Source organism: Microbispora sp. H13382 (assembly GCF_014161445.1).
Classification (GTDB): Bacteria; Actinomycetota; Actinomycetes; order Streptosporangiales; family Streptosporangiaceae; genus Microbispora.
Map to the genome: position 1 here is coordinate 1 of NZ_JABBXA010000008.1, position 115,343 is coordinate 115,343.

Here is a 115,343-nt window from a genome sequence, read left to right on the forward strand (position 1 = left end):
GATGCGGGCCGGGCCCCAGCGGCGGAGCACGCGGACCTTGATGATGCGCCGCTCGGTGCGGGTGGGGGTGCGGCGGGGGCTGTGGTGCGGGCGCGAGGAGCGGTCGGCCATGCCGGATGCTCCGTATTGCCGGTAGCGGCCGGCCCAGCGCCGGGCGGTGGTGACGGCGACCTGGAAGCGTTCGGCGGCCCGGCGCAGCGGCCAGCCGTCGTCGACGACGCACCGGGCCAGGCGCAGGCGTCCGAGTTCGGTCAGCGGGGCGTTACGGTGGGGCATGAGGGCCTTTCTGGTTGGCGTGTAGATGTCGCAATCCACACCAAACCGAAGGCCCTCACCCAATTACAAGGTCATCAACGCGTGTCGCCCCGTACCTAACCTCTGTGGTCAGTACAGCTAGGCGGTCCCGGGCAGGTGCGCGGCGGCGTGCGGGCCCGTCCGGTGGACGGGCCCGCACCTGCCACGACCGGTGCCCTCTGACGCCGGCGCCGTGGACCCCTACGCCCTTCGGGATCAGGCCGGAGCGGTTTCGAGGCCGAGCCGCTCTCGTGCCGGACCGGGCGGGGTGTCTGTCAGTCCTTGCTCGACTGCCGCCAGTCCCGTACGACGTCGCGGATCTTGTCGAACACGGCCACCGGGGGGCCGGCCAGCATGTTCGCGGTGGCGGACTCACCGGCGCCCGGGTGGGGCCTGGTCGGCGAGATCGCCTCGGCGGCCCGGACCGCACCGGCCATGCGGCGCAGCCGTTCGGGGGAGGTCTCCTGACGCAGCCGGGGGAACTCCTCCCGCTCCTCGTGCGTGGCGTGGTCGACGACCGCCTTCTCCAGGGCGGCCAGCCGGGTGCCGAACTCGGGGTGGTCGACGCCGAGGTCGTACAGGTCGGACAGGGCGTGCTTGGCCTCGTCCTCCTCGTGCAGCCGGGCCTCGACGACCTCGTCGCCCGCCTTCGACCGCGCCGCCGGGTGCACGACCTGCTCCTCCGCGGCCTCGTGCACCGCCAGCAGCCGTACGAGGTCGTTGAACAGCTCACGTCTGCGCTCGCCCCGCGCGGCCGCGACCTCCGCGAACATCGTCTTGATCTGGTTGTGCTGCGCCAGCAGCAGGTCGATGACGTCCTGTTCCGTAGCTGTGGTCACTGTCGTCACCTTTCGACTCCGGAGACTGGACCCGCCTGCCCGGGCTCGGCCGCCCTACACCCGCACGCTCACCGTTGAGCCGGATGGCGTCGTGATGCGTCATAGAGAGCATGAGGATTTCGCGTGTCGCACTGCTGCCGCTGGCGGCTCTGCCCGTCCTGGCCGTCACGGCTCCCGCCGAGGCGGTCACGGCACCCAGGAAGCTGGTCGTGGAGTTGCGGGAGGAGGGCGGGTTCGCCGGACTGCGCAATCGGATGGCCGTCTACACGGACGGCTGTGCCGTGCTGAGCCGCCGCACCGGACCCACCGTACGCAAATGCCTGACCGCGGCCGAGTGGCGGGGCCTGCGCGGCTCACTCAAACATCTGCGGCTCGGCCGTTCCGAGTCCCGGCCGCAGGGGGCCGACTTCCTCGCCTACAGCCTGACCTACAAGGGCCACCGGGCCACCCGCTACACGCTGCCCCCGACCTGGCGACCGGTCGTGAGCAGGCTGGAGAAGGTCCTGGTCAAATACTGGGCGCCCGACTGACCGTCTCGGCTCAGCTGCGCAGGTAGGAGGCTCCGTTGAGGTCGACGATCGTGCCGCTGGCCCACTCGGCGGCCGGTGACGCCAGGTACAGGACGGCGGCCGCGATCTCCTCGGGCCTCGCCACTCTCCCGAACGGGCTCTGGGCGCGGATCTCGTCGCCCCGCGGCGGCTTGAGGTGCTCCTCGGTCATGTCGGTCTCGACGAAGCCGGGCGCCACGGTCGCCACGGCGATGCCGAGGGGCGCCAGGGCGACGGCGAGCGACTGGCCCAGCGCGTTGAGGCCCGCCTTGCTGGCCCCGTACGCGGGACTGTCGGGTTCGCCGCGGAAGGCGCCGCGCGAGGAGACGTTGACGATCCTGCCGCCCGGAGCCATGTGCCGCACGGCGTTCCAGATGACGTTGGCCGGTCCCACGAGATTGACGGCCAGCGTCTCGCGCCACACCGCCTGCCACTCCTCGTAGGAGGTCCGCGTGATCGGGTGGTGCAGGAAGACCCCCGCGTTGTTGACCAGCACGTCGATGCCGCCGAGGGCGGCCGCCGCCTCCTCGACCATCCGCCGTGCCTCGCCGGGATCGGCGAGGTCGGCCCGGACGACGGCGTGCCCCTCTCCCGGCAGCTCGGCACGGAGCCGTTCGGCCAGTTCGGGGGAGCCGCGGTGGTGGATCGCGACGCGGTCGCCGGCCGCGGCGAAGGCCACCGCGATCGCCCGTCCGATGCCGCGCGACGCGCCGGTGACGAGGACTGCCCGCTCACTCACAGGAGGAGATTAACGTCCGGTCGGTCCTGGTCGTCATGATGCCCGCCGGTTTGTCCCTTCTGTCGCATCGAGGGTGCGTAGGGGGACCTCCAGCCGGGAGGCGAGCTCGGCCACGCTCGTGCCGTACGTCTCGGCCACCGTGACGCCCTCGGGGCCGATGTGGAAGACGGCGCGGTCGGTGTAGAGGCGGCTCACGCAGGCGAGCCCGGTGAGGGGATAGGTGCACTCGGGGACGAGCTTGGGCGTGCCGTCCTTGGCGAACAGGGTCATCATGACGAACACCTGCTTGGCGCCGGTGGCCAGATCCATGGCGCCGCCGACGGCGGGGATGGCGTCGGGGGCGCCGGTGTGCCAGTTGGCGAGGTCGCCGCGTCCGGAGACCTGGAAGGCGCCCAGCACGCACACGTCGAGGTGACCGCCGCGCATCATCGCGAAGGAGTCGGCGTGGTGGAAGTACGACGCCCCCGGCAGCTCGGTGACCGGGAACTTGCCGGCGTTGATGAGATCGGGGTCGATCTCGTCCCCGTGGGCGGCGGGCCCCATACCGAGCATGCCGTTCTCGGTGTGCAGGACGACCCCGGAGGCGGCGGGGAGGTGGTCGGCGACCATCGTCGGCTGACCGATGCCGAGGTTCACGAAGGAACCGGGCGGGATGTCCCGGGCGACGCGCGCCGCGAGCTCGTCGCGCGCGAGGGGGCCGCGGTCCAGGTGCTCCACGGTGCTCACTGGTTTCCCTCCGTCGCGCTCAGGTCCAGGATCCGGTCGACGTAGATGCAGGGGGTGACCACGCTCTCGGGGTCCAGCCCGCCGGTCTCGACGACGTGGTGCACCTGCGCGATCGTCAGCGTCGCGGCGGTCGCCATGACGGGCCCGAAGTTGCGGGCGGTCTTGCGGTAGACGAGGTTGCCCATCCGGTCGCCGACGTGGGCGCCGATGAGGGCGACGTCCCCCCTGATCGGATATTCCAGCACGTGGTCGCGGCCGTCGATCGTGCGCGTCTCCTTGCCCTCGGCCAGCGGGGTGCCGACCCCGGTGGGGCAGTAGAAGGCGCCGATGCCGGCCCCGGCCGCGCGCATGCGCTCGGCCAGGGTGCCCTGCGGGACGACCTCCAGCTCGATCTTCCCGGACCGGTAGAGGCCGTCGAACACCCATGAGTCGCTCTGCCGGGGGAACGAGCAGATCATCTTGCGCACCCGCCCGGCGGCGAGCAGCGCCGCCAGCCCGGTGTCGCCGTTGCCCGCGTTGTTGCTGACGACGGTCAGGTCGGTCGCGCCCTGCCGGATCAGCGCGTCGATGAGTCCGATGGGCATGCCGGCCAGGCCGAAACCGCCGACAAGGACGGTGGAGCCGTCCGCGATGCCCGCCACGGCCTCGTCCGGGTCGGTGAACACGGCGGTCATGAGGCGCTCACGTTCTCGAGGACGACGGCCAGGCCCTGGCCGACGCCGATGCAGATGGCGGCCACACCCCACCGCCGGCGGCGTTCGCGCAGCACGTGGGCGAGCGTGCCGAGGACGCGCCCGCCGGAGGCGCCCAGCGGGTGGCCGATGGCGATGGCGCCGCCCCTGGTGTTGACGATCCCGGGATCGACCTTCCAGGCGTCCAGGCACGCCAGCGACTGGACGGCGAACGCCTCGTTCAGCTCGACGGCGCCGACGTCGTCCCAGCCGATGCCGGCCCGGCGCAGCGCCTGGTCGGCGGCCTCGACCGGCGCGTACCCGAACATCTGGGGTTCCAGCGCGCACGCGGCGCGACCCGCGACACGGGCGATCGGGTCCGCGCCGATCCGGCCGGCGGCCGCCTCCGATCCGAGCACGACCGCCGAGGCGCCGTCGTTCAGCGGGGAGGCGTTGCCGGCCGTGATGGTGCCGCCGGGGCGGAAGGCCGGCTTGAGCCCGGCGAGGATCTCCGGCGTCGTGCCGGGCCTGATCCCCTCGTCCCGGGTCAGGGCGGCGCCCTCGACCGGGACGACCAGGTCGTCGTAGAAGCCGTCGTTCCAGGCCGCGTCGGCCAGTACGTGCGACCGTGCGGCGAAGGCGTCCTGCCGCTCGCGCGAGATCCCGAACCTCTCCTGAAGCTGCTCGTTGGCCTCGCCGAGGGAGACCGTCCACTCCTTGGGCATCCGCGGGTTCACCAGTCGCCAGCCGAGCGTCGTGGACACGGCCGTCACGTCACCGGCGGGGAAGGCCCGCGACGGCTTGGGCAGCACCCAGGGGGCCCGCGTCATCGACTCCACGCCACCGGTCACGACGACGTCGGCGTCGCCGCTCTCGACGGTCCGGGAACCGATCATGGCGGCGTCCAGGCTCGACCCGCACAGCCGGTTCACGGTGGTGGCGGGCACGGTCACCGGCAGCCCGGCCAGCAGGACGGCCATCCGGCCCACGTTGCGGTTGTCCTCGCCCGCGCCGTTGGCGTTGCCCCACACCACGTCGCCGATCTCCGCCGGATCCAGCCCGGGCAGCTTGGCCAGCACACCGCGCAACGCGGTGGCCGCCAGGTCGTCCGGCCGGACGTCGGCGAGTGCCCCGTTGAACCTGCCGAACGGCGTGCGCGCCGCGGCGTAGACGAAGGCCGAGCCCATGACCATCCCTTCTTGTTCGCTATGCGAACGCCGGTTCATTTTGCGAACAACGCGAGCATAGTCCATGCCGCCGATGCGCCACCGGCGCGGGCCGAAACGGGCGTCCGTTGTCCTAGCCTGAAGCGATGTCGATCGACGGCACGGCGGCATACGACCGCCTCACGGGACTGCCTCCACTGGTCGGGCGCGCGGTCGAGGCGGCGCGGCAGGCGGGCTTCGGTCCTTCCTGCCGGCCTGAGCAGGGGCGCCTGCTGTACGCCTTGGCGGCCGGCGCCGAGATGATCGGGGAGACCGGCACCGGATGCGGAGTCGGCCTGGCCTGGCTGGCCTCGGGCGCCCGGCCCGGGGCCCGGCTGGTCAGCGTCGAACGAGACCCGCGACGAGCCTCCCTGGCGGCCCAGGTCTTCCTCGACCACCCGCAGGTGTCGGTGATCCGCGGCGACTGGCGGGAGATCCACCGGGACGGGCCGTACGACCTGCTCGTGCTCGACGGCGGCGGCCAGGGCAAGAGCGGTGAGGAGCCGGCCGATCCGCACCGGCTGCTCAGGCCGGGAGGCACGCTGGTCGTCGACGACCTGACCCCGGCCCGGCACTGGCCGCCGCGCTTCGACGGCGTAGTCGACCGGGCACGGATGCACTGGCTCGGCCATCCGGGGCTGGACGCGTCGGAGCTGCGGCTCGCGCCCGATCTGGCCGCGGTCGTCGCCACCCGTCGCTTCCCCGAGACGTCCGGTACGGTGGATCGCTGAGCGGGCTCGTGCGTTCAGGGCTTGGCGGCGGGGCTCGGCGCAGGAGACCGCACCCATGAGCGCGGCTTCCGGCGAATGCCGCTTTCAGGGCGTGAGGTTGGCATCGGGCTGTTTCAGCGTGCGACGTGGCCGCTGAGCCGGGCGTAGGCGGCAGGGGGCATCCCGACCGCGGCGGTGAAGTCACGGGTCAGGTGGGCCTGGTCGGTGTAGCCGAGTTCGGCGGCCAGCGTGGCGAGGTCGAGGCCCTGGTGGATCCGCTCCGCGGCCTCGTGCAGCCGGAAGCGGCGGATCACCCACTTGGGGCCGACACCGACATAGTCCCGGAACAACCGCTGCAGCGAGCGCACCGACCGCCCCGATCGCGCGGCCAGCTCGTCGACCCTGGTCACGGACATGTCGTCCTCGACCATCGCCACCAGGGCCGCGGCCTCTTCCGCCTGCGGATCCTCGGACGGCCCCAGCCCCTGCAGGAACGTCTCGACGAGCGCGACGGCGGCCTGGGAGTCGGGCTCGGCCAGGACCCGTCCGACCAGGGCCGCGCCGGCCGCTCCGAACATCTCCCCGACCTCCACGAAGCGGCCGGACAGCCGGGACACGGAACCGTCGAGGAACGGCCGGAAGCCGCCCGGGCGGAAGCGGGTGCCGAGCACGCGGCCGCTGCCCCGCATGGTGTAGGAGAAGCCACCCTTGATCACGCCCGCGATCCGGTGGAAATCCCGGGTGATCGTCATGTTCACCGTGGGGTGCGAGATGATGCGCTGTTCGTACGGCTCGCGGAGATCCGTCCACGTGACGACCCAGAAGTGCTCCACGTACGCCGAGATCCCGGGCGACGGCGCCTGCCGGACGAAGTCGAAGGCGTCGAGCCCCGCGTACGGGTTCACCCAGCCGCGCTGTCGCGTTTCTACAAGCCGCGCCTCGGGCGGGCGCGGCACGATGGCTGCCATGCAAGAGATGATGCCGTTGATGACGGGCGCCACCGAACGTACCGCGGGCTTGGTGCGCTCGGTGCGTCAGGAGCAGCTCGGGCTCCTGACGCCCTGCGAGAAGTTCGACGTCAAGGACCTGATCAACCACCTCGAGTGGGTGGCGGAGCTGTTCGAGTCGCTGGCTCGCAAGGGACCGCGCGTCGAGCAGGGACCTTACACGGGCGACTTCCCCGAGCGGGCGGAGCGTGCGCTGGCCGCCTGGTCACGGCCGGAGGCGTGGGAGGGCACCAGCCCCGCCATGGGCATGCCGATGACCACGCTGGCCCACATGTACCTCGTCGACATGGTCGTGCACGGCTGGGACCTGGCCAGGGCGACCGGCCAGGAGTACGAGCCGGACCCGGAGGCCGTCTCACGGGCGTTGGGCTTCACCGAGAACATGGTGGAGATGGGCAGGCGACGCGGCGCCTTCGGAGCGCCGGTGGCAGTCCCGGACGACGCCGCACCGTTCGACCGTCTGCTCGGCGTCATCGGCCGGGATCCGGCCTGGACACCGTGATCAGCTCCGGCGCTGTCGCCGGCCGATGAGCAAGGGCGTCTGCCGGGCGCGCTCCTTGATCCGGAACATCACCGGAACCAGGTTGCTGTCCAGGATGCCGAGCAGCGGATCCCTCCTCGAACAGCTGCGGGCCCTGTCACCAGGCAGGCGGGCCGGCACCGTGGCCAGGGGGTCCGGGGCGGGGGCCGAGGTCGATCGTCTCCACGGGATCCTGGCACGCCGGCTGAGCAGTACCAGGCGGCCGTCCCGGACCTGCAGGACGCGCGAGATCCTCCCGCCGAGCATGCGCCACGCCCGGATCTCCTGCGGTGGCGGCCTCGAGCCGCCCCCGTAACTCAACCGGCCCAGGCGGCGAGGGTCCTGCCCTCGTCGTGGTGTCGCATGCGGGCCAGCGCCTCGCGCTCCAGCCGGCTCATCCACTGGTGCGGCACCCCCACCGTCTCGGCGGTCTGCCGCCGGGTCTGCTCCGCCGTGCCGTCGAGGCCGAACCGCAGCCGTACGATCAGCGCCTGACGGGGCGCGAGTGCGGCCCTGGCCGAGCGGAGCGCGTCCGTCAGGGCGGCCTGTTCCAGCGCCGCCTCCGGACGGGCCCATGTTGCGTGCTCCACCGGTTCGCTCTGCGGGGACGGATCGGGGGACGGAGGGCCGCCGGCCCGCCGGGCGTCGAGGGCGACGCAGTCGCGCGCGAGCAGCCGCCAGGCGAGCACGCGCTCCACCGGCCTCCCGAGTTCCTCGGCCAGGCGCTCCGCGGAGGGCTCGTGACCCGTCTCGCCCACGAGTTTCTCCTCGGCCCGGGCCAGCCGGTGCAACTCATCCCGGACGTGCCCGGGAATGCGGACGAGCCCGCTCGTTTCCTGCCCCTTCTGAATCGCCTTCCGGATCCACCAGGCGGCGCAGGTGGAGAAGCGGAACCCCCGGCTGTGGTCGAAGCGGTCCACCGCCTCGATGAGGCCGAGGTTGCCGTCCTGGATGATGTCGGGGAGCGACGCGCCCCGGTGGAGGTACCGCTTGGCCATCGACACCACCAGGCGGAGGTTGGCGCGGATGAGGTGGTCGCGTGCCCGCAGGCCGTCGGCGGCCAGGATCTCCAGCTCGGCCGCCTCCGGCCGGCCGGGGTCCTCGCCGAGCAGGTGGCGGGCGTACACGCCGGCCTCGATGCGCCGGGCCAGCTCGACCTCCTCCCGCGCGGTCAGCAGCGGGGTCCTGCCGATGCGAGACAGGTACGCATCCAGCAGGCCTGGCTCGAACGCTCCCGGGATGTATCCGTGCTCGTCCACCGTCGCTCCTCCAACCGCCGTGTGCGCGGGCCGCGTGCGGCACCTTCACGGTGACGCGGCGGCGAGCGTGGCGAACGCGGCGATGGGCCTGGAACGGCGTGACGAACGTCCTCAGTCACCGCACGGCCGCCGGGACGCGGTGTCCGGGGCCGCGGGTGCGTCGCCGAAGGTCCCCACCGGAGGGGACCCACGGCCCGGTGGCGGCGGGTGGTTCGAGGTCCTTCGGCCGGGACGTCCGGCCCTGCCGGAGGGGAGGCGCCGGGTGTGTGCTTGAGGCGTCGTCATCGAGACAAGGAGGTCACGATGAACCTCACGGAGCGGAGCCAGGGCCGGTTCCCCTTCCCGGAACTGCTGGAACTGCTGGAGAGCCCGGTCTACGGGTTCCGGCCGTTCGGCCAGATCATCAGAGTCGAGGACCGCGTCGCGGACGGCCGCTACACGCTGCGGGCGGAGCTGCCCGGCATCGACCCCGACAAGGACCTCGAGGTCACCGTGGGCCACGGGATGCTCCACATCCGGGCCGAGAAGACCAAGGAGATCACGGACGCCAGAGAGCCGCGCCGCTCCGAGATCGCCTACGGCGCGTTCTCCCGCTCGGTCACGCTTCCCCCGACGGCCAAGGCCGAGGACGTGACGGCCGTCTACAAGGACGGAGTCCTGGAAATCACGGTCGGTCTGGAGGAGGAGAAGAAGACCGACGACCGCAGGATCCTCGTCCAGCACTGAGCACGGGACACGGCATCGCGACCAGCGCGCGGCCGTAGGAGATGGGCGGGGGAGCGCTCGGCCCCCGCCCAAGCGCCGGACGCGCGACGGGTGCCGGCGGCCGGTCGCCGTCGGCCCGCAGCGTCATGTGAACCACTCAGTCACCGCGCGTCGCCTGGCTGCCAGAGGGCGGTGCGGATCTTTCCGTCGTCCCTGCCGATGACGAGGGCGGGTTTCCCGCCGAGGCGGCTGAGGGCGATCCGCATGACCCCGTGACCGGGTTCGGAGCCAGGGTCTGCCGGCTGCCGTGAGGCTCCACGTCGGCGCCGTCTCCTCGGCCCGCACGTCATCCGTCTGCTCGTCATCGATCTGTTCGTCCTCCTCCGGCACGTCCTCCTCCGGCGTGGAAGGGGAGGGTGGAGGGCTTGCGGGTTCCGAGGGAGACGGCAGAGGGGAGGACACCGGCAGGGAAAGCACGGTCGGTGTCGTGGCGGCGGGTGGCTGGACCTGAACGGCGGCCGGCATGTCGTCCGGCTCGGAGACGGAGTCCCGAGGGACGAGGGCGGCGGCCGCGAACACCGTGATGGCGCCGCCCGTCGCCACGATGCCTGCCGTCAACCCCCAGCGGGCGCGCGGCGGCCAGTGCACCCGATGGAGGAATGGCGACCTCCGGGTGACGCGTAGCGTACGGCCGGGGTGGACGGCCGGAGCGGCGGCAGGACGTGCGGCGGACGCGGTCGCGTTCCGGGTGAGGGCGGAGAGGAGATCGGTGATGGCGGGCCGTTCCCCCGGGTCCTTGGCCAGACACCGGGCGAGCAGCGGACGGAGGAAGTCCGGCACACCGGTCAGGTCGGGACCCTCAGGGCCGAGCAGGATGTTGCGGGGTTTCAGATCTCGGTGCACGATGCCGGCCGCGTGGACGGCGGACAGCGCGGTGAGGGTGGCGAGCGCCAACCGCGTGAGCCCGCCCTCGTCCCTGGGTCCCTCCTGACGGACGAGCTCCTCGAGGGAGCCGCCGTCCACGAACTCGCTGACCACGTACGCCTGGCCCTCGGTGATGCCGGCGTCGAGCACCCGGGCGGTGCAGAAGGCCGCGACCCGCCGGGCGATGGCCGCCTCGCGCAGCAGCCGTTCCCGGTCGCCGGCGCTGAAACGGGCGTGCAGCACCTTGACGGCGACCTTCCCGCCGCCAGGAGCGGTGCCCAGATACACCACTCTCTGCCCGCCCTGGCCGAGGACATCGGTGATCGTGTAGCCGCCGATCGTCCGCGGGTCGTTCGGCCTGAGCGGCTGCGTGTTCCCGGCGGGGCTCACGGCTCGCTGTCCGACGGGCCGGCCGAACCCCGGCTCTGGGCCGGCAACTCAGTCCTCGACAGACAGCGCCGCGCGGAGGGCGGCGGCACGGTGGAAGAGTTCGGGGTGCGCCGCAGCCAGGTCCTGGTACTGAGGGATGACTATTGACATGTCCGCAGGACATCTCCAACCAGCGTGGAACGTGACAACGTCCAGATCATGGCGCAATCCGGACAGAGTTGTATAGATCAATCCCGGCGGGGACTTCAGCAGCACGATCAGTGCGCTTTCACGCGCTGGACCCCCGCGTCACGGCTCGTGTGCTGGCGAGGTCACATAGGCGATCGGGCCGCCCGAGGTGGATCTGAGCCGCTTGCCGAGAACGAGATCGGCGATCCGCAGGTCCTCGGGTGAGCCGCTCCGGACCGTGTTGACAGGAGTGTCGAGGTCGGTGATGTAGCCGGCCAGCCGTGCGTAGAAACGGTGACGCGTCAGCCCGTCGCCGGTCAACTTGCTGTCCCAGTCGCCCAGACCCGTCAGTACCGCCACGACGAAGCCGCCGAGCGTCACGGGTAGAACGCCGGCCCGCGCGATCTTCTCCGGGTTGCCCACCCACCAGCCACGGAGCGCCTCCAGCAGGTGCTCGGGTGCCAGATCGGCATGGAAGCCGATGTAGGGCCGATCCTCGTCAGGGACCGGCTTCGCCACGTCGACGCGCAGCACCGCCATGGTGTTCGTATGCGCGGCCGTGGGCAGAAGGAGGCGCGGTGTCACATGAGAGCGATCAGCGATGCGCCGCGCCACATGCTCAGGGACGACAGGCGTGGCGCCGGGAGGACCGGACACAGGGAGCAGGCCCGCTGCCGCGACTTTGCGCAAAGCGGCGAGCGAGATGCCGAAGCGATCCGCGGCCTGCCGCAGAGTGATGAGGGTCATGGCCTGGCGGGTCAGCAGCCGGGGTACTTGCCGCGGGGGAGGCGGCCGCCGGTGAACTCGGCGGTGAAGTCGTCGGCGAGCTCGACGACGGTGTCCCTGCCCTCCAGCCGGGACAGCCAGCGCTGGGGGAGGGCCGACTCTCCGTGCACCGTACCGAGCAGGTTGCCGCAGAGGGAGCCGGTCGAGTCGCTGTCGCCGGAGTGGTTGACCGCGAGCAGCAGCGCCCGCTCGATGTCGTCGCCGCTCACCAGCGCGCAGTAGACCGCGATCGCGAGCGCCTCCTCCGCCACCCATCCGCCGCCGAGCGTCTCCACCGTCTCGGGCGAGGGCTCCGCCGTACCGGTCAGGGCGACCGCCGCCTCGATCGCGGCGGTGGTCTCCTCGTGCGCGGGCCGCTCGCCGAGCAGTGCGAGGGCGTCGTGGACGGCCTCCTCGAGCGGCGCGCCCGCGGCCAGGAGGCAGATCAGCGCGGCGAAGGCCCCGGCCGCCAGATACCCGGTGGGGTGCCCGTGCGTGATCTGCGCGGAGTCGGCCGCGAGCGTGAAGGCCTCCCGCGGGTCGCGGGTGGCCAGTCCGAAGGGGGCGGAACGCATGACGGTGCCGCAGCCCTTGGAGCCGGGATTGACCGGGCCGGGCATGCCGGGGGCGGCGAGCGGGCCGGGGCCCGCGCGTAGCCCGGACATGCAGGCGTTGCCGGGCGCACGGCGGGAGTACAGCCAGGCCTGCTCGCGCAGCCGCCCGGTGCGCACGAGGTCGTCCGCGGGCGGCGGCACGCGATGCTCCTGGGTGTCCAGCCAGCGCAGGTAGGCGTGGCGCATCACCTGCACCTCGCCGCCGCCGACGCCCCTCTCCCCGACGCGTACGTGGGCGCGGATCAGCCCCTCGACGGTGAACAACGTCATCTGGGTGTCGTCGGTGACCCGGCCGGTCGTGCCATCCCAGTCGGGCGCGAGGTCGGTCAGCCCCGCTTGACCGTGATCGCGGCGGATTGAAGTGATCGAGTCGAACTCGACGGGGGCGCCGAGGGCGTCGCCGATCGCCCCACCCAGCAGACATCCGCGCACCCGTGCACCGAACGGAACATCTCTCACGATGTGCACCGTAGCGGGCCAGGGCACTCGAAAACCCCTCTTGTCGAAAGATCGCCGATCGGATAGGAACGGTGCTCACCTCGTACTCGGGCCGGAACGCGAGGTGAGCGTGAGCGGGAACCGGCACCGGCCTCACGGCGTCCGGAGAAGGGAAATGGGACATCACGTGAACCTCGCGCAACGGCTCGGCGCCGGGCCGGAAGACCGGCTGCTGATCGTGAACGCCGACGACTACGGCATGTGCCGGGCGGCGAACACCGGCATCGCCTCCCTGCTCGCCGCCCGCGCCATCAGCTCGGCGACCCTCATGACGCCGTGCCCGTGGGCTCCCGACGCGGTCCGTACGGCTGTCGCGGGCGGCTACGACGTGGGCGTCCACCTGACGTTCACCAGCGAGTGGGAGGGATACCGGTGGGGGCCGGTGACCCGCGACCGCGCGGTGTCCTCACTCGTGGACGACGCCGGCTACTTCCCAGCCGACTGCCGCACGGTGGAGGAGCGGGCCGACCCCGAGGAGGTACGCGCGGAGATCGACGCGCAGATCCGCAGGGCCGTCGCCCTCGGCCTCGACCCGTCGCACGCCGACAACCACATGGGCAGCCTGTACGGCCTCGCCACGGGCAGGGACTTCCTCGACGTGGTCTTCGCGGCGTGCGCCGAGCACGGCCTGCCGTTCCGGCTGCCCCGGACTCTCGACGGCATGGGCCTGCCGGAGGAGCTGGAGCCGTTCGCGCGGGCCAGGGCCGAGGCCGCCGACGCGGCGGGCGTGGTGATCCTCGACCGGCTGTGGACGCTGCCCTTCGAACTGGCCGAGGGGGAGACGTACGAAACGGTCCGGGACGACATGGCCGGTCTGATCCGGGCGTTGCGTCCCGGGGTCACCGAGATCTACATCCACCCGTTCGAGGACACCGGAGAGCTCCGGCAGATCATGCCGCACCACGCGAAACGCGGCATGGAGCTGCGCCTGTTCACCGATCCGGAGGTCCGCCGCGCCATCGCGGAGGAGGGCGTCCGGCTCATCGGATGGTCCGACTTGCGCACGCTGCAGAGAACCCGATGAAGGCCTCGATGAGGCGCGGTCAGGTGCTGGCCTACGGTGCGGGCAACCTGTCGGTCAACCTGCTCAGCCAGGCGTTCGCGACCTTCGCCACCTTCTACTACGTGGACCACCTGGGGGTCGACCCGTCGCTCATCGGCGTCGCCATGGTGATCCACGGCATCGTCAACGCGCTGCTCAACCCGCTCGTGGGGCACGTCTCCGACCGGACGCGCACGCGCTGGGGCAGGCGGGTGCCGTACATCGCGATCGGCATGGCGCCGCTGGCCGCGTCGTTCACCATGATCTGGATCCCGCTGGTGGACGGCGCGACCCCGAGATTCTGGTATTTCCTGATCGCGGTCCTCGTCTACGACGTGCTGTTCGTCGTCGTGGTCCTGAACTACGTGGCGCTGTTCCCCGAGATGTTCACCACCATCGCCGAACGGGCCGCCGCCGCGTCGTGGCGGCAGATGTTCGCCATCGTCGGCATGATCGTCGGCGTCGCCGCCGCGCCCCTGCTGTACGGCGCGATCGGATGGGCCGCGATGGGCGTGTCCTTCGGCGTCGTCGCGCTGGCCTTCTTCGCGCTGTCGCTGCGCGGCTCGGCCGAGCGAACCCACGTGGAGGGCGAGAGGTTCGGGTTCCTCACCGCGCTCCGCCACACCCTGGCCAACCGCGCCTTCGTCACCTACGTCACGGGCAGCTTCCTGCTGCAGCTCACGTTCGCCCTGCTGCAGGCGGGCATCCCGTTCTTCACCAAGTACGCCCTGGGCGAGGCCGACTCCGCCAACACCGTCATCCTGGGCGCGGTGTTCGTCACCGCGTTCCCGATGGTCTACGTGTGGAGCCGGGTCACCACCCGCCTCGGCCCGCGGCGGGCGATCCTCGCCGCGATCGTCGTGTACGGCGTGGCGCTCGTGCCGTTCCTGCTCGTCGGGACCCTCGCCCTCGCGGCGGTCACCGGGGCCGCGGTCGGGGTCGGTATCGCGGGCATGCTGGTCCTCCTGGAGATCCTGCTCGCCGAGGTGATCGACGACGACGAGCACAGGACGGGCGCCCGGCGCGAGGGGATGTACTTCGGCATGAACGGGTTCATCGTCCGCTGGGCGGTGTCCCTGCAGGCGGTGATCATCACCGTCGTGCTGTCCCGCTCGGGCTATCAGAATGGGGCCGCGGTCCAGCCCGGCTCCGTCGTGACAGGCGTCCGGCTGATGATGGGCCTGGTGCCCCTGGCGGTTCTGGCGGTGGCCTTCGGCTGCTTCCTGCTCTACCCGCTGCGCGACGGCGTGTCGCACCGTTCTCCGGCTTCAGCTCGGGATTCCGCCGCGAGGCGCCCGTCGTCGTGACCGGCCGCTGCCTGCGACCGCCGGGTGGTCAGCGGTCGCCGTCAGGCCGCTGCCGAGCCGAAAGCCGCCGCACGGTGGGCGACCCATTGGGCGTAGGTGAACGCCGGCCTTCCGGTGACCTGCTCGACCGCGGGCGAGATCTCCGCGGTCCTGCCGTCTCTCGCGGCCAGGATGTCGAGGAGCTCGTCGACCACCGGCGCGGGCATGCCATGACGCAGCAGCTGCTCCTTGACCTGTTCTCGCGGCACCTCCTCGAACCGCAACGGCCGCCCGATCGTCGCGGCGATGATGCGCACGCGCTCGATCTGCGTCAGCGACTGCGGTCCGGTGAGCACGTACGCCTCACCGGCACGCCGGTCGAGAAGGGCGCGGACGGCGACCGCGGCGATGTCGCGTGGATCGACCGGAGCCGTCGCGGCACCGCCGTACACCCCGCGCACGACCCCGCCGCCCGCGATCTGCGGCGCCCAGGCCAGGTCGTTGGTCATGAACGCGTCGGGCCGTACGAAGGTCCACGGCAGCCCCGACGCGGCGACGGCATGTTCGACCCGCAGGTGCTGTTCGCCGATCAACCCGGGTGTGGGGAACGTGACGGCCGACGACGACAGCAGCACGACATGCCGCAGGCCGGTCCGCCGCGCCGTGTCGAGGAATCCGCCGACACCGGTGAAGACGGGGAACAGGAACGCCCGCTCGACGCCGGACAGCGCCGCCGGCAGGGTTTCCGGCCGGGTCAGGTCGCCGGCCATGACTTCGACGCCGTCCGGAAAGGAACGACCACCGCGGTCACGGGTCATGACGCGTACCTTCTGGCCCGCGTCGAGCAGTTGACGGACGACGTTGGCGCCGATGTTTCCGGCGCCACCGGTGACCAGGATCATGGTGGACTTCCTTCTCTTCTCTCAGCCCGCCCAGGACCGGAGTTTGTCAGGATTGCGCACGGCCCAGAGGTGCTTGATGCGGTCGCCTGCGACGTCGAACGCCATCACCACCACGATGGCGCCGTCCTGCTCGACCATCAGGCCGGGCTGCCCGTTGACCGTGCGCTCCAGGAAGACGAGGCCGGGCGCCAGCTCGGCAATCGTGATTAGGTAGCGCGCGATGTGCTCGCCGCCTTCCATCGGGCGGAGCACGGCGCTGACCAGGCCGCCGCCGTCGGCGATCCCTCTGGCGTCGGGCGCGAGCAGGCCGACGAGGGCGTCGATGTCCCTGGCTTCCCATGCCTCCTTGAACTTCCTGACGGTGTCCGCCTGACGAGCGGCCGGAGTCGCGGCGGCCCGCGACGCGCGCATCCGCCGGCGGGCCGAGGAGGCCAGCTGGCGGCAGGCCGCGGGCGTGCGGCCGACGATCTCGGCCACTTCGGCGAAGGAGTAGCGGAAGACGTCGTGCAGGATGAACGCGACCCGCTCGGCCGGGGTCATCGACTCCAGCACCACCATGAAGGCCATAGAGATCGACTCGTCCAACGTGACACGGTCGGCCGGGTCGGTCGTGAACCCGTCCGGCCATCCACTGATCCACTCCCCGCGATCGGGCACCGGCTCGGGAATCCATTCCCCCACATAGTGCTCCCGCCGAACCCGCGCCGAGCCGAGCAGGTCCAGGCAGATGCGACCGGCGACTCTTGTCAGCCAGGCGGCGGGAGACTCGATGGCCTCCTGCTGCTGCCGCGACAACGTGTACCAGCGGGTGTATGTCTCCTGGACGACGTCCTCGGCCTCGGTCAGCGAGCCGAGGAGCCGGTAGGCGAGATTGATCAGCTGACGCCGCTCGCTCACGATCACGCGCAGGTCCGGGTCGAGCCGGCAGTCTCCCTGCGTGGCTGGGGTGGTCATGGTGCCCCCGATTCCTTTCTTGGCGCCTGCTCTCACCAGACCGACGAGACAGCCCGGCGAAATGTGAGGTCGGCTCTCGCCTCACATTTCCCGGTGCCGCGTCGTCGTACTGCTGACGACAAGAGCATCCAACTGGCCGGAGCCGGCGTCCCCGCCTGCGGCACATCGCCGGCGTCCCGCGCGCGGGACAGCGAAGGACCCACCGCAATCTTTCCCCTCAGGAGTGACCGAGCATGTCGACAACGACCGAATTCAGCGAGCTGACCGGTGATTACGTCCTCGATACCGCCCGTACGCGGATCGGGTTCGTCGCCCGGCACACGATGGCCAGCCGTGTGAGGGGGCGGTTCGGTGAGTTCGAGGGCGGCGCGCACCTGGACGGCGAGGATCCGTCGAAGTCCGCCGTCCGGCTCGTCATCCACGCCGACAGCGTTCAGACCGGCAGCGCGCGGCGTGACGCGCACCTGCGCGGGAGGTTCCTGCACGTGGACGACCACCCGGACATCACCTTCACCTCAACCGTGGTGGAGCAGACCGGTGGCGCCGGATTCGAGGTCACCGGCGACCTCACCATCCGCGGGGTGATCAGGCCGGTGACCGTGCACTTCGAGCTGACCGGCGTCGAGAACGACCCGCGGGGAGCCTTCCGAATCGGCTTCACGGGCCACCTCACGCTCGACCGCACCCACTGGGGCGTCGACTGGAACGCCGCGACCACGATCCTGGTCAGCCCGAAGGTGCTGCTGGAGCTCGACGCCACCGTGATCCGGCGTATCGCCTCACCATTGTCTGGCAGTTGACCCGTCCGCCTCCAGCCCGAACCGTAGCAGGTCTGTCCACCGGCCCCCCTTTCCCTCCTGCATCCGCCGCGTGGCCAGCTCGTACAATGCGGTCGTGCCGCCGGCGTCGGCGGCGGCGCGGGCCAGGCGTTCTGCGCCTTCGTGGTCGCCGGCCTGGTACCGCCTCCGCACCAGCGCTTGCAGCGAAAAGGTGTGGCCGGCGTTGGCGGCGGTCCGGGCGACGCGTTGGGCACCCTCGTGGTCGCCGGCCTCGTGCCGCATCCGGGCCAGGTCCTGCAGCGCGGAGATGTGGCCGGCGTCGGCGGCGGCCCAGGTGAGGCGTTCTGCGCCTTCCCGGTCGCCGGCCTTCTCTCGTATCCGTGGCAGGCCGTAAAACGCGTCGATTTGGCCGGCGTCGGCGGCGGCCTGGTACAGGCGTCCAGCGCGTTCGAGATCGCCGGCCTGATCGCGCGTCTGTGCCAGGTTGTAGAGCGCGAAGGTGTCGCCGGCGTCGGCGGCGACCCGGGCGAGGCGTTCTGCGCCGTCGTGGTCACCGGCCTGCTCCCGGATCCGCGTCAGCTCCCGCATCGCGAAGGTGTCGCCCGCGTCGGCGACTGCTCGGTACAACGCGAAGGCGTGACGATTGCGCCCGCGATCGCGGGCGGCCTTGGCGAAAGCGCGGTGGTCGCTCACCGAGGCGGCGTGGCGGGTGGCGGCGTTCCAGAAGGTGGCGGGGGGACAGCGGAAGCGGCGGGTGCGGCTGCCGTGCTGTTCGAGGTAGTCGGCGAGGCGATAGACCGGCTCGCCCTGATCTTGTGCGGCGGGGGCGTGACCGGTGCCGGGACGAGGTCTGATCAGGGCCAACGGCGGGCGGGCTCCCCGGCAGGAGCGGTGATCGGTCAGGTAAGCGAAAGCGCGTTCGAGCCAGTCGTCGTCGAGCAGGTGCCATTGCTCGTCGCTGAGATAGCCGGGGGCGGCTTCCGCGAGCAGGAGGCGGGGCAGGGCCGGACCGTGACCGAGCCGGCGGGCGTCGATCGCGGCGTCCAGGACGGCGCGGGCGGCGGGTTCGGCGTTGTCGTAGAGCTCCAGCAGAGCCGGTCCACCGGCCAGGTACTGGGTCAACCGCCCCTCCGGGGCCCGGCGCAGGGCCTCGGCCAGACGGGGATCGCCGGTGTTCGCCGCCTGCCGGCCCGCGGTGTCGAGGTCGGTGTCGGCGAAGGACTCGGGAAGGCGGATGCTGGCGTTTTTGACCAGCTCGCGGGCCTGGGCGTACGGATCGGGCTGACCGGTGTGCGGGACCGCGGTGAGAGCCTTCCAGTAGGCGGGCCACAGGGTGCCCAGCACCAGCACCGGCCCTCGCTCCTGAGCACGCAGCAACTCCCGGAGCCCGCCGGCGACCCGCTCCCCGACGGCTGGATCGGCGGTGAGCAGGTAGTGCTGGGTCTCGTTCAGCCACACCACGGTGTACGGGCCGATCGACCTCAGCTCGGTCAGGACCGCCGCCGGACGGCTCGGCTCGATCGGGTGCCAAAGCCGCCACGGTTCGGGCAGGGTCCGGACCGCTTCCCACAGGGCGCGGGTCTTGCCCGTCGCCGAGTCGCCGACCAGCACGACCAGCCGGGACGCTCCCGCTCGCACGTCGCGGATCACCTGGGCGAGGGTTTCGTCATGCGATCGAGGGATGTAGGCGGGTAACTCCTCCAGCTCCCGACCGATGGCGTCGACGCGAATCGCCGGATGGACCTCCAGGTCCAGCGGCCGGAACTGTCCGATCGGCCTACCCGGTGCCGCTGCGGCCGGGGGTGGCGCGGGAGCGGCGGCCATCGGGAGAGGGCAGGCCGGCGGCCGGCCGTTCTGCACCTCGTCATAGGCCCGCCTCCACGCCGTCATGTCGCCCAGCACCGCGTCGGGATCCCCGCGCTTGTCCTCCGTCACCTTCTTGCGGTAGGCCTCCAGCAGGCGCTCGACCTGTTCGCTCCAGCTCGGTAGCCGCTTACGCGTGCCGTGGACGAGCGACTCGACCGTGGTCTTCGGGATGCCGGAGTGGCGGGACAGCCACTGCACCGAGGGGTTCCAGGCCGCCGCCCGCGCCCGCACCAGGTAGCCGAGGAAGAGCCGCACACCGTCGCCGTGGTCGTCGGGCGGTTTCGCCATGTCGTGGCTCCTTCGCTGTCCTCCACCGACAGGTCCCCGGTACCGCCGGCTACGGCGGCGATTTCAGGCTAAAACCGCATCCGCCGCACTGCACGGCAGCAGCGGTCACGGGGTGACCCCGGATAATCCGGGGTCGATTGACTCATCTCTGTACGTCCGGTTAGCTCTGGTGGCAGCCCGCGACAGCGCACGGAACGGACGGGGACGCGACGACCTCTCGGCCGGGGAGTGACGGATGACAGACGCTCGCATGCGCGCCCTCATCGACCGCCTCGGCGGCCTGGCGTACGGCGGGGACTACAACCCCGAGCAGTGGGATCCGGCCGTGTGGCGGGAGGACGTCCGGCTCATGCGCGAGGCGGGGGTGAACCTCGTGTCGCTCGGCGTCTTCGCGTGGGCGTCGCTCGAACCGGAACCGGGAAAGTACGAGTTCGGCTGGCTCGACGAGATCATGGACCTGCTCCACGGGAACGGGATCGCCGTCAACCTCGCCACCCCCACCGCCGCGCCGCCGGCCTGGCTGTCCCAGCGGTATCCCGAGGTCCTGCCGGTCATGGCCGACGGCGAGCGGTTCGGTTTCGGCAACCGCCTGCACGTCGAGGCGCCGGGCGTGCCGCGCACCTGGATGAACCCCAGCCGAATCCTGGACTTCAAGCGCTTCACCTCCGACACCCTGCTGAAGTGCTTCGTCGCCGAGCGGGACATCGTCAGGTCCTTCCGCGACGACATCCCGGTCGTCACCAACTTCATGCGCTTCTACCGGCACGCCGACTACTGGCGCTGGGCGCCGGAGGAGGACGCGGCGGCCCTCGACATCTACCCCGACCCCGCCGACCCGGACGCGCACGTCTCGGCGGCCTTCCAGTTCGACCTGTTCCGGTCGCTCAAGGGCGGGCAGCCGTGGCTGCTGATGGAGCAGGCCGCGAGCGCGGTCAGCCAGTGGCGGCTCAACGTGGTCAAGGAGCCCGGCCGGATGCGGCTCGGCTCGCTCCAGGCGGTCTCCCGTGGGGCGGACTCCGTCATGTTCTTCCAGTGGCGGGCCGGCCGGGGCGGGCACGAACGCTTCCACTCGGCGATGCTGCCGCACTCCGGCCCGGACTCGCGCACCTTCCGGGAGGTCGCCGAGCTCGGCCGCGAGGTCGGACGGCTGTCACCCGTGGCGGGAACCACCACGCGCGCCGGGGTCGCCGTCCTGTTCGACTGGGACGGCTGGTGGGGGCTGGAGGAGCTGTGGGGCCTGCCCCGCAACGACTTCAGCTACGTGGACACCGTCATGCGGCACTACCGGCCGCTGTGGGAGCACCACTACGCGGTCGACGTCGTGTCGCCGCACAGCGATCTGTCGCGCTACAAGGTGCTGGTCGTGCCCAACGCGTACCTGATGGACGACGAGGGCGTCGGCGCCGTCACCGAGTTCGACCGGCGCGGCGGGACGGTCGTCATGTCCTTCTTCTCGGGCGTCGTGGACGCGTGCAACCGCGTGCGGCCGGACGGCTACCCGGGCGCGTTCCGCCGCCTCATCGGCGCGAAGATCGACGAGTACTGGCCGGCGCGTGCCGGCGAGCGGTTCGCCGTCGAGTTCTCCGACGGGAGCACGGCGACGGCGGACTGGTGGCGCGAGGACATCCACCTCGAGACCGGGACCGCGCTGGCGACCTACGCCGACGGGCTGCTCAGGGGACGCGCCGCCGTCGTCGCGAACGCCTACGGGGCGGGCCGGGTCGTCTACTTCGCCACCCTCCTGGAGGCCGGCGCCTTCGAGCGGGTGCTGATCGGCGAGCTGAGGGTGGCGGGCGTGGCCGACCGCTTCCACGGGCTGCCCGCCCATCTGGAGTGCACGGTCCGCGAGGACGAGCGGCACGAGTACCTCTTCCTCCTCAACCACGACCCCGGGACCCCGTCACCGTCCCCCTGGAAAGCGTGGGTACGGACCTCCTCACCGGCCGGCCGGCGTCAGGGGAGATCACCGTTCCGCCCCTCGGGGCGGCGGTCGTGCGGCGGGTGCGGCAGGCGTGACCGCGGTCCGGCCCCCGGCGGGGCCGTGCTCTCGCGTACGACGAGCTCGTTGGCGAGGTCGATCCTGCTCGTGGCCGGCTCCACGCCGCGGGCGAGGTCGAGCAGCATGTGGGCCGCGACCGTCGCCATGTCGCACAGCGGCTGGCCCACCGTGGTGAGGGCCGGCTCGACCCAGCCGGCGACGGGCACGTTGTCGTAGCCGACCACCGACAGCTCCCCGGGGATGTCGAGACCGAGCCGGCGCGCCGCGCGCAGGACGCCGAGCGCCTGCAGGTCCGACCCTGCGAAGATCGCGGTCGGCCGGTCGGGGCGCGACAGCAGATCCATGGCGTGCTCGTATCCGGCGTCGACGTAGAAGTTGCCGTACCTGACGAGGCCGGGGTCGACGGCGAGCCCCGCCTCGTCGTGGGCGACCCGGAAACCGGCGACCCGTGCCCTGCTGCACATGACGTCCTTGGGGCCGGAGACGACCGCGATGCGGCGGTGGCCCAGCTCCAGGAGATGGCGGGTGGCGAGCAGGCCGCCGTCCCAGTTGTTCGAGCCGACCACGGGCACGGACTCGGCGATCTCGCCGTCGGTGTCGACGACGACGAACGGGACCTGCGCCCGCCGCAGCTTCTGCTGCTGCGACTGCGACGGGCCGGACATGACGAACAGCACGCCGAGGGGCCGATGGTCGAGTACGCCGTCCAGCCACTCCTCCGGTGGCCGGTGCGCTCCTTTCAGCTGGGACAGGACGACCTCGATCCGCGCGGCGGAGGCGACGGTGTCGACCCCTCGGATGATCTCCATCGACCACATGGAGTTCAGCTCGTGGAAGACGAGATCGATCTGCCCCTTGAGCGGCCTGCGGCGGAGGCGGCGGCGGTACTGGTGGCGGGCGAGGCCGGCCTCGACGCGTTCGCGCGTCTCCGGCGACACGTCGGGGCGGCCGTTGAGGACCTTGGAGACCGTGGTCACCGAGACGCCGAGCTCCGCGGCGATGGACGCGATGGTCGTGGGGCGAGGGCCGCGGGCTGGAGAAGGGCTGGTCATCGCTCCGCTCACTGTTTCCGAAATTTTCGCGAAACTCTAGCACCGAACCTGTCCAATATAAGCCGAGACCAGGCCAGAAGTAATGCAGTGAAATGGGCCGTGACGACGGCTGACTCCCCTCTTGACGGGGCTCTGGCCTCAGCCTATATTTCCGCAATATTACTGAGGATCACCGAAAATTTCTGTCGCGTCACCTGCGCGTACGGCGTCGCTCGGCGTGGGTGAGACGGCGGTGCCGCAGCCCTCGCGGCCCCGGGCGCGGGGCCGGCCACGAGCGATGGTCGCGGCCGTCGGCGTGATCTGTCGGCGTGATCTGTCGGAGGGCACCGGAGGCACAGGCATGAGCACCACCAGAACGATCGACGTGTCACCGGGCGCCGGGGGTCCCGGCCGCGCGAGACCCGGTCCCTCCCGTGCGCGACGGCCGCCGGGACGCAGCTGGCGTCAGGCGCTGCGCCGCGACTGGCAGCTCTACTCGCTCGCGGTCCTTCCGCTGCTGTTCTTCCTGATCTTCCGGTACCTGCCGATGATCGGCAACGTCATCGCCTTCCGTAAGTTCCAGCCCGGCGGCAGCGTGCTGGGCGAGGAATGGGTCGGCCTGCGTTACGTGAAGATGTTCCTGAACGACCCGTCGTTCTGGCAGGTGTTCACCAACACCGTGGTCATCGGCGTGCTGACCCTGCTGTTCTGCTTCCCGACGCCGATCGTGCTTGCCCTGCTGATCAACGAGCTGCGCGGCCGGCGGGTCAAGCGGTTCGTCCAGTCGGTGTCCTACCTGCCGCACTTCCTGTCGATGGTGGTCGTGGCCGGGCTCGTCATGGAGATGCTGTCGGTGGACGGGCCGGTCAACCAGCTCCTGCGCGCGATGGGCAACGACCCCGTGGCGTTCCTGCAGGAGGCGGGGTGGTTCCGCACCATCTACGTCTCCTCGGAGATGTGGCAGACCGTCGGCTGGGGGACGATCATCTACCTCGCCGCGCTCACCACCATCGACGAGCAGCTGTACGAGGCGGCCCGGATCGACGGCGCGAGCCGGTGGCGGCAGGTCTGGCACGTGACGCTCCCCGGCATCCGGCCGACCGCGGTCACCCTGCTGATCCTCAACATCGGCACGTTCATGGCCGTCGGCTTCGAGAAGATCCTGCTGCTCTACAACCCGCTGACGTATCCCACCGCCGACGTGATCTCCACGTACCTCTACCGGATGGGCATCGTCTCCAACAGCTTCAGCTACGCCGCGGCGATCGGCCTGTTCGAGGCCGTGATCGGGTTGACCCTGGTCATGTCGGCGAACCTGATCTCCCGGCGCACGGTGGGGACGAGCCTGTGGTGACCGTCGACAGGACCCGGGGTCACCGGGTGTTCCGGGCGGTCAACGCGGTCATCCTGACCGGCGTCGTGGTCGTGACCCTCTACCCCTTCGTCAACATCGTCGCCCGGTCGCTCAGCGACGAGTTCGCCATCCGCGCCGGCAAGGTCAACCTCGTCCCGGTCGGGTTCACCTTCCGTACGTATGAGTTCGTGGCCTCCGACCCGACGTTCTGGATCAACTACCGCAACACCCTGGTCTACACGGTCGTCGCCACGGCCATCGCGATGGTCATGACCACGTGCTACGCGTATGTCCTGTCGAAGAAGCACCTGAAGGGCCGGACGTTCCTGATCGGGATCGCGGTCTTCACGATGTTCTTCTCCGGCGGGCTCATCCCCAACTACATCCTCATCTCCAGCCTCGGGCTGAAGGACAGCATCTGGGCCATCGTGCTGCCGAACGCGGTCAGCGTCTTCAACCTCCTGGTGATGAAGGCGTTCTTCGAGGGCCTACCGGCCGAGCTGGAGGAGGCCGCCGCGATCGACGGCATGAGCACCTACGGCATCCTGCTCCGGATCGTGCTGCCGCTGTCGAAGGCGGTCCTCGCGACGATCGTGCTGTTCTACGCCGTGTCGTTCTGGAACTCGTGGTTCGCGGCCTTCCTCTACATGAGCCAGAACGACCTGTTCCCCGTGACCGTCTACCTGCGCAACCTCATCGCCGGCGCCACCACGGGCACGTCCGTCGGCGCCGACGCCACCGACATGACGGTGGCCACCAACATCAAGTCCGTGACGATGGTGCTCACGGTCATCCCGATCCTGGTGGTCTACCCCTTCGTCCAGCGGTACTTCGTCAAGGGCGTCATGCTCGGCGCGGTGAAGGGATAACACGCCGGACCTCTCATTCCGCATCCACTCAGCCCGTTTTCCCAAGGGAGAGGACCCCCCTTTCATGTATGAGATCAACCGGCGTCAGGCGATGGTCGCCGTGGGAGCCTTCCTCGCGCTCGCCGCCTGCAGCACTGACGGCACCGACGGCGATTCCGGCCCCAAGAAGAGCGGTGACGACTTCGCGGCGAACCGCGAAGGCGCGATGGCCGACTACGCGGCCGGCAAGCCGTTCAAGGCAGCTGCTCCGCTCTCGTTCAGCATCCTCTACAACAACCACCCGTTCTATCCGATCAAGAACGACTGGCCGTTCTGGTCCGAGCTGACAAAGCGGACCAACGTGACGCTGCAGCCGAACGTGGTGCCGCTGAGCGACTACGAGAACAAGCGCAGCCTGCTGATCGGTGCCGGCGACGCCCCGATGATCATCCCGAAGACCTACCCCGGCCAGGAGACCCCCTTCGTCGCCTCGGGCAGCGTCCTGCCGGTCAGCGACTACCTCGACCTGATGCCGAACTTCAAGGAGAAGGTCGCCAAGTGGAACCTGCAGGCCGACCTTGACACGCTCCGGCAGGCCGACGGCCGCTTCTACCTGCTCCCCGGCCTCCACGAGGACTACTGGACGGACTACACGCTGGTGGTGCGCAGCGACATCCTCGACAAGCTCGGGCTGGAGATCCCGCAGACCTGGGACGACGTGCACACCATGCTGAAGGCGATGAAGGAGGAGTATCCCGACTCCTATCCCTACTCGGACCGATGGGGCATCCCCACGCCGGGCGGCGCCATGCTGAACCAGGTCTTCGGCCTGGGCAGCGGCGCCCGCGGCGGCTGGGGCTTCACGACCGGCATCACGTGGGATCCCAACGCGCAGAAGTTCGCCTACACGGGGGCGATGGAGCAGTACAAGCAGATGCTGCAATTCCTCCACACGCTGGTGGAGGAGAAGCTGCTCGACCCGGAGAGCTTCACTCAGCAGGACGATCAGGCGATCCAGAAGCTGGCGTCCGGCAAGTCCTTCGTGATCAGCGGCAACGCCCAGACGCTCGTGAACGAGTATCGCCCGCCGCTGAAGAAGGCCAACCCGAAGGCGAAGCTCATCAAGATCCCGGTGCCCATCGGGCCGCAGGGGCCGGTCAAGGCCGACGCCAACGACAGCCGGTTGGAGAACGGCATCATGATCTCGAAGAAGGCCCGGGACAGCAAGAACTTCGTCGCGATGATGCAGTTCATCGACTGGCTCTGGTACTCCGACGAGGGCCAGGTGTTCGCCAAGTGGGGCGTCGAGGGGACCACCTACACCAGGGACGGCTCCGGCAAGTTCCAGCTCGCGAAGGACGTCGACTTCGTCGGCCTCAACCCCGGCGCACCCAAGCACCTGCAGAAGGACTTCGGCTTCTCCAACGGCGTGTTCGCCTACGGCGGCAGCACCGAGCTGCTCCAGTCGACCTTCTCCGAGGAGGAGATCGAATGGCAGAAGACGATGAACGCCAGGAAGGCGCTGCCGCCGAAGCCGCCGAGCCCGCTCAACGACGAGGAGCGCGAGCAGGCCGCGCTGTGGCAGACCCCGCTGAAGGACCACGCCACCCAGAACACGCTCGAGTTCATCCTCGGCAAGCGGAGCTTCGACGAGTGGGACGCCTACGTCAAGGAGCTCGAGGCGAAGAACATGACGTCCTACGTCAACCTCGTCAACGGCGCGTACGAGCGCTACAAGAAGGAGCACGGCTGACCGGCCCGTGCCGGTCGTGCCTGTCCCACGGCCGGCACGCGCTGTCCGGAACGGCGAGCGAAGGACGATGATGCCCCACCCTGTCCCCGATGTGCCGGACGAGATCTCGAGCCGGCTGACCGACGCCTGGCGGTTCTGCGTCGGCACCGGCCGGTTCGACCTGGCCCTGCGCCGGGACTACCAGGAGTCGCTGGCGCTGGTCCAGCGGGAGATCGGCTTTCGGCACATCCGGGGGCACGGGCTGCTGAGCGACGGGGTGGGCGTCCACCGGCCGTACGAGCACCGGGGGACCCGGCACGTGCGGCACGTGTTCACTTATGTGGACCAGGTGATCGACGCCTACCTCGACCTCGGGATCGCGCCGTTCCTGGAGCTGGGCTTCATGCCCTCCGGGCTCGCGTCCGGCGACCAGACCGTTTTCTGGTGGAAGGGCAACGTCACCCCGCCCCGGTCGTGGCAGGAGTGGGCCGCGCTGGTGCGGGCCACCGTGACGCACCTGGTCGACCGGTACGGGCTCGACCGGGTGTGCACCTGGCCGATCGAGGTGTGGAACGAGCCCAACCTCAAGGAGTTCTGGCTCGACGCGGACCAGGACGCCTACCACCGCCTGTACGAGGTGACCGCGAACACCGTCAAGGACGTGGACGCCTCGCTCCAGGTGGGCGGGCCGGCCATCTCTCCCGGCTCCGACGAGTGGCTGGTGCGCTTCGCCGACTTCGTCGCCGAACGGTCCCTGCCGATCGACTTCGTCAGCCGGCACGCCTACACCTCCGGCCCGGCCCGGCACGTGCCGTTCGGCGTGCACCAGACGCTGGCCCCGCCGTCGCGGCTGCTGGAGCAGTTCGCCACGCCCCGGCGGCAGCTCCGGGGCGGTCCGCTGGCGGATCTGCCCGTGCACATCACCGAGTTCAACTCCTCCTACCGGCCGGACAACCCGATCCACGACACGGCCTTCCACGCCGCGTACCTCGCGCCGGTGCTCGCCGCCGGGGGAGACCTGGCCGACTCCTTCTCCTACTGGACCTTCAGCGACGTGTTCGAGGAGGCAGGGGTGCCGGCCTCGCTGTTCCACGGCGGCTTCGGCCTGCTGACCCACCGCCAGATCAAGAAACCGGCCTATCACCTGTACGCGTTCATGGCGCGGATGGGCGAGGAGGTCCTGGCCCGCGGCGAGGACTACCTGGTCACGAGGGACGGCGACGGCCGGGTCACCGTGCTGGCCTGGGCGCCGGTGGACGTCACCGGCGGCCCGCCGGTCGACGGGCACACCGTGCGGCTGTCGGTGCCGGTCGCCTCCCCGTCCGGCGCCGCCTTCCTGCTGCGCTCGTCGGTGAGCGAGGAGAAGGGCAACGCCTGGCGGGCGTGGTGCGAGATGGGCCGCCCGGCGTCTCCCACCCCCAGACAGCTCGACCTGCTGCGGGAGACCGCGGAGCCGGTCCGCGGTCACCGCGGCTTGCCGATCGAGGACGGGCACGTCCGCCTGGACATCGTCCTCGGCCGCCACGAGGTCACCCTCCTGGAGATCACGCCCGTGGTGGACGAGACCCCGCCCTGGGAGGACGGGCGGGACGAGCGCCGCCTGCTCGGCCTGGACGACCAGGGAGGCCCCCGATGACCGAGACGACGATCCGGCGGTTCGGCCAGGGACCGCTCTCGCGCGTCTCCGCGCTGGTCTACACCCTGCTGGTGGTCGAGCTCCTGCTGCTGGCCACCACCCTGCCCGGCCTGATCGGGCTCGTCCTGCTCGGCCGTGACGCCGCCAACATCCCGCTGGCCGCCGCCTGCGCGCTCCCGGCCGGCCCGGCGCTGTCCGCCGCGCTGTACGCGGTGCACCGCACAAAGCCGGACCTGACCGACCTCCACCCGGCGTCCGCGTTCTGGCGGGGCTACCGGATGAACGTCCGCGGGGTGCTGAAGCTCTATCTCCCGTGGCTGGCGTGGCTGACCGTCCTCGGGTCGACGCTCGCCAACTTCGGCGCGGCCGGCGTTCCGGGCTGGTGGGCGACCCTGCTGGTCGTCGTCGCGCTCGCGACGGCCCTCTGGGGTGCGAACGCCCTCGTGATCACGTCGCTGTTCGCGTTCCGGGCGAGGGACGTCGCCCGCCTGGCCGCCTTCTTCCTGTTCTCCGCGCCCCGCGTCGCGCTCGGCAACGCCTGCCTCCTCGTCGTCGCGGGCGGCGTCACGCTGGTCGCCACCGAGGCCGCGCTGACGCTGCTGGGCTCGGTGTTCGCGTCGGCGCTGCTGCTGAACAGCCGGCCGCTGATCGCCGGGGTCACGGAGAAGTTCACCGTACAGGGCGACTCCCCGGAGAGTTCTCGTGACGATTCCTGAGCCGGCCGGTCCTGATCTGGCCGGTGTCCACGCCGCGTGGCTGCCGCCCGAGGCGTTCCGGGCGATCGGCTCGCGCCACACGCTCGTGTTCGGCGAGGGAGGCCTCGTCGGCACGGTCCACGACGAGGTCGCGCGGGCATGCGCGCGGTACGGCGGACGCGTGCGCCGCGCCGAAGCCGGGCCGTACGACCTCGTGCTCGCGCTCACGGCGGGGGAGCCGCTGCCGGAGGCGGCGGCCGAGGTCCGGCCCGCTGAGGCGGTCGGCGACGAGGGGTACGTGATCGCACGCCGGGACGGTGTCACCGTGGTGCTCGCCGACGGGCCCGCCGGGCTGCTCTACGGCCTGTTCCACGTCGTGCGGCTCGGCGAGCGGGCGTTCGCCGGCGAGCGGCGCGCCGAGCACCACCGGCCGGCGACGCGGCGGCGCATGCTCGACCACTGGGACAACGTCGACGTGCACCCCGTGATGGGCCAGGTCGAGCGCGGCTACGCGGGCGGGTCGATCTTCTGGCGCGACGGCGCCCCGCGCGGCGACCTGGCCCGGGTGCGCGCCTACGCGCGGTTGCTGGCCGCGTGCGGGGTTAACGCGATCTCCGTGAACAACGTCAACGTGCACGCCACCGAGGCCCGCCTGCTGACGGACCGGCTCGGCGACGTCGCGGCGATCGCGGACGTGCTCCGGCCGTACGGGATCAGGGTCCACCTGTCGGTGAGCTTCGCCTCGCCCGTCGCGGTCGGCGGGCTGCCGACCGCCGACCCGCTGGACGAGGACGTGCGCAAGTGGTGGACGGGGGTCACCGGGCGGGTCTATGAGACGATTCCCGACTTCGGCGGATACGTGGTGAAGGCCGACTCGGAGGGGCAGCCCGGCCCGTTCGCGTACGGGCGCGACCACGCCGACGGCGCGAACCTGCTGGCCGAGGCGCTGGCGCCGTACGACGGCGTCGTGCACTGGCGGGCCTTCGTCTACAACCACCGGCAGGACTGGCGCGACCGGTCCACCGACCGGGCCCGCGCGGCGTACGACCACTTCGCCCCGCTCGACGGGCGGTTCCGCGACAACGTGATCCTGCAGGTGAAGCACGGCCCGATCGACTTCCAGCCGCGTGAGCCGGTGTCGCCGGTGATCGCGGCCATGCCCGCCACCCGCCTGGCCGTGGAACTCCAGGTGACGCAGGAGTACACCGGTCAGCAGCGGCACGTCTGCTACCTCGCCCCGATGTGGCGCGAGGTGCTCGGCTTCCGCCCCTGGGGCCCCGGCGGGGCCGCCGTGGCGGACGTCATCGGCGGCGGCGACCTGGTGGGGGTCTCCAACGTGGGCGACGACCCCTACTGGACCGGCCACCCGCTCGCCCAGGCCAACCTGTACGCCTTCGGACGGCTCGCCTGGGAGCCGCGGCTGGACCCTGCGGCGGTCCTCGACGAGTGGATCGACCTCACCTTCGCGCCCGTGGCGAACGGGGACGTCGAGCGGTCGCGGCACACGCTGCACGCGGTCATGGACGACTCCTGGCGCACCTACGAGCGGTACACCGCGCCGCTCGGCGTCGGGTTCATGGTCCGCCCGGGCCACCACTACGGGCCCGACGTGGACGGATACGAGTACACCCCGTGGGGCACCTACCACTTCGCCGACCGGGACGGCGTCGGCGTGGACCGCACCCGCGCCACCGGGACCGGCTTCACCGGCCAGTACCCGCCGCCGTGGTCGGAGGTGTACGAGTCGCTCGCCGGCTGCCCCGACGAACTGCTGCTGTTCTTCCACCACGTCCCGTACGGGCACGTGCTGCGGAGCGGTTCGACCGTGATCCAGCACATCTACGACACGCACTTCGCGGGAGCCGAGCAGGTGATCGAGGCCAGGCGGCGATGGGAGGAGGCCGCGGGGCTGTTCGACCCGTCCCTGCACGCCCGGGTGAAAGATCTCCTCGACGAGCAGGTCCGCTGCGCGCAGGAGTGGCGCGACCAGGTCAACGCCTACTTCTTCCGCAAGTCGGGCGTCCCCGACGCGCACGGGCGGCGCATCCCATGACGCGGCCGCCATGGATGCCCGAGGCGCCGGTGGTTCCGAGAGCCGACGGGCACTGGGTCCCCACGTGGACGGCGATGCCGCAGGCCGCCGAGCCGGACAACATGCCGCCCGCGCCGTTCACGCGGGACGACGCGGTCCTGGCCGACGCCACTGTGCGGCAGACCATCCGGGTGTCGGCAGGCGGGGAGCAGATCCGGCTGCGCGTGTCGAACGCCTTCGGCGGGGCGGCGCTGTCCGTCACGAAGGTCGGCGTCGCGCTGCCGGCCGGCGGGCGGGCCGGGGTGAGCGCGATCAGGCCGGGCACCGCGCGGCCGGTGACCTTCCACGGCCGGTCGTCGGTGACGATTCCGGCCGGCGCGCAGGCGGTCTCCGATCCGCTGTACGCCGGGGTCGCGCCCCGGTCCAACCTCACCGTGAGCGTCTACCTGGCCGACGGGCAGCGTCCGGCGGGCACCACCGCGCATCCGGGCTCGCGGACCACCTCGTACCTCCTGGCGGGCGACCACGCCGCCGCCGTGGACCTGCCCGGCGCGACCCCCGTCGACCACTGGTATCTCCTGAGCGCCCTGGAGGTGTGGGCCGGGCCGTCGGCCGCGGCGGTGGCGGTGGTGGGCGACTCGCTCAGCGACGGCCGGGGCTCGACCACCAACGGCAACGACCGCTGGCCCGACCGGCTGGCCGACCGCCTGCAGTCGCTGCCCGGCACGTGTGGTGTGGCCGTGGTCAACCAGGCCGCCGGCGGCAACCGGGTGCTGGACGACGGCCTGGGTCCCAACGCGCTGGCCCGGCTGGACCGCGACGTGCTCGCGCACAGCGGGGTGGCGTGGCTGATCCTGTTCGAGGGAGTGAACGACATCGGCACGGCCGAGGCGACCGAGGCCGCGCAGAAGCGGGTGGCCGACGAGCTGGTTTTCGCCTACGACCAGATCGTCACACGGGCGCACGCCCGGGGCATCCGGGTGTACGGCGCGACGCTGACGCCGTTCGGCGGCAACACGCCCTACGACGACGCGCGGGGCTGCCGTGAGGCGGCCCGGCAGGCGGTCAACCAGTGGATCCGCACCAGCGGCCGGTTCGACGCCGTCGTCGACTTCGACCGCGCCGCCCGCGATCCGGCCGACCCCCGCCGGCTGCGCGCGGCCTACGACGTGGGCGACCATCTGCACCTGAACCCGGCGGGATACCAGGCGCTCGCCGACGCCGTGCCCGTCGGGCTGTTCCTGCACGAGCCGCTGCCCCCGGGCTTCGGGTTCGGCTGAGCCCGGCGAAGAGGGGATCGAGGCCCTTCCCCGCGGGTGTTCAGTCGCCGGGCCGCAGGGCCCGGGCGCAGACGGTGAGGCCCTCTCTGAGGGTCTCGCGCGTCGCGTCGTCGACCTTCTCGAGCATGACCGCCTCGATGTCGTCGAGGGATGTGTCGCAGCGCCGGAGCACGGACGTCCCCTCGGCGGTGAGGCGGGCGCACAGCATCCGGCCGCCGTCCGGGTGCGGGTCGCGGCGGATCAGGCCGCGCCGTTCCAGGTCGCGGATGACGAGGTTCATCGCCTGCGGCGTGACGAACGCGATGCGGGCCAGCTCCGCCGACGACAGGCCGTCGCGCGTGCGGAGTTCGCTGAGCGCCATGTACTCCGTCGTGGTGACTCCGTGCCGGGCGAGCGCGTCGTCCAGACGGGCGCGGACGCGGCGCTCCAGGCGGAACACCAGATAGCTCAGGCGGGGCGCGGGTGCGGCGCGACGGGTGCGGCGGGCGGTCACCGGACGACCATACCGTGCGATCGCCCGGATGTAAGTTTCGCGCTTTGCTATCAAGTCACTTGATAGCAAGTACCTTGATAAGCAGTGAAAATAAAAATTTGATCTCCGGGCCCTTCGCGCGGCTTCTTGACCGCCGGTCGCGCCTGCTCATATACCGGCTGGCGTCGGTATTTAGAAACAACGAGGAGGAGCGGATGAGGCGATTGCTCGCGGCGCTCGCCGGCGCCTGCGCGGCGGTTGTGTGCGCCGCCGCGGCCCTGGTGTCCGTGCTGGTACCCGCGCACCCCGCCGCCGCGGCCACGCTGACCGAGGTGACGAACTTCGGCGCCAACCCCGGCAACCTGCGCATGCACCTGTACGTCCCGAACGGTGTCCAGCAGAACCCGGCGATCGTGCTGGCCATGCACACGTGCGGCGGCTCGGGGCCGGGTTTCTACTCGTCCACCGAGTTCGCGTCGCTCGCCGACCGGTACGGCTTCATCGTCATCTACCCGTCGGCGTCGAAGAAGATGAACTGCTTCGACAACTGGTCCGAGGCGTCCAAGGTGCGCGGCGGCCAGACCGACCCGGTGTCGCTCATGTCGATGGTGACCTACGTCGAGCAGCAGTACCACGGCGACCCGAACCGGGTGTTCGCGACCGGCGCCTCCTCGGGCGCCATGATGACCAACGCCATGCTCGCCCTGTATCCCGAGGTGTTCAAGGCGGGTGCGGCCTTCATGGGCGTGCCGTTCACGTGCTTCCCCAACGAGGCGGCCTACAACCCGGCGGGCAACTCCTCCCCGTGCGTGGGCAAGACCGCGCAGCAGTGGGGCGACGCGGTCCGCAACGCGAACCCCGCCTACCGGGGGCCGTGGCCCCGGATGCAGCTGTGGCACGGCACCAACGACACCGTCGTCGCCTACGCCGAGCTGGAGGAGGAGGTCAAGCAGTGGACGAACGTGCACAGCCTGAGCCAGACGCCGACCTCCACGGACACGCCGCAGTCCGGGTGGAACCGCCGCCGCTACGCGGACGGCTCCGGGACGGTGAAGGTCGAGGCCTACACCATCCAGGGCGCGGGGCACAGCCTCCCGGCGGGCGGCATGGCCGCCGTCGCCGTCCAGTTCTTCGGCATCACCGGTAGCAACCCCAGCCCGAGCCCGAGCCCCAGCCCGAGCCCGAGCGCCAGCCCGTCCGTGAGCCCTTCGGCATCGCCGAGCGCCTCGCCGTCCGCGAGCCCGTCGGCTCCGCAGCAGGGCGCGTGCCGGATCACCTACAGGGCCAATTCCTGGAACGAGGGCTTCACCGCGGACGTCACGATCACCAACACCGGCGCCGCTCCCGTCAACGGCTGGACCGTCACCTGGACGTGGCCGGGCAACCAGCGGATCGTCAACGCGTGGAACGCCACCGCGACCCAGTCCGGCGCCCAGGTCACCGCGCGCAACGTCTCCTACAACCCCGCCATCCCCGCCGGAGGCAGCACGAACTTCGGCTTCCAGGGGACCTACAGCGGCGCCAACACCACACCGTCCGGATTCGCCCTCAACGGCACGCCCTGCTCCGTCTCCTGACCGGGCCGGCACCGCGCCCGGCCGCGCCGGCATGAGACCCGCCGAGCCGCGCCGTTCGGGGGCCGGCGCGGCCGGGGCGCCGCCGGAGGATCAGACGGCCAGCGTGTCCAGGACGGCGGCGGCCAGCTCGCCGGCGGGCGGCTCGTACCGCTGCGCGAGGGCCTGGAAGGTCTGCTCGGCCTGGATCGCCGGCCAGTCCCGGGGCAGCAGCTCGGCCGGCAGGTGCGGATCCTGCCGGACGAGCTGCAGCCAGTCGGTGTGCAGCAGCAACTGCCGCGCGAGGTCGTCCGGTGCGCCGGGAAGCGGCCGGGGGACGTCCCACTGGGCGAGGAACGCGCGGTAGCGCGCGGCGATCTGCTCGACGTCGAACCCCTTGCCGACCAGGTCGGCCGCCTCGGTCGGCGCGAACGCCTTCGCCGTCAGCACGGTCACGTGATCGCCCAGATCCAGAGAGGCGAGGACACCGGTGACGTCCCTGGCGCCCGGCGCGATCCACAGCCCGCTCTGCAGCAGGCCGAATCCGTTCCAGATGAGCTGGGAGCGCAGGTCGTGCCGGGTGCTGCGGCGGCTGTCGGGAATGGAGAACCCGACGACCGTCCAGGTGCCGTCCCAGTCGCGGTTCACCGCGCCGGTCTCCCACACCCTCCTGCGCCCGTCCTCCAGGACCTCCACGGCATGCGGTGTCAGCCCGAAGTACACCTTCCGTCCTTGCCGGTGCCGTGTCAGCAGGTTCCGCTTCGCCATCCGCGCGAGCGTCGACCGTACGGCCTCCTCGGAGACGCCGAGACGGGCGAAGACGTCGATGACGCTCCCGGAGTAGACGGCGACGCCGCGATGTAGCACGTAGATCCCGAGGAAGCTGAACATCAGGGACTGCGGGCGCGGGGATGGCGCCGTCTGGTCGTCTTCGCCGCCGAGGGTCACAGCAGAAAAGGGTAGACCGTTCCCGACGTCATGCAAATCATTGACGGCCGTCAGAAAGCTGCCATACGTTCGAGGTGTCACGCTCGCCTGCTCGGGCTCGGCGCGCAGGAGAACACGGGAAGGGGCGACCGACGCATGACCACGACGGTGAACGGGCTCGACGAGATCAGGGCGCTGGCCGGTAAGGACCTCGGGCGCAGCGGCTGGCTGGAGATCGCCCAGGAGCGGGTGAACACTTTCGCCGACGCCACCGGCGACCATCAGTGGATCCACGTCGAGCCGGTCAGGGCCGAGGGTGGCCCGTTCGGTGGCACGATCGCCCATGGGTACCTGACCCTGGCCCTGGTCATCCCGATGTTCAATGAGCTGCTGGAGATCGGGGGGGTGACGATGAGCATCAACTATGGGCTGGAGAAGGTCCGCTTCCCCAGCCCGGTCAGGGTCGGTGCCAGGATCCGGCTCGGCGCCGTCGTCGTCTCCGTCGAGGACGTCCCCGGCGGCGTCCAGATGCTGCTCGACTTCACCGTCGAGATCGACGGCGCGGCCAAGCCGGCCTGCGTCGCCCGCGCCGTCTACCGGCACTACGCCTGACCCCTGACTTCCCGACCCGGCGGCCACCCCTGGCCGCCGGGTCGTCCGCGTGCCCGGACCCCGCCTCGTCACCGGGCTCGATCCGCCCTCCGCGCCCCGCCGCCCTCCTGGCCGGGTTTGTGTTCAGCCACAAACCACCGCCTCACTCTCCGTGCGTGCCCCAATTGCCGGTTTAGTCCGTGTGCTGCAGACTTGCCGATCCATAAGCCCCTGACCTGGGGCTTCGCGCCGGAGAGAAAGGCTCAGGTATGACCGTGCCACGGGGGCCCGTCGATTCCTCCCGGGTTCCGCGGTTCGCCGGCCCGGCCACCTTCGCGCGGCTGCCGCGCCTGGACGAGGTCGGGCACGCCGACGTCGCGGTGGTGGGCGTGCCGTTCGACAGCGGGGTCTCCTACCGTCCCGGCGCCAGGTTCGGCCCTTCGGCCGTCCGCGAGGCCAGCCGCCTGCTCCGGCCGTACCACCCGGGCCTGGACGTCTCGCCGTTCGCGGCGGTGCAGGTGGCGGACGCGGGCGACATCGCGTGCAACCCGTTCGACATCCGCGAGGCCGTCGAGACCATCGAGGCGGCCGCGTCCGGGCTGACGGAGAACGGCACGCGCCTGGTCACGGTCGGCGGGGACCACACGATCGCGCTGCCGCTGCTGCGGGCGGCCGCCCGGCGGCACGGCCCGGTCGCGCTCCTGCACTTCGACGCGCACCTCGACACCTGGGACACCTACTTCGGGGCCGAGTACACCCATGGCACGCCGTTCCGCCGCGCGGTCGAGGAGGGCATCCTCGACACCGAGGCGGTCTGCCACGTCGGCACCCGCGGCCCGTTGTACGGCAAGAAGGACCTGGAGGACGACCGGCGCCTGGGCTTCGGTATCGTGACCAGCGCGGATGTGATGCGCCGGGGTGTGGACGAGATCATCGACGCGCTGCGCCAGCGGATCGGCGGCCGTCCGCTCTACCTCTCGATCGACATCGACGTTCTCGACCCGGCGCACGCGCCCGGCACCGGCACCCCCGAGGCCGGGGGCCTGACCAGCCGGGAACTGCTGGAGATTCTGCGCGGCCTGGCCGGATGCGACCTCGTCGGCGCCGACGTCGTGGAGGTCTCCCCGGCGTACGACCACGCCGAGATCACCTCCGTCGCCGCCTCCCACGTGGCCTACGACCTGATCAGCCTGCTCGCACTCAAGGAGGAGCAGTGAGCGACACGAACACAGAGCCGGGCCTGCCCGCCGCCTTCGCCTGGTCCCCGAAGGGCTGGCCCTCGGAGCGTGCGTTCCGCACGCCCGACGCGGCCGAGGTGTGGTGTTACACCGACCGGTTCTCCTACTTCCCGGGCGAGACCGTTCGCTTCCACCTCAGCGCCGGTGTCCCGTCCTTCGACCTGGAGGTGGTCCGCGACGGGCTGGAGCCGCGGGTGGTGTGGTCGCGCACCGGACTGTCGGCGGGCCGGCACGAGGCGCCGGCCGACGCGCACGCCGTCGGCTGCGGCTGGCCCGTGGGGTTCGAACTGGAGATCCCCGGTGACTGGCGCAGCGGCTTCTACATCGTCACGGTGCGCGCGGTCACGCCGTCCGGCGAACTGTGGGAGCGCGAGCACTTCTTCGTCGTCAAGGCCCCGGCCGAGCGGCGTGCCCCGGCCGCGCTCGTGCTGACCACCGGCACGTTGCTGGCCTACAACGACTGGGGCGGCGCCAACCACTACCGCGGCCTGGGCGACGACCCTCGTTCCGACAACGGGTCGCCGCTGGCCTCGACCCAGCGCCCCATCGCCCGCGGCATGATCCGCAAGCCGCTGAGCGCGCCGCGGGAGGCCAACCCCGGCATCCTGCCCATGCACGGCGCTCCCCGCTATCCCTCCTACGAATGGGCGCGCCTGTTCGGGTACAGCCGCCACCACGCCGACGCGTTCTGGGCGACGTACGAGCGGTACTTCGTGGTGTGGGCCGAGCGCAACGGGTACGAGATCGACTACCTGACCCAGCACGACCTGCACTTCGACCCCCACGCGCTGGACGGGTACTCCTGCGTCGTCGTCGTCGGGCACGACGAGTACTGGTCGTGGCGGATGCGCGACACAGTCGACGCGTTCGTCGACGCCGGCGGCAACCTGGCCAGGTTCGGCGGCAACTACCAGTGGCAGGTGCGGCTCAGCGACGACGGCGCCACGCAGTACTGCTACCGCCTGCCGTCCCTCGACCCGGAGGCGGCCACGACGCCGCACCTGGCCACCACGGTGTGGGAGGCCAAGTCGGTCGGACGTCCCGGCGCCACCACCATCGGCCTCAACGGCCTCGGCGGGATCTACAACCGCTACGGCGTCGCCACCCCCCGCTCGTCGGGCGGCTTCACGGTCTACCGGCCGCACCACTGGGCGTTCGAGGGGACCGACCTCTACTACGGCGACCTGCTCGGCGGGCCCCCGTACTTCCTGGCGGCCTTCGAGCTCGACTCGGTCGAGTACACCTTCCGCCGCGGCCTGCCGTACCCGACGTTCGAGGACGGCGCGCCGGAGACGCTGGAGATCCTGGCCCTCGCGCCGGCCGTACGGGGCGAGGAGGACCGCTTCGGCGGCCGGGTGCCGATCGGCGGGCCGGAGGAGGAGGTCTACAACTACAACGCCGACCTCGGCGACGACCTGCCCGACTATGTGCACGAGGGCGAGATGCGGGGGGCCGGCATGATCGCGGCCTTCACCCGCGGCGACGGCGAGGTCTTCAACGGCGGCACCACCGAGTGGTCCCACGTGCTCGGCCTCGGCGACCCCTTCGTCGAGCGCATCACCCACAACGTCCTGCGCCGCTTCGGCGCCGGCAGCCGTTCCGGAGACCACGGGGGAGCCGCATCGTGAACGACAGGCACACTCCGGTGGGCGTCGACGCCGTCCGCGCCGTCACCGCCGGGAACGGCGAGCGCTTCGTGCCGCCGCTGAGCGACTACCACCTGCTGTCCGGCGAGTGGACGGAGGCGGAGTTCCGCGTCTTCGGCGGCGCCGCGAGCTCCTTCACCGGCGGGTACTGGACGGGGGAGCCCGGCGCCGTGCGGTTCGACTCCTGGCCCTACGACGAGATCTGCTTCATCCTCAAGGGCCGCGTCGCCGTGCAGGACGAGTCCGGGCGGCGCAAGGAGTTCGGCCCGGGAGAGTCGTTCCACATCCCGCAGGGCTTCCGCGGCGACTGGATCACCCTAGAGCCGAGCGAGAAGGTCTTCGTCGCGGTCACCCGCTGATCAGCCCATCCTCCTTCAGCCCCGAGCCCGTGGGCGGGCGGTCGCCTGCCCGCGGGTCGCCGAACCCCCAGTGTCGCCGAACCCCCAGTGTCGCCGAACCCCCAGTAAGGAACTCACCATGCCAGGTCATCCCCCCGGGAACGCCGCGACCGCGCCCGGCACCCTCGCCGGCAACGCCATGGGCACCAAGGACCTCGTCTTCACGGTCCTGGCCGCGCTCGCCCCCCTGACCCTCATCGTCGCCGTCGCCCCCCTGCACTTCCTCAAGGGCGGCGCCGCCGTCCCCGGCGGTTACCTGGTCGCCGGGGTGGTCATGGCGCTGTTCGCCGTCGGCTTCATGACCATGAGCCGGTACGTGCGCAACGCGGGAGCCTTCTACGCCACCATCGCGCGCGGCCTGGGCAAGCCGGCGGGCTCCGGTGCGGCGGTGCTCGCCGTCGTCGCCTACAACGCCCTGCAGATCAGCACGTACGGCGCGCTCGGCGTGTACGCGACCGAGACGTTCAAGAACTACTTCGGCCGCGACGTGCCGTGGTGGGTGTTCGCGGTCGTCGGCCTGGTCTTCGTGGGGTGGCTCGGGTATCGGGGCATCCACACCAGTGCCCGGATCCTCGGGGCGCTGCTGGTGCTCGAGACGGCCGTGCTCGTCGTGCTGGCGGCCTACGTGCTGCTGATGGGCGGATCCGGGGACTGGTCCGCCACGTCGTTCGCCCCCACCCGGGTGTTCGACCCGGGCAACGGAGCCATGTTCGCTCTGGTCGCCGGGGCGTTCATGGGCTTCGAAGCCACCGCGATCTTCAGTGAGGAGGCGCGGGGCGGCATCCGCACGGTCCGCCGGGCGACCTACATCGCGGTCGGGTTCATCGCCGTCTTCTACGCCTTCATCACCTGGGTCGTCGTCATGGCCTACGGCGCCGACAAGATCGGCGCAGCCGCCGAGGCCGACCCGGTCAACCTCGTCGTGGCGGTCTTCGACAGGTACGTGCCCGCCCCGATCACCGAGGTGATGCACATCCTGCTGCTGACCAGCGCGTTCGCCGCGCTGCTCGCGCTGCACAACGCGGCCAACCGCTACTTCTTCGCCATGGGCCGGGAGGGCCTGCTGCCCCGCGTGCTCGGCCGTACCCACCCGCGGACCAAGGCCCCCTGGGCGGCCGGCCTCGTCCAGACCGCGCTGGCGGCCGTGGCCGTCGTCGTGTTCGCGGTCCTCGGGATCGACCCCTACCTCGGGCTGCTGCTGTGGGGCAGCGCGCTCGGGTTCCTCGGGATCATCTGCCTGTGGGCGCTGTGCTCCCTGGCGATCATCCGCTTTCTGCGCCGGGAGGCGCCCCAGGCCGGGATCTTCCGCACCACCGTCGCCCCCGGGCTGAGCTTCGCCGCCCTGGCCGTGGTGCTCTTCCTCGTCCTGAGCAACCTGCCGCTGCTGACCGGCGCCGGGACCACCACCAACATTCTGATCATCGGCCTCGGCGTGGCCGGCATCGTGGCCGGCGTCACCAGGGCCCTGTACCTGCGCGCCCGCGCACCCCGGCTCTACGCCGGGCTGGCCCAGACGTCCGTCGACGAGCCGCCCGCCGGGCGGAGGGAGACATCTGTCAGAAATGCCTGATCACGACGTGTCGCCGGCCGGCGGCTGCCGGGGCTATCACCCGCTCGACCTGGCCGATGTGCTCAACGCCCCCCGCTCGGTTCTCGACGACGGAGACTCCTACCCGCTCGGGCCGCGCACGCTCTACGGCCTGCCGTTCCGGTTCGGCGACGAGGGAGGCGCGGACGCGGCGCTGCTCCGCGTGGGCGGGTCCGGCCCGGCGACCGTCACCGTCGCCGTGGGCCGCAGGGTCACGTGGCTGGTGGTCGCCCACGCCCTGGAGTCCCCCGACCTGTTCGACGGGCAGATGGCCGGTCAGCTCTGCGGCCACTACACCCTCGTCTACGACGACGGGACCACCGAGCGGCTGCCGGTGCGCCAGCGCCTGGAGATCGGGCCCACGCCGCGGCTGTGGAGCGACCGGGCCATCCCGCTCGACTGGGGGCAGACCCCGTTCCTGGCCGTCCCCGACGCCCAGCACCGGCTGATGCCGCGCACCCACGGGCGTTTCGACGCCGCCGGGGCCCGGTTCGTCGACATCGACGACCCGCAGGCCCGGTCGCCGTACGTCCTGCCCTACCGGTTCTACCTGTGGCCCTGCCGCAACCCCCGGCCCGAGCGGACGGTCCGCGCCCTGGAGATCCACTCGGCGGGCCCGGCCATCCTCGTCGGCGCGGTGACCACCAGCGAGCTCGACGAGGACCCCTTCGGGCGTACGGTGTGGCGCGACGTCCTGCTCGACCTCGGCCCGTCGGCGGGGCCGATCTCGGAGGATCTGGCGGTGAGCGTCGACCGGGGGTCGGCGACCTACGTCTACCGTACGGCCGGCTCCGTCGACACGGCCGCCGGGGGCACGCCGGCCTGGGGAACGCCCACTGGGGAGCACCACCAGGGCTACGTGCGCGTCGCCGCCACTCCTTCGGCGCGGCTGACGCTCACCCGCGGGGAGACGGTGATCAGCGCCTGCGGCTGGGGGGAACTGCTCGGCGCCGGGGAGTACGGCGACGGCGGGGTCACCTGGCGCGTCCCCGACGCGGGACGGGCCTGGGTGCGCACCACGGTCAGGGACGCGGCCACCGGCGAGCCGGTCCCGTGCCGGATCCACTTCCGCTCCGCCGACGGGGTGCCCTACCCGCCGCACGGCCATCACGGGCACATCAACTCCGACGGCAACACCTGGAACCTCGACATCGGCGGCGACGTCCGCCTCGGCACCACGACCTACTCCTACGTCGACGGCACCTGCGAGGGCTGGCTGCCGCTGGGCGAGGTCACCGTCGAGGCCGCCCGCGGGTTCGAGTACGAGCCGCTGCACACCACGGTCACGATCGAGCCGGGCCAGACCGAGCTCGAGCTGACCCTGGCCAGGGTGACGGACCTGGCCGCCGACGGCTGGTACAGCGGCGACACCCACGTGCACTTCGTCTCGACCCTCGGCGCCGAGCTGGAGGCCCGCGGCGAGGACGTCCGGGTCACCAACCTGCTGCTCAGCCAGTGGGGGCACCTGTTCACCAACACGGAGGAGTTCACCGGCCACCCGCACACCTCCCACGACGGGCACACGCACGTGTTCGCCGGGCAGGAGAACCGCAGCGGCATGCTCGGCCACATCAACCTGCTCGGCCTGCGCCGTCCGATCATGCCGTGGTGCACCGGCGGCGCGGAGGAGGCCGAGCTCGGCGGCGGCCTTGAGACGACCCTGTCCCACTGGGCCGACGAATGCCGCAAACAGGGCGGCACGGTCGTGCTGGCGCACTTCCCCGTGCCCAACGGCGAGGCCGCGGCCCTGCTCGCCACCGGCAGGCTCGACGCCGTCGAGATGATCGCCTACGACGACTACAACATCCGGGAGTACTACCGCTACCTCGACGCCGGCTACCGGATCACCCTGGTGGGCGGCACCGACAAGATGAGCAGCGAGGTCCCGATCGGCCTCATCCGCACCTACGCGCACGTGCCGCATGACGAGGAGTTCGACTACTGGGCCTGGTGCCGGGCCGTACGGCGGGGAGCGACCTTCGTCACCAGCGGCCCGCTCCTGTGGTTCGCCGTCGACGGCCGTGAGCCGGGCCAGGAGGCGCGGGTGCCCGCGAGCGGCGCCGTACGCGTCGACGCCCGCGTCCAGTCGATCTTCGACGTCGACCGGCTCGAGATCGTGGTCAACGGTCACGTCGTCGCCGAGCGCAGGCTCGACGCCCCCGGCCGGACGCTCGAACTGACCGCGGACGTGCCGGTGACCGAGGACAGCTGGATCGCCGCGCGCTGCTACGGACCGGGCGCGGGCGTCGCCCGGCACCACGACGTGTGGGCCAGGCCGATCATGGCGCACACGTCCCCGGTCTACCTGCGTACGGGCGAGGAGTACGCCCGGTCGGACGCGGCCACGATCGACCACATGCTGAACCTCGTCGACGGCTCCCTCGCCTACATCGACGAGCGCAGCCGGCGCCTGTGGCCCGGCCGGGTGTGCCACCGGCACGGGCAGGAGGACCACCTGGCCTTCCTGCGGGCGCCGTTCCTCCAGGCACGCGAACTGCTGCACGAGCGCAGGGCGGCCCTCTGAGGGCACGACAGCGCGAATGAGAACGCCCCGGTGACGCCTCCGCTCGGGCAGGCGGCCGGGGCATTCTCATGTGGAGCAGCCCTATATTCGGCAAAGTATTGACCTCCGTTAGCAATCTGCCTAACCTCCGGACGAGAAGGCGAGCGTCTCGGCTCGCTCCCGGACGAGGAGCTCGGTCATGCCGAACCTGTCAGTCGCACCCCCCAACCGGACACAGCTCCGGCGCGCGGTGACCTCCAGCTTCCTGGGCAGCGTCATCGAGTATTACGACTTCCTGCTCTACGCCACGGCCTCCGCCGTCGTCTTCAACAAGGTCTTCTTCTCCTCCCTCGACTCGCTCGCGGCGACGGTCGCCAGCTTCGGCACGTTCGCCACGGGCTACCTGGCCAGGCCGCTCGGTGGCGTGATCTTCGGTCACTACGGCGACCGGCTGGGGCGCAAGCGCATGCTCGTGCTGACCATGACCCTGATGGCCGTCGCAAGCTTCCTCATCGGCCTGCTTCCCACCTACGCGCAGATCGGCAGCCTCGCGCCCATCGCGCTGGTCGCGCTGCGGATCCTGCAGGGCGTGGCCGTCGGCGGCGAGTGGGGCGGCGCGGTGCTCATGTCCGCCGAGCACGCGACCAGCAGGCGCGGCCTGTGGGCGAGCTTCACCAACGCCGGGGCCCCCTTCGGCATGGTGCTGTCCACGGCGGCGCTCACCGGCACGGCCGCCGTCATGGACGAGCAGGCGTTCCTGAGCTGGGGCTGGCGCGTGCCGTTCCTGATCAGCGTCGTCCTGCTGGCGGTCGGCCTGTTCGTCCGGCTGCGGGTCGAGGAGACTCCGGTGTTCGAGGCGGCCAGGGAGCGGGCGCCCCGGATGCCGCTGCTGGAGGTGTTCCGCGACCACCCGAAGACCCTCCTGCTCGGGGTCGGCGTCGGACTGTCGGCCTTCGTGGCCCAGGGCACCCTCACCACCTATCTCATCGCGTACGGCGTGCGCGCCGGCTTCGCCCGGCAGGCGGTGCTCAACGCGCTCACGCTCTCGTCCGCACTGGCCGTCCTGGGCATCGTCGGCTGGTCGGCGCTGTCCGACCGGGTCGGGCGCCGCCCGGTCGTGCTGGCGGGCGCGGTGCTCATGGCGGTGTTCGGCTTCGCGCTCTTCCCGATGGTGGACTCCGGCAGCACGGCCGTGCTCGCCCTCGCGCTAGTGTTGGGCCAGGCGGTCGTCCACCCGCTGATGTACGGCCCGCTCGCGGCGTTGTACACCGAGCTGTTCACCACTGGGAGCCGTTACACGGGCGCCTCGCTCGGCTACCAGATCGCCGGGCTCGGCGCCGGCCTGGCGCCGCTGCTGTTCGCCCAGCTCGACGCGTCGACCGGCGGCGGGACCACGACGATCTCGGTGATCATCGCCGCGTGCTGCCTGCTGACCGTGGCCTGTGTCCTGGCGCTGCGCGAGACCAGCCGCCACGACCTGACCTCGGTCGCCCCGGTGGCGCCGTCGGGCCAGGGGGCCGACACGGCGAAACCGTCCTCCGCCTGACGAGGGGTGCCGCCGATGCGCAACGCAGGACTGGGAGGCTGGCCGGCGCGCCGGGCCCAGATGAGCCCGGGCCGCACCGCGTTCGTGTTCGAGGACCGGTCGTTCAGTTACGCGGAGGTCCACGAGCGGACGACGAGACTCGCGTCGCGGCTGCGCGAGGCGGGGGTGCGGGCGGGGGACCGGGTCGCCTATCTCGGGCCCAACCACGTCGCCTTCGCCGAGACCATGTTCGCCGCCCACGCGCTCGGCGCGATCTTCGTACCGCTGAACTTCCGGCTGGCCGCGCCCGAGATCGCGTACATGCTGGCGGACTCGGGCGCGTCGGTCCTCGTCTACGCACCGGAATGCGCGGCCGTGGTCCGCGAGATCCCCGGCCCGCCGCTCCCGCACACGGTCGTGGCACTGGAGTCGCCCGCGGAGGGGGAGCGGCACTATGAGACCTGGCTGTCGCAGGGCGACCCCACGCCGGTCGACACCGCGGTCACGCTCGACGACGTCGCCCTCATCCTCTACACCTCCGGCACCACCGGACGGCCCAAGGGCGCCATGCTGACCCACGCCAACCTCGCGTGGAACTGCTTCCACATGCTGATCGGCGTGGACGTGGCGGGCACCGAGGTCACGCTGATCAGCGCGCCGCTGTTCCACGTGGCGGCCCTGAACCAGACGCTGCTGCCGACCTTCCTCAAGGGCGGCACCTCGGTCGTCATGCCGTTCTGGGACGTCGACCGGTGTTACGACCTCATCGAGAAGCACCGGGTCACCTGGATGTTCGGGGTCACCGCGATGTTCGCCGCGTTCGCGCGGTCGCCGCGCTGGCCGCACGCCGACCTGTCCTCGCTGCGCACCCTCATGTCCGGGGGAGCGGCGATCCCGGTCGCGTTGATCCGCGCCTACCAGGAGCGGGGCCTGGTCTTCTGCCAGGGCTACGGGATGACCGAGACCGCGCCGGGCGCGACCTTCCTGGAGGCGGGCGAGAGCGTGCGCAAGGTGGGCTCGGCCGGGGTGCCGGTCTTCTTCGCCGACGTGCGCGTGGTCCGGCCCGACCTCACCCCCGTCGCGCCCGGCGAGCCGGGCGAGGTGCTCGTCCGGGGGCCGAACGTGACTCCCGGCTACTGGCGGAACCCGGAGGCGACCGCCGCCGCGCTCACCGAGGACGGCTGGTTCCGCTCCGGCGACCTCGCCACCCTGGACGACGAGGGCCACCTCCACATCGTCGACCGGGTGAAGGACATGTACATCTCCGGCGGCGAGAACGTCTATCCGGCGGAGGTCGAGAGCGTGCTCTTCGAGCACCCCGCCGTGGCGGAGGCCGCCGTGGTCGGGGTGCCGGACGAGCGGTGGGGCGAAGTCGGCCGCGCCTTCGTCGTGCCGCGCCCCGGCGCCGCCGTCACCCCCGGCGAGCTGCGGGACTTCCTCCGCCCCCGGCTCGCGAAGTACAAGATCCCGGTCTACGTCGACGTCGTCGGCGCGCTGCCGAAGACCGGCTCCGGCAAGATCCGCAAACCCGACCTGCGCCGGCGGCCCCTGCCCGCCGCCCCCGAGGAGTGAGCTGTGATCGTCACCGAATTCGCGCGCAACCAGTGGTACGTGGCCGCCTACGGCCACGAGGTGGGCCGGCGTCAGCTCGCCCGCACCGTCCTGAACGAGCCGATCCTGCTCTACCGCACCGAGGACGGGCGGGCGGTGGCGCTGGCCGACCGCTGCGTGCACCGCCGGTTCCCCCTGTCGGAATCGCCCAGCCACCTGGTGGGCGACCGCGTCGTGTGCGGCTACCACGGCTTCACCTACGGCCCGGACGGCGTCTGCGTCGCCGTGCCCGCGCAGCAGCGGATCCCGCGCACCGCGCGGCTGCGCACCTACCCCGTGGTGGAGCAGGACTCGTTCGTCTGGGTGTGGATCGGCGACCGCGAGCCGGGCGGCACGCTGCCGCCGCGCGCTCCCTGGCTGGTCTCGCCCGACTACGCCACGGTGTGCGGGATGGAGCCGCTGAACGCGCGGTACGGCCTGCTCGTGGACAACCTCCTCGACCTGTCCCACGAGACGTACCTGCACGGCGGGTACATCGGCACTCCCGAGGTGGCCGAGACCCCGATCACCACCGAGGTCGACGAGGACGCGGGGGTCGTCTACGTCAGCCGCCACATGGACGACGCGGCCTGCCCGCCGTTCTACGCCGAGTCGACCGGCATCAAGGGCCGCATCACCCGCTGGCAGGACATCGAGTATCACCCGCCGTGCCTGTACCTGCTGCACAGCCGGGTCGCCCCGGTCGGGTCGCCCCCGCCCGCCGCCGACGGCACGGACCCGCACGCCTTCCACGTCGAGGTCGTGTACGCGATCACTCCGTCGACGGAGAACACCACCTACGACTTCTGGGCGGTGGCGCGCGACTTCGCGCTCGACGACGAGAAGGTCTCCGACTTCCTGCGGGACAGCAACCGCACCGTCGTGCTGCAGGACGTGGCCGCGCTCAACACGCTGGAGCAGGTCCTCGCCCGGGAGCCGGACCGATACCAGGAGCTGTCGGTGAACATCGACACCGGCGGCCTGGCCGCCCGCCGCCTGCTCGCGAAGATGGCCCAAGCCGGGGCCGTACGACCGGAGGCCGCCGCCCGATGAACGCGGACGACGCCGGGGCGCGGGCCGGCCGCACCGTCTACCGAATCCGCTGGCTGCCGGGGACGGACCGGCTGCACGCCTCCTGCTTCTGCGGGGCGGAGCGGGAGTTCGAGGATCCGGTGGCCCTGTGGGACTGGCTGCTCGGCCATCCCGAGGGCCACCGGCCCGGCCGCGCCGCGGCGCAGGACGCGCCGGCCCCGGCCGCCGCGCTCGTCTGAGACACGAGGGGGCTTCGACGACCATGCCCGTCACGGAACCGGAGCTCGACCTGAAGGTGGCGGCCAGGACGCCCGCCGCCGAGGGCGTCGTCCTCCTGCGTCTCGTCCGTCCCGACGGCGGCCCGCTGCCGCCCTGGACACCGGGCGCCCACGTCGACCTGCTGCTCGCCCCCGGACTGGCCAGGCAGTACTCGCTGTGCGGCGACCCCGGCGACCCCTCGGCCTTCCAGGTGGCGGTGCTCCGGGAGCCCGCCGGGCGGGGCGGCTCCGCGTACGTGCACGACCGGGTCGCGGAGGGCGACACGATCCGGGTGCGCGGTCCCCGCAACCGCTTCGGCCTCGCCGCCTCCTCCCGTTACCTGTTCGTCGCCGGCGGCATCGGCGTCACCCCGATCCTGCCCATGGTCGAGGAGGCGGCGCGGCGCGGGGCCGACTGGCGGCTGGTGTACGGCGGGCGCACCCGGGCCTCGATGGCGTTCGCCGACCGGCTCGCGCGGGACCATCCCGGCCGGGTGGAGCTGTGCCCGCAGGACGAGACCGGCCTGCTCGACCTCGACGCGCTGCTCGGCGTCCCGCGTGCGGACACCCTCGTCTACTGCTGCGGGCCCGAGCCGCTGCTCGCGGCGGTGAAGGAGCGGTGCGCCTCCTGGCCGGAGGGCGCGCTGCGGGTCGAGCGCTTCGCGCCCGCGGCCACGGACGACGCCGGGCCTTCGGCCGCGTTCGAGGTGGAGCTGGCCCTGACCGGCACGACGCTGACCGTGCCGGAGGACCGCTCGATCCTGGAGGTGGTGGAGGAGGCCGGGGTCGCGGTGCTGTCCTCCTGCCGCGAGGGCACCTGCGGCACCTGCGAGACCGCGGTGCTCGACGGCGTCCCCGACCACCGCGACCACCTGCTCACCGAGGAGGAGCGCGCGGCCGGTGACGTCATGTTCGTCTGCGTGTCGCGGGCGCGATCTCCCCGACTCGTCCTCGAACTCTGAGGCGATCGCCTACACCTACGGGGTGCTCGCGGGCGCGGTGGTTCCCCGGTGGACGAGGGTGGCGGTCGGGCAGCGGCGTTCGGCGACCGGCTCGCCCGCCATGAGTTCCAGCAGGGATTCGGCGACCAACCGCCCGAACAGGTGGACGTCGAGACTCATCGTGGTGAGCGGAGGGGACGCGAGCCTGCACAGGCTGGAGTCGTCCCAGGCGATCAGGCTGAGGTCGCGGGGAACGTCGTAGCCGAGCTCCCTGGCGGCGGCGAGGCTCGCGACCGCCATCAGGTCGTTGTCGTAGATGATCGCCGTCGGCGGGTCGGGCCGTTCGAGCAGCATCGCCGTGAGCTTCGCCCCGGACTCCTCCGAGTAGTCTCCCTCCACCACGACGGGCTCCACGCCCGCCGAGCGCATGCTGTCCACGAGGGCCTCGGTGCGGATGCGCGTGTGGATCAGAGCGTCCGGGCCGCTGACGCGTGCGATCCGGCGGTGCCCGAGCCTGCTCAGGTGGGCGACGGCGTCCCGCACGGCGCCGGCATCGTCGGTGCGGACGGCGGGGGCGTCGCCCTCCGGCTCGCCCGCGACCACGGTCGGCAGCCCGAGCGCGCGCAGGACGGCGGGTCTGCCGTCGTCCACCGTCCGGTTCACGAGGACGACCGCGTCGACGCTCCGGTTGGCCGCCCACCGGCGGTACGCGGCGATCTCGGCGTCATGGGTGGTGACGACGTGCAGCAGCACGGACTGACCGTGCTCGGCCAGATGCTCCTCGATGCCCGCGATGAACTCCAGGAAGAACGGTTCCGCGCCGAGCAGCCGGGGCGGCCTCGCCAGCACCAGGCCCACGGCTGTGGCCGCGCTCACCGCGTCACCCGCGCATCGCGGCCCGCGGCGTCGTCCTGTCCGGGGTCACCCGCCGCCTGGGTGCGCCGTACGCCGTGCGACGTTTCGCGGATCATCCGCCCTGTCTTCTCCTCGGGAGGCAACGGCAACCTGGTGGGTCTCAGCCCGGTTGACCAGCCTACCGAAGTAAGGGGCGCGTCCGGCTGCGGCGGATCACGTCGAGAACGGCCGCGGAGGACGGGCCGCGGCAGGGTGGCAGGGTCACGAGACAGCGGCGGGCTCGGCGCCGGGTCTCTCGGAAAGGCGCGTGCCCTGGCTGAGGGGCACCAGTTCCGACTCGAGCACGAGTGCGGCGGCGCCGACGGCGGAGGCGGTGGCGGCCGAGCGCGACAGCCGGACGTCCACGACGTGCGCGTCGCGGGAGAAGGCCGTTCGATGGAGTTCCCGCTGGACGACGGGGAGGTAGACCGAGCCGGCGATGGCGAAGCCCGGCCCGGTCAGCACGAGGACTTCGAGATCCATGATGTTGGCCAGGGTCCGGGCGGCCGCCGCGATGTAGCGGGCCGACCTCTCCAGTAGCGCCAGCGCCCCCGGCTCCCCCCTGCGGGCGGCCCGGCTGACGGCGGCGAAGTCGGCGGCGGTCGAGGCCCGTATCCCGCGGGTCCCCAGGCCGACGGCCCTGGTCAGGGCGGGGTCGGCCCGCACGGCCTGCACGACCGCCGCGGCGCCGGCCATCGCCTCCACACAGCCGCGGGCCCCGCACCAGCACTCGGGGCCGTCGATGTCGACGCAGACGTGCCCGAACTCGCCCGCGTTGCCGCTGGGGCCGCGGTAGGTGATGCCGTTGATGACCAGGCCGGCGCCGATCCCGGTGCCCAGATAGACGACCGCCGACGACGTGGTGGTGCCCAGGCCGCCGGACCAGTGCTCGCCCAGGGCGGCGGCGGTGGCGTCGTTGTCGAGCACCACCGGCAGTCCTGTCGCCTGTTCGAGCGCCTGGCCCAGGGGGAACCCCTGCCAGTGCCGCATGGTCGGAGGGGCGAGGCCGATGCCCCGCGTGGGGCCGAGGGGGCCGGGGGAGACCAGGCCGACGCCCAGGACACGCTCGCGCTCCACGCCGATGCTCTCGATCAGACCGGAGATCTCCGCCGCCGTCCTCGACACGACCGTCCGGGGCTCGTCCGCGCCCGCGCCGCGCCTGGTGATGCGGGCCACCACGGTCCCGGAGAGGTCGGTCAGGACATGTGTCACGCCGGCGTGGTCGAGGTGCACACCAACCGCGTAGCGGGAGGTGTGGTTGAGCTGGAGCAGAACCCGCCGCTTCCCGCCGGTCGACTCGGCGTGGCCGGTCTCGACCACCAGGCCTTCCTCGATCAGCCTGCGGACCAGTGCGGAGATGGTGGGGCCGGTAAAACCGGTGGCGGCGGCCAAACCGACGCGGCTGATCGTGCCCGCGGCCCTGATGGCGTCCAGGACGGCGGCCTTGCTGCTCGCGTGCGGCTTCGCCTTCACTCCTGCGCTCACTGCCGTCCCGTCTCGACCTCGATCATTTCGGCCACTGTGAGCCTACAAGCCCTGGCTGCGCCCCTGTGGCGACGCCGGAACAGGCCACGCACGCGGGACGGGCCGGGACAGGGCCTGACTGAAAGTTTCACCCTTCGTTGACTTACTTAAGTCGCCTACTTAAGAATCTCGCACTGTTTATCAGAATCGCCGGGGCAGGAGAGGAAATCAATGAAACTTCGTGTCGCCTGGGCGACAGCAGCCGCGGTCGGGCTCGTCGCCGCCGCCGGTGCGGCGGTCATGACCGGCCCGGCATCCGCCGCCGGCGCGGGCTGCTCGGTGAAGTACAAGGTCGTGAGCGAGTGGCAGGGCGGATTCCAGGGTGACGTGTCGATCACCAATCTGGGGGATTCCTGGTCCGGCTGGACCCTCGAGTTCGACTTCCCCAACGCCGGCCAGGGCGTGAACAACGGCTGGAGCGCCGACTGGTCGCAGTCCGGCTCGCACGTCACCGCCAAGAACCTCAGCTGGAACGGCACCGTCGCCTCGAACGGCTCGGTGTCGGTCGGCTTCATCGGCAAGTGGAGCGGCGGCAACCCGGTGCCTACCGCCTTCAAGATCAACGGCGTCGCCTGCGGCGGCGCCAGTCCCAGTCCGAGCGCCAGTCCGAGCCCCAGTCCGAGCCCCAGTCCGAGCCCCAGTCCGAGCGCCAGCCCCAGCACGAGTCCCAGCCCTGATCCGGGGGGACCCGCGCCGCAGCTGCACGTCTCCGGCAACAAGATCGTCACTGCGGACGGCAAGCCGTACCGGTTGCTGGGCGTCTCCCGCTCGAGCGGCGAGTACGCCTGCGTCCAGGGCAAGGGGACGTGGGACCACGGCCCGGTCGACCAGGGCTCCGTGGACGCGATGAAGAAGTGGAACATCCACGCCGTCCGGCTTCCGCTGAACGAGGAGTGCTGGCTCGGCACCAACGGCTCGCCGAGCGGCGCCGCCTACCAGCAGGACGTCAAGAACTACGTGCAGTTGCTGGTCGCCAACGGAATCACGCCGATCCTCGATCTGCACTGGAACTGGGGCCAGTTCACCGGCGTCTCCTGGGCGTGCACGGACACCGCGGCGACCTGTCAGAAGCCGATGCCCGACGCCAAATACGCGCCGGAGTTCTGGACCGGTGTCGCGAAGGCGTTCAAGGGCGACAACGCGGTGATCTTCGACCTGTTCAACGAGCCGTGGCCGGAGTACGGCACCGGTGACACCACCTCGGGCTGGAAGTGCCTGCGTGACGGCGGTAACTGCCCCGGCTTCTCCTACGAGGTGGCGGGGATGCAGCGCCTGGTCGACGCCGTCCGGGCGACGGGGGCGACCAACATCGTCATGGTCGGCGGCCTGGCCTGGAGCAACGACCTGAGCCAGTGGCAGCAGTACAAGCCGAACGACCCGACGGGCAACCTGGCCGCCTCGTGGCACTCCTACAGCTTCAACGCCTGCTCCAACGAATCCTGCTGGGACAGCCAGATCGCTCCGCTCGCCGCCAAGGTCCCCGTGGTGACCGGTGAGTTCGGCGCGGACAACTGCGGCTACGACTACATGGACAGGCTCACGAAGTGGGCGGACAAGAACGGCGTGTCGTACCTCGCCTGGACCTGGAGCCCGTGGGGCTGCAGCACGGGCGCCGTGCTCATCAAGGACTACGCCGGCACCCCCGAGCCGGGCATCGGTGAGGGCTACAGGGCGCACCTGCTCACCCAGAACCCCTATGCGTGACACCTGTCCCGACCGCAGGTGACACACCCGGACCCGTCACCGCGGCGGTGGCGGGTCCTCCCCGGTTCGATGTCCCCGGCCTATGCCGCCGTCCAGCCTTGAAGGGCATGACGATGCCTCGAAAATCCGTCCTGTACGCCGTCCTGGGCGCGCTCATCGCGGCGCTCGCGTTCACAGCGGCCAAGCCCGCGCTCTCGGCCGCGGCCCCGGTCAAGATCATGCCGCTGGGCGACTCCATCACCGCCGGTCCCGGCTGCTGGCGGGCCCTGCTCTGGGACCGCCTGCAGCGCACCGGCTACACCGGCATCGACTTCGTGGGCACCCAGCCCGGAGGCGGCTGCTCGGTGCCGCACGACGGCGACCACGAGGGGCACGGCGGCTTCTCGGCCACCGGCATCGCCGACAACGACCAGCTGCCGCCGTGGCTGGCGGCCACCAAGCCGGACATCGTGCTCATGCACCTCGGCACGAACGACATGTGGGGCGGCTACATCCCCACCACCACGGTCCTCGCCGCGTACACCAAACTGATCGGCCAGATGCGGGCCGCCAATCCGAAGATGAAAATCATCGTGGCGCAGATCATTCCCATGAATCCGCCGAGCTGCCCCACGTGCGCCGCCGACGTGGTCGCGCTCGACAACGCGATCCCGGCCTGGGCCGCCGGCCTGACCACCGCCCAGTCGCCGATCGTCGTCGTCGACCAGTGGACGGGCTTCGACGCGGCCAGGGACACCGGCGACGGAGTGCACCCGAACGACGCCGGCTTCCAGAAGATGGCCGACCGCTGGTATCCGGCGCTCACGAAGGTGCTCGACGGGATCACCCCGCCGCTGCCGTCACCGAGCCCGTCGCCGTCGCCCAGCGTGTCCCCGTCCCCCGTGGTGTCCCCGTCCCCCGGGGCCGCCGGATGCAGCGCCACGTATCGGGTGGTCTCCCAGTGGTCCGGCGGGTTCCAGGGCGAGGTGAGCGTGCGCAACGACACCGCGGCGGCGATGTCGGGATGGACGGCCACCTTCAGTTTCGGCGGCGGCCAGCAGATCACGCAGGCATGGAATGCCACCGTGAGCCAGAGCGGGGCGGCGGTGACCGCGCGGAACCTGAGCTGGAACGGCGTTCTGCCGGCCGGTGGTTCGACCGGTTTCGGCTTCCTGGCCTCCTGGAACGGCGGCAACACCGCACCGGTCGTGAGCTGCCGGGCCGGCTGACCGGCGCCGCGCGCTGACCGTGGTGAGTCCGAGGCCCGGACTCACCACGAGGGCGCGAAGCGGTCGGCGGTAACCGCGGTGGGCGGCCCGGAACGAGGGCGGCCGTGAACGGCGGTGGTCGGATCCGACCCTGTGGTCACTGAATGCGATTGTGCCGATGCGTCTCGTCATCGATACTCGTCCGGGTGGACGTCGCACGGGTGGATCGCACGGGTAGATCACACTGGGGGAGGCGCAGGGTGATTCGAGCCGGGCGTGGCAGGACCACCACGGGGATCGTCGCGGCGACCGTGCTCCTGGCCGTCCCGTCCCCGTCCCCGTCCGCCGCTGCCGCCGCCGGTGCGGCAGGTGACCGGCCCATCGACTGCCGCGACTGGACGCGGCCCGACGCCCACACGGTGAAGAACGCCAAGCCGGTGTACTCGCTGACGAGCGGGAAGCGGGGCGACGAGGTGGACGTCACGCTCTGGCGCGGCGACGCGGGCCCGGCCGGCGACTGGCACTACTGGGCGGCCCTCACCGGGCGCACCCATCCCGGAGACGCGGTCTGGCTCGAGGTCTGGCCGCCGGGTGGCGGCCCCTGGCATCGGTGCGGCCCCTTCCCGGTGAGCCGCGACGGTCAGGCGGTCTCGTCTGCGATGGCCGTCTGGCGTCGTTTCACCCTCGTCCACGCCTGCGGCCGCCACGACGACGTCAGGGTGTGCGGACGGGACAAGGGCGCGATGGTGGACTGACTCCCGGCGAGGGCCGGCCCCGGGAGTGCCGGCCCTCGCCGAACAACGGATCAGCTCGTCGCGCAGGGCGAGCCGTTGAGCGTGAACTGCTTGGGCGGGGGGTTGGCGCCGTCGTCCCGGCGGCCGAGGAAGCCGAAGGTCACGCTGCCGCCGTTCGCGGCGATCGTGGCGTTGTAGCCGGCGTTGGTCACCGTGACCTTCGACCCGCTCTGGGTGTACGAGCCGTCCCACAGCTGGGTCACGATCTGCCCGTTGCCGAACGTCCAGCCGAGCCGCCAGCCCTTCACGGCCGAGGCTCCCCGGTTGACGATCCGGACCCCGGCCTGGAAGCCGCCGGGCCACTGGTTGGTGACCGTGTACGTCACCGTGCAGGCGGCCGGCGCCGGCGAGGAACTGGGCGACGCGGACGGGGACGGGCTGGGGCTCGGCGAAGGCGAAGGCGAAGGAGAGGGCGACGGGCTGGGGGAAGGACTCGGCGAGGGCGAGGGCGAGGGCGACGGGCCGGTGCCCTCGGGGATCACGACGGTGCTGATCGAGTTGGCGGGGAACGTGCCGGTGAAACCGCCGGCCCCCACCCGCACGTCGGCGTCGCGCCTGACGGCCGACGTGTCGGCCGCGCCGTACCGGTACACCTGGGCGGTCGCCCCGCCGTCGCGTCCCTTGACCGCGACCTCGCTGGTCAGGTCGTCGCCGGTCTTGTTCACCACCACGAGGGTGAGCGCCTTGTCGGAGGCCCGCTCGGCCGCGTACACCGCGAGCCTGCCCTGGTCGGCGCTGGTAGCGCCGACCGCCGTCTCGCCGAACCGGCCGCCCTTGCCGTCGTAGTTGAGGTACATGCGGAAGGCGTACGCTCCCGGCTGGGAGGCCGTGGGCGGTCCCCACAGGGTGGCGAGGTCGAGGCCCTCGCGGCCGAAGATGCCGAGGATGTCGGCCTGGGTGAGGGCGCCGTTGATGTGGTCGAGGGCGCCCCAGTTGTACTCGGTGACGGCGGTCCTGGTGCCGGGATACTCGGCGGCCACCAGTTCCTTCATCCGGGGGATGAGCCTGACCTGGGTGTTGATCCAGCTCTCGTCCGTGTACGACGGGTCCCACAGCGCGCGGGTGGAGCGCAGGCGCAGGGCGTCGGTGGCCGGGTCGCCGCCGGAGCCGAAGGCGACACCGGACGCCTGCGGGTAGAAGTGCTCGTCGAAGTAGTCGAGGACGCGCAGGCCCTGCTCGTCCTCGTACTTCTTCATCTGCCGCAGATACCAGGTGGTGAACGGAAGGCCGCCGCGGACCTCCTTGTCCGGGGGGTTCGACCAGCAGTTGGTCCGGCCGCAGGTCTCCTGGTCGAGGCCGGAGTAGTCCCAGGAGGACCAGCCCCAGCCGACCGGGCCGAGCGTCTTCGCGCCGGGGTCGGCGGCCTTGACGGCGGCGCCGATGAGGTAGGCCTTGTCGCGCAGCTCGACCGAGCTCGCGCCCTCGGGGTGGACGTCCCGGTGCGTGCTGTGCCAGATGTCGGGCTCGTTGTCGAGGTTGTAGAACCGCACGCCGCCGGTCGCGGCGGTGCCGTACCTGCCGGTGAGGTGGCCGATCCAGTCCTTCACGTACGCCGCGCCGGCCTCGACGCTCGTGTCGCGGGGGTCGTTGCCGGTGATCTTCGTGCCGTCGGGCTTCACGCCGTCGCCGCAGTCCGGCCGCCACTGGTCGGTCCGCTGCTGCGGGCCGTACTTGGCGACGGAGAACCCGCAGGAGGCGTCGCGGCCCTTGGGGACCCAGCCGATCAGGGGGACGGTGAGGATGGTGTCGGTGCCGGTGCGGCGGTCCTGCTCGACGAACCGGTCGGCCGTGGAGCCGTCCGGCAGCTTCGACGGGTCCGGGTTGTCCTCGGCGATGTTCTCGAAGTACCAGTCGGAGGCGCGGTTACTGGTGTCGTACAGGTAGTTGTAACGGGTCGTCGCGTTGCCGCCCCACCGGCGCACCGGGAGACGCAGCTCCTTCGCCAGCGCCTCGTCGGCGAAGTTCATGCCGTAGATGTACGGGCTGATGGGGTGCCGCCCGCTGGTCGTGTCCACCGTCAGCGCCGGGCCTTCGGCGGCCGCGAGTGCGGGCGGCTGTCCGGCCGCGCCGATCGACAGGGCGATCGCCGCGGTGAGGGCGATCGGGAGCGTTCGCGTTCGCACGGGTCTCCTCTCGAGTCCCTGGGGGGTTCTGGGGCCGCCGGATGCGAGGGGAGCAGCCCGTCGCGGCCAGGGCATCACGCTGGCCAAGACCCGGGCGGGGAACAAGAACGCGATTCGCCGGAGCGCCGCGGGGACGCGTTGAGCAGCCACACCCCCGGGCCGGCCTATGGAAGTTTCAGGACCCGGCCGCCATCGGCCGGGGGACCGCGAGGGCCTCGGGCGGTGACGAGGCCGGACGGCTCTCCGAGGGCGGCAGCTGACCGTCCGGGGCCACGCCCGACGCGCCACCCGGCCGGACCGGACGTGTCACAGCGTGCGGCGGAGCCAGTCCTCGACGCCCGCCACGTGGACCGTCGCCCACGCCCTGGCCACCTCCGGCCTCCGGGCCGCGATCGCGTCGCAGATCATCACGTGTTGCTCGCGGGTGTCGTCGAGCACCCCCTCCTGGGTGAGGCCGCGCCACACCCGGGCGCGTGTCGTCGGCCCGGAGAGGCTGTCGAGCAGCGAGCAGAGCACGGGGTTGCCCGATCCCGCCGCGATGCGCTGGTGGAACCGCAGGTCGTTGGCGACCAGCTCCTCCACGTTGGGGTCGTCCGGCAGCGCGTCGAGGATCGCGCGCAGCTCCTTGACCTCCTCGTCCGGCATGTTGATCGCGGCCATCGCGGTGGCGGCGGGCTCCAGGACGCGCCGCACCTCCAGGAACTGCAGCACGGTGTCGTCGCGGTGGAAGTCCACGACGAACGACAACGCCTCGAGGAGCAGGTGGGGCTGGAGACTGGTCACATAGGTGCCGTCGCCCTGCCGTACGTCGAGCACGTTGATCAGGGCGAGGGCGCGGACGGCCTCCCGGAGGGAGTTGCGGGACAGGCCGAGCCGTTCGGCCAGGTCGGCCTCCTTGGGCAGCCGGTCACCTGGAGCGAGCTCGCCCGACGTGATCATCTGCTTGATCTTGTCGATCGCCGCGTCCGTGACCGCCACGGAGCCACCTCCACCGTCTCCTCGCGAGCGAGGCGCACACATCCGATGTCCAGCAGTGTAGAGGTGCGCGATGGGCCCGGCTCCAACAGCGTGCTGCCACTTCGCGGCAGTCGGGAGGCGAACGGCATCACGGGGCACGTCCGACCTCCTGCCCCGCCACGCCGCTGTGGGGGCCCGCAATCAGGGTTTGCGGCCGACGCCGCCCTCCACCACCATCCGGGTGGGCACGGAGTCCATGTCGGGGCGCCACCGCTGCACCGGCACCATGCCGGGCTCCACCAGCTCGAAGCCGTCGAAGAACCGCAGGAGCTCGCCGCGGGTGCGGAACGTCGAATCCGCGGGAGTGCCGGCCGTCGCGGCCCTCAGGCCCTCGACGGCCTCGGCGTCGCTCTCCGCCGCCATGTTCGAGATGGCCACATGACTGCCGGGCGCCATGCGGTCGCGCCACCGGGCGACGATGCCGTGGGCGTCCTCCTCGTCGGAGACGAAGTGGAGAACGGTGACGAACAGCACTCCGACGGGCTCGTCGAAGTCGATCAGCCCACGAAGGCCGGGGTGGTCCATCACCGCGTCGGGGCGGCGGATGTCCTCCTCGATGGTCGCCACATGGGCGTCGGCCGTCAGCAGCGCGTCGTTGTACACCTTCACGAGCGGGTCGTTGTCGACGTAGACGACCCGCGCGGACGGGTGGATCTCCCGGGCTATCTCGTGCACGTTCGGCGACGTCGGGATGCCCGCGCCCAGGTCGACGAACTGCCGGACGCCCTCGACGGCCATGTATCTCACCGCCCTGGCGAGGAAGGCGCGGTTCGCCTTCGCGACCGATCGCGTGTCGGGCGCCAGCGACAGGAGCCTGCCGGCGACCATCCGGTCGATCTCGTAGTTGTCCTTGCCGCCCAGCAGGTAGTCGTACACCCGGGCGGAACTGGGCACCGTGGGGTCGGTGCCGACCGGTACCTCCGCCACAGCCGCCTCCCGTTCCGCCGAGTTCTTCCGGCGATCATAGTCCGGGGCCGTGCCGTACGGCAGGCCCCGGGCGGGCGGGATGGTTCACGGCGGCCGCGCCGGCGGAGACGGGCGACCGCCCCCGGGTGGGAGCGGTCGCGGGGAGGTCGCCGACGCGCCGGTATGCCTGGTCAGGCGCGGGTCCAGCGCTGGTTGGCCTGGCCGTTGCAGGTCCAGATGATGACCTTGGTGCCGTTGGCGGTGCCGTTGTTGTAGGCGTCCAGGCACTTGTTCGCGCCGACGGCGGTGATGGTGCCGTCGGCGTTGAGGCGCCACTTCTGGTTGTTCTGGCCGTTGCAGTCCCAGATGATCACCGCGCTGCCGTCGGCCGTGCCGGCGCCGTTCACGTCGAGGCACTTGTTGCCGTAGACGCGCAGCTCACCCGAGCCGGTCGGCGTCCACTGCTGGTTGGCCTGGCCGTTGCAGTCCCAGAGCTGCGCCTGGGCGCCGTTGGCCTGCGAGACACCCGCGACGTCGAGGCAGCGGCCCGACCCGACACCCTTGATCGCGCCGGTCCCGGTGGGGGTGGGCGTGGGGGACGGCGTGACCAGGCCCCCTCCGCTCACGAGGTACATGGCCGCCCCGTGTCCGGGCACCTGCGCGCTGATCGTCCCGGACGAGGAGCCAGTCGTGTGCGCCCACAGGTCGCGTACGGAGTAGGAGGCCGCACTGCCGAGCCCGAGGGCGGAGGCCGTGGTGGACACCGTCGCCGCCGAGGTGCCCCGGTTGAGCAGCACGACCGCCACCGAGCCGTTGGACATCGGCTTGCGCCACACCTCCAGGTTCCCGTTGTCGCTGATCTTGTGGCCCTGCCTGCCGCCCCAGTCCTGGTTGACGGCGATGACCTCGGTGTTGGTGAGGATCGTGCGGGTCTCGGCGCTCATCGAGCGGATGTCGTTGCCCGCGACGAGCGGTGCGTTCAGCAGCGACCACAGGCTGAAGTGCGCCCGCCCCTCGGTCGCCGTCAGCGAGCCGACCCCCACCTCCAGCATGTCGGGGTCGTTCCAGCCGCCCGGCCCCGAGTACGCCTCCAGCCCCACCTGCTGGTCCAGGATGCCCATGACCGAGTTCCAGTTCGCCTGGATGTCGCCGGTCGTGCGCCAGGAGTTGCCGGTCTGCATCCCCCAGGTCCAGACGCTCTCCTGGCCCCAGTTGCACAGGCTGAACAGGATCGGACGGCCGGTGGCGGCGAGCGCGTCACGCATCGCCGTGTACCGCTGCTGCCCGTTCTTGCCCTGGTGGTCGCCGCAGTTGTCGTACTTCAGGTAGTCGATCCCCCAGGAGGCCCACAGGGCGGCGTCCCGCCGCTCGTACCCCAGGCTGGCCGGGTAGCCCGCACAGGTCGTCGTCCCGGCCGAGGAGTAGATGCCGAGCTTCAGGCCCTTCGAGTGGACGTAGTCGGCCAGCGCCTTCATGCCACTGGGGAACTTCTGCGGATCGGGCACCAGGTCGCCGTTCGCGTTGCGGCTCTTGGTGGACCAGCAGTCGTCGATGTTGACGTAGGTGTAGCCCGCCGCCGCCATGCCGCTGGACACCATGACGTCCGCGGTCTGCCGCACGAGCGTCTCGTTGACGTTGCAGCCGAAGCTGTTCCAGTCGTTCCACCCCATCTGGGGCGTACGGGCGAGCCCGTTGTCGAGCGCGGCGGCCGGTGACGTCGCGCCGCCGGCCGCGACGAGGGACCCGGCGGCCAGCACCGCCGCCAGCGTCCATCGAACGATCCTGTGCATCTGACTCCTTAGCCGCCGAAGACCGGTCCGGGTCTGATAGCGATAACATTTCCGGCCACGCGTCGGGGGTGGTTGGTGGTGTGCGGCGGAGCAAATACGACGCCGCCGATCCCGTCAAGAGGTTTCGGGCGGGTGTGCTCCGCCGGACACGGCGCCGCCTGCCCTCATGGGCGCACGGCCATCGGATCGCCGGGCGGGCCGTCCTGAAAGTTTCACGTCCAGGGGGACATGCCGAGGGTTTCGGAACGTTACCGCGACCGCTGCGTCATCGCCGCAGGAAGGCGAATCCCGCGGGGAACGGTGGTGCGAAACTTTCCGGATACGGTCTTGACATGTTTCGTGGCGGTTTTCCACACTGAGCCCGGGCGGCATCCCGCCGGGGCGGTGGTGGGCGGCGAGACCGCCGCCCGTGACGCGGCCCCGGTGCGGGGCCGTGCCGGTTCCGCGCGGTGTCCCGCGTCCCCGTTCGACGTCATCCGACCCGGATGGTGGCACCACAAAAGTTGTTAACGCTAACAAAGCGAGATGTCCAGGAGGCCACGTGTCCCCCTCGTCCTTCAGCCGGCGCCGGCTGCTCCAGGCCGCCGGCGTCGCCGTCGTGGCCTCCGCCGTCGGAGAGGTCGCCGGTGCCACGGCGGCCGGCGCCGCGGTCGCGCCGGCCCGGGCCGACATCGGCGTGTCCGCGTACGCCTTCGACCTCGGGCAGGTGCGGCTGACCGGGGGCCGCTGGATGGACAACCAGAACCGGACGCTGTCGTACCTGCGGTTCGTCGACGTCGACCGGTTGCTGTACAACTTCCGGGCCAACCACAGGCTGTCCACCGGCGGCGCCGCCGCGAACGGGGGATGGGACGCGCCGAGCTTCCCGTTCCGCACGCACGTGCAGGGGCACTTCCTGTCCGCGTGGGCCCAGGCCTATGCCATGCTCGGGGACACCACGTGCCGGGACAAGGCGAGCTACATGGTCGCCGAGCTGGCCAAGTGCCAGGCGAACAACGGGGCCGCCGGCTTCGGCGCCGGTTACCTGTCGGGCTTCCCCGAGTCCGACTTCACCGCACTCGAGGCGCGCACGCTGAGCAACGGCAACGTCCCGTACTACTGCATTCACAAGACCATGACCGGCCTGCTCGACGTGTGGCGTCTCATCGGCGACAACCGGGCCCGCGACGTGCTCCTGGCGCTGGCCGGCTGGGTGGACCAGCGGACGGGCAGGCTCAGCTCCAGCCAGATGCAGAACATGCTGGGCACCGAGTTCGGCGGCATGAACGCGGTGCTGACCGACCTCTACCAGCAGACCGGGGACGGGCGATGGCTGACCGTCGCCCAGCGGTTCGACCACGCCGCGGTGTTCAACCCGCTGGCATCGAACCAGGACCAGCTCAACGGCCTGCACGCCAACACCCAGGTGCCCAAGTGGATCGGCGCGGCCCGCGAGTACAAGGCGACCGGCACCACCCGCTACCGGGACATCGCCGCCAACGCCTGGAACATCACCGTCGGCGCGCACACCTACGCGATCGGGGGCAACAGCCAGGCCGAGCACTTCCGGGCGCCCAACGCGATCGCGGGCTACCTCAGCAACGACACCTGCGAGCACTGCAACAGCGTCAACATGCTCAACCTGACCCGCGAGCTGTGGCTGCTCAACCCCGATCGGGTGGCGTACGTGGACTTCTACGAGCAGGCGCTGCTCAACCACGTCATCGGCGCGCAGAACCCGGCCGACGGCCACGGCCACATCACCTACTTCACGCCGCTCAAGCCGGGCGGCCGCCGCGGGGTGGGCCCGGCGTGGGGCGGCGGCACCTGGAGCACCGACTACAACTCGTTCTGGTGCTGCCAGGGGACCGGGGTGGAGGTCAACACAAGGCTGGCGGACTCCATCTACTTCTACAACGGCACCACGCTGACGGTGAACCTGTTCGCGCCCTCGGTGCTGAACTGGACCCAGCGCGGCATCACGGTCACCCAGACGACGTCCTATCCGGTGAGCGACACCACGACCCTCACCGTCACGGGCGACGCCGGCGGGTCGTGGTCGATGCGCGTCCGCATCCCCTCCTGGACCACCGGCGCCACCATCAGCGTCAACGGCGCCCAGCAGGACGTGGACACCACCCCCGGCGCGTACGCCGTCCTCACCCGCTCCTGGGCCTCCGGCGACACCGTCACGGTCCGCCTGCCCATGCGCGTCGTCATGAAGGCCGCCAACGACAACCCGAACGTCGCGGCGGTCACGTACGGCCCGGTCGCCCTGTCCGGGAACTACGGGAACACCGCCCTGTCGGCGCCGCCCGCCCTGAACACCGCGTCCATCACCCGGACCGGCACCACCGCGCTCGCCTTCACCGCGACCGCCAACGGCTCCACGGTCAACCTGGGCCCGTTCTACGACGCGCACGGGCACAACTACACCGTCTACTGGAACACCGGCGGCAGCGGCGGCGGGGGCGGGACGGCGAGCTACCGGCTGGTCAACGCGGCCAGCGGCCTCGTGCTGGGCGTCCAGAACATGTCCACCGCCGACGGCGGCCTCGCGCTGCAGTGGACCGACAACGGCACCGCCGACCACGACTGGGAGATCATCGTGGACGGCACCGCCGTACGCTTCCGCAACGTCAACAGCGGCAAGGTGCTCGGCGTGGAGAACATGTCCACCGCCGACAACGCCCGCGTCCTGCAGTGGACCGACAACGGCACCGCCGACCACCGCTGGACGATCGCCGACGCCGGCGACGGCTCTCACAAGATCCGCAACGTCAACAGCGGCAAACTCCTGGCCATCCTCAACGGCTCGACCGCGAACGGGGCGCAGGCCGTGCAGGACTCCGACAACGGCGGTGCGGACAACCAGTGGCGGTTCGTGCCGAACGGCGCCCGGCGCATCCAGAACCTGGCCAGCGGGCTGGTGCTGGGCGTGCAGAACATGTCCACCGCCGACGGCGGCCTGGTCATCCAGTGGGGTGACACCGGCACCGCCGACCACCTCTGGACCGCGGTGGTCGACTCGGGCGGCTACCTGCGCCTGCGCAACTCCAACAGCGGCAAGGTGCTCGGCGTGGAGAACGCCGCCACCGCGGCCGGGTCGCGGGTGGTCCAGTGGGCCGACAACGGCACCTCCGACCACCGGTGGCGGCTGCGGCACGGCGCCGACGGGTACTTCCGCATCCAGTGCGCCAACGGCGGCAGGGTCCTCGGCGTCAGCGGCGGCTCCACCGCCCAGGGCGCCCAGGTCGTCCTCGCCGACGACAACGGGGCGAACGACCGCCTGTGGCGGTTCGTCTAGCCGGGCGGGAGGGCGTCAGCGCCGCCAGCGGTAATGGGCGTCGGGCAGGTTCTCCTCGTTGCCGCTGCCGTCGCCCTCCGCGACGAGGGTGAAACCGTGCCGCTCGTAGAACCGCCGGGCGCCCGTGTTGCGCTGGAAGACGTACAGGTCGAGCCCGTGGGGGCGCGCCTCCTTGGCGTGGCCGAGCAGCGCGCTTCCGACGCCGCCGTTCTGGGCGTCGGGAGCGAGATACAGGTGGTCGAGCCAGCCGCCGCACAGCGCGGCGAACCCGGCGACCCGGCCGCGCAGCTCGGCCACCCACACCTGCGACGACGGCAGCATGACGCCGGCGATCCACGCCCGGGTCTCCTCGTCGGAGTGGAGACGGGGCAGGTAGGTCATCCCGGCCCGGGCGGCGAGGAACACCTCGGCGACGTGTCCGGCGTCGCCGGACCCGGCGCGGCGGATCAGCGGCGGGGCGTCGTGGGCGATCACCCCCGCCCTCCTCTCCGTACGGCCCATGGTCCGGCGGCGCCGCTCACGATCCGGCCCCCAGGGCGTCGCGGGCCGCCATCAGGGCGAAGCCGAGCAGGTTGAGGCCCTGCCAGGTCGAGGGGGAGGCGGCGCGTTCGTCACCGGCGGTCAGGCCGATGCCCCAGATCCGGTCGTACGGGCTGGCCTCGACCAGGACCCGGTCTCCGGTCGCGAGCAGGTAACGCGACAGCTCGGGGCTCTGCCCGAACTTGGCGATGCTGCCGCGGACCACGATGTCGAACCGGCGGGCGTCCCAGACCTGCTCGTCGAAGCCGCGTACGGCCCGGCCGAGCTTCTTGGCCTCGCCGGGATGACCGGCGGCGAGGATCTGCTCGGCGGCCCGGTCGTCGCCGAACAGCCAGGCCTTGTGCGCCATCATGTAGTGCTCGGCGGAGGCGAAGGTGTGGCCGTCCTCCGTGAAGGTGACCGGCCACCACTGCGACAGGCAGCCGGGGCCGACGCCTCCGTCCCTGGCGGGCCGGTGACCCCAGAAGTACAGGTAGCGGAGGGCGCGGCCGTCCCGCTCCGCGGCGACCGCCTCGTCCACACTGCGCGGTAACACGATCTGCTCGGACACGTCCACACCGTGCCACAGACGGCCTCGTCCCGGCCATCGGGTTTCGGCGCGCGCCGCCCCGCACCGCCCCCGCCCCGCACCGCCTGCAGGGGGGCGTGGCCGGCGGCCCTAAGCTACGTGGCTGAACCGGCACAGCGGTGCTCTCCGCGGCGAGCCGGTCGTCGCCGAACCACGCTGCTCGCCGGTCCCCAGAGATGCTCCGGGCGCGGTGGCCGTCCCCGGGAGGAGACTGTGTTACCAGGAGGCATGACCCGGAAACGGGCGGTCTGGCTCGTCCTGGCTCATCGCCCCCAGGCCTTCGTTCCCGGGTGGTTCAGAAGCGGCTGCTGGCCACCCCTGCCGGCCCGGCGAAGCGTATGGCGCTGGGCGCGCGTCCCGGGGTGGCTGGGCAACGGGGCTCTCCCGGTGCTGGCGGGCCTGGTCGCCGGGGTCGCCGCCTGGCTTCACGGTCACCGGGAGCAGGCGCCGATGGTGGTCGCCGGCATCGTGATGATCGCCGTGCGGGTGATTCCCTTCGTCTGGCCGCGGCGCGTGCGTCAGACGCATGTCGCCCGGCGAGCGGACCACCCCGAGCTGCACGCGATGGTCGACGAGGTGGCCGGGACCCTGGGAGTGCGACGTCCGTCGCGCGTGTGCTTCGCCGCCATCGCCGAGTCGGGCGCCCGCCGGCTGGGACCGCGGCGTACGGAGCTGTGGATCGGCCTGCCGTACGCGATGGGCTTCGACCGGGCGGAGCTGCGCGGGGTCGTCGCCTTCGAGCTCGCCCTCCTGGACGCGTGCCGGACGTGGTCGCTCGCCGCGCTCCTGGAGCTCTGGGAATCGAAGCCGATCAGGAAGGACGCCGTCCGGGCGGAGGTCGCCGCCGTCGTGAGTGCCCTTGTGCTGTGGGCCGACGAGGCCGGCTGTCTGGTGTCGGACCGCAGGACCATCGCGACCGCGCTTCTCCGCAGTGCGCTCCTGTCCCAGTCGCTCGACTGGTTCGCCGGCCGCTATGCCACGGACCTGCCCCGCTATGGGCTGTTCGCTGTGGACCTCTATCAGGGCTGGCGCTGGAAGGTGTTCGAGGACGACCTGCCGGCCCGGCTCATGCCGCGCTACCGCGAGCTGAGCCTCGCCACCGGGTTCATACTCGATCGGATCGCGGAGCTGGGGGTCGCCCCGTACGAGCCGCTCCGGCCGGCGGAGGACCCGATGGTGCGGGCGCTTCACCCCGCCGTCGAGGAACGGTTCGCGCGATGGCTGCTCCGCCACCACATCGCGGGCCAGACGGTGCACTGGTCCGTCAACTTCGCGGACATGCCGTTCTCGGTCTGGGACGCGTTCGTCGAACAGCTCTGCGATCGCGTCCTGCGGGCCGCGGCCGACCTGTCCGGCCGGCCGGACCCGGCGCTCGACGACCTGGTCGAGATCGTGGCGTCCGGGCGGACCGAGGAGCTCCGGTGGGAGCACAGGGAGCGGCTGTGCGCGCATCCGTCTCCCGGAGTCTGCGCTCTGTTCCCGGTCCTGCACCGCACGCTGCGGATGCGGGGCTACACGTACGTGAACGCGTTGCGCCACCGGGAACTCGCCGGGCCGGACGGAGACGTCGTCGACGTCGTACGGCTGGCGCAGGCGATCGAGCGGGGGGACCGGCCGCCGGGGATCCTCGTGCCCGCGACGACGTCGCGGGCACGAGGATCCCAACCGGATGGGTGACAGGGCCCGAGCCCGCCGGCGACGCCGGATGCGAGACCGTTGAGCATGACCGGCCGTCGCTCAATCCGGGTGTCACTTGGTCCGGGTGTCACTTGTCGTGGTGTCCTGCGGTGGTTCTCGCGGTTGTCTTCCGGCCGCCCCCGGTCCATGCCCGGGGGCGGCTCGGTCGTTCCGGTTTCCCGGCTCCCTCGGGCCGGTCTATTTGTAGCCGGCGGCCACGATGTTGGCCTGCACGGCGTTCTCGGTGGCGTCGGACGGGTAGCCCGAGGTCATGACGCCCTCGTAGAAGGTGCCGGCGGCTCCGTGGCTGTTGTCGCCGCCGATGCCGAGGATGATGGCGCCTTCCTTCTTCATCGGGTTGTAGCCCGGGACGTTGGGCCGCACGCCGTTGTAGAAGGTGCCCAGGCCGCCGGATTGGGCGTTGCCGCCGCGGATGGCCCAGTGGTTGGGCTCGCCCTTGACGATCGCGGTCAGGAAGCGGTGGCTGATGGACGGGTTGCCCGCGTTGTACTTCTGGTTGACGCCGGAGAACAGGCCGTTTTCGAGGTCGGCCATGATCCAGGGGCCGTTGCCGGCGCCGTAGCCCCAGACCTTGTTGTTGCCGAAGTAGATGGCCTCCATGGTGCCGTTGCCGTTGTCGCGGCTGTTGGTCTCGGCGTTGCCGTAGTCGAAGCAGCAGCCGCCGTTGTAGTGGGTGCCGTCGAAGGCGGCGTACATGCCCTCGGGCTGGTCGCCCTTGGCCACGCCGTTGGTGGTGTTGTTGCGGTAGCCCGTGCCGGGGGCGACGTACACGCCGTACGCCTTGTGCCCGCCGACCGTGATCGGCGCGGCGGTCGCGACCGCGAGGTTGTCGTAGCCGCCCGCCGCCGGACCGGAGAACCCGCCGGGAGGAGCCTGGGTGAGCCGGTTGTTACGGCCGGACTGGTCGTAGATGATCGTGATCAGGCAGGTCGTGCCGGCGCAGAACGAGTCCTGCGCGGCGGCGTCGGCGACCCCGCCCGCGCTCAGCACGCCGATGTCGCGGGTGGCGTTGTCGGAGGAGCGGCGCACCTGGTAGAGCGGGCCGCTGTAGCTGCCGTACAGGGCACGGGTCGTGCTGTGCGCCGCCACACACGGCGTGCCGCCCGCGGCGTAGATGTCACACGGCTGCCTGGACGGCGGCGGCGAGGGTGACGTGGAGGGCGAGACGGTGGGCGAGACGCCGGGGGAGGGGGAGGTGACGCCGCCGGTGCAGGTCACGCCGTTCAGCGCGAAGCTCGACGGGACCGGGTTGGAGCCGTTGAACGCTCCGTTGAATCCGAAGCTGGTGCTGCCGCCGGTGGGGATGCCGCCGTTGTAGGAGACGTTGGTCACCGTGACCTGGGAGCCCGACTGGGTGTAGGTGCCGTTCCACAGCTGGGTGATGGTCTGCCCGGCGGGGAACGACCAGGTCAGCTTCCAGCCGTTGATCGGGTCACCGAGGTTGTTAACGCTCACATTCGCGCCGAAGCCGCCCGGCCACTCGTTGGTGACGGTGTAGCTGACCTGGCATCCGGCCGCGGCCGCCGACGCGGCGTGCGTCGCGGCCACCCCGGCGCCGGCCGTCAGCAGCGCGGCGACGGCTGCGGCCGACAGCCGCGACCTCCAGCGAGAAGAGCTCACATGTCGCACAGGTGCTTCCCTTTCCTCGAGAAGTGACGTTCTTTCCGTGAGCGGGGCCTCCTGCTCACGGGCACGCGGGCCGATCTCGCTCGGCCCGCGTGCCGATCAGGGACTCGTGCAGGTGGCGGACGGGGTGGCCGCGCTGCCGTTGGCGGTGAAGCCGAAGGTGGTGGACGAGCCGGCCGCGATGGAGCCGTTGTAGGACTCGTTGCGGACCGTCACGCTGGAGCCGGACCCGCTCTGCGTGCCGTTCCACACGCTGCTGATGGTCTGCCCGCTCGGCCAGGTCCACTTCACGGTCCAGCCGTTCACCGGCGTGCTGCCCGCCCGCACGGTCACCGTCGACTGGAACCCGCCCGGCCAGCTGTTGGTCGTCGCGATGGTCGCCGAACACGCCCCGGGAACAGGCGACGATGACGGCGAGCCACTCGGCGAGGGCGAGGGCGAGGGCGAGGAAGAAGGTGAGGGTGAGGGTGAGGCGGTGCTCTGGAACTGGGTGAAGAACTTCCACACCTCCGCCGGGACCCAGGTCCTGGAGCCGCTGTCACCGGGGGCCCCGTCCTGCGGAGCGGCGATGTGGCCCTCGTCGAACGCGGCCCAGACGACGGGATGCCCGGCGGAGCACCCGGAGTAGGCGGTGATCCTGTGCGTCAGGCTGCCCTGCGCCGGCTCCGGCGGGTTCTGTGTGGTGCAGCCGTTGTTCCTGACGAACCGGTCGCGGAGGGATCGTCCGCCGGAGACGCCGAGCACGCTGTCCCTGATGCCATGGATGCCCATGTATGCGATCGGCTGACTGCCGCCGCTGCATCCGCTGAGCACTCCGCCGGACTGGACCGCGACCGCGCGGAAGACGGTCGCCCGGGCACACGCGATCGCGTAACTCATGGCGCCGCCGTAGCTGAAGCCCGTGGCGAACAGCTGCTCGGTGTCGACGCAGAGGGCTCCCTCGATCTGCCTGATCATGTCGTCGACGAAGGTCAGGTCTTCACCGTTGGAATTGGCCCAGCCGTTGTTGAGTCCCTGGGGCGCGACGAAGATCGTGCTGTTGTTCGCCAGGCGCAGGAGCCCGTAGTAGGCCCACACATCCCGCTGCACGGTCTGGCCGGTCGCGACATCGGTGGCGGTGCCGCCCAGCCAGTGGAACCCGAAGACCAACCGGTAGGGGCGGTTCCTGTCGTACCCGTCGGGCACCCGCAGGATGTAACTGCGGTTCTTCCCGCTGCTCTGGATCGTGTGCGTACCGCTCGCCAGCCCGGGGGCCTTGCCGCATCCGGCCGTCGCCGCTGCGGCGCTGACGGTCCGCGCGGGAGTCCTGGCGGCGCCGGCGCTCAGCGCCGGGCCGACCGTGGCCAGGACGGCGGCCAGTGCCGCGACCGCTATGGCGGTCAACATGGGTTTACGTCTGGACATCGGGCACTCTTTCTGCCGGTCGGATGCCGGCGTACGTCGATAGGGGGATCGGTCGCAGAGGCCCGTCGTGCCGGGGCGGTGGACGAGCCGGTGATGGGGGTTTACCGGTAGGTGATGCCGGAGGCCGAGTAGAGGCAGTTGACGCCGTCGGCGCCGGTGCCGGTCTTGGTGGGTTCGCCGCTGGTCACGCCCTTGTACTTCTCGCAGATGACGACCTTCTTGGTGGGGTCGTTGACGATGGTGATCTGGGAGAAGCGGGCTGTGTCGCCGTAGTTGGTGTTGATGCCGGCCAGGGCTTTGCCGGGTGTGGTGGCGGTGACGTTCTGGATCCCGGCCGTCGGCGGCGGGCGCGCCGGTGATCACGTGCGAATGTGCTCATACACACTCCAGGGGGAGACACGGCGACTACGCCGCCGCATGCGGTGATGCCGGTTGTGGGGGAACTCGGGCCGGTCGGCGCTCCATCGGCGTTGACGAGAGCAACGGGAAGCCAGACCCGGCAGAATCGCGGCCCGATCCATGTGTGGACGCGACGCTCACGGCGTCACAACCGCGAACCCCTGCCGCGCACCACCGACCCCGGCAGGAGGCCGCTTCGGCACTCAGTGTGGAAACGGTGACGGAACCTGTCAAGGGAATCTCGAAAATGTTTCGATGAGGCGCATGGGACCTCGCCCCTCTGGCCTGCGCTGCTGAGCGGCATGACCGGTGAACGTTTCCACACCGCCATCCAGGACCGTCTTCGATGCCTGCAGCCGGCCGGTAGCGCGCAGAACGTTAATGCGAGATCGATGTGAAACTTTCACGCCATCGCCTTGGGATTGACCACGACCCGCCCTGATGGGAGCAGGTGGGACGCGCCCCGGAGGGCCGAGGGCCGACGCTGAGCGGCCCTCGACCTTGACGAGGCTCCCTCGCGTCGTATTTGCTCCGGCGCACCACCACCACACATGCTCCGACAGAGAAGGACCGGTCCCTGCACGTGATTTGTTAGCGTTAACAGCAGGATCTGTCACCTCTGCGGGCTCACGGAACTCCAAGCCGCCTGCGTTGTCGCCGACCGCCTGGAGACGTGAAACGAATCCCCCGGGAGTACGGATGAAGGTCCCTCGCCTGAGGCTCTGGCTCGCCACCGGGCTCGTCGCCGTGACCGGCGCGGCAGGTGCGCTGACGGCGCCCGCCGCGCACGCGGCCACAGGCTGCCGCGTGGACTACTCGGTCACGAACCAGTGGCCGGGCGGCTTCGGCGCGAACGTGAGCATCACCAACCTCGGTGACCCGATCAACGGGTGGCGGCTGAGCTGGTCGTTCGCCGCGGGGCAGACGATCACGCAATTGTGGAACGGCTCGATGACGCAGTCGGGCGCACAGGTCACCGTCGCCGACGCCGGCTACAACGGGACGCTGGCCACCGGCGCGAGCACATCCTTCGGCTTCAACGGTGCCTCGAACGGCACCAACCCGGTGCCGGCGAGCTTCACGCTCAACGGCACGACCTGCACCGGTGGCGTCAACGGTTCGCCCAGCCCGCCCGCGAGCCCCTCCCCGAGTCCTTCGGCCGGCCCGTCATCCCCGGGGACATCGAGCAAGCCCTGTGACATCTACGCCGCCGGTGGCACGCCCTGCGTGGCCGCGCACAGCACGACGCGGGCCCTCTACCGCTCCTACAGCGGCAACCTCTACCAGGTCAGGCGCTCGTCCGACAACGCGACCCGGAACATCGGCGTCCTGGCCGCAGGCGGCACCGCCAACGCGGCGGCGCAGGACTCCTTCTGCGCCGGCACCACGTGTGTCATCACGGTCGTGTACGACCAGTCCGGGCGGGGCAACGACCTGTGGTACCAGGGACCCGGCGGGGCCGGCGGCAGAGCCACCCCCGCGACCGCGACATCCGAGTCGCTGACGGTCGGCGGCAGCAAGGCCTACTCGCTCTACATCAAGCCCGGCAACAGCTACTGGCGGGACGGTCACCTGACCGGCGTTCCGACCGGCAGCGCGCCCGAGGGCATGTACATGGTGACCAGCGGCACCCACGTCAACGGCGGCTGCTGCTTCGACTACGGCAACAGCGAGACGACCAGGAAGGCCGACGGGGCCGGCGCGATGGACGCCATCTACTTCGGCACGAGCTGCTGGTTCGGCGGCTGCTCCGGCTCCGGCCCGTGGGTGCAGGCCGACCTCGAATACGGCCTCTACCCCGGCGGCAGCAGTTCCTGGAATCCCAACCAGAGGGCCTTCACCAGCAAGTTCGTCACCGCGATGCTGAAGAACAACGGCACGTCGCGCTTCGCCATCAAGGGCGGCAACGCGCAGACCGGCGCGATGACCACACTGTGGGACGGATCCCTTCCCCGCGGTTACAGTCCCATGAAGAAGCAGGGCGCGATCATCCTGGGCAGTGGCGGCGACTGCTGCGCCACCAACACCAACCTGAGCCAGGGCACCTTCTACGAGGGAGCCATCGTCTCGGGCTACCCCTCCGACGCGACCGACAACGCGGTGCAGTCCGACGTCACCTCCGCCGGCTACCGCTGATCCGGGAATCGGGCGATGCGTGGCCGGGTGACGGGAGGCCGGATGGCGCGCGCCGAGGGCGCTACGGCGACCGGGCCCGCGGAGCGGGCGCTGGCCGAGATCGACATCCCCCACGCCGGCGACGTACGCGGGAGCGTCACGCTGCCGACGACGGTGGCGGCGGTGCCGGGCGCGGTGGTGAGGTGGACGTCGTCGGACCCGGACATCGTGTCCGACGAGGCGGACGGCGCGATCCCGGCGGGCGTGGTGCGGCGTCCCCCGGCCGGAGCAGCCCCGGCCGAGGTGACGCTGACGGCGCGCGTCACCGTCGACGGCGCCGAGGCGTGCCGCGTCTTCGTCCTGACCGTACGGCCCGCGGTGCGCCTCGCCCCGTTCTCGCGGTACGGCATGGTCAACTTCGCCAGGTCGAACAGCCAGGCGGGACAGCAGATCTACATGGCCACGAGCGTCGGCGACGACCCGACCCGCTGGGTGGCCGTCGACGACGGGCGGATGGTGCTCCAGTCCACCGAGGGCATGCACGCCGTCCGCGACCCGTCCATCGTCCGGTCCCCGGAGGGGGACAGGTTCTACCTCATCGCCACCGATCTGAACGTCGACGGCACGGCGTACGGGTGGCAGGGCTGGGACTGGGCGCAGAGCGGCGCCGGCCGTTGCATCGAGGTCTGGGAGTCCGACGACCTGCGGACCTGGTCGGAGCAGCGGCACGTCCGGGTGGCCCCGGACGAGGCGGGCATGGCGTTCGCCCCGGAGGCCATCTGGGACGAGTCCATCGGGGCGTACGTCGTCTACTGGACGTCGTCCATGTACGCACCCGGGACGTACTACACGCCCGACCCCGACGATCCGAACGGCCGCCGGCCGCTGACCAGAAACCAGACCCTCTACGCCACGACGCGCGACTTCGTGACGTTCACGCCGGCGAGGGTGATGAGCGGCAGGCCCGGCCACGGGACGCTCGACGCGGTCATCATCAGGGACGACGAGGACGGGTCGTACCACCGGTTCGTCACCGACCGCGTCTCCACCGGTCTCGGGGTCACCACGTACATCCCCGGCTGCGCCTCGGAGGACATCTACCAGGAGCGGGCGACGACCGTGCTCGCGCCGCCCGAGGACTGGACGGTCGTCAGAGGCTGCATCACCCACGACACGATGAACACGACCTACGCCGAGGCGCCGATGGTGGTCAAGGCGAACCCCGGCGACGTGCGCGGGAAGGGCTACTACCTCTGGGCGGACCAGAAGTGGGCCGGCGCACCCGCGGGAAACCCCATGGAGCAGCAGCTGAGCCCCTACTGGAGCAAGGACCTCGCGTCGGGCGACTGGACTCCCATCACCTGGCAGACGCCGGACTACGACCTGGCGAACGGCGTCATCCGCCACGGGCACGTCTTCGCGCTGACCCAGGCGGAACATGCCGCCCTGCGCGGCGCGGGCCTGTCGTCGGTCACGGTGAAGACGCCCCCGGCCAGGACCGTCTACACCGCCGGTCAGCCACTCGACCTGACGGGCCTCGTGGTCACGGCGGACTACACGGACGGCGTGAAGGACGAGGTCCTGGCCGAGGGGTACGGCGGTTGCTCCGTGTCGGGATACGACCCGGCGAAACCGGGGGCACAGGCGGTGACCGTCTCCTACACGGTGGCGGGCACGACGAAGACCGCCTCGTTTTCGGTCCGCGTCCTGGGTGTGTGAGCCGCGGTGGGCGTCGATCCGCCCCCGCGTTCAGGTGCTCATGCCCCGAGGGGTCTGCCTTGGCTGTTGAGGAGGATCAGTTTCTCGATGCGCTTGCGGCGCCGGGCGCCGGTGATGCGGAGGGCGAGGACGAGCAGGACGAGCAGGGCGAGGACGGCGAGTTGGGGCCAGGGCAGTGCCCAGATCGAGGTGTCGATGGAGACCCGTTCGGCGGTGACGCCGGGGAGCGGCTGACCCGCGGGGGAGGGGATCGCCATCACGGTCGTGTTGATCACTCCGATGGGCCAGGCGCCGGTCACGTGTGCGGTGAAGGTCCGGCTGCCGCCCGGCATGATCTCCCTGGCTTTGGCGTCGGAGGTGTCGTCCCAGCCGCTTTCGCCCGCGAAGGTGGAGGTCAGGATCCGGGAGTCGGGGGCCAGGCGCACGTTGCCGACGTTGGCGACGGTGTAGGTCACCTCGACCGATCCCGCGGCGAAGGGGTTCCACGACCAGGTGTAGTGGGCCTTGACGTCGCTCACGGCGACTTTGGCCACGTAGGCGCCGCTCACGCGGATGTTGAGGCGGACGCCGACCCGGTTTTGGACGCGTACCTGGCCGGAGACGGTGTCCACGGAGGCGGTCACGCCCGCGGGGTGATCGCCGGGGGTGGCGTTTTGGGGGATGGAGACCTTCACGGGTACCACGGCGGTGGCTCCGGCGGCGATGGTCACCTTGTCGGGGATCTCGATCCAGGCGCCGCCGTCGACGGGTTTGACGTCCGAGGGGCGCATGTCGAAGTAGCCCTTGGAGGTCAGGTAGCCGTCGTTGGCGTCGATCGCGAAGTCGACCTGCTGGGTGGAGCGGTTGATGACGGCGATGTGCTCGGTCGTCTGCTGCCCGCCGGCGAGTTCGACGTCGATGACGCGGCGGCCGTCGGGGCCGTTCGCGCCGGCGGGGACGACCGACCAGGTGACGTCGGCTTGGGAGGGGGTGGCGAAGGCGACCAAGGCGACCATGGCGACCAGCAGGGTCGCGCCGAGGGCGCGAAGCACGGGCGACAGGACGAGGGCGCCCCGCGTGCGGCTCTTGGTCAACAACGGTCTCTCCTGTCTCGCATCATGAACGTCCGGGCCGTGTGCTGAACACTCCCACGGCCACGGACGTCCACAGTAGGCGACGCCGCCCTGACTTCGGTTCAGGACTGGTTGAACAGCGAAAGGGTCAGGGTGGAGTGGTACTCGCCGGCGGCGACGTCGACGGAGGTGCGCAGGGCGAGGTCGGCGTTGACCTGCGAGGTGCCGATCTCGTCGGCGGAGTTGGCGGTCGAGACCAGCAGTTCCTGGCCCTCCAGACCCACGTTGGGGGCTCCGGTGCCGTCGGAGACGACACTGGAGACCGGCTCACCGGCTGAGACCGCGCCGGTGGAGGAGTCGCTCAGCAGGCGCGGCTTCCAGCCGAGGTATTCGGGGCCGATGGTCTTGGCCGGGTCGTCGGATGCGACGAACTGGCTCGCCTGGCCCACGACCGCCCAGTACTCGCCGGCGGGGATCTCCTCGGGGGTGCGGGTGTCGGTCACCGTGACCGTCGGCAGGGTGCCGGTGAACTGGCGGGCGGCGGCGTCGGAGCCGTTCTCCTGCAGGGACACCCCGTTGTTGTCGGCCACGGTCATCGACAGCTGGCCGGGGGTGGTGGTGGGCTCGATGTTCACCGACACGTCGATGCCGCTGCCGGGATCGTCGGCCAGCGCGGGAGTGGCCACGCCGGCGAGGGTGAGGCCGAGCACCGACGCGGCGAGCACCTGCGTGGTCCTGTTGATTCTCATGTGATCATTCGCTCCATAAATGGGGGGCGAGGCCGGCCGGTTCGGCCGGCCGGCCCCGGTTGAGCTACGGCGGTGTCCTCGTCGTGGGGACCGTGGTCACCGCCGGTGCGGCCGGCGGCCGGCCGGGGACGCCCCAGGTGTGGTCAGCCGCAGCTGGCCGCGGAGTAGGCCGCGTCGTAGGTCGAGGTGACCTGCTTGCCGCCGATCGTCGCGGTGCCGGTGACGGTCACCGTGCCCGCGTCGATCTGGGCGGCCCGGGTGTTGAAGGACTGGTAGGCCTGCTTGCCCGGGGCCACGTCGGCCACCGTCTTGGAACCGTACGGAGTGGTCAGCGTCACCGTCGCCGGCACGTCGCCGTTGTTCACGGCCGTCACGGCGAGGTACGCCGAGGTGCCGATGCAGCGGGACGAAGCTGTGACGGTCAGCTTGACCTCCTGCTCCTGGGCGGTGGCGAAGGACCAGGAGTCGACCTCGAAGAGGTCCGCCCCTTCGGGCCCGGCGTAGGTGAAGTACACGTCGTGCACACCCTTGACGCCGTCGAGCGCGGCGGTCAGCCTCGTCCACTCGCCGAGCGGCGCGTCGACGGGGATGGTCGCGACCACGGGCGAGTTACGGCCGTCCAGGCGAACCTCGATCTTGCCGCCGGCGGCGAGCGGGCGCACCTTCGCGGTGACGCCGGCGGCGCCGCCCTCGCCGAAGTCGACCTTCGCGAGCGAGGTCCAGTCGCCGTTGTCGATGTCGTGCACCACGAGGTTCGGAGCCTTCGCACCGAACTCCTCGGAGGCGCCGTCGACCTTCTTCGTCGCGATGCCCTGCTGCCAGGCGATCGTCTCGGCCTCGATCACGCGGTACGGGTCGAGGTTGCGGACCTGCTCGACGCCCTTGTAGTCGCCCCTCACCTCCTTGATCGTGCCGTCCGCGTTGAAGTCGAGCTTGGCGAGGTGCGGGCTGCGGAAGCCCTGGGTGGCGCCGCCCGTGATACGGCTGTTGAGCGTCTGGGCGTGGTAGGTGAAGTAGTACTGGTCGCCGAGCTTGAACACCGACTGGTGGTTGTTGCCGCCGGCGCCGAAGTAGGTGCCCGGGTTGCGGAAGATGATGCCCTTGTACGTCTCGGGCGTCCAGGGGCCCATCGGGCTGTCGGCCATGAGATAGGCGATCGCGCCGGTCGGCGGGCCGTTGGGGTCGACCGGGCCGCCGAACCCGAAGTTCGACGAGTACGAGTAGTAGTACTTGCCCTCGCGCTTGAACACGTGGCCGGCCTCGAAGACGAGTGGCGCGTCGATGACCTCCGCCGAGCCCTTAGTGCTGATCATGTCGTCGCCGAGCTTGATCACACGCGTGGACTTCGGGTGGTTGGTGTTCTCGGCGCTGCGCGACCCGTCGTCGCCGCCGCCACCGAAGTAGAGGTAGGCCTGGCCGTCGTCGTCGATGAACACGCCCGGGTCGAACAGCCAGTTGATGCCGTTGGACGCGCCCGGCGTCGCGCTCGTGATGAGCAGGTTGCCGCGCTCGTCGTGCCACGGGCCGACCGGCGAGTCTCCGACGATGACGCCCGAGCCGCCGCCGTTGTTGGCGAAGTAGAGGAAGAACTTCTCCTTGCCGCCGACGACCTTGCTCTCCATGGCGGGGGCCCAGGAGTTGTTCGCGTAGCGGGCGATCCCGCTCGGGCCCGCGACGGGGATCTCGCCGTGGTCGACCCAGTTCACGAGGTCGTCGGACGAGATGACCGTGATCGTGTTGATGCTGGCATAGGTGTTGGTGGAGGAGACACCGGTGGGACCGGGCTTGTACTCCTGGGTGTCGTTGGTCATGTAGATGTACACGCGGCCGTCGTGGACGAAGGCGTTGCCGTCCGCGCCGAACTTGTGCGAGATGAGCGGGTTGCCCTCACCGGGGTTCTTGCCGAGCGCCTCGATGGTCGTCGACGGCACGAACTCGGAGACGGACACGTCGTCGACCTTGAAGTCCATCAGGTGAGTGTTCGGGTCACTCGCCGGGTTCGACGTCCAGGGCGTCTCGATGAAGAGCCTGGCGGTCGCGACGCTCTGGCCCGCGGGGATCGTGAACGTGCCCTGGATGAGCCCCCACTGCCCGCGCGCCACCGTCACCGTGCCGACGTTGGTGTACGTCGAGCCGCCGTAGTGCATGGTGGCGAAGAACTGCTTGGTCGCCGGACTGTTCGGGTTCTCGTACTTGACCCGTGCCGTGATCGCGTACGTCTTGCCTGCCTGCACCTTGCCGGACAGGTCCTGCATCGGGCCGGATCCGGTCGTCTTGCGCTCGGTGACGAGCACGGCGTTCGACCCGCCGTAGGCGTCCGTCGTGGGCGACAGCGTCGCGCCGTCGGTCGCGTTTCCGTTGTTGACGAACCAGCCGGCGAGGCCGTCCTCGAACCCGCCGTTCACGATGATGTTCGGGGCGGCGGCCTGGACCGGCCCCGTCGTCGCTGCGACCGCGGCGGCCAGCATGGCGCCGGCCACGGCAGCGGCGGCGACCCGTCGCAGGGCTGCCTTTCGAACGCGCTTCAACACCTAATATCCTCCTTGACCTCGGACTTTTCCGGGGGCACGGACGCCCGCCCTGACGATCCGCGACGTGTGAGGGGGCCGGCCGGTCGGCCGGCCCTGGTTGTTCGATGGCGGTGTCCTCGTCGTGGGGACGGTGGTCACCGCCGGTGCGGTCGGCGGCAGCCGGCCGCGGGGTGAGCGGCTCAGCGGCAGCCGGCCGCGGGGTAGGCGGCGTCGTAGGACGAGGTGACCTGCTTGCCGCCGATCGTCGCGGTGCCGGTGACGGTCACCGTGCCCGCGTCGATCTGGGCGGCCCGGGTGTTGAAGGACTGGTAGGCCTGCTTGCCCGGAGCCACGTCGGCCACGGTCTTGGTGCCGTACGGGGTGGTCAGCGTCACGGTCGCCGGCACGTCGCCGTCGTTGACGGCCGTGACCGCCAGGTACGCCGAGGTGCCGATGCAGCGGGACGAGGCCGTCACGGTCAGCTTGACCTCCGGAGCGGCGACCTTGAGCGTGCCGAGCCGGGCCAGCTGATAGCTGAGCGCCCGCTCCGGCGCGTCGATCTGGTTCTGGCTGCCGAACTGCCCCGCCCGGGCCGCCTTGGCGCCGGCGAGCGCGTCCCGCATCGCCGTCCAGGCCTCGGCCGGGTAGTCGCGCTCGTCGAGCGTTCCCGCGTACGCGATGGCCGCGTCGAGCGCGCTCGTGTCGAGCGGCCTGTTCTGCGCGGTCAGCGTGTCGCTGAGCTTGTAGTAGTCGAAGTCGACGTGCCCGCCCTTGTCCTTCGTGGCGTAGTCGAACAGGCCGACGCGGTGTCCCATGAAGTGCGAGAGGCTACCGTCCAGGGTCTGCGGGCCGACGCGGTCGCCCAGCTTGGTCCACTGCAGCCCGTCCAGGCTGTAGTAGAACGTCGTCCACAGCTGTCCGACCGGGGAGCTGAAGTCGAGGTCCGCCTTCACGTACACCTGGGTCGCGTCTCCCAGCGGCACCGTCGTGCCCGGCACGAAGTTCTCGACCGCCGCCTGGTCGATGTCGACCGCGAACGGCTGCCCCCGGTTGACGACCCCGAGCGTGTTCTGACCGTCGACGCGCTTGACCGCGACGTAGGAGAATCCGCGGTTGTAGGCGGCGAGGCCGGCGACGTCGCCGTTCTTCATGGCGGAGATGTCCATCCTGGTCTCGACGGACTGCCGCGGCCCGAACGTCCGCTGCGACAGCGTGTTCCGCGCCTCCTCGAACCAGGTCAGCTCGTCCCGGCCGGACAGCTTGCCGTAGACGTACTTGCCGGTGACCACCTTGCCGGTCGTCAGCCGCAGCCATCCGTCCCGATCGGTCAGTGACCAGTAGCGGTTGTCGGGGGCGTGGTTCCACTCCCACACCGGGTCGAGGCGCGACCCGTTGGGCGCGATCTCCTCCTCGGCCGGGCTCTCGGTCGTCACCGGCTGCCCGACGACCGAGACGTCGTCGATCAGGTACTCCACGCTCGACGACGCCGGCTGCGGGTTGGCCCACGGCGTCTCCACCGCGAACTTGAAGTTGTCCACGTTCGACGTCGCCGGGATCGTGTACTGGCCCGTGACCGTCGTCCACTGCCCGGCGGGTACGTTCCCCGACGCCATCGTCTGGACACCCGCACCCCAGTCGGCCACCAGGTTGAACCGGATGCTGCTCGGGCCGGAGGTGTACTTGATCTTCGCCGACACGGTGTAGGTCACACCGCGCTGCACCTTCCCGTTCAGGTTCTGGTTCGGTCCCGAGCCGTTGAGCGTGCGGTTACTCACCTTCAGCGCCGCCGAGCCCGCGGCCGGGTCGGTCGTGTCGCGGCTGATCGTCGCACCGTACTGCGTGCCCCACGGCGAGACCGTCTCGGACTCGAACCCAGAGTTCTGCAGCAGCTCGACGCCGATGAGCGAGTCGTCGTACCTGGGCGGCTGCGGGATCGTCCACTGCTCGTCCATGTACGGCCTGTGCGGGGCGTCGTTGGCGAAGTCGTCGGAGGCGACGACGCTCTTCTGCTGCTCGAACCTCTCCTCCGCCGGGCTCAGCGTGATCGGCTTGGCGAACGCGCCGCCCACCGGCACGACCCCGTTGTTCCCGAAGACCGGCCAGCCGTCCTGCCAGGTGGCGGGGATGAGCGCCGGGGTGCGCCCGATCGGGAAGTTGTCGCGGAAGAACATGCCGTACCAGTCGGTGCCGCCCCCGCCGCGCGAGATCGGCACGAGGCTGCCCTGCGCGAAGCCGTTGGAGTTGAGCACCCCGCGGGCCTCGTAGGTGTTGGTGCCGTCGGCGGAGGTGTAGCGCCCGAGTAGGTCCTTGGAGCGGAACATGACGACCTGGCGTCCCTGCCCGGACGGCCAGGTGATGATCACCACGTAGTAGTAGCCGTTGATGTGGAAGACCTGCGCGCCCTCGAACAGGCCGCCGATGAACGGCTTGCCGGCGTAGTCGCTCGCCGCGAAGATGCTCGGAAAGTCCCTGTCAATGCCCGACATATCGGACTTCAGGCGCACGGCGCTCGTGCTTCCGGAGCCGTAGAAGATGTACGCCGTGCCGTCGTCGTCGAAGAACAGCGAGGGGTCGTGCAGGCCGCGGCCGAGGGGCGTGCGCTTCCACTTCCCGTTCTCGACGTCGTCGGTGCTGTAGAGGTAGGCGCCGCCGAGGTTGTTGGTGTTGAAGACGGCGTAGAACCTGCCGTCGTGGTAGCGCAGGGACGATGCCCACTGGCCCTGACCGTAGGAGTTCTGCCCGTTGCGCAGCGAGAACGCGTCTCCGATGTCCGCCCGGTCGAACACGTAGTTGACGATCTCCCAGTTCACCAGATCGTACGACTTCATGATCGGCGCGCCCGGGCTCAGGTGCATCGTCGTGCTGATCATGTAGTAGACGTCCCGGTGCTCCTTGTTCTCGGCGGCCGGGACGCGCTCCACGCTGATGTCCGGCACGTCCGAGTTGAGGATCGGCACGGTGTAGGTGCCGTCGCCCTTGTCGGTCGAGGTGTACGACGGCTTCGGCGACCACGTCGTGTCGGCGCTCGCCACACCGCCGGCGGGAACGAGGGCGGCGCTGAGCAGCACGCCGGCGGTCGCGAGCGGGACTGTCCTCGACCGCCGGGGGATCACCGGAGCGATCGCCGCGTATCGGCGCTTTCTGGGCACGAAGACTCCTCTGATGGCGTTGTCAGGCAATACCTGACGATGGGGGGCGTGGATTCCGAGGGCACGGTCGGCGATGGCGAGTGGGCGGACTGCCGGTCCGCGGAGGAGGACCCGTCCCGCATGTGGCCGGCGTGACGGCCCGGGGGGAGGAAGGGCCGGAGCGCGCGGGCGCGGTGAAGGCAGGTCCTACCGGTGGCGCTGCGTGACGCTCATCTGTGGAGTGCGGATAAGGCGGCCATGAGGCGGGGGTTCATGAGGGAGGCGCGGTTCGTGCGGGCGGGTCGACGCGGAACGTTCCCGCCGAGGGGTGGAGGGTGAGCTGGGCACAGGGGGACCGCTCTCATGAGTGGGGGGCTCCTCATGGTGTTAGCGCTAACATTTTTTGTGGGGCGTATCGGTGTTGTGTCGTGACCGTAGGCGGGACGATCCGCACTGTCAAGACTGTGAGACGTGCATCGAAATCGGTAATGTGCTGTCCATAAATCCGAAACGTGCTACGTGGCACGTGGGCGGGGGTGGGAGCCCGTTCATGCCGGTTTGTGGTGTTCGATGACAATCTGGTGACGTGTCCTCTCGATCGTGATCAAGGCCGTACCATCCTTGATGTACGACGAGGGGAGAGTCGTGGACGAGCGTAAGGCGCCGGCGGGTGTCGACCCCTTCACGCCCAGCGTCGCCCGGATGTACGACTACTACCTGGGTGGCAAGGACAACTTCGCGGCGGATCGTGAGGCCGCCGAGAAGATCATCGAGATCCTGCCCAACCTTCCCGACATCGCCCGGGAGAACCGCGAGTTCCTGATCCGGGCCGTCACCCATCTCTCGCGGCAGGGCATCCGGCAGTTCCTCGACGTCGGCGCGGGGCTGCCGACGCAGCGCAACGTCCACCAGGTCGCCCAGGAACTGGCCCCGGATTCCAAGGTCGTCTACGTCGACAACGACCCCATCGTCCTCGTCCACGCGCGCGCCATCCTCGCCGAGAACGAGCGGGTGCGCGCCGTCGAGGCGGACATGCGCGACCCCGACGCGCTGGTGCGGCATCCGGAGATCCGCGAGCACATCGACTTCTCCCAGCCGCTCGCCGTCCTCCTGCTCGGCGTCCTGCACTTCGTACCGGACGACGACGAGGCCATGAAGATCGTCACAGCGCTCCGGGACCCGCTCGTGCCGGGTGGCTATCTGGTCGTGTCGCACGGCTCCCTCGGCGAGCTGAGCGAGGACCAGGAGGAGGAGGGCCGCAAGGTCTTCAGCAGGACCTCCGCTCCCGGCACCACCTCCCGGTCGTACGACCAGATCCTCGCGTTCTTCGACGGCCTCGACCTGGTCGAGCCGGGCGTGGTGCCGCTGCACGAGTGGCGGCCCGACACCGACCACCCCTACGTACGGGAGGGCAGGGCCGGCGCGCTCGGCGGCGTGGGCCTCGTCCGCTGACGCCCGCCCGGGCGCCGGCGGCGCGTCACCGCCTCCCGGCATGTCGTGCACACACGCCGGGCGTCGCGCCCGGCGTGCGTGCGATGGGCGACAGGCCCAGGGCTACCGGGGCTCAGCCGCGGTAGCGGAGGACGGGAACGACGTCGTCGTACGCCGTGTCGTCCCCCGAGCGCCACGCCTTGGTCGCTGCCGCCAGGCGAGCCCTGTCGGTGGTGCGGATGCCGCGCAGGAGCCTGCGGTACCCCCTCTGGTCCCGGCAGATGCCGCAGCAGCAGCACCGGACGCCGGTCCAGCGGAACTCCCAGAAACAGCGCGGACGAAGGGTGGCGAGATCCTCCGCGAGGGTGGCGGGCAGGTCACAGCCGGGCTCGGCCCCGTGGTCGTGGCTGGCCTGACGGGCCAGGTCGCCGTGCCAGAGCCGGACGATGAGCGGCGTGGTCTTGTCGGTGCGGGACATGCGGTGCAACGCCTCCGTGTGCCGGTCGGCGCGCCATACCCGGGAACGGGTACGGCTGACGCCGTTGGACGGTGGCATCACGTGGTCGCCGCACGGACCGGTCCCTTTCGTCGCTCTCGTCGTACAGGATGCCGCAGCCGGCGCCGCTCCGCGAGCCCCCGGCGGCACGCGTTCGTCTTGGAAGCCCTACAGCAAGCCGAGAATCGTGGATCGCCCCGACAGGGGCATTCCCTTTTCCGGTTTCACTCCGGCGGTGATGTGACCCAGGAATACGAGGTAGACGAGGTCGTCGAATGCTGAGTTCTTTCGAAGCCGACTGCAGGGAAGCGCATGAGCTGCTGTCTTCCTGTGAAGGATACTTCGTGGAGAATGCCTCACTGAGCCGAGCATCGCGCGGTGCTCGGCATCCTGCGCAGGACGCTGGGCGAGGAGCACCCGTCCACGCAGGCCCGCCGCCGTCATCTGGGCCTGCTGCGGCGTAGCGACGAGGTTTCCGAATGGGAGTGACAGCGGGATTTGCCGGAAGCGGCGGCGAATGGAGCGGCCGGCCGACAGGGACGTGGTTCGGCCGTTCAGTTGATTCGTCGCGAAACGTATTCCTTGACAGTCACCACGGGCGCCGCCAATGCCCGTGGCGTGAACCAGGCTACGGCGGGTGGCCGCGTCCACCGGCGCACCGCCCTGCGCGTGAAGGCCGCCGTCGGTGATCGGACAGCGGCCTTCACGGGCCCGGTGCTCCCATGGATGTCAGGCGGCGGCCTCCTTCAGCTCCACAGCGGAGCGGCGGGGTGCGCGGGGGACCGCGGGGCCGTATCCCAGCCGCAGGATCATCTGGATGTGCCCGCGCCGGTGGTGGGGGTCGCTGCGCCGGCGCATGTCGCGGAGGTCGAGCGGCTGGTTGAGAAACGACGCGGACACTCCGTGGACGGTGGCGGTCAGCAGCACACGTTGCAGAGCCTGGCCCGCGCGCAGCCAGTCGACGGGGCCGTCGCCCGCGGTGGTGAGCACCGCCAGCTGGGGGCGGGACTCGAAGTGGACCGGCCCGCGCCCCCTGTGCGTGCCGAAGTCCCGCACCGGCGCCGGGTCTTCGATGCAGCCGGGCCCCTGCACATAGGACGGGAGGCCGTCGCGGGGCCGTCCGCTCGTCGTCCACTCCCGCAGCTCGGCCAGGTAGTCACCGTTCTTGGACAGCTCGTCGTCGGCGATGGCCACGTGCTCCAGCAGTTCGGCCGAGGCGCACCGGCCGAGCATGACCAGGCCGGCCCCCTCACAGGCGGCCGCTTGGCGCAGGTCGGCGAGCACGTGCTCGGGGATCCGCCGCTCGCTGAACGGTTCCCGGTTGGTCCGGCGCAGGCCGATGCAGTCATAGAGCTCGCGGGTCCGCGAGGGGGCCGGCCCGTACGGCGACACGCGCAGGGCGGCCAGGAGCCGGGGTTCCTCCCCGGTGTTCGGCAGCAGCCAGATCACCGGCCGGTAACCGGCGGTCCGTACGGCGAGCCGGAGGTCGAACAGGGCGGCGCCGCAGCTGACGTGCAGCGAGCGCCCGCGCGGGTCGCTGACCCGCAGCCGCCGGTCGGGGTCGGCGAGCAACTCGGCGAACTCTCCCCGGACCGCTTTGAGCCGCCAGGGCTGGGTGTTGAGCACCGAGGGCGCCTGTCCTGCGGCGGCGAGCAGCCGCTGGAAAGCGGGTTCTGTAGCGAGGGGAGACATCACGGTGCACCTTCCTCATGGAGGTCTTCTGCGGGGGCTCGCTGTCGTCACTCCGGGACACCTCGACCGAGTTGGCCGGGGGCCCGGCGCGCAGTGGGCGCCGGGCCCCCGGCCTGGTCTAACGGGTTCGCTTCCGGAGCCGTGCCAGCTCGGTCCGGAGCCTGTCCTGGACCTCGGCGATGGCCCCGTCCATGGTCGCCGCGTCGGCGTGCGCGTGCAGCGGGCGGCCGTTGACGTCGATCACCGCCCGCGCGGTGCAACGGTCCTGGGGGGCCGGCCCGGGGGAGTAGGTCAGCGTGACCCGAGCCGCGAGGATCGGCCTGTCCGTGAAGCGCGCCAGCGCCGCGACGCGCTCGCGCGCCTCGGTGACCGCCTCGGCGGGGACCTTTCCGCTCGTCGCCACCACCACAGCTTCGGAATCGAATGTCGTGTTCACGGTGTCAGTCTTTTGGCCGTGCCGGTCCGGCGACAGGGCCTTTCGGGTCCGGGCCGGTGAGGACTTCCGTCGCCAGATCCAGGGACCGAGCACCCTTGCCGGGCCTCCCGCCGGGAGTCCGCCCGGCGTGGAACCGATGACCTTGGTCCTCGGGGACGGGGTCCTTGTACGGCGGCCCGGGCGCGTCGTCCGCAGAAGGATGAAGGTGACAAGACAAGCTGGCCGACCGAGCCCACGAGGTGATCCAGATGTCCGACTCCCCGACCGGAGCCGCACTGCCCGCCCCCCTGGCCGACCAGGTGCACGCCGCGATCGACACGCTGGTGACCGGCGCGCTGAAGGCACTGACGGAGTACGAGTCCTTCACCCAGGAGCAGGTCGACCACATCGTCAAGAAGGCGTCCGTCGCCGCGCTGGACCGGCACGCCGCGCTCGCCCGCCTGGCGGTCGAGGAGACCGGCCGCGGCCTGTTCGAGGACAAGGCGGTCAAGAACATCTTCGCCTGCGAGCACGTGACCCACAGCATGGCCGGGCTCAGGACGGTCGGCGTCGTCTCCCGTGACGAGATCAACGGCATCGTCGAGATCGCCGATCCCGTCGGGGTGGTCTGCGGCGTCACGCCGGTCACCAACCCCACCTCGACCACGATCTTCAAGGCGCTGCTGGCGCTGAAGACCCGCAATCCCATCGTGTTCGCGTTCCACCCGGCGGCGCAGCGCTGCAGCGCCGAGGCGGCCAGGATCGTCCGGGACGCCGCCGTCGCGGCCGGCGCGCCCGAGAACTGCGTCCAGTGGGTCGAGGAACCCTCCCTGGAGGCGACCGGCGCGCTGATGCGCCACGAGGGCGTGTCGGTCATCCTCGCCACCGGCGGGAACGCCATGGTCAGGGCCGCGTACTCGGCCGGCAAGCCGGCGCTGGGCGTGGGGGCGGGCAACGTCCCCGCCTACATCGAGCGGACGGCCAAGCTGCGCCGGGCGGTGCACGACGTCGTGCTGTCCAAGACGTTCGACAACGGCATGATCTGCGCCTCGGAGCAGGCCGTCATCATCGACGAGGACATCTACGACGCCGCGCTGGGCGAGTTCGCCCGGCTGCACGCGTACGTCGCGACGCCGGAGGAGAAGGCGAAGCTGGAGGAGTTCGTGTTCGGGGTGACGGCGCACGGCGCCTCCTGCTCCGAGGCGAGGCTCAACCCCGACGTCGTCGGGCGGACCCCGCACTGGATCGCCGGGCAGGCCGGATTCTCCGTGCCGCCGGACACCTCCCTGATCCTCGTGCCGGTGGACGAGGTCGGTCCGAACGAGCCGCTGACCAGGGAGAAGCTGTGCCCGGTGCTCGCGGTGCTGCGGGCCCGCACCCGGGAGGAGGGCCTGACCCTCGCCGAGCGCATGGTCGAGTTCGACGGCCTCGGGCACAGCGCCGTCATCCACACCGAGGACGCCGACCTCGCCGAGAGGTACGGCATCAGGGTCAAGGCGGTGCGGGTGATCTGGAACGCCCCCGCCTCCCAGGGCGGCATCGGCGACATGTACAACGCCTTCCTGCCCTCGCTGACCCTGGGCTGTGGCAGCTACGGGCACAACTCGGTGTCCAACAACGTCTCGGCGGTCAACCTGATCAACATCAAGCGGATCGGGCGGCGCAACAACAACCTGCAGTGGTTCAAGGTCCCCGCGAAGATCTACTTCGAGCCGAACGCGATCCGCTACCTGGCGGACATGCCGGACGTGCACCGCGTCACGATCGTGGCCGACGCCGTGATGACCCGGCTGGGGTACGTCGACCGCGTCACCGACGTGCTGCGGCGGCGCGGCGAGCGGGTGGCCCTGCAGATCATCGACGACGTGGAGCCCGAGCCGAGCGTGGCGACAGTCGACAAGGGCGCCGACCTCATGCGCGCCTTCGGGCCCGACACGATCGTCGCCCTCGGCGGCGGCTCGGTGATGGACGCGGCCAAGGTCATGTGGCTGCGGTACGAGCACCCCGAGGTCGTCTTCGCGGACATGAAGGAGAAGTTCTTCGACATCCGCAAGCGCGCCTTCCGCTTCCCGGCCCTGGGCGAGCGCGCCCGCCTCGTGTGCGTGCCGACCACCTCGGGCACGGGCGCGGAGGTCACGCCGTTCGCCGTGATCACCGACACCGCGACGGGCAAGAAGTATCCGCTGGCCGACTACGCGCTCACCCCCAGCGTCGCGATCGTGGACCCGGTCCTCGCCGCCGACCTGCCCAGGGTGGTCACCGCCGACAGCGGCTTCGACGCCCTCACCCACGCCGTCGAGTCGTACGTCTCGGTGTACGCCAACGACTTCACCGACGGCCCGGCCCTGCACGCCATCAGGATCATCTTCCGGTACCTGGAGCGGGCGGTCACCCGCGGCGCCGCCGATCCGGAGGCCAGGGAGAAGATGCACAACGCCGGCACGATCGCCGGCATGGCCTTCGGCAACGCCTTCCTCGGGATCGTGCACGCCATGTCCCACACGCTCGGTGCCACCTTCCACGTGGCCCACGGGCGTACGAACGCGATCCTGCTGCCGCACGTGATCCGCTACAACGGCACCGTCCCGTCGAAGCTGTCGGGCTGGCCCAAGTATGAGGACTACCGCGCCCCTGAGCGGTTCCAGGAGATCGCCCAGACGCTGGGCCTGCCCGCGGCCACGCCGGCCGAGGGGGTCGAGTCGCTCGCGGCGGCCATCGAGCGCCTGCGCGACGCGGTCGGGATCGAGCGGTCCTTCCAGGACGTGGGCGTCGACGAGCAGGCGTTCCTGGACGCGCTCCCGCAGCAGGCGCTCAACGCGTACGAGGACCAGTGCGCGCCGGCCAACCCCCGGATGCCGATGCTGGATGACATGCAGGCGCTGATGCGGGCCGCCTACTACGGGCGTTCCCCGAAATAGCATCCGCCGTCTCCGTGCCGGGGCCGCCTCGTGCTCACTCCGATCGCAGGCGGCCCCTTCTTGTCGGTGGTGGCCGGCAGCCTCACGACATGACCATGCTGCCCCCCCGACGTCTCCTGGCTCCGCGGCGAATACACCGAGGAGTGCTACAGCTTCATCTACGTCCGTGCCACGCCCGAGCAGGTGGTCGCCCGTCTCGGCGGTCGATGGGAGGACTTCACGCCGGGCCCCTTCCCCGACGACCCGGATCACTACCCGGGCCCCGGGGAGGCTCTCGGCGTCACCGCCATCGGCGACTGGACGTTCGTTTTCGACCCTGACTGGCTCGGCACCTGTGAAGACGTGATCACCAGACTCTCCCAGGGCACTCGCCTCGTCTCCCAAGCCGCCCTCGGCATCAAGTGCATGGACTACTTCTACTGGTATGAGGACGGCGAGATCAGATTCTGCTTCGAAGCCGATGACGGATATGTGATGGAGACCCCGGCAGAACTCACGGACACGATGGCGGAGATCGACAGGCTCTACCCGTCGTTACCCCATCTCTACGATGGGCCGGCCTTCCTGCTCGTCGAGCGTCTGACCGGGATCAGGGTGACGGAGCATCTGCTGAAGGGCTCCACGTTCATGTGGGGCGTCGTCCCACAACCAACCACGTCGTGACGTCGGCCGGCAGTGCGGCTGGTCGTGCGTGCGGCCGTGTTCGCGCCGCCGCCGGGCGCCGCCTCGCCGAGCGACGCCGGCAGCCGGCTCATCGCAGTGTCCCGCCCCGATGCGTACGCCGATCGGAGGGCTTAGCGTAGGGGGCATGATTCGGGTGTTCCTGGTTGACGACCATGAGGTCGTACGGCGTGGTGTGGCGGCGTTGCTGGACGCCGAGGACGACATCGAGGTGGTGGGCGAGGCGGGGACGGCCGAGTCGGCTGTGGCCCGTATTCCGGCGCTGAAGCCGGATGTGGCGGTGCTCGACGTGCGCCTGCCCGACGGCGACGGGGTGGACGTCTGTCGTGAGGTCCGCTCGAAGGTGCCGGGCCTGGCCTGCCTGATGCTGACCTCCTACGCCGACGACGAGGCGTTGTTCAACGCGGTCATGGCCGGTGCGGCCGGATACGTGCTCAAGCAGATCCACGGCTCGGACCTGGTCGGGGCGGTGCGCACGGTGGCCGGCGGGCAGTCGCTGCTGGACCCGCAGACGACCGCGGCCATGCTGCACCGGCTGCGCGACCAGGCCACGAAGAAGGACCCGCTGGCCGCGCTGTCGGACCAGGAGCGGCAGATCCTGGAGCTGATCGGGGAGGGCCTGACCAACCGCCAGATCGGCGAGCGGATGTTCCTGGCGGAGAAGACGGTCAAGAACTACGTGTCCAACCTGCTGAGCAAGCTCGACATGCAGCGTCGCACCCAGGCCGCCGCGCTCGCCGCCCGCCTCAAGGCCGGTCGTCAGGACTGATGGGCGAGCGCCGCGGGCGGCACCCGGGCGGACATCAGGCCGCGGACGCGCACCCCTGATCGCGGACATGCCGGTGCCCACCCCCAGGGGGCTGGGGGTGGGCGCCGGAGCTTGTCGGGGTTACTTGAGGATCGGGAGGCGGCGGACCAGGGTGGTGTTGGTCCAGGTCGTGCCGAGTCCGAGGGTGGTGCCGGCGCCGGTGAGGGTCAGGCCGATCAGGACGATGGCGTAGACGATGTGCTCGTCCATGAGGGGGTTGGTGGTGAGGGGGAGTTCGGCGGCCCACATCAGGAGCAGGAGCAGGGTGCCGGTGGTGGCGGCGATGCGCATGCCGATGCCGAGGATGAGGGCGGTGCCGATGCCGGCCAGGCCGGTCATGAACAGCCAGTCGACCCAGGGTTGTCCGGCGAGGGTGTTGAACAGGCCGCCGAAGGTGTTGTCGGCGGTGCCCTTGAGGAAGCCGGTGGTGGGGCTGCCGCCGTTGATCCAGGCCTTGGCGGCGGGGGTGGCGAAGCCGAAGCCGAAGGTCTTGTCGAGGAAGGCCCACAGGAACACCCAGCCGATGGCGATGCGGGCGGCGGCCCAGGCGTAGCGGGCGGGGCCGGCGGTCGTCCGGGGCGCAGTGGCGGGGGTCGTCTGGGGCGCGGTGGTGGCGGCGTCGAGGTGGGTCCTCTGGTTGCGCCTCTCGATGGTGGCCATGACCGGCCCCTTTCAACGTTTCGCGTCTTTGCTCTGTCTTTGACACCTCAAGCAAACCGCGATCACCGGCCCTGCCGCAGGAGCCGTACGGCACGCCGCGACCGCCCCGAAGTCCCGCGATCATGGGACTTTCGTCGTACGTCCGGCCGTACGGCGCGTACTGGTGCGCCGGTCATTCCGGCGAGGGCGGGTCCAGCCGCAGGTGGCCGGCCTCCGTCCGCGCGTCGGCCTTCCCCGTCACGCCGCGCACGGTGACGTCGCCGTGCTCGCTGCGGATCGTGACCTCGATGTCCCTCGGCACCACGAACCCAGCAGCGCGACGAGCAGCGGCACCGCCGTCGCGGCCCACACGAGGGTGCGGCCCGTCCGCCGATCGCCCGTACACATGCGCATGTCCATGGCGTATTCGTACGGGGTGCCGCCTGCTCGAAGGTTGCAGCCCGCTTACCGGCTGGGCCTCACCGCCACGCCTGGCGCGCGGCCCATCGCTCCACCGTCGTCGTCCCCCGGTGGAGCCACCCCTCCGGGATCGGCGGTGGTGCGGCCGCTGCGGCCGGGGCGTAGAACCCGGCGATTCCTTCGGCCGCCTCCCGGCCCACGACCGGCGTGATGAGCCGGGCGTACTCGGCGGGCTCGACCCACAGGTAGCGCACCGGCCTTCCGGCGGCGGAGGCCGCGGCGGCGGCGAGCCGGTCACCGGTGACCTCCTCCGGGCCCGTCACGACGAGCCGCGCGGGCGGCTCGGCCCCGGCCAACGCCTCACCGACGGCCTCCGCCAGGTCGTCGAGCGACGACCACGGCACGGGGGTCTCCGCCGGCAGCGGATAGACCAGCTCACCGTGCTCGCGGACGCGCCGGGCCGACCAGGGCTGCACCAGGTTCTCCAGGTACGGCCCCGCGGGACCGATCACGGACGCGGCCTCCAGTCGCGCGGGCAGATCCCGGGCGAACAGGACCCGGGCGTCGACGAACGGGACACCCACCGGGTCCGGCGGCAGCGGCATCCCCGGATTGAACACCACCCGCGACACGGCGGCCTCGCAGAGAGCGGCGAGCACCGACGCCGCGTGCCGCAGGGCGATCTCGCCGAACACCTGCGGAAGCTGCACGACGACCGCGTCGGCGCCCTTGTACGCCGTGGCGAGGGAGGCGGCGTCGGCCAGATCGGCGGAGGCGGAGTTCAGCGGCCGGACCTGGTGCCCGAGCGCGCGCAGCCTCCGTACGACGGGAGAGCCCTGGGTTCCGGTCGCGCCGTGCACGGCGACGATCATCTTCGTCATGCGGCCGACGCTAGAGCCGTTGCTTCATCCTTTGAAGTAGGCACCTTTCCTGTAGTAACTACAGCTATGGAAACAAGCCAGGCACCGCGGCCGGTCACGCCCGAAGAATGCGTCGTCACGCGGACGCTGACGTTCGTCGGCAGCAGGTGGACGCCGCTGGTCATCTGGCACCTGCTCGACGGCACCAAGCGATACGGCGAGCTTCGTCAGGCGCTGCCCGGGATCAGCCCCAAGACGCTGGCCGACCGCCTGCAGGCCCTGGAGGAGCGCGGACTGGTCACGCGCACGGTGCATCCGGAAAAACCGCCGCGCGTGGAGTACGCCCTGACGCCCCGGGGTTTCGCACTCGGGAACATCCTCGACGACGTCGCGCGGTGGGGCGAAGAGTGGGAGGACGCGGACTGAGCGACCGCCGTCGATCTTTCAGGCCGATCGATGTGTGGAGGTCTGGACGGCCCAGGCGGGTTCACGGCGGACGTCGCGACCGGAGCGGGCCCAACGACCGGTGGGGAGGGGTCCTGAGTCTCTACCCGCTTCGGTCGTCCCGGCGGGAGGCTGCGATCGACAGTCCCCCGAGAGAAGGAGGTCCGGCCATGACACACGTGCTGGTCGCCTACGGATCCAGACGAGGCTCGACCGCGGAGATCGCGGGCTGGATCGGCGACACCCTGCGCGGGCAGGGGCTCGAGACCGAGGTCGCGGACGCCGGGTCGGTCCGCGACGTGACCGCCTACGACGCCGTGGTGCTGGGCGGAGCGTTGTATGCGGGACACTGGCACAAGGACGCCCGGCGCTTCGCCCGGCGGCACGCCGCGGCCCTGTCCGACCGGCCGGTGTGGCTGTTCAGCAGCGGGCCGCTCGACCGGTCCGCGGACGAGGCCGAGATCCCGCCGGTTCCCCAGGTGGCCCGGGCGTCGGAGGCTCTCGGCGCGGTGGGGCACCGGACGTTCGGAGGGCGGCTCGCCCGCGACGCCAAGGGCTTCATCACCGCGAGGATCGCCGAAAGGACCGGGGGCGACTACCGCGACGCCGACCGGGTGCGCGCCTGGGCGCGAGAGGTCGCCGAGCTTGTGGCGACCGGGCATCGGACGGAGGTCTGACCGGCTCCCCGCCCGCACTCCGCCCGCACTCCGCCCCCGCCCCGCCCGGCGGGCGGCCGGAAGCGGGCACAATGAACGGCGGCAGGACGCGATCGGCCACGACTCGAGGAGCGGCGCGTGAATGGGTGGCCGGAGGCGCTCCGCAGGTCGCCGGCGCGGCTGATCGCGTTGACCTTCGCCCTGTCCGTGCCCTTCTGGCTGGCCGGTGCCGTGATCGGCCGCCTGTCGGAGACGCTGCCCGTCAGTGCGCTGATGGCGTGCTGCCCCCTGCTGGCGGCGATGGCGCTCGTGCGGCGTCATGAGCCGCGCGGAGCCGTGCACGGTCTGCTGCGGCGCGTCGTGGACTGGCGTGCCGTCCCCAACCCCGGCTGGTACGCACTCGCGATCGCGGTGCCGCTGGGGGTGATGGCCGCCTCCTACGCCGTGCTGGTCCTCCTGGGCCGGTCACTGCCCGAGCCGCGGATCGCGCCGGTCGAGATCCCACTGCTGTCCGCCGTGTTCCTCGTCGCCGCCGCCTGCGAGGAGGCGGGCTGGACCGCGTACGCCACCGATGCGCTGCGCGCCCGCCTGAACGTGCCGGCCACCGGCGTCGTCCTGGGCGTGGTGTGGGCGGTCTGGCACCTCATCCCGTACGCGCAGGCCGGCCACGGCCCGCTGTGGATCGCGGGGCAGTGTCTGTACACGGTGGCGCTGCGGGTCGTCATCGTCTGGCTGTACCAGCGCAGTGCGAGCGTGCTCGCCGCGGTCGTCTGCCATGCCGCCTCCAACGTCGGCTGGTCCCTCTTCCCCGACCACGGGTCGCACTACGACCCGGTCGTCAGCGGGACCGTCGCCGCCGGCGTCGCCCTGCTCGTCGTGGCCGCGTGGCCCGGGCGGTCCTCCCGGTGACACCCGGCACGCCGGGCCGACGCGGGCGGTGTGGCAGAGGTGCGGCAGGAAACTGTGGCCGGTTCTGGGATCGGTGCCGCGGACGTCACCGGCGTCCCTGGCCGGCAGCGGGCGCCGCGACATGGGCCACCACCGGCTCGCCGTGCACGGCGCGGCGGTACGCCTCGCGGGCCGCGGCGCGGATGAGTTCCGGACAGGCGGACGCGGTGGGGCGGATGCACACGTAGATGTGCACCATGCCGTCGATGTCCGCCAGGCGCACGTCGTCCACCGTCTCGGTGAACTCCTCCTGCAGGGCCTCCCGCACGGTGCGCCGTGCGACCGGGCCGGTGGCCTGTTCGCGGCTTTCTTCGCCGTCCTGCCGGCGGGGGACCGGACGGGGGTCGGTGCTCAGGATCGTCATGACTCAACCGTGCCGTCGGTCGTCCGGTGCGGGGAGGGCCGAAGGTCCCCGGACCAGGCGCCGGACGTCGCTTCCGGTCCCGGCCGCGATCCGTGCACGCGTCGAGCGCCCGGCCGGTCACACACTGGTCACTCCGTGCGCGGCGAACTGGGCGTGCACGCGTTCCAGCAGGTCCTGGTCCGGGGGCTTGACGTCGGCCAGCGGGTAGGCCAGCCCGAGCCGGGCGTACTTGCCGGCGGCCATGCGGTGGAAGGGCAGGACGTCAACCCGCTCGACGTTGCCGAGCGACGCGACGAACCGGGCCAGGCCCTCGACGTTCTCCTCGGCGTCGGTGTGGCCGGGCACCAGGACGAACCGCACCCAGACCGGGCGGCCCAGGTCGGCCAGGCGGCGGGCGAAGCGCAGGGTCGGCTCCAGGCTCCCGCCGGTGAGCCGCCGGTAGCCCCGCGGGTCGTACGACTTGATGTCGAGCAGCACGAGGTCGGTGTCGGCCAGCAGCGCGTCGCTCGCCCGGTCGCCGAGGTAGCCGGAGGTGTCCAGCGCGGTGTGCAGGCCGCTCTCGTGGCAGCGGCGCAGCAGTTCGCCGGTGAAGCGGGGCTGCAGCAGCGGCTCGCCGCCGCTGACCGTCACCCCGCCGCCGGCGACCGAGATGAACCGCCGGTAGCGGTCCACCTCGGTCATGACCTCGTCCACCGTTACCCGGCGGCCGTCGCGCATGCGCCAGGTCTCCGGGTTGTGGCAGTACAGGCAGCGCAGCGGGCAGCCGCAGGTGAACACCACGAAGCGGGTGCCGGGACCGTCCACGCCGACCGACACGTCCCACGACTCGATGACGCCGCCGCCGGCCGCCGGCTCCGCCTGGCAGAGCTCGGCGGCGGCGTCCTCCCGCAGCCGCGCGGTGGAGTCCTGGGCGAGCCGGGCGACGGTGTCCTGGTGGAGCCGGGCGGTGGCGCCGTTACGCGGTTCGTCGCGCATCACAGCCGCCCGTGGAAGGTGCGGTCGATCACGTCCTGCTGCTGTTCCCGGGTGAGCCGGACGAAGTTGACGGCGTACCCGGAGACGCGGATGGTGAGCTGCGGGTACTTCTCGGGGTGGTCCATCGCGTCGATCAGCGTGGCCCGGTCGAGCACGTTGACGTTCATGTGGAAGCCGCCCGCGTCGAAGTAGCCGTCGAGCACGCCCACGAGGTCGGCGACCCGGTCGTCGGCCGTGCGGCCCAGCCCGTCCGGGGTGACCGTGCTGGTGAGCGAGATGCCGTCCTGCGCCTGCTCGTAGGGGAGCTTGGCCACCGACAGCGCCGAGGCGACCAGGCCGTGCCGGTCGCGGCCGTTCATCGGGTTGGCGCCGGGAGCGAACGGCGTGCCGGCCCTGCGTCCGTCGGGCGTGTTGCCGGTGTGCTTGCCGTACACCACGTTGGAGGTGATGGTGAGCACCGACTGGGTGTGCTCGGCGTCGCGGTAGGACGGGTTGCGGCGGATCTTGTCCATGAACGACCTGACGAGGTCGACGGCGATGGCGTCGGCGCGGTCGTCGTTGTTGCCGTACGCCGGGTAGTCGCCCTCGACCACGTAGTCCACGGCCAGCCCGGTCACGTCGCGGAGCACCCGGACCGTCGCGTGCTTGACGGCCGACAGGCTGTCGGCGGCCACCGACAGGCCGGCGATGCCGCAGGCGAGCGTGCGCTTGACGGGGTAGTCGTGCAGCGCCATCTCGATGCGCTCGTAGGCGTACTTGTCGTGCATGTAGTGGATGACGTTCAGCGCGTTCACGTAGGTCTTCGCGAGCCAGTCCATCATCCGGTCGAACGCCGCCGCGACCTCCTCGTAGTCGAGCACGTCGCCGGTCAGCGCGGGGTAGGCGGGGCCGACCTGCTCGCCGCTGATCTCGTCCCGGCCGCCGTTGATCGCGTACAGCAGGGCCTTGGCGAGGTTGACCCGGGCGCCGAAGAACTGCATCTGCTTTCCGACGGGGGCGGCCGAGACGCAGCAGGCGATGGCGGTGTCGTCGCCGTACCGCGGCCGCATCAGCTCGTCGCTCTCGTACTGGATCGAGCTGGTCTCGATGGACAGGCGGGCGCAGAAGCGCTTGAACGGCTCGGGCAGCCGCGGCGACCAGAAGACCGTCAGGTTCGGCTCAGGGGCGGGGCCGAGGTTGCGCAGCGTCTGCAGGTAGCGGTAGCTGGTGCGGGTGACCAGCGGCCTGCCGTCGGCGCCGATGCCGCCGATCGACTCGGTCACCCAGGTCGGGTCGCCGGAGAAGAGCTGGTCGTACTCGGGGGTGCGCAGGAAGCGGACGATGCGCAGCTTGATGACGAAGTCGTCGACCAGCTCCTGCGCCTCCTGCTCGGTGAGCCGTCCCTCGGCGAGGTCCCGCTCCAGGTAGACGTCCACGAACGTGGAGGTGCGGCCGAGGGACATGGCCGCGCCGTTCTGCTCCTTGACGGCGGCGAGGTAGGCGAAGTAGAGCCACTGGATGGCCTCGCGCGCGGTGGCCGCGGGCCGGGAGATGTCGTAGCCGTAGGAGGCGGCCATCCGCTTCAGCTCGTCGAGGGCACGCAGCTGCTCGGCCAGCTCCTCCCGGTCGCGGATGACCGCGTCCGTGGAGAACTCGCCGTCCAGCGTGCGCAGCTCGGCCCGCTTGGCCTCGATCAGCCGGTCCACGCCGTACAGCGCGACCCGCCGGTAGTCGCCGATGATGCGCCCGCGGCCGTACGCGTCGGGGAGACCGGTGATGATCCCGGCGCGGCGGGCGGCCCGGATCTCCGGCGTGTAGGCGTCGAAGACGCCGTCGTTGTGCGTCTTGCGATACGTGGTGAAGATCTCCTTCACCCGGGGGTCGAGCGTGTAGCCGTAGGCGGCCAGGCCGTTCTCGACCATCCGCAGCCCGCCCGCCGGCATGATGGCCCGCTTCAGCGGGGCGTCGGTCTGCAGTCCGACGATCAGTTCGCGCTCGGAGTCGATGTAGCCGGGCCGGTGCGCGGTGATCGAGGAGGGGGTGCTGGTGTCCACGTCGTATATCCCGCGCCGCCGCTCCTCGGGAAACAGGTCCGACACCTCCGCCCAGACCGCGCGGGTCCGCTCGGTCGGCCCGGCGAGGAAGGACTCGTCGCCCTCGTACGGCGTGTAGTTGGCCTGGATGAAGTCGCGCACATCGACGTTCCCGCGCCAGGTCGTGCCGCGGAAACCGCGCCACGCCACGTGCGCGGGCGCCTGCGCGTCCGCCTGTCGCCTGACCTCGGTGACGGTCATCGTCTACCCCCTTCGTCGGTTCCGCCTCCACTGTCGTCCCTGAGCCGGCCGCCCTCCGCGCGCGGAAGTCATCGATCATGGGGACCAAAGTCACCCGCCCGGTTCGGTGGATAAGTGAGGGTCTTCTGGGTACCGCCGGAAGGACCAAGGTCCCTGACGTCCCCGCCGTCCCACCGGGAGGGTAGGGCGGAAGATCCTCTCCCCCCGGAGGAACGCGATGACAGTCGGCTTGGCAGCCGTCCAGGGAACACGCAGGGGCGGCCGGGCGGTCGCGCTGGTGCTGGCGACGGCAGGGTTTGCGGTGAACTTCTGGGCGTGGGCGCTGCTCAGCCCGCTCAGCGCGACATACAAGGAACTGCTCGGCCTCACTCCGTTCGAGGCGTCGGTCCTGGTCGCGATCCCGGTCATCGTCGGGTCGCTGGGGCGGATCGTGCTCGGCGCGCTGACCGACCGGTACGGCGGGCGGCTGATGTTCGCGGTGGCGAGCATGCTCGGCGTGATCCCGGTGGTCTTCCTCGCCTTCGCCGAGAGCTATCCGGCGTTGCTGGCCGGGGGGCTCGTCCTGGGCCTGACGGGGGCGACCTTCGCGATCGGCGTGCCGTTCGTCAACGCCTGGTTCCCGCCGGAGCGCCGCGGGCTGGCCCTGGGCGTATTCGGGATGGGCAACATCGGCACGGCGATCTCCGGCTTCGCCACTCCCTGGCTCGCGGACCGGTTCGGCCGGCCGGTGCCGTTCTTCGTGGTCGCGGTCGCGCTGGTGGTCGTCGGGCTGGCGTTCCTGGCGTTCGGCCGGGAGGCGCCCGGTGCCCGTCGCGCGACCGAGCCGTTCCTCGCCAGGTTCCTGGCCGCGGGGCGGTTGCGCGTCACCCGCGAACTGGCCGCGATGTACGCGCTGACCTTCGGCGGGTTCGTGGCGTTCGGCGCCTACCTGCCGCTGTATCTGAAGGCGGTCTACGGGCTGTCCACGGCCGACGCGGCCGCGCGGGCGGCCGGGTTCGTCGTGCTGGCCACGCTCGCCCGTCCGGTCGGCGGCTGGCTCGCGGACCGCTTCGGCGGCGAGATCGTGCTCTCCGGGGCACTCGCCGTGGCGGTGGTGTGCGCGGTCGCCGTGTCGTTCGCCCCGCCGATGCCACTGGCGACGGCCGGCTTCCTGGCCATGGCGGCCTCGCTCGGCCTGGGCAACGGTGCGATCTTCGCGCTGCTCGGCCGGGCCGTGCCGGCGCACGCGATCGGCAGCGCGACCGGCGTGGTCGGCGCGGTCGGCGGTCTCGGCGGATTCCTGCCGCCGATCGTCATGGGCCTCATCTACCAGGCCACCGGTTCGTACGCCATCGGGCTCATGCTGCTGGCGGCCGTCGCGGCGGCGGCGCTGGTCTACTGCTGGTTCGTCCTGCGGCCCTCCGGGACCGCCCCCCTGACCCAGGGAGAGGGAATCTGATGTCGAGGATCGACGGGCCGGTCAGCGACGCCCTGCTCGGACTGGGACGGCACCTGCGCCGCGGCGAGGTGTCGCCGGACCTGCGCACGCTCCACCAGGTCGGCGGGCGGCAGGGTGACGTGTTCTACCGCGACCGGTGGAGCCACGACAAGGTGGTGCGCTCGACCCACGGGGTGAACTGCACCGGGTCGTGCTCCTGGAAGGTGTACGTCAAGGACGGCATCATCACCTGGGAGGCGCAGCAGACCGACTACCCCAGCGTGGGCGACGACCGGCCCGAATACGAGCCGCGGGGCTGCCCGCGCGGTGCGGCCTTCTCCTGGTACACCTACTCGCCGACCCGGGTGCGCTACCCGTACGCCCGGGGCGTGCTGGTGGAGATGTACCGCGAGGCGAAGGCGCGGCTGGGCGACCCGGTGGCGGCCTGGGCCGAGATCACGACCGACCCCGTGAAGCGCCGCCGCTACCAGGAGGTCCGGGGCAGGGGCGGGCTCGTCCGCGTCTCCTGGGACGAGGCCGCCGAGATCGTCGCCGCCGCGCACGTGCACACGATCAAGACCTACGGCCCCGACCGGATCGCCGGGTTCTCGCCGATTCCGGCCATGTCGATGGTCTCCCACGCCGTGGGCGCGCGGTTCGTCTCGCTGCTCGGCGGCACGATGCTGTCGTTCTACGACTGGTACGCCGACCTGCCGGTGGCCTCGCCCCAGGTCTTCGGCGACCAGACCGACGTGCCGGAGTCGGCGGACTGGTGGGACGCCTCCTACCTGATGCTCTGGGGTTCCAACGTGCCGGTCACCCGCACCCCCGACGCGCACTACATGGCCGAGGCCCGCTACCGGGGGCAGAAGGTCGTCGTCATGGCCCCGGACTACAACGACGCCGCCAAGTTCGCCGACGAATGGCTGGCCCCGCACCCCGGCACGGACGGCGCGCTGGCGATGGCGATGGGCCACGTGATCCTCCGGGAGTTCTTCGTCGACCGCGAGACGCCCCGCTTCCTCGACTACGTCAAGCGCTACACCGACCTGCCCTTCCTGGTGCGGCTGCGCGAGCACGACGGCGCGTACGTGCCGGACAAGTTCCTCACCTCGGCCGACCTGGGCGAGCAGGGGGAAGAGGCCGCGTTCAAGACCGTGCTGCTCGACGCGCGGGACGGCGAACCGGTCGTGCCCGGAGGCTCGCTCGGCTTCCGGTTCTCCGCCGAGGGCGAGGGCCGCTGGAACCTCGACCTCGGCGACGTCGACCCGCTGCTCACCCTGCTCGCGGACGGCGAGGCCGTCCCGGTCTCGCTGCCGCGCTTCGACGCTCCCGGCGAGGCGGTGATGCGCCGCGGCGTGCCCGCCCGCCGGGTGAACGGTCACCTGGTCACCACGGTCCTCGACCTGATGCTCGCGCAGTACGGCGTGGCCCGCGACGGGCTGCCGGGGGAGTGGCCGGCCGGGTACGACGACCCGGCGCAGCCGTACACCCCCGCCTGGCAGGAGGCGATCACCTCGGTGCCGGCGGACGCGGCGGCGCGGATCGCCCGGGAGTTCGCCCGCAACGCCGAGGAGTCCGGCGGCCGATCGATGATCATCTTGGGTGCGGGGACGAACCACTGGTTCCACTCCGACACGATGTACCGGGCGTTCCTCGCGCTGGTCACGCTGACCGGCTGTCAGGGCGTCAACGGCGGCGGCTGGGCGCACTACGTCGGGCAGGAGAAGTGCCGCCCGGTCACCGGCTGGGCGCAGCTGGCCTCCGGCCTCGACTGGTCCCGCCCGCCCCGGCAGATGATCGGCACGGCGTACTGGTATCTCAACACGGGGCAGTGGCGCTACGACGAGCACACCGCCGACGTCGTGGCCTCACCGCTCGGCGGCGGAACGTTCGCGGGAAGGACCAGCGCCGACCTGCTCGCCCAGTCCGCCCGGATGGGGTGGATGCCGTCCTATCCCACCTTCGGCCGCAACCCCCTCGACCTCGCCGACGAGGCCGAGCGCGCCGGCCGGGAGGCGGGCCCGTACGTCGTGGAGGAGGTGCGTGCGGGCCGCCTCGGCTTCGCCTGTGAGGACCCCGACGCGCCGGAGAACTGGCCGCGGGTGCTCACCGTGTGGCGGGCGAACCTGCTCGGCTCCTCGGCGAAGGGCAACGAGTTCTTCCTGCGGCACCTGCTCGGCGCCTCCGACGCGGTGCGGGCCGAGGAGAACGGCCCGGACCGGCGGCCCGGCGACGTGACCTGGCGGGACGAGGCGCCCCGGGGCAAGCTCGACCTGCTGCTGTCGCTCGACTTCCGGATGACCTCGACGACGCTGTTCTCCGACATCGTGCTCCCGGCGGCCACCTGGTACGAGAAGCACGACCTGTCGTCCACCGACATGCACCCGTTCGTGCACGCCTTCACCCCGGCCATCGACCCGCCCTGGCAGACCCGCACCGACTTCGCCGCCTTCCACGCCATCGCGCGGGCGTTCAGCGCGCTGGCCCGCGACCATCTCGGCGTACGCCGGGACGTCGTCGCCGTGCCGCTGCTGCACGACACGCCGGACGAGCTGGCCAGCCCGCACGGCCGGGTGCGCGACTGGCGGGAAACCGGTGAGGAGCCGGTGCCGGGCCGTACGTTCCCGAAGATCGTGGTGGTCGAGCGGGACTACGGTGCGATCGCCGACAAGCTGGCCGCCCTCGGTCCGCTCGCCGAGCGCCTGGGCGCCACGACGAAGGGCGTGACGTTCGACGTCGCGGCCGAGGTGGAACGGCTGGGCAGGGTCAACGGGACCGTACGCGGGGGAGCGGCCGACGGCCGGCCTTCGCTGGCGACGGACGTCGCGATGTGCGAGACGATCCTCGCGCTGTCCGGCACCACCAACGGCAGGCTGGCGGCCCAGGGGTTCGAGACCCTGGCCCGCCGTACGGGGACCGACCTCGGCGGCCTGGCCGACGAGCATCGCCGGATCACCTTCGCCGACACGCAGGCGCGGCCGACCCCGGTGATCACCTCGCCGGAGTGGTCGGGCAGCGAGACCGGAGGCAGGCGCTACTCCGCCTTCACCATCAACGTCGAGCACCGCAAGCCCTGGCACACCCTCACCGGCCGCCAGCACTTCTACCTCGACCACGACTGGATGCATGAGGCCGGCGAGGCGCTGCCCGTCTACCGGCCGCCGCTCAACACGGCCGCCCTCGCGGCGGGGCCGGGCGGCGAGGACGGCATCGTGGTGCGCTACCTCACCCCGCACTCCAAGTGGTCGATCCACTCCGAGTATCAGGACAACCTGCTGATGCTGACGCTGTCGCGGGGCGGCCCGACGATCTGGATGAGCCCGGACGACGCGGCGCGGGCCGGCATCCGCGACAACGACTGGGTCGAGGCGGTCAACCGGAACGGCGTGGTGGTCGCGCGGGCCGTGGTCTCCCACCGCATGCCCGCCGGGACCGTGTACATGTACCACGCGCAGGAGCGCGTGGTGGACGTGCCCAAGAGCGAGACCTCCGGCAGGCGCGGCGGCATCCACAACAGCCTCACCCGCCTGCTGATCAAGCCGACCCACCTGATCGGCGGGTACGCGCAGCTCAGCTTCGCCTTCAACTATCTGGGGCCGACGGGCCACCAGCGCGACGAGGTCACGGTGATCCGCCGCCGTGCCCAGGAGGTGGATTACTGATGACGCGCGTGATGGCTCAGCTGGCGATGGTGATGAACCTGGACAAGTGCATCGGCTGCCACACCTGTTCGGTCACCTGCAAGCAGGCGTGGACCAACCGGGCCGGCACCGAGTACGTCTGGTTCAACAACGTGGAGACCCGGCCCGGCCAGGGCTACCCCCGCACGTACGAGGACCAGGACAGGTGGAAGGGCGGCTGGGAGCTCAACCGGCGCGGCCGGCTCCAGCTCAAAGCCGGCGGGCGGCTGAAGAAGCTGCTGACCATCTTCGCCAACCCGCTGATGCCGTCCATCGGCGACTACTACGAGCCCTGGACCTACGACTACGACCGACTGTTCTCGGCGCCGGTCACCGAGGACACCCCGGTCGCCCGGCCCCGCTCGCTCATCACCGGCGAACCGACGAAGATCAAATGGAGCGCCAACTGGGACGACGACCTCGCGGGCGCACCCGAGCTGGCTCCGGCCGATCCCGTGCTGCGCAAGGTGTCCGACCAGGTGAAGCTCGAGTTCGAGCGGGCCTTCATGTTCTACCTGCCGCGCATCTGCGAGCACTGCCTCAACCCGTCGTGCGTCGCCTCCTGCCCCTCCGGCGCGATGTACAAGCGCTCGGAGGACGGCATCGTGCTGGTGGACCAGGACCGCTGCCGCGGCTGGCGGATGTGCGTCACCGGCTGCCCGTACAAGAAGGTGTACTTCAACCACCGCACCGGCAAGGCCGAGAAGTGCACCTTCTGCTACCCGAGGGTCGAGGTCGGCATCCCGACCGTGTGCTCGGAGACCTGCGTCGGCCGGCTGCGCTACATCGGGCTGATCCTCTACGACGCCGACCGCGTCGCCGAGGCGGCGTCCACCCCGGACGAGAAGGCGCTGTACGAGGCGCAGAAGAGCGTCATGCTCGACCCCCGCGACCCCGAAGTGGTCGCCGCGGCCCGGGCCTCCGGCATACCGGAGGACTGGCTGGAGGCGGCGAGGAACTCCCCGATCCACAAGCTGATCTTCGACTACGGGGTGGCGCTGCCGCTGCATCCCGAGTATCGGACCATGCCGATGGTCTGGTACATCCCGCCCCTGTCGCCCGTGGTCGACGTGCTGCGCGAGACCGGCCACGACGGGGAGCGGGCCGGCAACCTGTTCGGCGCCATCGACGCGCTGCGCATCCCGATCGGCTACCTGGCCGAGCTGTTCACCGCCGGCGACCCCGAGCCCGTACGCGCCGTCCTGCGCCGCCTGGCCGCGATGCGGTCGTACATGCGGGGGATCAACCTCGCCGGGGAGCGCGAGGAGTCGATCCCGGCCGCCGTCGGGCTCAAGGGCGACCAGATCGAGGAGATGTACCGCCTGCTGGCCATCGCCCCCTACGGCGAGCGGTACGTCATCCCCAAGGCGCACGCCGAGCAGGGCGCCCGGCTGGAGGAGCTCGCCACCGAATGCAGTCTCGACTACGACGGCGGCCCCGGCATGGGCGGCCCCTTCGGCGAGGCGTCCGGCACGCCCGCCCCCGTGGCGGTGGAGAACTTCCACGCCCTCAAGGAGCGACAGGCCACCGACGACCTGGACCGGGCGGACGAGCTGCGCGGCCGGGTCAACCTGCTCAACTGGGACGGCAAGGGCACTCCGGACGGGCTGTTCCCGAAGCGGAAGGACAAGTCGTGAGCGACCGCACGGTTCACCTGACGGCCTCGGTGCTGCTGTCCTATCCGGACGAGCGGCTCGTCGAGGCGCTGCCGCTGCTGAACGCCGCCGTGGCCGGGCTGGCGCCGGGCGAGCCCGCCAGGCGGCTGGCCGCCTTCCTCGGCCACGTGGCCGCGACCCCGCCGCACGAGCTGGCCGAGCACTACGTGGCGACCTTCGACCTCAAGCGCCGCTGCTGCCCTTATCTGACCTACTACACCTACGGCGACACCCGGCGGCGCGGGATGGCCCTGCTGCGCTTCACGCAGGCCTACCGGACGGCGGGGTTCGAGGTCACCGGGGAGCTGCCCGACCACCTGGGCGTGGTGTGCGAGCTGTCCGGCCGCGGCGCCACCGAGCAGGCCGTACGGCTGCTGCGCGAACACCGTCCCGGACTGGAAACGCTGCTGGGTGCCCTGCGGGAGGAGCGCTCACCGTACGCCGACGTCGTCGCGGCGGTGCTGGCGACGCTCCCCCCGCCCACCGAGCGGGAGCGCCAGGCCGCCCTGCGCCTGGCGGAGGAGGGTCCGCCGGCCGAGGAGGTCGGCCTGGAGCCGTACGGGCCTGTGGGAGGTGTCCGGTGAGCGCGCTCGACGTGACCCTGTGGGTGGTGGCGCCCTACGTCGCGCTGACGGTCTTCGTGCTCGGCCACGTCTGGCGCTACCGCTACGACAAGTTCGGCTGGACGACCCGGTCGTCACAGATGTACGAGTCACGGCTGCTGCGGATCGGCAGCCCGCTGTTCCACTTCGGGATCCTGGTCGTGCTCCTCGGCCACATCGGCGGCCTGGTGATCCCCAAGACCTGGACAGAGGCGGCCGGAGTGAGCGAGCACGCCTACCATCTCGCCGCGGTCGCGCTCGGCACGGTCGCCGGAGTCTGCACCGTCGCGGGCCTGGCCATCCTGATCTACCGTCGCCGCACGGTCGGCCCGGTCTTCACCGCCACCACCCGCAACGACAAGCTGATGTACGCGCTGCTCGCCCTGACCATCGCGCTCGGGCTGGCCGCCACCGTCGTCGCCAACATCCTCGGCGGCGGCTACGACTACCGCACCACCATCTCGCCCTGGTTCCGGTCGGTCTTCTATCTCCAGCCGCAGGGCGAGTCGATGGCGGCCGCGCCGATCCTGTTCAAGCTGCACGCGCTCAGCGCGCTCGTCCTGTTCGCCGTCTGGCCGTTCACCCGGCTGGTGCACATGCTCACCGCACCCGTCGGATACCTCACCCGTCCGTACATCGTCTACCGCAGCCGGGACGACCGGCGCGGCTCGCGTCCGCCCCGCCGAGGCTGGGAGCCCGCGGCCGTCCCTGACGACTCGCGTCGACGGTGATCACGGCGGCTCCGTCACCAGTGCGCTGATCCGGTCCACGAGACCGGGCATGTCGGCGTCCGGCACGGGATCCAGCTGCCACTCGGCGAGCCGCAGGGACGCCTCGACCACGGCCTTCGCCCGTTCGTGGCGGCGGTCCATGAACGCGTCGAACACCGGCCGGCCGAGCCTGTCGGCGGCGAGCAGCAGCTCGGCCAGGACGGCGGCGTCCTCCAGGCACTGGGCCGCCCCCTGGGCGATGGTGGGCGGGCAGGCGTGCGCGGCGTCGCCGATCAGGACGACGCGGCCGCGGTTCCACGGACGGTCCACCAGCAGCGACTCGAACCACGTGTAGTTGATGCGCTCGGGGTCGGTGATGTCCTCCCGGATCTCGTCCCACGGCCCGCCGTATCCTTCGGCGAGGGCCCGCATGTGCGCCACCCTGTCGCCGACCGCCTCACGTGGGCGGGCCTTCTCGACGAGATAGGCGTACATGGTGTCCGGGCCGGTCGGGCAGTACCCGGCGGTGAAGCAGGGGCCGCCGTAGATGAGGTCGGTGCGCTCGATCCCGGCGGGACGGCGGGTGTGGACGCGCCATATGCCCAAGCCGGTCGGCCGCGGGGCGTCGTCGATCCCGATCAGCCCGCGCACCGCCGAGCGGATGCCGTCGGCGCCCACGACCAGGTCGTACGTGCCGGTGGTGCCGTCGGACAGCCGCACGTCGACCCGGTCGCCGGTGTCGGTCAGCGTCTCCACGGTCACGCCGAACCTGGTCCGCGCCCCGGCCGCGCGTACGGCGTCGGCGAGGACGGCCGTCAGCTGGGGGCGGTTCACGCCGAGCGCGGCGGGCAGATCGGGGCCGCCGGTGCGGGCGCCGGGGATCTCCGCGAGCAGCGTGCCGTCCGGGGCGCGCAGCCCGAGCGAGTCGAACGGGAATCCGGCGGCGGCGACGCGGTCCCAGACGCCGAGGTCGCGCAGCACCCGCAGCGCGTTGCCCTGCAGGGTGATGCCCGAGCCGAGCGCGGTGACCGCGGGCCGGATCTCCACGATGTCCACGGCGACCCCGGCGCGGGCGAGCGGGATCGCCAGGGCCGATCCGGCGGTGCCGCCGCCGACGATGAGAACGTTGCCTACTGCCGGCATGGTGGTCTCACTTCATGGCGAGGGGGTTGACGGGGGAGCCGGCCGCACCCGTCACCGGGTGCGGGGCGGCGGTGAGGAAGAACTCGTACACGCCGTCGCGCGGCAGCCGGCCCCGGCGCATGCCGTTGCCGGCGGGGCCGCCGGTCGGCGCCAGGTCGCCGGGCAGCGGTTCGACGGTCTGCGGGACGTACGACACCAGCCGGGCCACGTCGAAGATCATATCCCTTGGTCCCGTCCTGCCGTTGATCTTCATCACCGGGACGGGCGCCACCTCGCCGCTCGGCGCCGCCCCGGCGGAACAGCGCCGGGGCCCCGGCGGGCCGTCACAGGCCGACGGCCAGCAGCGCGGCCGAAATCATCAGGTCCGACACCAGGCACGCCTCGGCATACCAGCGGGGAACAACCCGGCCCATGCGGTGGTGGGCGACGTCCCAGGCGGCGTGGGCGAGCCAGCCGGCGGCCAGCACGTAGCGGGCCGCGTCCGGGCCGGCGGCGACCGCGGCCACCGCGACCGCGCCGAAGCCGAGCACGGCGGCGGTCTGCAAGCTCAGCAGCCGCCGGGAGGCGAGCTCGCCGCGGGCGGTTCCCCAGGTGAGGTAGATGACCGCGGCGAGCAGGACCGACCAGGCGCTGACAGAGGCCTGCGCCTCGTCGGGCAGCGGCGCCAGCAGAGACAGGCTGACGACGGTGCCGGCGGCGGCGACCCCCGTCCGCCAGTGGCGGGCGAGCACGCCGGACAGGCCGGTACGCCGGTGGGCGGCGTCGGTGGTGACGGTGACGGTGCTGCTGGTCATCGGGGGGCTCCCTTCGGAACGGGCTGTGGCCGCGACGGAGGTCGGGAGCGCGGCGCCGCGCCGGGGAACTCCCCACGCGGTCGACGCCACGGCTTCGCCGGCCGTCGGCGTCACACTCCCGTCCGCCGCTGCCCGCGGACTGTCCGGGTCCTCGAAGGGCGGACAGCCGGCTGTCAGGGAACGGGCAGCGGGGGGACAGCCTTGGCCGCGAGTGTCATGCCGGCGGCCCGCGGGGGCCGCGGCACACTCGTCAGCGAGAAGGTTCCTCATGATCGAAGCGAATGGGCTGACCAAGCGCTACGGCGGCAAGGTCGCCGTCGACAACCTGAGTTTCACCGTCAGGCCCGGCGTCGTCACCGGCTTCCTCGGCCCGAACGGGGCCGGCAAGTCGACGACGATGCGGATGATCCTCGGGCTGGACGCCCCCGGCGCCGGACACGCCACCGTCAACGGCCGCCGCTACACCCGGCACGCCGCACCGCTCCACGAGGTCGGCGCGCTGCTGGAGGCCCGGGCGGTCCATCCCGGGAGGTCGGGCTACGACCACCTGCTCGCCCTGGCCGCCACCACCGGCATCTCGCGGCGGCGCGTCGACGAGGTGATCGACCTGGCCGGCCTGGGGGAGGTGGCGCACAGGAGGGTCGGCGGATTCTCACTCGGCATGGGCCAGCGGCTGGGCATCGCGTCCGCGCTGCTCGGCGACCCGGCGACGCTGATCCTCGACGAGCCGGTCAACGGACTCGACCCCGAGGGCATCCTGTGGATCCGCACCCTGCTCAAGGGGCTCGCGGCCGAGGGACGCACGGTCTTCGTGTCGTCGCACCTGATGAGCGAGATGGCCCTGACCGCGGAGCAGCTGATCATCGTCGGCCGCGGGCGGCTGATCGCCGACGTCGCGGTGGCGAACTTCGTCCGCGACTCCTCCCGCCTGACCACGCGCGTCCGGTCGCCGCAGGCCGAGTGGCTGCGCGACCTGCTGGCCGGCCCGGATGTGACGGTCACCGGCGACGTGACCGGCGTCCTGGAGGTGCGGGGCCTCGACGGCGAGGCCGTCGGGCGGATCGCCGCGCGGCACGGCGTGACGCTGTACGAGCTGACCCCGGTGCACGTCTCGCTGGAGGAGGCGTTCATGGAGCTGACCCGCGACGCGGTCGAGTATCACGGCGTCACCGGCCGGGGCACGGCCAGTGTGGAAAGGAGCGCGGCATGAGCACCGCGAACGTCACCGCGTTCCGCCGTACGGCGGGGCCGGCGGTGGACCGCCGCCGGGTCACCCAGGGCCGGGTCATGCGGTCGGAATGGATCAAGCTGTGGTCGCTGCGGTCGACCGTGTACACCCTGGTCGCGGCGGTCGGGACGATGATCGGGGCGGGCATGCTGCTCTGCGCGTTCATGGCGGCCCAGGCGGCGCTGCCCGGGTCGCCGCACCAGGCGCTGTTCGACCCGGCCGGCGCCGGCCTGCGCGGGGTGTCCCTCGCCCAGCTCGCCGTCGGCGTGCTCGGCGTGCTGCTGGTCACCGCCGAGTACTCCACCGGCATGATCCGCGCCACGCTGTCCGCGGTGCCACGCAGGCTCCCGGTCCTGTGGGCCAAGGCGGGCGTGTTCACCGTAGTCGCGGCCGTCTTGATGATCGCGGCGTCGTTCACCGCCTTCCTGGGCGGCCAGGCCGTCCTGGGCGAGCGGGGCACCACGCTCGCGGCGGACGGCGTCGCCCGCGCCGTGGCCGGGGCCGGGCTGTACCTGACCGTCGTGGGGCTGCTCGGGGTGGGGCTCGGCTTCATCCTCCGCAACACCGCGGGCGCCGTCGCCGCGCTGTTCGGACTGCTGCTGGTCCTGCCGACCCTCGGCGAGGTGCTGCCGGCCGATTGGGGCAGGCGTGTCGTTCCGTACCTGCCGTCGAACGCCGGTCAGGTCATCATGTCCGTGCGTCCCGCGCCCGGCGAACTGGCGCCGTGGACGGGGTTCGCGATCTTCTGCGGCTACGCCGCGGTGACGATCGTCGTCGCGGCGGTTCTGCTCAAGCGCCGCGACGCGTGACCGGCTCCGCACGGGGCCGGTGGCGTACCTCCTGATCGCGACGACGCCGGAGTCCGGCCGGCGGGCGAGGGCGGCGGTGGACCGCCACCGGGTCACACCGGGCCGGGTCCTACACTTCCGCAGGTGGAAAACGACAAATCGTTCACCGTCACCCCGCGCGTGGTGCGCGCGGCGGCCCTGGCCGACGCCGACCTCGATCCGGACCCGCTCGACCCCGCCCAGGTCGTGTCCGGGGACCCGCAGGTCCGCCACCTGGAGCTGACGTCGGGCACGGACCTGGCGGTGGGTGTCTGGCAGCACGGGCCGGGCGTGAGCACCGACAGCGAGGCGGACGAGGTCTTCGTCGTGCTCGGCGGCAGGGCGACGATCGCGGTCGAGGGCGGCCCGGTGCTCGACGTCGGCCCGGGGGACGTCGTCCTGATGCCCGGCGGCGCGCGCACCGTGTGGACGGTGCACGAGACGCTCCGCAAGGTGTACGCCGTGCGCCCCTGACCGCCGGCCGCCGTGCCGCCGCGCCGCCGACCGTCCCTCGACGGCCTCCGCTGGCGCATCAGCACATCCTGGGGAGCCGGGGCGGGCACGCGCCCGCCCCGGCTCCCGGATCAGCCGGCCGGATCAGCGGGTCGGCTTCAGGACCACCTCGTCACTGCCGGACAGGGCGGGCAGGCCGTCCGCGCCCGGGTCCGTGTACGTGGCGTTGAAGACACCGGAGAGGTTGTCGTTCGCCGGGTCGTGGCCCGAGGGCACCGTGGTCGTGATGCTGCCGGTGCATCCGCTCGCGGTCGTCTGCGGGTGCCCGTGGCTGTCGTGGCCGAGGATGTAGGTCACCCGGACGCGGGAGCAGTCGACCGGCTGGTCGTCGGTCACCTTGACCTCGAACTGCACGACGTCGCCGAAGTGGAACGCCTGCCCGTCGGCCGGCTTGACGAACTCGACGACCGGCGCCTGGTTGCCGACCACGACCTCGACCTCGGCCGTGGCCGAGCGCCCGCGCTGGGGGCCGCCCACATCGGTGACCTTCAGGGTCGCGCGGTAGACGCCGTTCTCCTTGTAGGTGAAGGTCGGGTTGGCCTCGCGCGAGTCCACCTTGCCGTCGGCGTCGAAGTCCCACGCGTACTGGAGCCGGTCGCCGTCGGCATCCGTGGTCCCCTCGCTGGAGAACGCGATCGTGAGCGGCGCCGTGCCGTTGGTCCTGTCCGCCGAGGCCTTTGGGGCCGGCGAGTGGTTGCCGTTCTCGCCGATGTAGTCGATGCGGGCCAGCTGGGCGTCGGGGTTCTGGTTGAAGTAGCCGTCGCCGTACTCCAGCACGTAGAGCGCGCCGTCCGGGCCGAACTCCATGTCCATGGCGTTGTCGAAGACGAACGACGGCAGGACGGACTCGATCTTCGAGAGCTTGCCGTCCTCACCCAGGCGCATGCCCTTCACCCAGTCACGCGACCACTCGTACAGCAGCGGCACGCCGTCGTAGTACTCCGGCCACGCCACCGGGCTGCGGCCGTGCGCCGCCTTCTTGTCGTAGTGGTAGACGGGGCCGCCCATCGGGGAGATGCCGCCCGTGCCGAGCTCGGGGAACTCGGCGGACGCGCCGTAGCTGTACCACACGTCCGGCTGCTCGACCGGCGGCAGCTCGCGCAGGCCGGTGTTGTGCCGCGAGTCGTTCACCGGCGCCGCGCAGTCGAAGGGCGCGCCCGAGGTGCGGGTGGCGAAGTCGTAGTTGTTGTACGGCAGCTTGGCGGTGGCGCAGTACGGCCAGCCGTAGTTGGACGGCTTGCGGATGATCGTCCACTTGCCGGTTCCGGCGGGCCCGCGGTTGGGGTTGGCGCGGTTCGCGTCCGGCGAGTAGTCGCCGACGTAGAGCTCCCCGTTCTTCTTGTTGATCTCGATGCGGAACGGGTTGCGCAGCCCCATCGCGTAGATCTCGGGCCGGGTCTTCGGGGTGCCCGGCTTGAACAGGTTGCCCTCGGGGATCGTGTAGCCGCCGCCGTCCTTGGGCTTGATCCGCAGGATCTTGCCGCGCAGGTCGTTGGTGTTGCCCGAAGTGCGCCGGGCGTCGTACGCCGGGTTGCGGTTCGGCCGGTCGTCGATGGGGGTGTACCCGTCGGAGGCGAAGGGGTTGGTGTCGTCGCCGGTGGACAGGTAGAGGTTGCCCTCGGCGTCGAAGACGATGTCTCCGCCGACGTGGCAGCAGATGCCCCGGTCGACCGGGACGTCGAGGATCCGCTGCTCGCTCGCCAGGTCGATCTGACCCTTCTTGAACTCGAAGCGGGACAGCCGGATCGCGCCCTTGAAGCGCTCCCAGTCGGCCTCGGTGCCCTCGTTGGGGGCGTCTCCCTCGTTCACGCCGGGCGTCTTGGGGTCGTCGACCGGGGTGTTCAGCGGCGGCGAGTAGTACAGGTAGACCCAGTTGTTGCCCTTGCCGAAGTTCGGGTCGAGCGCGATGCTCTGCAGGCCCTCCTCGTCGTGCTGGTACACGTCGATGGTGCCGGCCTTCGTGTTGAGGCCGGTCGCCGGGTCGTGCATCCAGATGGTGCCGGCACGGGTGGTGTGCAGAACCCTGCCGTCCGGAAGGACGGCGAGGTCCATGGGCTCACCGGGGGTGTCGTTCAGGGTCACCTTCTGGAAGGCGGACTCCGGGGGCGCCTGCGTCTCCTGCGCCGTCGCGATCGACGGCGTCGTCAGGAGCCCCGTCATGACGGCGGCGGCGGCCGCCGCCATCAGCCTGGTCCTCTTGGAGGTACCGTTCACGTGATGCTTCTCCTTGGCCGGAGGGCGTCAGATGGGTGGCCGGGCCGCCACCCGTGCCGCGGCAACGGCAGGGAAGCGTGGCGGTCCGGCCGCTCGATGCCGGGGAGATGCGCCCACGCCGAAATCGGCGAGGTCGCGGCCATGGAGGTCGCACTCGGAAGTGGTCGCCAGGGCGGCCGCACGCATCGTCCCCTTCGTGAGGACGCGTGCGCCGAACGCGTCGTGATCGAACGTTGATCGAACACTGGACAGAACGCTGCCTGACTCCGCCGGCGTGCCACCGCCGGTCGAGCGCGAGACGCCCACATTGTTACGACCGTGCTACCGGATGGTCAATACCGCGTTTGACGTCCGTGGCTGACGTCCGCGTCAGCTAAGACGTACGACCGTGTGGATGTTTTGTGAGCGAAAGCACCAACTTTCGTTGACAACTGGCATAAGTTCGATCTACGGTCACAAAACATGTGATCGACGCGACAGAAGTCGTACCACTCCCGATCGACTCGTCACTCTGGGTGTCCGAGCTTGGCGCGTCGCCCGGGGGCGTACGCCCGGTCGCCCTTTCGCCGTCGCGCCGAGACGGTGAATGGGCGAGTGCCACCCGGGCGGCGCGCTCCCGGGCGGCGCGACCACCCCTGCCGCCCCGCGCGGGTCATCCTCCGCCGCCCTGGAAGGGGACGCGTACGCGGCCCTCGGTGTGCATGAGCTCGAACATCCCGCGGATCGACGCGGCGTCGTTGAGGTGCGGGAACGGGCCGCCCGGGGGAGCGGTGACCCCGAGGAAGGCGCACAGCGGCCCCCATCCCTCGCGTACGTCGAAGACCAGGAGCCGCTCGGCGGGCAGGGCGGCCCGCACCTCGGCGACGTGCCGGTGATAGGCCTCGACCGCCCGCTCCTCGTCCGGCGTGTGACCGGGCCGCCACTCCTCGGCGAAGACCGACCTGCTGATGCGCTCGAAGAGCGGCCGCAGGCTCGTCAGCGCGGCGACGACGGGACGGACGGCCTCGGGGACCGCGTCCTCCCGCATCGGCCCGCGCGAGCTGAGCGAGCCCAGCACGCGGAAGCTGGCATACCAGCTGCGCGGGTCCCGGACCGTGAGGACGACCTTGGCGTCGGGGTAGGACTGCGCCAGCTCCCGCCAGAAGAAGCCGGCGGGCCAGTCCACGCAGGACCGGAAGCCCTCGAAGACCACATCCCAGTCGGCCGGCCCGCCGGAGCGGACGGGCAGCCACCGCTCGGCCAGCTCCGGGTGGAGCATGACCTCGAAGGTGTGGTAGCAGGGCCCGAAGCCGAGTCGTTCCAGGGCCGCCTTCGTCGACGTCGTCCCGGTGCGCGGAAGTCCCGCGCCGATTACCTCCAGCATGCCCAGGCTCCTCGTCGTCGTCGCCGCCGTCCCGTACGGCACGGCCCCTGGTCCCCGCCCGCTCGCGCCGCCGGCTGCGCCGGACTCTCCGGACCATGCCCGTCCGCGAGCCGTTCTCACGGCGCGTCCCAGCGGAGCGACGCTGGAATTTTTCGGAGCTGACATGAAACTTTCCAGAACGACTGACCCGTGGAGCGGTGCTCGCCACCCCTGACCTCCCGCTCCATGGCTCGGCCGGTTCGCCGTGGACCTGCGGCTTGAGCGGCCTGAAAGTTTTATGCAGTCTTCGGAAACATCAGGCGTCGCCGGCGCTCGTCCGGATCGGCGCAACCGGAGGAAGGACAGTCCACGTGAGACGACGCATCGTGGCCTTACTGGCCGCCGTGCTGATGCCCGTGGTCGCGGTGACCACGTTGCTGGTCACCAGACCGGCAGCCGCGGCCTCGCTGACCCGGGTGACCAGCTTCGGCAACAACCCGAGCAACCTGAACATGTACATCTACGTGCCGGACCGGGTGGCCGCCCGGCCCGCGCTGCTGGTCGCCGTCCACTACTGCACGGGCACCGCGTCGGCACTGTTCAGCGGGTACTTCCGCGACTACGTCACGGCGGCCGACCAGTACGGGTTCATCATCGTGTTCCCCGAGGCCACGCGCAGCGGCCAGTGCTTCGACGTGTACTCACCCCAGGCGTTGAGGCGGGGCGGCGGCAGCGACCCGGTCGGCATCATGTCGATGGTCGACTACGCCAAGTCGCGCTACAACGTGGACCCCGGCCGCGTCTACGTCAGCGGCGTCTCCTCCGGCGCGATGATGACCAACGTGCTGGCGGCCGAGTATCCGGACGTGTTCACGGCGGGCTCGGCGTTCAGCGGCGTCCCGGCGGGGTGCTTCGCCACCACCGACGGCTCCACCTGGAACAGCCAGTGCTCCGGCGGGCAGAGCATCAAGACCGCCCAGCAGTGGGGTGACCTGGCCCGCTCGATGTACTCCGGCTACAGCGGCTCCTACCCCCGCATGCAGCTGTGGCACGGCACCACCGACACGACGCTGCACTACAACAACTTCGGCGAAGAGATCAAGCAGTGGACCAACCTCCACGGCCTCAGCCAGACGCCGGCGTCCACCGACAGCCCCTCGTCGGGCTGGACCCGCACCCGGTACGGCAGCACCGGCACGCAGCCGCCGGTCGAGGGCGTCAGCGTCTCCGGTCAGGGCCACTCGCTGCCGCTGGGTGGCATGATCTCCTACGCGATCGACTTCCTCGGCCTCAACAGCACCACGACGACCTCGCCGTCTCCCTCTCCGTCGCCCACGCCGCCGGACAGCCCGTCTCCGACCCCGCCGGTGAGCCCCTCGGCCACCCCGACCGGAGGCCCGCCGGCCACGACCCTGGGCGCTGCCGCCGCCCGCAGCGGGCGTTACTTCGGTACGGCGATCAGTGCGGGCAAGCTCGGCGACTCGCAGTACACCACGATCGCCGGCCGTGAGTTCAACATGGTCACGGCCGAGAACGAGATGAAGATCGACGCGACCGAGCCGAACCAGAACCAGTTCAACTTCACCAACGCCGACCGGGTCTACAACTGGGCGGTGCAGAACGGCAAGCGGGTCCGCGGCCACACCCTGGCCTGGCACCAGCAGCAGCCGGGCTGGATGCAGTCGCTCAGCGGCAGCGCGCTGCGCCAGGCCATGATCAACCACATCAACGGCGTCATGGCCCACTACAAGGGCAAGATCTACGCCTGGGACGTGGTCAACGAGGCCTTCGACGACGGCAACGGCGGCCGCCGCGACTCCAACCTCCAGCGCACCGGCAACGACTGGATCGAGGTCGCCTTCCGCACCGCGCGCGCCGCCGACCCCGACGCGAAG

At 71.2% G+C, this 115,343-nt stretch carries 95 protein-coding genes and 2 pseudogenes (1 of these 97 running past the window's edge); 51 read left to right on the forward strand and 46 right to left on the reverse strand.

What is annotated here, in order from left to right; translation table 11 throughout:
- On the reverse strand, window positions 1-276 hold a 276-nt coding region (locus tag HHX41_RS17495; RefSeq protein WP_182906823.1), incomplete at its 3' end, for a leucine zipper domain-containing protein.
- 293 nt (window positions 277-569) lie between these two features.
- Window positions 570-1,133, reverse strand: a complete 564-nt coding sequence (locus HHX41_RS17500; RefSeq protein WP_182906824.1) for a hemerythrin domain-containing protein — start codon at window positions 1,131-1,133, stop codon at window positions 570-572.
- Between the two features lie 110 nt (window positions 1,134-1,243).
- Between HHX41_RS17500 and HHX41_RS17505 the strand changes: the two genes are divergently transcribed.
- Entirely contained in the window at window positions 1,244-1,663 is a 420-nt protein-coding gene (locus HHX41_RS17505) for a hypothetical protein (RefSeq protein ID WP_169984916.1), read from the forward strand.
- Window positions 1,664-1,673: 10 nt separating this feature from the next.
- Here HHX41_RS17505 and HHX41_RS17510 read toward each other — a convergent pair whose 3' ends face one another.
- From HHX41_RS17510 to HHX41_RS17525, 4 genes are read right to left on the reverse strand one after another with little or no spacing between them, the layout of a single operon-like run.
- Window positions 1,674-2,420, reverse strand: coding sequence for an SDR family NAD(P)-dependent oxidoreductase (locus HHX41_RS17510; RefSeq protein ID WP_182906825.1), 747 nt, complete (start codon window positions 2,418-2,420; stop codon window positions 1,674-1,676).
- A gap of 33 nt (window positions 2,421-2,453) precedes the next feature.
- On the reverse strand, window positions 2,454-3,146 hold the full coding sequence (locus HHX41_RS17515; protein ID WP_169984915.1) for a 3-oxoacid CoA-transferase subunit B: 693 nt from the start codon (window positions 3,144-3,146) through the stop codon (window positions 2,454-2,456).
- Window positions 3,143-3,820: a 3-oxoacid CoA-transferase subunit A gene (locus HHX41_RS17520; protein ID WP_182906826.1), complete on the reverse strand. Its 678-nt coding sequence runs from the start codon at window positions 3,818-3,820 to the stop codon at window positions 3,143-3,145. The genes HHX41_RS17515 and HHX41_RS17520 overlap by 4 nt, the downstream gene beginning before the upstream one ends.
- Entirely contained in the window at window positions 3,817-5,004 is a 1,188-nt protein-coding gene (locus HHX41_RS17525; protein ID WP_169984912.1) for a thiolase family protein, read from the reverse strand. Before HHX41_RS17525 ends, HHX41_RS17520 begins: the two co-directional genes overlap by 4 nt.
- A gap of 125 nt (window positions 5,005-5,129) precedes the next feature.
- Here HHX41_RS17525 and HHX41_RS17530 point away from each other — a divergent pair, with 125 nt between their 5' ends.
- Window positions 5,130-5,753, forward strand: coding sequence for an O-methyltransferase (locus HHX41_RS17530; RefSeq protein ID WP_182906827.1), 624 nt, complete (start codon window positions 5,130-5,132; stop codon window positions 5,751-5,753).
- Window positions 5,754-5,866: 113 nt separating this feature from the next.
- Here HHX41_RS17530 and HHX41_RS17535 read toward each other — a convergent pair whose 3' ends face one another.
- Complete coding sequence (locus HHX41_RS17535; RefSeq protein WP_182906828.1) at window positions 5,867-6,700, reverse strand: helix-turn-helix domain-containing protein; 834 nt, start codon at window positions 6,698-6,700, stop codon at window positions 5,867-5,869.
- On the opposite strand from HHX41_RS17535, the gene HHX41_RS17540 reads away from it, so the two are divergent.
- Window positions 6,699-7,241 (forward strand): TIGR03086 family metal-binding protein, encoded by a 543-nt coding sequence (locus tag HHX41_RS17540; protein ID WP_220504168.1) that lies wholly within the window; start codon window positions 6,699-6,701, stop codon window positions 7,239-7,241. The two genes, HHX41_RS17535 and HHX41_RS17540, sit on opposite strands and share 2 nt — an antisense overlap.
- A gap of 335 nt (window positions 7,242-7,576) precedes the next feature.
- On the opposite strand, the gene HHX41_RS17545 is transcribed toward HHX41_RS17540, so the two are convergent.
- Entirely contained in the window at window positions 7,577-8,518 is a 942-nt protein-coding gene (locus HHX41_RS17545) for an RNA polymerase sigma factor RpoD/SigA (protein ID WP_182906829.1), read from the reverse strand.
- A 303-nt stretch (window positions 8,519-8,821) separates the two neighbouring features.
- Between HHX41_RS17545 and HHX41_RS17550 the strand changes: the two genes are divergently transcribed.
- A complete protein-coding gene (locus tag HHX41_RS17550; protein ID WP_169984908.1) occupies window positions 8,822-9,244 on the forward strand; it encodes an Hsp20/alpha crystallin family protein in 423 nt (140 codons plus the stop codon).
- A gap of 123 nt (window positions 9,245-9,367) precedes the next feature.
- On the opposite strand, the gene HHX41_RS17555 is transcribed toward HHX41_RS17550, so the two are convergent.
- The 3 genes from HHX41_RS17555 to HHX41_RS17565 all read right to left on the reverse strand — a co-directional run bounded on the left by HHX41_RS17555 (window position 9,368) and on the right by HHX41_RS17565 (window position 12,543).
- Window positions 9,368-10,537: a protein kinase domain-containing protein gene (locus HHX41_RS17555; RefSeq protein WP_182906830.1), complete on the reverse strand. Its 1,170-nt coding sequence runs from the start codon at window positions 10,535-10,537 to the stop codon at window positions 9,368-9,370.
- Between the two features lie 288 nt (window positions 10,538-10,825).
- Window positions 10,826-11,452: a hypothetical protein gene (locus HHX41_RS39720; protein WP_220504169.1), complete on the reverse strand. Its 627-nt coding sequence runs from the start codon at window positions 11,450-11,452 to the stop codon at window positions 10,826-10,828.
- 11 nt (window positions 11,453-11,463) lie between these two features.
- On the reverse strand, window positions 11,464-12,543 hold the full coding sequence (locus HHX41_RS17565) for an ADP-ribosylglycohydrolase family protein (protein WP_310742036.1): 1,080 nt from the start codon (window positions 12,541-12,543) through the stop codon (window positions 11,464-11,466).
- Between the two features lie 154 nt (window positions 12,544-12,697).
- On the opposite strand from HHX41_RS17565, the gene HHX41_RS17570 reads away from it, so the two are divergent.
- Both HHX41_RS17570 and HHX41_RS17575 read left to right on the forward strand, forming a co-directional pair.
- Window positions 12,698-13,606, forward strand: coding sequence for a polysaccharide deacetylase family protein (locus HHX41_RS17570; protein ID WP_220504170.1), 909 nt, complete (start codon window positions 12,698-12,700; stop codon window positions 13,604-13,606).
- Window positions 13,607-13,614: 8 nt separating this feature from the next.
- Window positions 13,615-14,931, forward strand: a complete 1,317-nt coding sequence (locus HHX41_RS17575) for an MFS transporter (protein ID WP_220504171.1) — start codon at window positions 13,615-13,617, stop codon at window positions 14,929-14,931.
- A 41-nt stretch (window positions 14,932-14,972) separates the two neighbouring features.
- Here the strand turns inward: HHX41_RS17575 and HHX41_RS17580 are convergent, their stop codons facing one another.
- Together HHX41_RS17580 and sigJ are read right to left on the reverse strand one after the other, a co-directional pair.
- Entirely contained in the window at window positions 14,973-15,812 is an 840-nt protein-coding gene (locus HHX41_RS17580) for an NAD(P)H-binding protein (protein ID WP_182906832.1), read from the reverse strand.
- A 21-nt stretch (window positions 15,813-15,833) separates the two neighbouring features.
- Window positions 15,834-16,766: an RNA polymerase sigma factor SigJ gene (sigJ, locus tag HHX41_RS17585; protein WP_182906833.1), complete on the reverse strand. Its 933-nt coding sequence runs from the start codon at window positions 16,764-16,766 to the stop codon at window positions 15,834-15,836.
- A 233-nt stretch (window positions 16,767-16,999) separates the two neighbouring features.
- On the opposite strand from sigJ, the gene HHX41_RS17590 reads away from it, so the two are divergent.
- Window positions 17,000-17,566 (forward strand): YceI family protein, encoded by a 567-nt coding sequence (locus HHX41_RS17590; RefSeq protein WP_182906834.1) that lies wholly within the window; start codon window positions 17,000-17,002, stop codon window positions 17,564-17,566.
- On the opposite strand, the gene HHX41_RS17595 is transcribed toward HHX41_RS17590, so the two are convergent.
- Complete coding sequence (locus tag HHX41_RS17595; RefSeq protein ID WP_182906835.1) at window positions 17,546-19,699, reverse strand: hypothetical protein; 2,154 nt, start codon at window positions 19,697-19,699, stop codon at window positions 17,546-17,548. The genes HHX41_RS17590 and HHX41_RS17595 overlap by 21 nt on opposite strands.
- Window positions 19,700-20,048: 349 nt before the next feature.
- On the opposite strand from HHX41_RS17595, the pseudogene HHX41_RS17600 reads away from it, so the two are divergent.
- Both HHX41_RS17600 and HHX41_RS41830 read left to right on the forward strand, forming a co-directional pair.
- Window positions 20,049-21,407, forward strand: a pseudogene (locus HHX41_RS17600) (beta-galactosidase); the annotation flags it as partial.
- A 125-nt stretch (window positions 21,408-21,532) separates the two neighbouring features.
- A complete protein-coding gene (locus tag HHX41_RS41830) occupies window positions 21,533-21,715 on the forward strand; it encodes a Beta-galactosidase C-terminal domain (protein WP_310742063.1) in 183 nt (60 codons plus the stop codon).
- Here HHX41_RS41830 and HHX41_RS40670 read toward each other — a convergent pair.
- Window positions 21,653-22,750, reverse strand: a complete 1,098-nt coding sequence (locus HHX41_RS40670; protein WP_169984899.1) for a LacI family DNA-binding transcriptional regulator — start codon at window positions 22,748-22,750, stop codon at window positions 21,653-21,655. The two genes, HHX41_RS41830 and HHX41_RS40670, sit on opposite strands and share 63 nt — an antisense overlap.
- Before the next feature lie 340 nt (window positions 22,751-23,090).
- Here HHX41_RS40670 and HHX41_RS17610 point away from each other — a divergent pair, with 340 nt between their 5' ends.
- The 7 genes from HHX41_RS17610 to HHX41_RS17640 all read left to right on the forward strand — a co-directional run bounded on the left by HHX41_RS17610 (window position 23,091) and on the right by HHX41_RS17640 (window position 32,306).
- Window positions 23,091-24,083 carry a sugar ABC transporter permease gene (locus HHX41_RS17610; RefSeq protein ID WP_182906836.1) on the forward strand — a complete coding sequence of 331 codons (993 nt, stop codon included), beginning with the start codon at window positions 23,091-23,093 and terminating at the stop codon, window positions 24,081-24,083.
- Window positions 24,080-24,952 (forward strand): carbohydrate ABC transporter permease, encoded by an 873-nt coding sequence (locus HHX41_RS17615; RefSeq protein WP_310742037.1) that lies wholly within the window; start codon window positions 24,080-24,082, stop codon window positions 24,950-24,952. Before HHX41_RS17610 ends, HHX41_RS17615 begins: the two co-directional genes overlap by 4 nt.
- Window positions 24,953-25,016: 64 nt before the next feature.
- Window positions 25,017-26,684 (forward strand): extracellular solute-binding protein, encoded by a 1,668-nt coding sequence (locus HHX41_RS17620; RefSeq protein WP_182906838.1) that lies wholly within the window; start codon window positions 25,017-25,019, stop codon window positions 26,682-26,684.
- A gap of 70 nt (window positions 26,685-26,754) precedes the next feature.
- Window positions 26,755-28,299 (forward strand): GH39 family glycosyl hydrolase, encoded by a 1,545-nt coding sequence (locus tag HHX41_RS17625; RefSeq protein WP_182906839.1) that lies wholly within the window; start codon window positions 26,755-26,757, stop codon window positions 28,297-28,299.
- On the forward strand, window positions 28,296-29,015 hold the full coding sequence (locus tag HHX41_RS17630) for a hypothetical protein (protein ID WP_182906840.1): 720 nt from the start codon (window positions 28,296-28,298) through the stop codon (window positions 29,013-29,015). The genes HHX41_RS17625 and HHX41_RS17630 overlap by 4 nt, the downstream gene beginning before the upstream one ends.
- Complete coding sequence (locus HHX41_RS17635; RefSeq protein WP_182906841.1) at window positions 29,002-31,047, forward strand: alpha-glucuronidase; 2,046 nt, start codon at window positions 29,002-29,004, stop codon at window positions 31,045-31,047. Before HHX41_RS17630 ends, HHX41_RS17635 begins: the two co-directional genes overlap by 14 nt.
- Window positions 31,044-32,306 carry an SGNH/GDSL hydrolase family protein gene (locus HHX41_RS17640; RefSeq protein ID WP_182906842.1) on the forward strand — a complete coding sequence of 421 codons (1,263 nt, stop codon included), beginning with the start codon at window positions 31,044-31,046 and terminating at the stop codon, window positions 32,304-32,306. The genes HHX41_RS17635 and HHX41_RS17640 overlap by 4 nt, the downstream gene beginning before the upstream one ends.
- A 40-nt stretch (window positions 32,307-32,346) precedes the next feature.
- Here HHX41_RS17640 and HHX41_RS17645 read toward each other — a convergent pair whose 3' ends face one another.
- A complete protein-coding gene (locus HHX41_RS17645; RefSeq protein WP_310742038.1) occupies window positions 32,347-32,799 on the reverse strand; it encodes a MarR family transcriptional regulator in 453 nt (150 codons plus the stop codon).
- A 194-nt stretch (window positions 32,800-32,993) separates the two neighbouring features.
- On the opposite strand from HHX41_RS17645, the gene HHX41_RS17650 reads away from it, so the two are divergent.
- Window positions 32,994-34,355 carry a PHB depolymerase family esterase gene (locus tag HHX41_RS17650; RefSeq protein ID WP_182906843.1) on the forward strand — a complete coding sequence of 454 codons (1,362 nt, stop codon included), beginning with the start codon at window positions 32,994-32,996 and terminating at the stop codon, window positions 34,353-34,355.
- Between the two features lie 90 nt (window positions 34,356-34,445).
- Here HHX41_RS17650 and HHX41_RS17655 read toward each other — a convergent pair whose 3' ends face one another.
- A complete protein-coding gene (locus HHX41_RS17655) occupies window positions 34,446-35,279 on the reverse strand; it encodes a PaaX family transcriptional regulator C-terminal domain-containing protein (protein ID WP_310742039.1) in 834 nt (277 codons plus the stop codon).
- A gap of 135 nt (window positions 35,280-35,414) precedes the next feature.
- On the opposite strand from HHX41_RS17655, the gene HHX41_RS17660 reads away from it, so the two are divergent.
- From HHX41_RS17660 to HHX41_RS17710, 11 genes are all read left to right on the forward strand, one after another.
- Window positions 35,415-35,870: a MaoC family dehydratase gene (locus tag HHX41_RS17660; RefSeq protein WP_182906844.1), complete on the forward strand. Its 456-nt coding sequence runs from the start codon at window positions 35,415-35,417 to the stop codon at window positions 35,868-35,870.
- Between the two features lie 248 nt (window positions 35,871-36,118).
- On the forward strand, window positions 36,119-37,066 hold the full coding sequence (gene speB, locus HHX41_RS17665; RefSeq protein WP_182906845.1) for an agmatinase: 948 nt from the start codon (window positions 36,119-36,121) through the stop codon (window positions 37,064-37,066).
- Window positions 37,063-38,715, forward strand: coding sequence for a N,N-dimethylformamidase beta subunit family domain-containing protein (locus HHX41_RS41835; protein ID WP_220504173.1), 1,653 nt, complete (start codon window positions 37,063-37,065; stop codon window positions 38,713-38,715). Before speB ends, HHX41_RS41835 begins: the two co-directional genes overlap by 4 nt.
- Window positions 38,712-39,092, forward strand: coding sequence for a cupin domain-containing protein (locus HHX41_RS41840; protein ID WP_220504174.1), 381 nt, complete (start codon window positions 38,712-38,714; stop codon window positions 39,090-39,092). Before HHX41_RS41835 ends, HHX41_RS41840 begins: the two co-directional genes overlap by 4 nt.
- Window positions 39,093-39,210: 118 nt before the next feature.
- Entirely contained in the window at window positions 39,211-40,701 is a 1,491-nt protein-coding gene (locus HHX41_RS17680) for an APC family permease (RefSeq protein WP_182906846.1), read from the forward strand.
- Window positions 40,694-43,243, forward strand: a complete 2,550-nt coding sequence (locus HHX41_RS17685) for a CehA/McbA family metallohydrolase (RefSeq protein ID WP_182906847.1) — start codon at window positions 40,694-40,696, stop codon at window positions 43,241-43,243. Before HHX41_RS17680 ends, HHX41_RS17685 begins: the two co-directional genes overlap by 8 nt.
- A 178-nt stretch (window positions 43,244-43,421) precedes the next feature.
- Window positions 43,422-44,768 (forward strand): MFS transporter, encoded by a 1,347-nt coding sequence (locus HHX41_RS17690; protein ID WP_182906848.1) that lies wholly within the window; start codon window positions 43,422-43,424, stop codon window positions 44,766-44,768.
- A gap of 15 nt (window positions 44,769-44,783) precedes the next feature.
- Complete coding sequence (locus HHX41_RS17695) at window positions 44,784-46,319, forward strand: long-chain fatty acid--CoA ligase (protein ID WP_182906849.1); 1,536 nt, start codon at window positions 44,784-44,786, stop codon at window positions 46,317-46,319.
- Window positions 46,320-46,322: 3 nt separating this feature from the next.
- Entirely contained in the window at window positions 46,323-47,390 is a 1,068-nt protein-coding gene (locus tag HHX41_RS41845) for an aromatic ring-hydroxylating dioxygenase subunit alpha (protein WP_211592576.1), read from the forward strand.
- Window positions 47,387-47,608 carry a hypothetical protein gene (locus HHX41_RS17705; protein WP_169984874.1) on the forward strand — a complete coding sequence of 74 codons (222 nt, stop codon included), beginning with the start codon at window positions 47,387-47,389 and terminating at the stop codon, window positions 47,606-47,608. Before HHX41_RS41845 ends, HHX41_RS17705 begins: the two co-directional genes overlap by 4 nt.
- 23 nt (window positions 47,609-47,631) lie before the next feature.
- Window positions 47,632-48,588 carry a PDR/VanB family oxidoreductase gene (locus tag HHX41_RS17710; RefSeq protein WP_182906850.1) on the forward strand — a complete coding sequence of 319 codons (957 nt, stop codon included), beginning with the start codon at window positions 47,632-47,634 and terminating at the stop codon, window positions 48,586-48,588.
- Window positions 48,589-48,603: 15 nt separating this feature from the next.
- On the opposite strand, the gene HHX41_RS17715 is transcribed toward HHX41_RS17710, so the two are convergent.
- Window positions 48,604-49,443, reverse strand: coding sequence for a LacI family DNA-binding transcriptional regulator (locus HHX41_RS17715; RefSeq protein ID WP_182906851.1), 840 nt, complete (start codon window positions 49,441-49,443; stop codon window positions 48,604-48,606).
- A gap of 240 nt (window positions 49,444-49,683) precedes the next feature.
- Window positions 49,684-50,934, reverse strand: coding sequence for an ROK family transcriptional regulator (locus HHX41_RS17720; protein WP_310742040.1), 1,251 nt, complete (start codon window positions 50,932-50,934; stop codon window positions 49,684-49,686).
- 222 nt (window positions 50,935-51,156) lie between these two features.
- Between HHX41_RS17720 and HHX41_RS17725 the strand changes: the two genes are divergently transcribed.
- The 3 genes from HHX41_RS17725 (at window position 51,157) to HHX41_RS17735 (ending at window position 54,631) form a co-directional block, all read left to right on the forward strand.
- Entirely contained in the window at window positions 51,157-52,689 is a 1,533-nt protein-coding gene (locus HHX41_RS17725; RefSeq protein WP_182906853.1) for a cellulase family glycosylhydrolase, read from the forward strand.
- 107 nt (window positions 52,690-52,796) lie between these two features.
- Window positions 52,797-53,897 (forward strand): cellulose binding domain-containing protein, encoded by a 1,101-nt coding sequence (locus tag HHX41_RS17730; RefSeq protein ID WP_220504175.1) that lies wholly within the window; start codon window positions 52,797-52,799, stop codon window positions 53,895-53,897.
- Between the two features lie 239 nt (window positions 53,898-54,136).
- Window positions 54,137-54,631, forward strand: coding sequence for a hypothetical protein (locus HHX41_RS17735; protein WP_182906854.1), 495 nt, complete (start codon window positions 54,137-54,139; stop codon window positions 54,629-54,631).
- 50 nt (window positions 54,632-54,681) lie between these two features.
- On the opposite strand, the gene HHX41_RS17740 is transcribed toward HHX41_RS17735, so the two are convergent.
- The 4 genes from HHX41_RS17740 to HHX41_RS17755 all read right to left on the reverse strand — a co-directional run bounded on the left by HHX41_RS17740 (window position 54,682) and on the right by HHX41_RS17755 (window position 60,506).
- Window positions 54,682-56,793 (reverse strand): glycoside hydrolase family 44 protein, encoded by a 2,112-nt coding sequence (locus HHX41_RS17740; RefSeq protein WP_220504176.1) that lies wholly within the window; start codon window positions 56,791-56,793, stop codon window positions 54,682-54,684.
- Between the two features lie 306 nt (window positions 56,794-57,099).
- Window positions 57,100-57,771, reverse strand: a complete 672-nt coding sequence (locus HHX41_RS17745; protein ID WP_182906856.1) for a FadR/GntR family transcriptional regulator — start codon at window positions 57,769-57,771, stop codon at window positions 57,100-57,102.
- Between the two features lie 180 nt (window positions 57,772-57,951).
- Complete coding sequence (locus HHX41_RS17750; protein ID WP_182906857.1) at window positions 57,952-58,737, reverse strand: SAM-dependent methyltransferase; 786 nt, start codon at window positions 58,735-58,737, stop codon at window positions 57,952-57,954.
- Window positions 58,738-58,907: 170 nt separating this feature from the next.
- Complete coding sequence (locus HHX41_RS17755) at window positions 58,908-60,506, reverse strand: lectin (protein ID WP_182906858.1); 1,599 nt, start codon at window positions 60,504-60,506, stop codon at window positions 58,908-58,910.
- 541 nt (window positions 60,507-61,047) lie between these two features.
- On the opposite strand from HHX41_RS17755, the gene HHX41_RS17760 reads away from it, so the two are divergent.
- Entirely contained in the window at window positions 61,048-63,792 is a 2,745-nt protein-coding gene (locus HHX41_RS17760) for a beta-L-arabinofuranosidase domain-containing protein (RefSeq protein ID WP_182906859.1), read from the forward strand.
- 15 nt (window positions 63,793-63,807) lie between these two features.
- On the opposite strand, the gene HHX41_RS17765 is transcribed toward HHX41_RS17760, so the two are convergent.
- The gene (locus HHX41_RS17765; RefSeq protein ID WP_220504178.1) at window positions 63,808-64,266 is read right to left on the reverse strand and encodes a GNAT family N-acetyltransferase; all 459 of its coding nucleotides are present in this window, start codon (window positions 64,264-64,266) and stop codon (window positions 63,808-63,810) included.
- Between the two features lie 43 nt (window positions 64,267-64,309).
- Complete coding sequence (locus HHX41_RS17770) at window positions 64,310-64,888, reverse strand: NADAR family protein (protein WP_182906861.1); 579 nt, start codon at window positions 64,886-64,888, stop codon at window positions 64,310-64,312.
- A gap of 240 nt (window positions 64,889-65,128) precedes the next feature.
- Here HHX41_RS17770 and HHX41_RS17775 point away from each other — a divergent pair, with 240 nt between their 5' ends.
- Window positions 65,129-66,577: a hypothetical protein gene (locus HHX41_RS17775; RefSeq protein ID WP_182906862.1), complete on the forward strand. Its 1,449-nt coding sequence runs from the start codon at window positions 65,129-65,131 to the stop codon at window positions 66,575-66,577.
- Between the two features lie 198 nt (window positions 66,578-66,775).
- On the opposite strand, the gene HHX41_RS17780 is transcribed toward HHX41_RS17775, so the two are convergent.
- From HHX41_RS17780 to HHX41_RS17790, 3 genes are all read right to left on the reverse strand, one after another.
- A complete protein-coding gene (locus HHX41_RS17780; RefSeq protein ID WP_182906863.1) occupies window positions 66,776-68,218 on the reverse strand; it encodes an arabinofuranosidase catalytic domain-containing protein in 1,443 nt (480 codons plus the stop codon).
- Between the two features lie 105 nt (window positions 68,219-68,323).
- Window positions 68,324-69,628, reverse strand: coding sequence for a cellulose binding domain-containing protein (locus tag HHX41_RS17785; protein ID WP_182906864.1), 1,305 nt, complete (start codon window positions 69,626-69,628; stop codon window positions 68,324-68,326).
- Window positions 69,629-69,729: 101 nt separating this feature from the next.
- The gene (locus tag HHX41_RS17790; RefSeq protein ID WP_182907043.1) at window positions 69,730-69,957 is read right to left on the reverse strand and encodes a pectate lyase; all 228 of its coding nucleotides are present in this window, start codon (window positions 69,955-69,957) and stop codon (window positions 69,730-69,732) included.
- A 769-nt stretch (window positions 69,958-70,726) separates the two neighbouring features.
- Between HHX41_RS17790 and HHX41_RS17795 the strand changes: the two genes are divergently transcribed.
- Both HHX41_RS17795 and HHX41_RS17800 read left to right on the forward strand, forming a co-directional pair.
- Window positions 70,727-72,163, forward strand: coding sequence for an arabinofuranosidase catalytic domain-containing protein (locus tag HHX41_RS17795; protein ID WP_182906865.1), 1,437 nt, complete (start codon window positions 70,727-70,729; stop codon window positions 72,161-72,163).
- A 42-nt stretch (window positions 72,164-72,205) separates the two neighbouring features.
- Window positions 72,206-73,861 carry an immunoglobulin-like domain-containing protein gene (locus HHX41_RS17800; protein ID WP_182906866.1) on the forward strand — a complete coding sequence of 552 codons (1,656 nt, stop codon included), beginning with the start codon at window positions 72,206-72,208 and terminating at the stop codon, window positions 73,859-73,861.
- A 38-nt stretch (window positions 73,862-73,899) separates the two neighbouring features.
- Here HHX41_RS17800 and HHX41_RS17805 read toward each other — a convergent pair whose 3' ends face one another.
- The 4 genes from HHX41_RS17805 to HHX41_RS17820 form a co-directional block, all read right to left on the reverse strand.
- Entirely contained in the window at window positions 73,900-74,937 is a 1,038-nt protein-coding gene (locus HHX41_RS17805) for a WxL protein peptidoglycan domain-containing protein (protein ID WP_182906867.1), read from the reverse strand.
- 98 nt (window positions 74,938-75,035) lie between these two features.
- On the reverse strand, window positions 75,036-75,662 hold the full coding sequence (locus HHX41_RS17810; RefSeq protein WP_182906868.1) for a hypothetical protein: 627 nt from the start codon (window positions 75,660-75,662) through the stop codon (window positions 75,036-75,038).
- A 143-nt stretch (window positions 75,663-75,805) separates the two neighbouring features.
- Window positions 75,806-78,190: a family 43 glycosylhydrolase gene (locus tag HHX41_RS17815; RefSeq protein ID WP_220504179.1), complete on the reverse strand. Its 2,385-nt coding sequence runs from the start codon at window positions 78,188-78,190 to the stop codon at window positions 75,806-75,808.
- A gap of 182 nt (window positions 78,191-78,372) precedes the next feature.
- Window positions 78,373-81,321, reverse strand: a complete 2,949-nt coding sequence (locus HHX41_RS17820; protein WP_220504180.1) for a family 43 glycosylhydrolase — start codon at window positions 81,319-81,321, stop codon at window positions 78,373-78,375.
- Between the two features lie 624 nt (window positions 81,322-81,945).
- Here HHX41_RS17820 and HHX41_RS17825 point away from each other — a divergent pair.
- The gene (locus HHX41_RS17825) at window positions 81,946-82,752 is read left to right on the forward strand and encodes an SAM-dependent methyltransferase (RefSeq protein ID WP_310742041.1); all 807 of its coding nucleotides are present in this window, start codon (window positions 81,946-81,948) and stop codon (window positions 82,750-82,752) included.
- Window positions 82,753-82,864: 112 nt separating this feature from the next.
- Here the strand turns inward: HHX41_RS17825 and HHX41_RS17830 are convergent, their stop codons facing one another.
- The 3 genes from HHX41_RS17830 to HHX41_RS17840 all read right to left on the reverse strand — a co-directional run bounded on the left by HHX41_RS17830 (window position 82,865) and on the right by HHX41_RS17840 (window position 85,355).
- Window positions 82,865-83,209, reverse strand: coding sequence for a hypothetical protein (locus HHX41_RS17830; protein WP_182906870.1), 345 nt, complete (start codon window positions 83,207-83,209; stop codon window positions 82,865-82,867).
- Between the two features lie 747 nt (window positions 83,210-83,956).
- Window positions 83,957-84,919 carry an Acg family FMN-binding oxidoreductase gene (locus HHX41_RS17835; RefSeq protein WP_182906871.1) on the reverse strand — a complete coding sequence of 321 codons (963 nt, stop codon included), beginning with the start codon at window positions 84,917-84,919 and terminating at the stop codon, window positions 83,957-83,959.
- Between the two features lie 118 nt (window positions 84,920-85,037).
- Window positions 85,038-85,355, reverse strand: coding sequence for an HPF/RaiA family ribosome-associated protein (locus tag HHX41_RS17840; protein WP_169989166.1), 318 nt, complete (start codon window positions 85,353-85,355; stop codon window positions 85,038-85,040).
- A gap of 248 nt (window positions 85,356-85,603) precedes the next feature.
- On the opposite strand from HHX41_RS17840, the gene adhE reads away from it, so the two are divergent.
- The 3 genes and pseudogenes from adhE to HHX41_RS17855 all read left to right on the forward strand — a co-directional run bounded on the left by adhE (window position 85,604) and on the right by HHX41_RS17855 (window position 89,702).
- On the forward strand, window positions 85,604-88,252 hold the full coding sequence (adhE, locus tag HHX41_RS17845) for a bifunctional acetaldehyde-CoA/alcohol dehydrogenase (RefSeq protein ID WP_182906872.1): 2,649 nt from the start codon (window positions 85,604-85,606) through the stop codon (window positions 88,250-88,252).
- 123 nt (window positions 88,253-88,375) lie between these two features.
- A pseudogene (locus HHX41_RS17850) lies at window positions 88,376-88,915 on the forward strand (DUF6461 domain-containing protein); the annotation flags it as partial.
- Window positions 88,916-89,060: 145 nt separating this feature from the next.
- Entirely contained in the window at window positions 89,061-89,702 is a 642-nt protein-coding gene (locus HHX41_RS17855) for a response regulator transcription factor (protein WP_169989169.1), read from the forward strand.
- Window positions 89,703-89,822: 120 nt separating this feature from the next.
- Here the strand turns inward: HHX41_RS17855 and HHX41_RS17860 are convergent, their stop codons facing one another.
- The 3 genes from HHX41_RS17860 to HHX41_RS17865 all read right to left on the reverse strand — a co-directional run bounded on the left by HHX41_RS17860 (window position 89,823) and on the right by HHX41_RS17865 (window position 91,681).
- Window positions 89,823-90,401, reverse strand: a complete 579-nt coding sequence (locus tag HHX41_RS17860; RefSeq protein ID WP_182906874.1) for a hypothetical protein — start codon at window positions 90,399-90,401, stop codon at window positions 89,823-89,825.
- A 172-nt stretch (window positions 90,402-90,573) separates the two neighbouring features.
- Window positions 90,574-90,705, reverse strand: coding sequence for a hypothetical protein (locus HHX41_RS40690; RefSeq protein ID WP_259401071.1), 132 nt, complete (start codon window positions 90,703-90,705; stop codon window positions 90,574-90,576).
- A 154-nt stretch (window positions 90,706-90,859) separates the two neighbouring features.
- Window positions 90,860-91,681: an SDR family oxidoreductase gene (locus HHX41_RS17865; protein ID WP_182906875.1), complete on the reverse strand. Its 822-nt coding sequence runs from the start codon at window positions 91,679-91,681 to the stop codon at window positions 90,860-90,862.
- Window positions 91,682-91,747: 66 nt separating this feature from the next.
- Between HHX41_RS17865 and HHX41_RS17870 the strand changes: the two genes are divergently transcribed.
- From HHX41_RS17870 to HHX41_RS41850, 3 genes are all read left to right on the forward strand, one after another.
- Window positions 91,748-92,086: a helix-turn-helix domain-containing protein gene (locus HHX41_RS17870; RefSeq protein ID WP_182906876.1), complete on the forward strand. Its 339-nt coding sequence runs from the start codon at window positions 91,748-91,750 to the stop codon at window positions 92,084-92,086.
- Between the two features lie 188 nt (window positions 92,087-92,274).
- On the forward strand, window positions 92,275-92,781 hold the full coding sequence (locus HHX41_RS17875) for a flavodoxin domain-containing protein (protein ID WP_182906877.1): 507 nt from the start codon (window positions 92,275-92,277) through the stop codon (window positions 92,779-92,781).
- A 117-nt stretch (window positions 92,782-92,898) separates the two neighbouring features.
- The gene (locus HHX41_RS41850) at window positions 92,899-93,669 is read left to right on the forward strand and encodes a CPBP family intramembrane glutamic endopeptidase (protein WP_182906878.1); all 771 of its coding nucleotides are present in this window, start codon (window positions 92,899-92,901) and stop codon (window positions 93,667-93,669) included.
- Window positions 93,670-93,754: 85 nt separating this feature from the next.
- On the opposite strand, the gene HHX41_RS17885 is transcribed toward HHX41_RS41850, so the two are convergent.
- From HHX41_RS17885 to pflB, 3 genes are all read right to left on the reverse strand, one after another.
- The gene (locus HHX41_RS17885) at window positions 93,755-94,072 is read right to left on the reverse strand and encodes a hypothetical protein (RefSeq protein WP_182906879.1); all 318 of its coding nucleotides are present in this window, start codon (window positions 94,070-94,072) and stop codon (window positions 93,755-93,757) included.
- 117 nt (window positions 94,073-94,189) lie between these two features.
- Complete coding sequence (pflA, locus tag HHX41_RS17890; RefSeq protein WP_182906880.1) at window positions 94,190-95,047, reverse strand: pyruvate formate-lyase-activating protein; 858 nt, start codon at window positions 95,045-95,047, stop codon at window positions 94,190-94,192.
- Complete coding sequence (gene pflB, locus HHX41_RS17895; RefSeq protein WP_182906881.1) at window positions 95,047-97,320, reverse strand: formate C-acetyltransferase; 2,274 nt, start codon at window positions 97,318-97,320, stop codon at window positions 95,047-95,049. Before pflB ends, pflA begins: the two co-directional genes overlap by 1 nt.
- A 217-nt stretch (window positions 97,321-97,537) precedes the next feature.
- Between pflB and HHX41_RS17900 the strand changes: the two genes are divergently transcribed.
- Genes HHX41_RS17900 through narI form a run of 5 tightly spaced genes read left to right on the forward strand, consistent with a single transcriptional unit; the run spans window position 97,538 to window position 105,408 of the window.
- The gene (locus HHX41_RS17900; protein WP_182906882.1) at window positions 97,538-98,758 is read left to right on the forward strand and encodes a nitrate/nitrite transporter; all 1,221 of its coding nucleotides are present in this window, start codon (window positions 97,538-97,540) and stop codon (window positions 98,756-98,758) included.
- Window positions 98,758-102,402: a nitrate reductase subunit alpha gene (locus HHX41_RS17905; protein WP_182906883.1), complete on the forward strand. Its 3,645-nt coding sequence runs from the start codon at window positions 98,758-98,760 to the stop codon at window positions 102,400-102,402. Before HHX41_RS17900 ends, HHX41_RS17905 begins: the two co-directional genes overlap by 1 nt.
- Window positions 102,402-104,057: a nitrate reductase subunit beta gene (gene narH, locus HHX41_RS17910; protein WP_182906884.1), complete on the forward strand. Its 1,656-nt coding sequence runs from the start codon at window positions 102,402-102,404 to the stop codon at window positions 104,055-104,057. The genes HHX41_RS17905 and narH overlap by 1 nt, the downstream gene beginning before the upstream one ends.
- On the forward strand, window positions 104,054-104,659 hold the full coding sequence (narJ, locus tag HHX41_RS17915; RefSeq protein WP_182906885.1) for a nitrate reductase molybdenum cofactor assembly chaperone: 606 nt from the start codon (window positions 104,054-104,056) through the stop codon (window positions 104,657-104,659). The genes narH and narJ overlap by 4 nt, the downstream gene beginning before the upstream one ends.
- Window positions 104,656-105,408 (forward strand): respiratory nitrate reductase subunit gamma, encoded by a 753-nt coding sequence (gene narI / locus HHX41_RS17920; protein WP_169984524.1) that lies wholly within the window; start codon window positions 104,656-104,658, stop codon window positions 105,406-105,408. The genes narJ and narI overlap by 4 nt, the downstream gene beginning before the upstream one ends.
- Here narI and HHX41_RS17925 read toward each other — a convergent pair whose 3' ends face one another.
- From HHX41_RS17925 to HHX41_RS17935, 3 genes are all read right to left on the reverse strand, one after another.
- On the reverse strand, window positions 105,409-106,530 hold the full coding sequence (locus tag HHX41_RS17925) for an FAD-dependent monooxygenase (protein WP_182906886.1): 1,122 nt from the start codon (window positions 106,528-106,530) through the stop codon (window positions 105,409-105,411).
- Between the two features lie 7 nt (window positions 106,531-106,537).
- Window positions 106,538-106,750: a hypothetical protein gene (locus HHX41_RS17930; RefSeq protein ID WP_182907071.1), complete on the reverse strand. Its 213-nt coding sequence runs from the start codon at window positions 106,748-106,750 to the stop codon at window positions 106,538-106,540.
- Window positions 106,751-106,853: 103 nt separating this feature from the next.
- Window positions 106,854-107,324, reverse strand: coding sequence for a DUF6010 family protein (locus HHX41_RS17935; RefSeq protein ID WP_182906887.1), 471 nt, complete (start codon window positions 107,322-107,324; stop codon window positions 106,854-106,856).
- Between the two features lie 268 nt (window positions 107,325-107,592).
- On the opposite strand from HHX41_RS17935, the gene HHX41_RS17940 reads away from it, so the two are divergent.
- The 3 genes from HHX41_RS17940 to HHX41_RS17950 all read left to right on the forward strand — a co-directional run bounded on the left by HHX41_RS17940 (window position 107,593) and on the right by HHX41_RS17950 (window position 109,853).
- A complete protein-coding gene (locus HHX41_RS17940; protein ID WP_182906888.1) occupies window positions 107,593-108,534 on the forward strand; it encodes an ATP-binding cassette domain-containing protein in 942 nt (313 codons plus the stop codon).
- Window positions 108,531-109,361: an ABC transporter permease subunit gene (locus HHX41_RS17945; protein WP_182906889.1), complete on the forward strand. Its 831-nt coding sequence runs from the start codon at window positions 108,531-108,533 to the stop codon at window positions 109,359-109,361. The genes HHX41_RS17940 and HHX41_RS17945 overlap by 4 nt, the downstream gene beginning before the upstream one ends.
- Window positions 109,362-109,484: 123 nt before the next feature.
- Window positions 109,485-109,853 (forward strand): cupin domain-containing protein, encoded by a 369-nt coding sequence (locus tag HHX41_RS17950; protein WP_310742042.1) that lies wholly within the window; start codon window positions 109,485-109,487, stop codon window positions 109,851-109,853.
- 123 nt (window positions 109,854-109,976) lie between these two features.
- Here the strand turns inward: HHX41_RS17950 and HHX41_RS17955 are convergent, their stop codons facing one another.
- Window positions 109,977-112,106, reverse strand: a complete 2,130-nt coding sequence (locus HHX41_RS17955; protein ID WP_220504181.1) for a PQQ-dependent sugar dehydrogenase — start codon at window positions 112,104-112,106, stop codon at window positions 109,977-109,979.
- 652 nt (window positions 112,107-112,758) lie between these two features.
- Window positions 112,759-113,469 (reverse strand): sulfotransferase family protein, encoded by a 711-nt coding sequence (locus HHX41_RS17960; RefSeq protein ID WP_259401072.1) that lies wholly within the window; start codon window positions 113,467-113,469, stop codon window positions 112,759-112,761.
- Window positions 113,470-113,819: 350 nt separating this feature from the next.
- Between HHX41_RS17960 and HHX41_RS17965 the strand changes: the two genes are divergently transcribed.
- On the forward strand, window positions 113,820-115,343 hold the 5' portion of the coding sequence (locus HHX41_RS17965) for a PHB depolymerase family esterase (protein WP_182906890.1). Its footprint extends 816 nt past the window's final position; 1,524 of the gene's 2,340 nt are visible here — the first part of the coding sequence; the start codon lies at window positions 113,820-113,822; its stop codon lies off the right edge, out of view.

Coding starts and splice junctions, on each gene's coding strand:
- HHX41_RS17505 (WP_169984916.1), top strand. CDS start 1,244: ATGAGGATTTCGCGTGTCGCACTGCTGCCGCTGGCGGCTCTGCCCGTC.
- HHX41_RS17520 (WP_182906826.1), bottom strand. CDS start 3,820: ATGACCGCCGTGTTCACCGACCCGGACGAGGCCGTGGCGGGCATCGCG.
- HHX41_RS17525 (WP_169984912.1), bottom strand. CDS start 5,004: ATGGGCTCGGCCTTCGTCTACGCCGCGGCGCGCACGCCGTTCGGCAGG.
- HHX41_RS17530 (WP_182906827.1), top strand. CDS start 5,130: ATGTCGATCGACGGCACGGCGGCATACGACCGCCTCACGGGACTGCCT.
- HHX41_RS17540 (WP_220504168.1), top strand. CDS start 6,699: ATGCAAGAGATGATGCCGTTGATGACGGGCGCCACCGAACGTACCGCG.
- HHX41_RS17535 (WP_182906828.1), bottom strand. CDS start 6,700: ATGGCAGCCATCGTGCCGCGCCCGCCCGAGGCGCGGCTTGTAGAAACG.
- HHX41_RS17550 (WP_169984908.1), top strand. CDS start 8,822: ATGAACCTCACGGAGCGGAGCCAGGGCCGGTTCCCCTTCCCGGAACTG.
- HHX41_RS39720 (WP_220504169.1), bottom strand. CDS start 11,452: ATGACCCTCATCACTCTGCGGCAGGCCGCGGATCGCTTCGGCATCTCG.
- HHX41_RS17570 (WP_220504170.1), top strand. CDS start 12,698: ATGGGACATCACGTGAACCTCGCGCAACGGCTCGGCGCCGGGCCGGAA.
- HHX41_RS17575 (WP_220504171.1), top strand. CDS start 13,615: ATGAGGCGCGGTCAGGTGCTGGCCTACGGTGCGGGCAACCTGTCGGTC.
- HHX41_RS17580 (WP_182906832.1), bottom strand. CDS start 15,812: ATGATCCTGGTCACCGGTGGCGCCGGAAACATCGGCGCCAACGTCGTC.
- sigJ (WP_182906833.1), bottom strand. CDS start 16,766: ATGACCACCCCAGCCACGCAGGGAGACTGCCGGCTCGACCCGGACCTG.
- HHX41_RS17590 (WP_182906834.1), top strand. CDS start 17,000: ATGTCGACAACGACCGAATTCAGCGAGCTGACCGGTGATTACGTCCTC.
- HHX41_RS17595 (WP_182906835.1), bottom strand. CDS start 19,699: ATGGCGAAACCGCCCGACGACCACGGCGACGGTGTGCGGCTCTTCCTC.
- HHX41_RS40670 (WP_169984899.1), bottom strand. CDS start 22,750: ATGACCAGCCCTTCTCCAGCCCGCGGCCCTCGCCCCACGACCATCGCG.
- HHX41_RS17610 (WP_182906836.1), top strand. CDS start 23,091: ATGAGCACCACCAGAACGATCGACGTGTCACCGGGCGCCGGGGGTCCC.
- HHX41_RS17620 (WP_182906838.1), top strand. CDS start 25,017: ATGTATGAGATCAACCGGCGTCAGGCGATGGTCGCCGTGGGAGCCTTC.
- HHX41_RS17625 (WP_182906839.1), top strand. CDS start 26,755: ATGCCCCACCCTGTCCCCGATGTGCCGGACGAGATCTCGAGCCGGCTG.
- HHX41_RS17630 (WP_182906840.1), top strand. CDS start 28,296: ATGACCGAGACGACGATCCGGCGGTTCGGCCAGGGACCGCTCTCGCGC.
- HHX41_RS17640 (WP_182906842.1), top strand. CDS start 31,044: ATGACGCGGCCGCCATGGATGCCCGAGGCGCCGGTGGTTCCGAGAGCC.
- HHX41_RS17650 (WP_182906843.1), top strand. CDS start 32,994: ATGAGGCGATTGCTCGCGGCGCTCGCCGGCGCCTGCGCGGCGGTTGTG.
- HHX41_RS17660 (WP_182906844.1), top strand. CDS start 35,415: ATGACCACGACGGTGAACGGGCTCGACGAGATCAGGGCGCTGGCCGGT.
- speB (WP_182906845.1), top strand. CDS start 36,119: ATGACCGTGCCACGGGGGCCCGTCGATTCCTCCCGGGTTCCGCGGTTC.
- HHX41_RS17680 (WP_182906846.1), top strand. CDS start 39,211: ATGCCAGGTCATCCCCCCGGGAACGCCGCGACCGCGCCCGGCACCCTC.
- HHX41_RS17685 (WP_182906847.1), top strand. CDS start 40,694: ATGCCTGATCACGACGTGTCGCCGGCCGGCGGCTGCCGGGGCTATCAC.
- HHX41_RS17690 (WP_182906848.1), top strand. CDS start 43,422: ATGCCGAACCTGTCAGTCGCACCCCCCAACCGGACACAGCTCCGGCGC.
- HHX41_RS17695 (WP_182906849.1), top strand. CDS start 44,784: ATGCGCAACGCAGGACTGGGAGGCTGGCCGGCGCGCCGGGCCCAGATG.
- HHX41_RS17705 (WP_169984874.1), top strand. CDS start 47,387: ATGAACGCGGACGACGCCGGGGCGCGGGCCGGCCGCACCGTCTACCGA.
- HHX41_RS17710 (WP_182906850.1), top strand. CDS start 47,632: ATGCCCGTCACGGAACCGGAGCTCGACCTGAAGGTGGCGGCCAGGACG.
- HHX41_RS17725 (WP_182906853.1), top strand. CDS start 51,157: ATGAAACTTCGTGTCGCCTGGGCGACAGCAGCCGCGGTCGGGCTCGTC.
- HHX41_RS17730 (WP_220504175.1), top strand. CDS start 52,797: ATGACGATGCCTCGAAAATCCGTCCTGTACGCCGTCCTGGGCGCGCTC.
- HHX41_RS17755 (WP_182906858.1), bottom strand. CDS start 60,506: ATGCACAGGATCGTTCGATGGACGCTGGCGGCGGTGCTGGCCGCCGGG.
- HHX41_RS17775 (WP_182906862.1), top strand. CDS start 65,129: ATGACCCGGAAACGGGCGGTCTGGCTCGTCCTGGCTCATCGCCCCCAG.
- HHX41_RS17785 (WP_182906864.1), bottom strand. CDS start 69,628: ATGTCCAGACGTAAACCCATGTTGACCGCCATAGCGGTCGCGGCACTG.
- HHX41_RS17795 (WP_182906865.1), top strand. CDS start 70,727: ATGAAGGTCCCTCGCCTGAGGCTCTGGCTCGCCACCGGGCTCGTCGCC.
- HHX41_RS17800 (WP_182906866.1), top strand. CDS start 72,206: ATGGCGCGCGCCGAGGGCGCTACGGCGACCGGGCCCGCGGAGCGGGCG.
- HHX41_RS17810 (WP_182906868.1), bottom strand. CDS start 75,662: ATGAGAATCAACAGGACCACGCAGGTGCTCGCCGCGTCGGTGCTCGGC.
- HHX41_RS17830 (WP_182906870.1), bottom strand. CDS start 83,209: ATGTCCCGCACCGACAAGACCACGCCGCTCATCGTCCGGCTCTGGCAC.
- HHX41_RS17835 (WP_182906871.1), bottom strand. CDS start 84,919: ATGTCTCCCCTCGCTACAGAACCCGCTTTCCAGCGGCTGCTCGCCGCC.
- adhE (WP_182906872.1), top strand. CDS start 85,604: ATGTCCGACTCCCCGACCGGAGCCGCACTGCCCGCCCCCCTGGCCGAC.
- HHX41_RS17855 (WP_169989169.1), top strand. CDS start 89,061: ATGATTCGGGTGTTCCTGGTTGACGACCATGAGGTCGTACGGCGTGGT.
- HHX41_RS17860 (WP_182906874.1), bottom strand. CDS start 90,401: ATGGCCACCATCGAGAGGCGCAACCAGAGGACCCACCTCGACGCCGCC.
- HHX41_RS17865 (WP_182906875.1), bottom strand. CDS start 91,681: ATGACGAAGATGATCGTCGCCGTGCACGGCGCGACCGGAACCCAGGGC.
- HHX41_RS17870 (WP_182906876.1), top strand. CDS start 91,748: ATGGAAACAAGCCAGGCACCGCGGCCGGTCACGCCCGAAGAATGCGTC.
- HHX41_RS17875 (WP_182906877.1), top strand. CDS start 92,275: ATGACACACGTGCTGGTCGCCTACGGATCCAGACGAGGCTCGACCGCG.
- HHX41_RS17885 (WP_182906879.1), bottom strand. CDS start 94,072: ATGACGATCCTGAGCACCGACCCCCGTCCGGTCCCCCGCCGGCAGGAC.
- pflA (WP_182906880.1), bottom strand. CDS start 95,047: ATGCGCGACGAACCGCGTAACGGCGCCACCGCCCGGCTCCACCAGGAC.
- pflB (WP_182906881.1), bottom strand. CDS start 97,320: ATGACCGTCACCGAGGTCAGGCGACAGGCGGACGCGCAGGCGCCCGCG.
- HHX41_RS17900 (WP_182906882.1), top strand. CDS start 97,538: ATGACAGTCGGCTTGGCAGCCGTCCAGGGAACACGCAGGGGCGGCCGG.
- HHX41_RS17905 (WP_182906883.1), top strand. CDS start 98,758: ATGTCGAGGATCGACGGGCCGGTCAGCGACGCCCTGCTCGGACTGGGA.
- narH (WP_182906884.1), top strand. CDS start 102,402: ATGACGCGCGTGATGGCTCAGCTGGCGATGGTGATGAACCTGGACAAG.
- HHX41_RS17925 (WP_182906886.1), bottom strand. CDS start 106,530: ATGCCGGCAGTAGGCAACGTTCTCATCGTCGGCGGCGGCACCGCCGGA.
- HHX41_RS17930 (WP_182907071.1), bottom strand. CDS start 106,750: ATGATCTTCGACGTGGCCCGGCTGGTGTCGTACGTCCCGCAGACCGTC.
- HHX41_RS17935 (WP_182906887.1), bottom strand. CDS start 107,324: ATGACCAGCAGCACCGTCACCGTCACCACCGACGCCGCCCACCGGCGT.
- HHX41_RS17940 (WP_182906888.1), top strand. CDS start 107,593: ATGATCGAAGCGAATGGGCTGACCAAGCGCTACGGCGGCAAGGTCGCC.
- HHX41_RS17945 (WP_182906889.1), top strand. CDS start 108,531: ATGAGCACCGCGAACGTCACCGCGTTCCGCCGTACGGCGGGGCCGGCG.
- HHX41_RS17960 (WP_259401072.1), bottom strand. CDS start 113,469: ATGCTGGAGGTAATCGGCGCGGGACTTCCGCGCACCGGGACGACGTCG.